The organism is Thauera sp. AutoDN2 (assembly GCF_051280715.1).
In the GTDB taxonomy this organism is placed as follows: Bacteria; Pseudomonadota; Gammaproteobacteria; order Burkholderiales; family Rhodocyclaceae; genus Thauera.
This window is the reverse complement of the sequence record NZ_JBNCAR010000006.1, coordinates 1-113,234: the sequence shown is the minus strand read 5'-3', so window position 1 is coordinate 113,234 and position 113,234 is coordinate 1. Positions and strand designations below refer to the sequence as shown.

Annotated in this window: 104 protein-coding genes; 45 read left to right on the top strand and 59 right to left on the bottom strand. The window is 65.3% G+C overall.

What is annotated here, in order from left to right; translation table 11 throughout:
- Positions 1–117: 117 nt before the first annotated feature.
- The 11 genes from zapE to ACPT9U_RS05760 all read right to left on the bottom strand — a co-directional run bounded on the left by zapE (position 118) and on the right by ACPT9U_RS05760 (position 12,781).
- Positions 118–1,233 carry a cell division protein ZapE gene (gene zapE, locus ACPT9U_RS05810; RefSeq protein WP_435750184.1) on the bottom strand — a complete coding sequence of 372 codons (1,116 nt, stop codon included), beginning with the start codon at positions 1,231–1,233 and terminating at the stop codon, positions 118–120.
- A gap of 100 nt (positions 1,234–1,333) precedes the next feature.
- Positions 1,334–2,758, bottom strand: coding sequence for a dihydrolipoyl dehydrogenase (gene lpdA / locus ACPT9U_RS05805; RefSeq protein ID WP_435750183.1), 1,425 nt, complete (start codon positions 2,756–2,758; stop codon positions 1,334–1,336).
- A gap of 85 nt (positions 2,759–2,843) precedes the next feature.
- Positions 2,844–4,034 (bottom strand): 2-oxoglutarate dehydrogenase complex dihydrolipoyllysine-residue succinyltransferase, encoded by a 1,191-nt coding sequence (gene odhB / locus ACPT9U_RS05800; RefSeq protein WP_418364755.1) that lies wholly within the window; start codon positions 4,032–4,034, stop codon positions 2,844–2,846.
- A gap of 24 nt (positions 4,035–4,058) precedes the next feature.
- Entirely contained in the window at positions 4,059–6,911 is a 2,853-nt protein-coding gene (locus ACPT9U_RS05795; RefSeq protein ID WP_435750182.1) for a 2-oxoglutarate dehydrogenase E1 component, read from the bottom strand.
- A gap of 160 nt (positions 6,912–7,071) precedes the next feature.
- The gene (gene gltA, locus ACPT9U_RS05790) at positions 7,072–8,367 is read right to left on the bottom strand and encodes a citrate synthase (RefSeq protein WP_418364757.1); all 1,296 of its coding nucleotides are present in this window, start codon (positions 8,365–8,367) and stop codon (positions 7,072–7,074) included.
- Positions 8,368–8,429: 62 nt separating this feature from the next.
- Positions 8,430–8,666 carry a succinate dehydrogenase assembly factor 2 gene (locus ACPT9U_RS05785; protein ID WP_418364758.1) on the bottom strand — a complete coding sequence of 79 codons (237 nt, stop codon included), beginning with the start codon at positions 8,664–8,666 and terminating at the stop codon, positions 8,430–8,432.
- A 15-nt stretch (positions 8,667–8,681) separates the two neighbouring features.
- Positions 8,682–9,392 (bottom strand): succinate dehydrogenase iron-sulfur subunit, encoded by a 711-nt coding sequence (locus ACPT9U_RS05780; RefSeq protein ID WP_418364759.1) that lies wholly within the window; start codon positions 9,390–9,392, stop codon positions 8,682–8,684.
- 31 nt (positions 9,393–9,423) lie between these two features.
- Positions 9,424–11,217, bottom strand: a complete 1,794-nt coding sequence (gene sdhA, locus ACPT9U_RS05775; protein ID WP_435750181.1) for a succinate dehydrogenase flavoprotein subunit — start codon at positions 11,215–11,217, stop codon at positions 9,424–9,426.
- Between the two features lie 2 nt (positions 11,218–11,219).
- Positions 11,220–11,570, bottom strand: a complete 351-nt coding sequence (sdhD, locus tag ACPT9U_RS05770; RefSeq protein WP_418364761.1) for a succinate dehydrogenase, hydrophobic membrane anchor protein — start codon at positions 11,568–11,570, stop codon at positions 11,220–11,222.
- On the bottom strand, positions 11,564–11,953 hold the full coding sequence (gene sdhC / locus ACPT9U_RS05765) for a succinate dehydrogenase, cytochrome b556 subunit (protein ID WP_418364762.1): 390 nt from the start codon (positions 11,951–11,953) through the stop codon (positions 11,564–11,566). The genes sdhD and sdhC overlap by 7 nt, the downstream gene beginning before the upstream one ends.
- 99 nt (positions 11,954–12,052) lie before the next feature.
- The gene (locus ACPT9U_RS05760) at positions 12,053–12,781 is read right to left on the bottom strand and encodes a GntR family transcriptional regulator (RefSeq protein WP_435750180.1); all 729 of its coding nucleotides are present in this window, start codon (positions 12,779–12,781) and stop codon (positions 12,053–12,055) included.
- Between the two features lie 213 nt (positions 12,782–12,994).
- On the opposite strand from ACPT9U_RS05760, the gene ACPT9U_RS05755 reads away from it, so the two are divergent.
- From ACPT9U_RS05755 to ACPT9U_RS05745, 3 genes are all read left to right on the top strand, one after another.
- A complete protein-coding gene (locus tag ACPT9U_RS05755; RefSeq protein ID WP_418364764.1) occupies positions 12,995–13,984 on the top strand; it encodes a malate dehydrogenase in 990 nt (329 codons plus the stop codon).
- Positions 13,985–14,105: 121 nt separating this feature from the next.
- Complete coding sequence (locus ACPT9U_RS05750; protein WP_418364765.1) at positions 14,106–15,095, top strand: HpcH/HpaI aldolase/citrate lyase family protein; 990 nt, start codon at positions 14,106–14,108, stop codon at positions 15,093–15,095.
- Between the two features lie 136 nt (positions 15,096–15,231).
- Positions 15,232–16,434, top strand: coding sequence for an MFS transporter (locus ACPT9U_RS05745; RefSeq protein ID WP_418364766.1), 1,203 nt, complete (start codon positions 15,232–15,234; stop codon positions 16,432–16,434).
- Between the two features lie 9 nt (positions 16,435–16,443).
- Here ACPT9U_RS05745 and ACPT9U_RS05740 read toward each other — a convergent pair whose 3' ends face one another.
- The 5 genes from ACPT9U_RS05740 to ACPT9U_RS05720 form a co-directional block, all read right to left on the bottom strand.
- Complete coding sequence (locus ACPT9U_RS05740; protein WP_435750178.1) at positions 16,444–17,817, bottom strand: NnrS family protein; 1,374 nt, start codon at positions 17,815–17,817, stop codon at positions 16,444–16,446.
- A gap of 2 nt (positions 17,818–17,819) precedes the next feature.
- Positions 17,820–18,818 carry an ABC transporter ATP-binding protein gene (locus ACPT9U_RS05735; RefSeq protein WP_435750177.1) on the bottom strand — a complete coding sequence of 333 codons (999 nt, stop codon included), beginning with the start codon at positions 18,816–18,818 and terminating at the stop codon, positions 17,820–17,822.
- Complete coding sequence (locus tag ACPT9U_RS05730) at positions 18,815–19,606, bottom strand: ABC transporter permease (RefSeq protein ID WP_418364769.1); 792 nt, start codon at positions 19,604–19,606, stop codon at positions 18,815–18,817. Before ACPT9U_RS05730 ends, ACPT9U_RS05735 begins: the two co-directional genes overlap by 4 nt.
- Positions 19,603–20,595 (bottom strand): ABC transporter substrate-binding protein, encoded by a 993-nt coding sequence (locus tag ACPT9U_RS05725; RefSeq protein ID WP_435750175.1) that lies wholly within the window; start codon positions 20,593–20,595, stop codon positions 19,603–19,605. Before ACPT9U_RS05725 ends, ACPT9U_RS05730 begins: the two co-directional genes overlap by 4 nt.
- Before the next feature lie 181 nt (positions 20,596–20,776).
- On the bottom strand, positions 20,777–22,831 hold the full coding sequence (locus tag ACPT9U_RS05720) for a TonB-dependent receptor plug domain-containing protein (RefSeq protein ID WP_435750174.1): 2,055 nt from the start codon (positions 22,829–22,831) through the stop codon (positions 20,777–20,779).
- Positions 22,832–23,067: 236 nt separating this feature from the next.
- Here ACPT9U_RS05720 and ACPT9U_RS05715 point away from each other — a divergent pair, with 236 nt between their 5' ends.
- Positions 23,068–23,298, top strand: coding sequence for a hypothetical protein (locus tag ACPT9U_RS05715; protein WP_435750173.1), 231 nt, complete (start codon positions 23,068–23,070; stop codon positions 23,296–23,298).
- On the opposite strand, the gene ACPT9U_RS05710 is transcribed toward ACPT9U_RS05715, so the two are convergent.
- The 3 genes from ACPT9U_RS05710 to ACPT9U_RS05700 form a co-directional block, all read right to left on the bottom strand.
- A complete protein-coding gene (locus tag ACPT9U_RS05710; RefSeq protein WP_435750172.1) occupies positions 23,282–24,124 on the bottom strand; it encodes a UDP-2,3-diacylglucosamine diphosphatase in 843 nt (280 codons plus the stop codon). The genes ACPT9U_RS05715 and ACPT9U_RS05710 overlap by 17 nt on opposite strands.
- Entirely contained in the window at positions 24,124–25,359 is a 1,236-nt protein-coding gene (locus ACPT9U_RS05705) for a glycosyltransferase family 4 protein (RefSeq protein WP_435750171.1), read from the bottom strand. Before ACPT9U_RS05705 ends, ACPT9U_RS05710 begins: the two co-directional genes overlap by 1 nt.
- An 87-nt stretch (positions 25,360–25,446) precedes the next feature.
- Complete coding sequence (locus tag ACPT9U_RS05700; protein ID WP_435750218.1) at positions 25,447–27,051, bottom strand: L,D-transpeptidase family protein; 1,605 nt, start codon at positions 27,049–27,051, stop codon at positions 25,447–25,449.
- Between the two features lie 103 nt (positions 27,052–27,154).
- Here ACPT9U_RS05700 and ACPT9U_RS05695 point away from each other — a divergent pair, with 103 nt between their 5' ends.
- Positions 27,155–27,721 carry a YcbK family protein gene (locus ACPT9U_RS05695; protein ID WP_435750170.1) on the top strand — a complete coding sequence of 189 codons (567 nt, stop codon included), beginning with the start codon at positions 27,155–27,157 and terminating at the stop codon, positions 27,719–27,721.
- A gap of 5 nt (positions 27,722–27,726) precedes the next feature.
- Here ACPT9U_RS05695 and ACPT9U_RS05690 read toward each other — a convergent pair whose 3' ends face one another.
- Positions 27,727–28,095 (bottom strand): diacylglycerol kinase, encoded by a 369-nt coding sequence (locus ACPT9U_RS05690; protein WP_435750169.1) that lies wholly within the window; start codon positions 28,093–28,095, stop codon positions 27,727–27,729.
- A 253-nt stretch (positions 28,096–28,348) separates the two neighbouring features.
- Here ACPT9U_RS05690 and ACPT9U_RS05685 point away from each other — a divergent pair, with 253 nt between their 5' ends.
- Positions 28,349–30,721, top strand: coding sequence for a protein kinase domain-containing protein (locus tag ACPT9U_RS05685; RefSeq protein WP_435750168.1), 2,373 nt, complete (start codon positions 28,349–28,351; stop codon positions 30,719–30,721).
- A gap of 22 nt (positions 30,722–30,743) precedes the next feature.
- Here the strand turns inward: ACPT9U_RS05685 and ACPT9U_RS05680 are convergent, their stop codons facing one another.
- Entirely contained in the window at positions 30,744–31,793 is a 1,050-nt protein-coding gene (locus tag ACPT9U_RS05680; RefSeq protein ID WP_435750167.1) for a PQQ-dependent sugar dehydrogenase, read from the bottom strand.
- 233 nt (positions 31,794–32,026) lie between these two features.
- On the opposite strand from ACPT9U_RS05680, the gene ACPT9U_RS05675 reads away from it, so the two are divergent.
- The 3 genes from ACPT9U_RS05675 (at position 32,027) to ACPT9U_RS05665 (ending at position 34,844) form a co-directional block, all read left to right on the top strand.
- Positions 32,027–32,371, top strand: coding sequence for a VanZ family protein (locus tag ACPT9U_RS05675; protein WP_435750166.1), 345 nt, complete (start codon positions 32,027–32,029; stop codon positions 32,369–32,371).
- Positions 32,372–32,465: 94 nt separating this feature from the next.
- A complete protein-coding gene (locus ACPT9U_RS05670) occupies positions 32,466–34,442 on the top strand; it encodes a peptidase U32 family protein (RefSeq protein ID WP_435750165.1) in 1,977 nt (658 codons plus the stop codon).
- A gap of 15 nt (positions 34,443–34,457) precedes the next feature.
- Positions 34,458–34,844 carry a thioredoxin family protein gene (locus ACPT9U_RS05665; RefSeq protein ID WP_435750164.1) on the top strand — a complete coding sequence of 129 codons (387 nt, stop codon included), beginning with the start codon at positions 34,458–34,460 and terminating at the stop codon, positions 34,842–34,844.
- Between the two features lie 15 nt (positions 34,845–34,859).
- On the opposite strand, the gene ACPT9U_RS05660 is transcribed toward ACPT9U_RS05665, so the two are convergent.
- Together ACPT9U_RS05660 and ACPT9U_RS05655 are read right to left on the bottom strand one after the other, a co-directional pair.
- The gene (locus ACPT9U_RS05660) at positions 34,860–36,347 is read right to left on the bottom strand and encodes a type IV pili methyl-accepting chemotaxis transducer N-terminal domain-containing protein (protein WP_435750163.1); all 1,488 of its coding nucleotides are present in this window, start codon (positions 36,345–36,347) and stop codon (positions 34,860–34,862) included.
- Positions 36,348–36,482: 135 nt separating this feature from the next.
- On the bottom strand, positions 36,483–36,959 hold the full coding sequence (locus ACPT9U_RS05655) for a CreA family protein (protein WP_435750162.1): 477 nt from the start codon (positions 36,957–36,959) through the stop codon (positions 36,483–36,485).
- A gap of 222 nt (positions 36,960–37,181) precedes the next feature.
- Between ACPT9U_RS05655 and ACPT9U_RS05650 the strand changes: the two genes are divergently transcribed.
- Positions 37,182–37,709 (top strand): cytochrome c oxidase subunit 3 family protein, encoded by a 528-nt coding sequence (locus ACPT9U_RS05650; protein ID WP_418364843.1) that lies wholly within the window; start codon positions 37,182–37,184, stop codon positions 37,707–37,709.
- Positions 37,710–37,718: 9 nt separating this feature from the next.
- Positions 37,719–38,012 carry a hypothetical protein gene (locus tag ACPT9U_RS05645; RefSeq protein WP_418364784.1) on the top strand — a complete coding sequence of 98 codons (294 nt, stop codon included), beginning with the start codon at positions 37,719–37,721 and terminating at the stop codon, positions 38,010–38,012.
- A 6-nt stretch (positions 38,013–38,018) separates the two neighbouring features.
- On the opposite strand, the gene ACPT9U_RS05640 is transcribed toward ACPT9U_RS05645, so the two are convergent.
- On the bottom strand, positions 38,019–38,219 hold the full coding sequence (locus ACPT9U_RS05640; RefSeq protein WP_435750161.1) for a SlyX family protein: 201 nt from the start codon (positions 38,217–38,219) through the stop codon (positions 38,019–38,021).
- Positions 38,220–38,261: 42 nt separating this feature from the next.
- Positions 38,262–39,365, bottom strand: a complete 1,104-nt coding sequence (gene queG / locus ACPT9U_RS05635) for a tRNA epoxyqueuosine(34) reductase QueG (protein ID WP_435750160.1) — start codon at positions 39,363–39,365, stop codon at positions 38,262–38,264.
- Positions 39,366–39,380: 15 nt separating this feature from the next.
- Here queG and tsaE point away from each other — a divergent pair, with 15 nt between their 5' ends.
- The 3 genes from tsaE (at position 39,381) to ACPT9U_RS05620 (ending at position 42,189) form a co-directional block, all read left to right on the top strand.
- Positions 39,381–39,911 (top strand): tRNA (adenosine(37)-N6)-threonylcarbamoyltransferase complex ATPase subunit type 1 TsaE, encoded by a 531-nt coding sequence (gene tsaE / locus ACPT9U_RS05630; protein ID WP_435750159.1) that lies wholly within the window; start codon positions 39,381–39,383, stop codon positions 39,909–39,911.
- Positions 39,851–41,236, top strand: coding sequence for an N-acetylmuramoyl-L-alanine amidase (locus tag ACPT9U_RS05625; protein ID WP_418364788.1), 1,386 nt, complete (start codon positions 39,851–39,853; stop codon positions 41,234–41,236). Before tsaE ends, ACPT9U_RS05625 begins: the two co-directional genes overlap by 61 nt.
- 92 nt (positions 41,237–41,328) lie before the next feature.
- A complete protein-coding gene (locus tag ACPT9U_RS05620; RefSeq protein ID WP_435750158.1) occupies positions 41,329–42,189 on the top strand; it encodes a tellurite resistance TerB family protein in 861 nt (286 codons plus the stop codon).
- A 43-nt stretch (positions 42,190–42,232) separates the two neighbouring features.
- Here the strand turns inward: ACPT9U_RS05620 and ACPT9U_RS05615 are convergent, their stop codons facing one another.
- The 5 genes from ACPT9U_RS05615 to ACPT9U_RS05595 form a co-directional block, all read right to left on the bottom strand.
- Positions 42,233–42,445 carry a dodecin gene (locus tag ACPT9U_RS05615; RefSeq protein ID WP_418364790.1) on the bottom strand — a complete coding sequence of 71 codons (213 nt, stop codon included), beginning with the start codon at positions 42,443–42,445 and terminating at the stop codon, positions 42,233–42,235.
- 13 nt (positions 42,446–42,458) lie between these two features.
- On the bottom strand, positions 42,459–42,608 hold the full coding sequence (locus ACPT9U_RS05610; protein WP_435750157.1) for a hypothetical protein: 150 nt from the start codon (positions 42,606–42,608) through the stop codon (positions 42,459–42,461).
- A 20-nt stretch (positions 42,609–42,628) separates the two neighbouring features.
- Positions 42,629–43,291, bottom strand: a complete 663-nt coding sequence (locus ACPT9U_RS05605) for an MOSC domain-containing protein (protein WP_435750155.1) — start codon at positions 43,289–43,291, stop codon at positions 42,629–42,631.
- 119 nt (positions 43,292–43,410) lie between these two features.
- Complete coding sequence (locus ACPT9U_RS05600; RefSeq protein WP_435750154.1) at positions 43,411–44,718, bottom strand: homoserine dehydrogenase; 1,308 nt, start codon at positions 44,716–44,718, stop codon at positions 43,411–43,413.
- Positions 44,719–44,763: 45 nt separating this feature from the next.
- Positions 44,764–46,068 (bottom strand): pyridoxal phosphate-dependent aminotransferase, encoded by a 1,305-nt coding sequence (locus ACPT9U_RS05595; protein ID WP_418364794.1) that lies wholly within the window; start codon positions 46,066–46,068, stop codon positions 44,764–44,766.
- 135 nt (positions 46,069–46,203) lie between these two features.
- Here ACPT9U_RS05595 and ACPT9U_RS05590 point away from each other — a divergent pair, with 135 nt between their 5' ends.
- The 6 genes from ACPT9U_RS05590 to ACPT9U_RS05565 all read left to right on the top strand — a co-directional run bounded on the left by ACPT9U_RS05590 (position 46,204) and on the right by ACPT9U_RS05565 (position 52,177).
- Complete coding sequence (locus ACPT9U_RS05590) at positions 46,204–46,587, top strand: Mth938-like domain-containing protein (RefSeq protein ID WP_435750153.1); 384 nt, start codon at positions 46,204–46,206, stop codon at positions 46,585–46,587.
- Between the two features lie 152 nt (positions 46,588–46,739).
- Entirely contained in the window at positions 46,740–47,195 is a 456-nt protein-coding gene (locus tag ACPT9U_RS05585) for a peroxiredoxin (protein WP_435750152.1), read from the top strand.
- Between the two features lie 72 nt (positions 47,196–47,267).
- On the top strand, positions 47,268–48,770 hold the full coding sequence (locus tag ACPT9U_RS05580) for a PhoH family protein (protein WP_435750151.1): 1,503 nt from the start codon (positions 47,268–47,270) through the stop codon (positions 48,768–48,770).
- A gap of 195 nt (positions 48,771–48,965) precedes the next feature.
- Positions 48,966–50,864, top strand: coding sequence for a DUF294 nucleotidyltransferase-like domain-containing protein (locus ACPT9U_RS05575; protein ID WP_435750150.1), 1,899 nt, complete (start codon positions 48,966–48,968; stop codon positions 50,862–50,864).
- Positions 50,861–51,502 (top strand): 3'-5' exonuclease, encoded by a 642-nt coding sequence (locus ACPT9U_RS05570; RefSeq protein WP_435750149.1) that lies wholly within the window; start codon positions 50,861–50,863, stop codon positions 51,500–51,502. The genes ACPT9U_RS05575 and ACPT9U_RS05570 overlap by 4 nt, the downstream gene beginning before the upstream one ends.
- A gap of 105 nt (positions 51,503–51,607) precedes the next feature.
- The gene (locus tag ACPT9U_RS05565) at positions 51,608–52,177 is read left to right on the top strand and encodes a C40 family peptidase (RefSeq protein WP_435750148.1); all 570 of its coding nucleotides are present in this window, start codon (positions 51,608–51,610) and stop codon (positions 52,175–52,177) included.
- 73 nt (positions 52,178–52,250) lie between these two features.
- On the opposite strand, the gene ACPT9U_RS05560 is transcribed toward ACPT9U_RS05565, so the two are convergent.
- On the bottom strand, positions 52,251–52,601 hold the full coding sequence (locus tag ACPT9U_RS05560; RefSeq protein WP_418364801.1) for a DUF2325 domain-containing protein: 351 nt from the start codon (positions 52,599–52,601) through the stop codon (positions 52,251–52,253).
- A 126-nt stretch (positions 52,602–52,727) separates the two neighbouring features.
- Here ACPT9U_RS05560 and ACPT9U_RS05555 point away from each other — a divergent pair, with 126 nt between their 5' ends.
- Positions 52,728–53,738, top strand: coding sequence for a Fe(3+) ABC transporter substrate-binding protein (locus tag ACPT9U_RS05555; RefSeq protein ID WP_435750217.1), 1,011 nt, complete (start codon positions 52,728–52,730; stop codon positions 53,736–53,738).
- A 29-nt stretch (positions 53,739–53,767) separates the two neighbouring features.
- Here the strand turns inward: ACPT9U_RS05555 and ACPT9U_RS05550 are convergent, their stop codons facing one another.
- Together ACPT9U_RS05550 and ACPT9U_RS05545 are read right to left on the bottom strand one after the other, a co-directional pair.
- Positions 53,768–55,891, bottom strand: a complete 2,124-nt coding sequence (locus ACPT9U_RS05550; RefSeq protein WP_435750147.1) for a sensor domain-containing diguanylate cyclase — start codon at positions 55,889–55,891, stop codon at positions 53,768–53,770.
- Between the two features lie 286 nt (positions 55,892–56,177).
- A complete protein-coding gene (locus ACPT9U_RS05545; RefSeq protein WP_418364803.1) occupies positions 56,178–57,845 on the bottom strand; it encodes an ABC transporter permease in 1,668 nt (555 codons plus the stop codon).
- 165 nt (positions 57,846–58,010) lie between these two features.
- On the opposite strand from ACPT9U_RS05545, the gene ACPT9U_RS05540 reads away from it, so the two are divergent.
- From ACPT9U_RS05540 to ACPT9U_RS05470, 15 genes are all read left to right on the top strand, one after another.
- Positions 58,011–59,108 carry an ABC transporter ATP-binding protein gene (locus ACPT9U_RS05540; protein WP_418364804.1) on the top strand — a complete coding sequence of 366 codons (1,098 nt, stop codon included), beginning with the start codon at positions 58,011–58,013 and terminating at the stop codon, positions 59,106–59,108.
- On the top strand, positions 59,105–59,812 hold the full coding sequence (gene aat / locus ACPT9U_RS05535; protein WP_418364805.1) for a leucyl/phenylalanyl-tRNA--protein transferase: 708 nt from the start codon (positions 59,105–59,107) through the stop codon (positions 59,810–59,812). The genes ACPT9U_RS05540 and aat overlap by 4 nt, the downstream gene beginning before the upstream one ends.
- Positions 59,813–59,839: 27 nt before the next feature.
- Positions 59,840–60,565, top strand: coding sequence for an arginyltransferase (locus tag ACPT9U_RS05530; RefSeq protein ID WP_418364806.1), 726 nt, complete (start codon positions 59,840–59,842; stop codon positions 60,563–60,565).
- A 108-nt stretch (positions 60,566–60,673) separates the two neighbouring features.
- A complete protein-coding gene (locus tag ACPT9U_RS05525) occupies positions 60,674–61,693 on the top strand; it encodes a quinone-dependent dihydroorotate dehydrogenase (protein WP_435750146.1) in 1,020 nt (339 codons plus the stop codon).
- A 78-nt stretch (positions 61,694–61,771) separates the two neighbouring features.
- Complete coding sequence (locus ACPT9U_RS05520) at positions 61,772–62,860, top strand: BMP family ABC transporter substrate-binding protein (RefSeq protein WP_435750145.1); 1,089 nt, start codon at positions 61,772–61,774, stop codon at positions 62,858–62,860.
- A gap of 386 nt (positions 62,861–63,246) precedes the next feature.
- Positions 63,247–63,672 (top strand): c-type cytochrome, encoded by a 426-nt coding sequence (locus ACPT9U_RS05515; RefSeq protein WP_418364810.1) that lies wholly within the window; start codon positions 63,247–63,249, stop codon positions 63,670–63,672.
- 31 nt (positions 63,673–63,703) lie between these two features.
- Positions 63,704–65,083, top strand: a complete 1,380-nt coding sequence (locus tag ACPT9U_RS05510; protein WP_418364811.1) for a cbb3-type cytochrome c oxidase subunit I — start codon at positions 63,704–63,706, stop codon at positions 65,081–65,083.
- A gap of 260 nt (positions 65,084–65,343) precedes the next feature.
- A complete protein-coding gene (locus ACPT9U_RS05505) occupies positions 65,344–66,438 on the top strand; it encodes a type I glyceraldehyde-3-phosphate dehydrogenase (protein WP_418364812.1) in 1,095 nt (364 codons plus the stop codon).
- Between the two features lie 68 nt (positions 66,439–66,506).
- Positions 66,507–67,112, top strand: a complete 606-nt coding sequence (locus ACPT9U_RS05500) for a cytochrome c oxidase subunit 3 family protein (protein WP_418364813.1) — start codon at positions 66,507–66,509, stop codon at positions 67,110–67,112.
- A 10-nt stretch (positions 67,113–67,122) separates the two neighbouring features.
- Positions 67,123–67,404 (top strand): cytochrome C oxidase subunit IV family protein, encoded by a 282-nt coding sequence (locus tag ACPT9U_RS05495; protein WP_418364814.1) that lies wholly within the window; start codon positions 67,123–67,125, stop codon positions 67,402–67,404.
- Entirely contained in the window at positions 67,401–68,201 is an 801-nt protein-coding gene (locus ACPT9U_RS05490) for a CbbQ/NirQ/NorQ/GpvN family protein (RefSeq protein ID WP_418364815.1), read from the top strand. Before ACPT9U_RS05495 ends, ACPT9U_RS05490 begins: the two co-directional genes overlap by 4 nt.
- A gap of 24 nt (positions 68,202–68,225) precedes the next feature.
- Entirely contained in the window at positions 68,226–68,642 is a 417-nt protein-coding gene (locus ACPT9U_RS05485; RefSeq protein WP_418364816.1) for a hypothetical protein, read from the top strand.
- A gap of 47 nt (positions 68,643–68,689) precedes the next feature.
- Positions 68,690–70,615: a nitric oxide reductase activation protein NorD gene (locus ACPT9U_RS05480; protein WP_418364817.1), complete on the top strand. Its 1,926-nt coding sequence runs from the start codon at positions 68,690–68,692 to the stop codon at positions 70,613–70,615.
- Positions 70,616–70,619: 4 nt separating this feature from the next.
- Positions 70,620–71,378 carry a Crp/Fnr family transcriptional regulator gene (locus tag ACPT9U_RS05475; protein WP_435750144.1) on the top strand — a complete coding sequence of 253 codons (759 nt, stop codon included), beginning with the start codon at positions 70,620–70,622 and terminating at the stop codon, positions 71,376–71,378.
- A 100-nt stretch (positions 71,379–71,478) separates the two neighbouring features.
- Entirely contained in the window at positions 71,479–72,285 is an 807-nt protein-coding gene (locus tag ACPT9U_RS05470) for an EAL domain-containing protein (RefSeq protein WP_435750143.1), read from the top strand.
- A gap of 9 nt (positions 72,286–72,294) precedes the next feature.
- Here ACPT9U_RS05470 and ACPT9U_RS05465 read toward each other — a convergent pair whose 3' ends face one another.
- From ACPT9U_RS05465 to ACPT9U_RS05410, 12 genes are all read right to left on the bottom strand, one after another.
- Positions 72,295–73,482 (bottom strand): NnrS family protein, encoded by a 1,188-nt coding sequence (locus tag ACPT9U_RS05465; protein ID WP_435750142.1) that lies wholly within the window; start codon positions 73,480–73,482, stop codon positions 72,295–72,297.
- Positions 73,483–73,577: 95 nt separating this feature from the next.
- The gene (locus ACPT9U_RS05460) at positions 73,578–75,215 is read right to left on the bottom strand and encodes a cytochrome D1 domain-containing protein (RefSeq protein WP_435750141.1); all 1,638 of its coding nucleotides are present in this window, start codon (positions 75,213–75,215) and stop codon (positions 73,578–73,580) included.
- On the bottom strand, positions 75,212–76,420 hold the full coding sequence (gene nirJ, locus ACPT9U_RS05455; RefSeq protein ID WP_418364822.1) for a heme d1 biosynthesis radical SAM protein NirJ: 1,209 nt from the start codon (positions 76,418–76,420) through the stop codon (positions 75,212–75,214). Before nirJ ends, ACPT9U_RS05460 begins: the two co-directional genes overlap by 4 nt.
- Before the next feature lie 96 nt (positions 76,421–76,516).
- Entirely contained in the window at positions 76,517–77,032 is a 516-nt protein-coding gene (gene ahbB, locus ACPT9U_RS05450; protein WP_435750140.1) for a siroheme decarboxylase subunit beta, read from the bottom strand.
- 2 nt (positions 77,033–77,034) lie between these two features.
- Positions 77,035–77,544 carry an Lrp/AsnC family transcriptional regulator gene (locus ACPT9U_RS05445; RefSeq protein ID WP_435750139.1) on the bottom strand — a complete coding sequence of 170 codons (510 nt, stop codon included), beginning with the start codon at positions 77,542–77,544 and terminating at the stop codon, positions 77,035–77,037.
- On the bottom strand, positions 77,537–78,601 hold the full coding sequence (gene ahbB, locus ACPT9U_RS05440; RefSeq protein ID WP_418364825.1) for a siroheme decarboxylase subunit beta: 1,065 nt from the start codon (positions 78,599–78,601) through the stop codon (positions 77,537–77,539). The genes ACPT9U_RS05445 and ahbB (ACPT9U_RS05440) overlap by 8 nt, the downstream gene beginning before the upstream one ends.
- Entirely contained in the window at positions 78,601–79,809 is a 1,209-nt protein-coding gene (locus ACPT9U_RS05435) for a cytochrome D1 domain-containing protein (protein ID WP_418364826.1), read from the bottom strand. Before ACPT9U_RS05435 ends, ahbB (ACPT9U_RS05440) begins: the two co-directional genes overlap by 1 nt.
- Positions 79,810–79,875: 66 nt before the next feature.
- Positions 79,876–80,262 (bottom strand): c-type cytochrome, encoded by a 387-nt coding sequence (locus tag ACPT9U_RS05430; protein WP_418364827.1) that lies wholly within the window; start codon positions 80,260–80,262, stop codon positions 79,876–79,878.
- A 155-nt stretch (positions 80,263–80,417) separates the two neighbouring features.
- Positions 80,418–80,735 carry a cupredoxin domain-containing protein gene (locus ACPT9U_RS05425; protein ID WP_418364828.1) on the bottom strand — a complete coding sequence of 106 codons (318 nt, stop codon included), beginning with the start codon at positions 80,733–80,735 and terminating at the stop codon, positions 80,418–80,420.
- A gap of 145 nt (positions 80,736–80,880) precedes the next feature.
- Positions 80,881–81,759: an ethylbenzene dehydrogenase-related protein gene (locus tag ACPT9U_RS05420; RefSeq protein ID WP_418364829.1), complete on the bottom strand. Its 879-nt coding sequence runs from the start codon at positions 81,757–81,759 to the stop codon at positions 80,881–80,883.
- A 48-nt stretch (positions 81,760–81,807) separates the two neighbouring features.
- Positions 81,808–82,419, bottom strand: coding sequence for a NapC/NirT family cytochrome c (locus ACPT9U_RS05415; RefSeq protein WP_418364830.1), 612 nt, complete (start codon positions 82,417–82,419; stop codon positions 81,808–81,810).
- Positions 82,420–82,485: 66 nt separating this feature from the next.
- The gene (locus tag ACPT9U_RS05410; protein WP_418364831.1) at positions 82,486–84,168 is read right to left on the bottom strand and encodes a cytochrome D1 domain-containing protein; all 1,683 of its coding nucleotides are present in this window, start codon (positions 84,166–84,168) and stop codon (positions 82,486–82,488) included.
- A gap of 403 nt (positions 84,169–84,571) precedes the next feature.
- Here ACPT9U_RS05410 and cobA point away from each other — a divergent pair, with 403 nt between their 5' ends.
- Entirely contained in the window at positions 84,572–85,342 is a 771-nt protein-coding gene (cobA, locus tag ACPT9U_RS05405) for a uroporphyrinogen-III C-methyltransferase (protein WP_435750138.1), read from the top strand.
- Positions 85,343–85,480: 138 nt separating this feature from the next.
- A complete protein-coding gene (locus ACPT9U_RS05400; RefSeq protein WP_435750137.1) occupies positions 85,481–86,923 on the top strand; it encodes a putative nucleotidyltransferase substrate binding domain-containing protein in 1,443 nt (480 codons plus the stop codon).
- A 9-nt stretch (positions 86,924–86,932) separates the two neighbouring features.
- Here the strand turns inward: ACPT9U_RS05400 and ACPT9U_RS05395 are convergent, their stop codons facing one another.
- From ACPT9U_RS05395 to ACPT9U_RS05385, 3 genes are all read right to left on the bottom strand, one after another.
- Positions 86,933–87,853 carry a YihY/virulence factor BrkB family protein gene (locus ACPT9U_RS05395; RefSeq protein WP_435750135.1) on the bottom strand — a complete coding sequence of 307 codons (921 nt, stop codon included), beginning with the start codon at positions 87,851–87,853 and terminating at the stop codon, positions 86,933–86,935.
- A 289-nt stretch (positions 87,854–88,142) separates the two neighbouring features.
- On the bottom strand, positions 88,143–88,514 hold the full coding sequence (locus ACPT9U_RS05390; protein WP_435750134.1) for a helix-turn-helix domain-containing protein: 372 nt from the start codon (positions 88,512–88,514) through the stop codon (positions 88,143–88,145).
- Between the two features lie 18 nt (positions 88,515–88,532).
- A complete protein-coding gene (locus ACPT9U_RS05385) occupies positions 88,533–88,871 on the bottom strand; it encodes a type II toxin-antitoxin system HigB family toxin (protein ID WP_435750133.1) in 339 nt (112 codons plus the stop codon).
- Positions 88,872–88,971: 100 nt separating this feature from the next.
- On the opposite strand from ACPT9U_RS05385, the gene ACPT9U_RS05380 reads away from it, so the two are divergent.
- The 4 genes from ACPT9U_RS05380 to ACPT9U_RS05365 are packed head-to-tail and all read left to right on the top strand — an operon-like array spanning position 88,972 to position 97,092.
- Positions 88,972–90,489, top strand: coding sequence for a TIGR02677 family protein (locus tag ACPT9U_RS05380; RefSeq protein WP_435750132.1), 1,518 nt, complete (start codon positions 88,972–88,974; stop codon positions 90,487–90,489).
- Positions 90,489–91,727: a TIGR02678 family protein gene (locus ACPT9U_RS05375; RefSeq protein ID WP_435750131.1), complete on the top strand. Its 1,239-nt coding sequence runs from the start codon at positions 90,489–90,491 to the stop codon at positions 91,725–91,727. Before ACPT9U_RS05380 ends, ACPT9U_RS05375 begins: the two co-directional genes overlap by 1 nt.
- Before the next feature lie 11 nt (positions 91,728–91,738).
- On the top strand, positions 91,739–95,902 hold the full coding sequence (locus ACPT9U_RS05370; protein WP_435750130.1) for a TIGR02680 family protein: 4,164 nt from the start codon (positions 91,739–91,741) through the stop codon (positions 95,900–95,902).
- A gap of 2 nt (positions 95,903–95,904) precedes the next feature.
- Complete coding sequence (locus ACPT9U_RS05365) at positions 95,905–97,092, top strand: TIGR02679 family protein (RefSeq protein ID WP_435750129.1); 1,188 nt, start codon at positions 95,905–95,907, stop codon at positions 97,090–97,092.
- A 119-nt stretch (positions 97,093–97,211) separates the two neighbouring features.
- On the opposite strand, the gene guaA is transcribed toward ACPT9U_RS05365, so the two are convergent.
- Together guaA and guaB are read right to left on the bottom strand one after the other, a co-directional pair.
- Positions 97,212–98,777: a glutamine-hydrolyzing GMP synthase gene (guaA, locus tag ACPT9U_RS05360; protein WP_435750128.1), complete on the bottom strand. Its 1,566-nt coding sequence runs from the start codon at positions 98,775–98,777 to the stop codon at positions 97,212–97,214.
- Positions 98,778–98,851: 74 nt separating this feature from the next.
- Positions 98,852–100,315 (bottom strand): IMP dehydrogenase, encoded by a 1,464-nt coding sequence (gene guaB / locus ACPT9U_RS05355; RefSeq protein WP_435750127.1) that lies wholly within the window; start codon positions 100,313–100,315, stop codon positions 98,852–98,854.
- 81 nt (positions 100,316–100,396) lie between these two features.
- Here guaB and ACPT9U_RS05350 point away from each other — a divergent pair, with 81 nt between their 5' ends.
- The gene (locus tag ACPT9U_RS05350) at positions 100,397–100,894 is read left to right on the top strand and encodes a DUF4124 domain-containing protein (protein WP_435750126.1); all 498 of its coding nucleotides are present in this window, start codon (positions 100,397–100,399) and stop codon (positions 100,892–100,894) included.
- An 84-nt stretch (positions 100,895–100,978) separates the two neighbouring features.
- On the opposite strand, the gene ACPT9U_RS05345 is transcribed toward ACPT9U_RS05350, so the two are convergent.
- Entirely contained in the window at positions 100,979–101,305 is a 327-nt protein-coding gene (locus ACPT9U_RS05345; protein ID WP_418365490.1) for an RnfH family protein, read from the bottom strand.
- Positions 101,305–101,760 (bottom strand): type II toxin-antitoxin system RatA family toxin, encoded by a 456-nt coding sequence (locus ACPT9U_RS05340; protein ID WP_418365489.1) that lies wholly within the window; start codon positions 101,758–101,760, stop codon positions 101,305–101,307. The genes ACPT9U_RS05345 and ACPT9U_RS05340 overlap by 1 nt, the downstream gene beginning before the upstream one ends.
- A gap of 123 nt (positions 101,761–101,883) precedes the next feature.
- Between ACPT9U_RS05340 and smpB the strand changes: the two genes are divergently transcribed.
- Positions 101,884–102,330, top strand: a complete 447-nt coding sequence (gene smpB, locus ACPT9U_RS05335) for an SsrA-binding protein SmpB (RefSeq protein WP_418365485.1) — start codon at positions 101,884–101,886, stop codon at positions 102,328–102,330.
- 22 nt (positions 102,331–102,352) lie between these two features.
- Here the strand turns inward: smpB and ACPT9U_RS05330 are convergent, their stop codons facing one another.
- On the bottom strand, positions 102,353–102,925 hold the full coding sequence (locus ACPT9U_RS05330) for a YIP1 family protein (RefSeq protein WP_418365484.1): 573 nt from the start codon (positions 102,923–102,925) through the stop codon (positions 102,353–102,355).
- Positions 102,926–103,107: 182 nt separating this feature from the next.
- Between ACPT9U_RS05330 and ACPT9U_RS05325 the strand changes: the two genes are divergently transcribed.
- The gene (locus tag ACPT9U_RS05325; protein WP_418365483.1) at positions 103,108–103,515 is read left to right on the top strand and encodes a MarR family winged helix-turn-helix transcriptional regulator; all 408 of its coding nucleotides are present in this window, start codon (positions 103,108–103,110) and stop codon (positions 103,513–103,515) included.
- Between the two features lie 124 nt (positions 103,516–103,639).
- On the opposite strand, the gene ACPT9U_RS05320 is transcribed toward ACPT9U_RS05325, so the two are convergent.
- From ACPT9U_RS05320 to ACPT9U_RS05295, 6 genes are all read right to left on the bottom strand, one after another.
- Positions 103,640–104,365 (bottom strand): response regulator, encoded by a 726-nt coding sequence (locus ACPT9U_RS05320; RefSeq protein WP_418365482.1) that lies wholly within the window; start codon positions 104,363–104,365, stop codon positions 103,640–103,642.
- On the bottom strand, positions 104,365–106,308 hold the full coding sequence (locus ACPT9U_RS05315) for a type IV pili methyl-accepting chemotaxis transducer N-terminal domain-containing protein (protein WP_435750125.1): 1,944 nt from the start codon (positions 106,306–106,308) through the stop codon (positions 104,365–104,367). Before ACPT9U_RS05315 ends, ACPT9U_RS05320 begins: the two co-directional genes overlap by 1 nt.
- A gap of 107 nt (positions 106,309–106,415) precedes the next feature.
- Positions 106,416–107,102 carry a respiratory nitrate reductase subunit gamma gene (narI, locus tag ACPT9U_RS05310; RefSeq protein ID WP_418365480.1) on the bottom strand — a complete coding sequence of 229 codons (687 nt, stop codon included), beginning with the start codon at positions 107,100–107,102 and terminating at the stop codon, positions 106,416–106,418.
- Between the two features lie 10 nt (positions 107,103–107,112).
- On the bottom strand, positions 107,113–107,661 hold the full coding sequence (gene narJ, locus ACPT9U_RS05305) for a nitrate reductase molybdenum cofactor assembly chaperone (RefSeq protein ID WP_435750124.1): 549 nt from the start codon (positions 107,659–107,661) through the stop codon (positions 107,113–107,115).
- Positions 107,662–107,674: 13 nt separating this feature from the next.
- Complete coding sequence (gene narH, locus ACPT9U_RS05300; protein WP_418365478.1) at positions 107,675–109,246, bottom strand: nitrate reductase subunit beta; 1,572 nt, start codon at positions 109,244–109,246, stop codon at positions 107,675–107,677.
- Between the two features lie 35 nt (positions 109,247–109,281).
- The gene (locus ACPT9U_RS05295; protein WP_418365477.1) at positions 109,282–113,037 is read right to left on the bottom strand and encodes a nitrate reductase subunit alpha; all 3,756 of its coding nucleotides are present in this window, start codon (positions 113,035–113,037) and stop codon (positions 109,282–109,284) included.
- Positions 113,038–113,234: the final 197 nt, after the last annotated feature.

Genomic DNA, 113,234 nt, shown 5'->3' with positions numbered 1-113,234 from the left:
GTTACGACGGTCATTTATATTTGCGCAATTGTAACACGCGACCGAGGTGGCTCGACAGGCCGACGCCCCTCTGCCGCGCGCCGGCTCCCGAGCCCCATGCGTGCGATGAGGCCCGCCTCACTCCGTCCGGTGCGCCTCGGCCAGGTAGTCGCGGGTGCGCATCTCGATCAGGCGACTGACCGTGCGCACGAACTCGTGGGCGTTGTGGCCCTCGGTGTAGAGGTCGTGAGCCTCGACGGCGGCACTCATGATGAGCTTGACGCGATGGTCGTAGAGCACGTCGATCAGCCAGGTGAAGCGGCGTGCCTCGGAGGCGTTGCCAACAAGCATCTTCGGCACGTCGGAGAGGATCAACGTGTGATGCTCGCGCGCGATCTCCAGATAGTCGTTCTGCGAGCGCGGTCCGCCGCACAGCGTGGCGAAGTCGAACCAGATCACCCCCGGAGCATGCCGCACCACCGGAAGGCTGCGACCCAGGATCTCGATCTGGCCCGGCCGGCCCTCGGTGGCGGCGAGGCGGCGGAAGTCCTCCGCCATCTTGGCCTCGGCCGCGGCGCTGTGCGGGACCAGGTAGATCTCCATCTTCTCCAGCGTGCGCAGGCGGTAGTCGGTTCCGTGATCGACCTCGATGACGTCGAAGCGCTGCTTGATCTTCTCGATCGTGGGCAGGAAGTTGATGCGCATCAGGCCGTTGGGATAGAGGCCGTCGGGCGGATAGTTCGAGGTCATCACGAAAATCACGCCGCGGTCGAAGAGCGCGTCGAGCAGACGCCCTAGGATCATCGCGTCGGCGATGTCGGACACGTGGAACTCGTCGAAGCACAACAGGCGGGTGTGCTCGGCGATACGGTCGGCGACCTTCTGCAGCGGATCGGGCGCGTTGTTGAACTTGCGCAGGTCGTTCTGCACCTCCTGCATGAAGGCGTGGAAGTGGACCCGGCGCTTGCGGCGATATGGCACCGAGTCGTAGAAGCAGTCCATCAGGAAGCTCTTGCCGCGCCCCACGCCACCCCAGAAATACACGCTGCGCGGCATCTTCGGCTTGTTCAGGAACTGCTTCAGGCGGCTGCCCTGGCGGGCGACCTTGAAGCCGACGAGTTCGGTGTACAGCCCCTGCAGGCGCTGGGCGGCGGCGCGCTGGGCGGGGTCGGACTGGAAGCCGCGCGTCTTGAGTTGGGCCTCGTAGGCGTCGATCATCCCGTGCTGGGGAACGTTCAGGATGCGATGGGGCATGAGAATCGGTCAGAAGCGTTGATCGGAGAGCTGCAGGTTGACGCGAAAAGGGGTGGGTGCGAGAGACCCCGCACCTCACCCCTCACGCCTTGCGCTTCGCTCAGAAGTGCAGCGGGCGCTTGTCGCAGGCGAGCGCGGCCTCGTGCACCACTTCCGAGAGCGTCGGGTGGGCGTGGCAGATGCGCGCCAGGTCTTCCGAGCAGCCGGCGAACTCCATCGCCACCACGGCTTCGGAGATCAGCTCCGAAGCGTTGGCGCCGATGATGTGCACGCCGAGGATGCGGTCGGTGTTGGCGTCGGCCAGCATCTTGACGAAGCCGGTCGGATCGCCCATGCCAAGCGCGCGACCGTTGGCGAGGAACGGGATCTTGCCGACCTTGTACGCCACGCCGGCGGCCTTGAGCTGCTGCTCGGTCTTGCCGACCCAGGCGATCTCGGGGCTGGTGTAGATGACCCAGGGCACGGTGTCGAAATTGCAGTGCCCGGCCTGACCCGCCATCAGTTCAGCAACCATGACGGCCTCTTCCATCGCCTTGTGCGCCAGCATCGGGCCGCGCACCACGTCGCCCACCGCCCACACACCGGGCAGGTTGGTGCGGCAATGGTCATCGACCTCGATCATGCCGCGCTCGGTCACCTTGAGACCGACCGCCTCGGAGTTCAGGCCTTCGGTGTTGGGCACGCGGCCCACCGACACGATCAGGCGGTCGGCTTCCAGCTTCTGGTCAGCACCGTCCTTGTCCTTGTAGGCGATGGTGACGCCCTTCTTGCCGATCTTGACCTCACCGATGGTGACGCCGAGGTTGATCTTGAGGCCCTGCTTGGTGAAGACCTTGAGCGCTTCCTTGGCCACGTCCTGGTCCGCCGCCGCGAGGAAGTCGGGCATGGCTTCGAGCACGGTGACATCCGCACCCACGCGGCGCCACACCGAGCCCATCTCCAGACCGATGACGCCGGCACCAATCACGGCGAGCTTCTTCGGCACCGCGTCGATGTCGAGCGCACCGACGTTGTCACACACGATCTTGTTGTCGACCGGAATGCCCGGCAGGTGGCGTGGGGCCGAGCCGGTGGCGACGATGACCTGCTTCGCGGTCACGGTCTCGTCGCCCACCTTGAGCTGCCAGCCCGCGTCCGCCTTGCCGACGAACGAACCATGGCCGTTGAGCAGGGTGACCTTGTTCTTCTTGAACAGGCCCTTGATGCCGCCGGTGAGCTGGTCGACGATGCCCGACTTGCGCGCGATCATCTTGGGCACGTCGATCTTGGGCGTGCCGACGCTGATGCCCTGGCCTTCGAAGGCGTGGCCGGCTTCCTCGAACAGGTGCGAGGTGTGCAGCAGCGCCTTGGACGGGATGCAGCCGACGTTCAGGCAGGTGCCGCCGAGGCGGGGCTCACCCTTGGGGTCTGCATAGGGGTTGGATTCGCAGCACGCGGTCTTGAAGCCGAGCTGCGCCGCACGGATGGCCGCGACATAGCCGCCGGGGCCGCCGCCGATGACGAGGACGTCGAATTCTTTGGACATTCATCTCTCCCTTCAGGAAAACGGGGCGCTGCCCCGCCGCGCGGGCGAGAAGCCCGGCGGCGTGACGCGCCCCTGTGCGTTGCGATCAGACGTCGAGGATCAGGCGAGCCGGATCTTCCAGCGCTTCCTTCATCGTCACCAGGCCGAGCACGGCCTCGCGACCGTCGATGATGCGATGGTCGTAGGACATGGCCAGGTAGTTGATCGGGCGCACGACGACCTGCCCGTTCTCGACCACGGCACGGTCCTTGGTGGCGTGGATGCCGAGGATGGCCGACTGCGGCGGGTTGATGATCGGGGTGGACATCATCGAGCCGAACACACCGCCGTTGGAGATCGAGAAGGTGCCGCCGGACAGTTCCTCCAGCGACAGCTTGCCGTCCTTGGCCTTCTGGCCGAACTCGGCAATCTTGAGCTCGATCTCGGCGATCGACATGGACTCGGCGTTGCGCAGGATCGGCACCACCAGGCCGCGCGGCGAACCGACCGCAATGCCGATGTCGATGTAGCCGTGGTAGACGATGTCGTTGCCATCGACCGAGGCGTTGAGGATCGGGAATTTCTTCAGCGCGGCCACGGCAGCCTTGACGAAGAAGCCCATGAAGCCCAGGCGCACGCCGTGCGCCTTCTCGAACTTGTCACCGTACTGCTTGCGCAGGGCCATGACCGGCGCCATGTTCACTTCGTTGAACGTGGTCAGGATGGCGTTCTCGTTCTTCGACTGCAGCAGGCGCTCGGCGATACGGGCACGCAGGCGGGTCATCGGCACGCGCTCTTCGGCACGGTCACCAACGGCCGCGATCACGGCCGGTGCTGCAGCGGCAGCAGGCTTGGACTGCGCCGCAACCGCGTCTTCCTTGGTCACGCGCCCGCCACGGCCGGTACCGGCCACGTCCGCGGAAGCGATGCCCTTCTCGTCGAGGATCTTGCGCGCGGCCGGGCTGGCGGCGCCGGCAGCCGACGAGGCCGCAGCAGCCGGCGGCGGAGTGACCGCCGGGGCCGGCTCGGCGGCCGGCGCTGCACCGGCGGCGGCCTTGGCTTCGGTGTCGATCTGGGCGATCAACTCGCCCGACGCGACGGTGTCACCGCCCTGCTTGATGATCTTGACCAGCACGCCGTCGGCCGGCGCGGGGGTCTCGAGCACGACCTTGTCGGTCTCGATGTCGATCAGGTTCTCGTCGCGCGAGACGGCCTCGCCTTCCTTCTTGTGCCAGGTGACCAGCGTGGCCTCGGAAACGGACTCGGACAGCTGCGGTACTTTGACTTCGATCAGCATGAATATCTCTCCCTAGGTGTGCGTTCAGTTCGGGGACTGCGGCGTGGTGTCCTTGATCGGACCGAAGGCGTTTTCGATGACGCCCTTCTGTTGTGCATTATGCACGGCGTAATAGCCCACGGCCGGCGACGCCGCAGCCGGACGGCTGACGAGCAGCAGACGGCGCTTGGTGCCGAGCACGTTGACCAGGTGCTGACGCGAGGCGAGCCAGTACCACGCCCCTTGGTTGCGAGGCTCTTCCTGGCACCAGACCACTTCCTTGGCGTTCGGGAACTGGTTGATCGCCTTGGTGAACTCCTCCACCGGGAAGGGATACAGCTGCTCGATACGCACCAGCGCGGTGTCGGTGATCTTGTTCTCGCGACGATGCGCCAGCAGTTCGTAGTAGATCTTGCCCTGGCAGAGCACGACACGCTTGACCTTCTTGGCGTCGAGCTGCTCGACCTCGGGAATCACCGTCTGGAAACGGCCGCTGGCGAGCTCGTCCATCGACGAGATCGCTTCCTTGTGACGCAGCAGCGACTTCGGCGTGATGATGATCAGCGGCTTGCGCAGCTTGCGCAGCATCTGGCGACGTAGCAGGTGGAAGATCTGCGCCGGCGTGGTCGGCACGCAGATCTGCCAGTTGTGCTCCGCGGCGTTGTTCATGTAACGCTCGAGACGCGCCGACGAGTGCTCGGGCCCCTGTCCTTCGTAGCCGTGCGGCAGCATCAGCGTCAAGCCGCACAGACGGCCCCACTTCGCCTCGCCGGAGCTGATGAACTGGTCGAGCACCACCTGGGCGCCGTTGACGAAGTCGCCGAACTGGGCTTCCCACACCACAAGCTCGTTCGGCTCGGTGGTGGAGTAACCGTATTCGAAGGCAAGCACGCCCTCTTCGGACAGCACCGAGTCGAAGCACTGGAAGCGCGCCTGGCCGTCCTGGATGTGGTCGAGCGGCTTGTAGTTGCCCTCGTCCCAACGCTCGCGCTTCTGGTCGTGCAACACAGCATGGCGGTGGAAGAAGGTGCCACGACCGACGTCCTCACCGGAGATCCGCACGCCGTAGCCCTGCGCCAGCAGACTGGCGTAGGCGAGGTTCTCGCCCATGCCCCAGTCGAGCGGCAGGTCACCTCGACCCATCGCGGCACGGTCGTCGATGATCTTCTTGACGCGCGAGTGCAAGGTGAAGCTCGCGGGCACGGCGGTCAGACGCTCGGCCAGACGCTTGATCTCCTGCACCGGGATGCTGGTATCGGCCTCGTCGGTGTAGGGCTGCTTAAGGTACGGCGTCCAGTCGACCGCGAACTGGCGGTTATGACCGGACAGCACCGGGTTGTACAGCAGCTCGCCCTTGTCCAGGTGCTCGCGGTACTCGGCGATCATCTGGTCGGGCTCCTCGTTCTTCAGCGTGCCCTCGGCCACCAGACGGTCGGCGTAGAGCTTGCGGGTGCCCGGGTGCTTCTGGATGGTGCGGTACATCAGCGGCTGGGTCACCATCGGCTCATCCTGCTCGTTGTGGCCGAGCTTGCGGAAGCAGATGATGTCGACCACGACGTCCTTCTTGAACTCCTGACGGAACTCCACGGCCAGCGCGGTCACGAAGGCCACGGCCTCGGGATCGTCGCCGTTCACGTGGAAGATCGGCGCCTCGACCATCTTGAAGATGTCGGTGCAGTACAGCGAGGAGCGGTAGTCGCGCGGGTCGGAGGTGGTGAAGCCGATCTGGTTGTTCACCACCAGGTGCACCGTGCCGCCGGTGCCATAACCACGGGTCTGCGAGAAGTTCAGCATCTCCTGGTTGACACCCTGGCCAGCCACCGCCGAGTCGCCGTGGATGAGCACCGGCAGGACCTGGCCCTTGGCGGTGTCGCCACGGCGCACCTGGCGCGCATATACCGAGCCCTCGACCACCGGGTTGATGATCTCGAGGTGCGACGGGTTGAACGCGAGCGTCAGGTGCATCGGGCCGCCCGGCGTCATGACGTCGCTCGAGAAGCCCATGTGGTACTTGACGTCACCCGCAGTGAGATCGGCCAGTGCCTTGCCTTCGAACTCCGAGAACAGCATCGAGGGCGATTTGCCAAGGGTGTTGACCAGTACGTTGAGGCGGCCGCGGTGGGCCATGCCGATCACCGTCTCGGCCACACCGAGACTGCCGGCAACGCGGATCAGTTCGTCCATCGCCACGATGGTCGACTCGCCGCCTTCGAGCGAGAATCGCTTCTGGCCGACGTAGCGGGTGTGCAGGTAACGCTCCAGGGTCTCGGCGGCCGTGGTCCGCTCGAGGATGCGCTTCTTCATCTCCGCCGAGTACTTCGCGGTACCGCGAACGCTTTCCAGACGACTCTGGATCCAGCGCTTTTGACCGATGTCGGTCATGTACATGTATTCGGCGCCGATCGAGCTGCAGTACGTCTGACGCAGCGCTTCGAGGATCTCGCGCAGGCTGGCGTGCTCGGTCGAGAAGCCGTGGAAGGAACCGACGTTGAAGTTCTTGGAGAGATCCGCCTCGGTGAAGCCGTAGTAGGACGGCTCCAGCTCGGCGATCTGCGGACGCTCGGTGCGCTTGAGCGGGTCAAGATTCGCCCAGCGGTTGCCGAGGAAGCGGTAGGCGTTGATCAGCTGCAGCACGGACACCTGCTGCTTGTCCTCGCCGGCGCCCGACACGATGGTGCGTACCGGGCCACGTTTGGCCATCTGCTCGAAGGCCGCGATGATCGGACCGTGCGCGACATCACGCTGCGCAGCGCCCCCTTGGGCCTGCAGCTTGTCGAAATACTCACGCCACTCTTCGGACACCGACGCCGGGTCGGCAAGATAGTTCTCGTATTGCTCTTCGATGAACGGCGCGTTGGAGCCGAACAAGTGCGAAGTCTGTTCGAGTTGCTTCATCATGATGAAAGCCACCTGTTATGTACGGTTGCCCCGATCGACGGGGCTGCAGTGTCGGGGGTCTGCTCGATGCCACCCTGAAGGAAAAACGGGATGACCGCGCACACGCAGCCACCCCGTAGGCTCAGAGTCGGCGAAGCCCCTCTCCCCTCTTCATCGCCTCTTACGGACGCTGTGCGAGATCCGGCACGTCGCGGCGAGCCGCGCCAACGTAGAGCTGACGCGGACGGCCGATCTTGTACTCGGAATCCGTGATCATCTCTTCCCACTGGGTGATCCAGCCCACCGTGCGCGCCAGCGCAAAGATGCAGGTGAACATGGAGGTCGGGATGCCCAGCGCCTTCTGCACGATGCCCGAGTAGAAGTCGACGTTCGGATAGAGCTTCTTCTCGACGAAGTATTCGTCTTCCAGCGCGATCTTCTCGAGTTCCTTGGCCAGCTTGAACAGGCGGTCGTTCTCGAGGCCGAGTTCACCCAGCACGTCGGAGCAGACCTTGCCCATCAGCTTGGCGCGCGGGTCGAAATTCTTGTACACACGGTGACCGAAGCCCATCAGCTTGAAGCTGTCGTTCTTGTCCTTGGCACGCTTGATGTACTCACCGACGCGCGAAACGTCGCCGATCTCTTCCAGCATGTTCAGGCAGGCCTCGTTCGCGCCGCCGTGCGCCGGACCCCACAGGCAGGCAATACCGGCCGAGATGCAGGCGAAGGGGTTGGCACCCGAGGAGCCAGCCAGACGGACCGTCGAGGTCGAGGCGTTCTGCTCATGGTCGGCGTGCAGCGTGAAGATGACGTCGAGCGCGCGCACCAGCACCGGGTTCGGCTCGTACTTCTCGCACGGGGTGCCGAACATCATGTGCATGAAGTTCGCGGTGTAGTCGAGGTCGTTGCGCGGGTACATGAAGGGCTCGCCCTTGTTGTACTTGTAGGCCATTGCAACGATGGTCGGCAGCTTGGCGATCAGACGGTTGATCGAGACGCTGCGGTGCTCGGCGTCGGAGAAGTCCATCGCCTCGTGGTAGAAGGCCGACAGCGCACCCACCACACCGACCATGACCGCCATCGGATGTGCGTCACGACGGAAGCCCGAGTAGAACTTGGTCATCTGGTCGTGCAGCATCGTGTGGTTCTTGATGGTGTTCTCGAACGCGGTCTTCTGGGTCGCGTTCGGGAGTTCACCGTTCTTGAGCAGGTAGGCGACTTCGAGGAAGTTGCACTTCTCGGCCAGCTGTTCGATCGGGAAGCCACGATAGAGCAGTTCGCCCTTGTCACCGTCGATGAAGGTGATCTTCGACTTGCAGCTCGCGGTGGAGAGGAAGCCGGAGTCGTAGGTGAAGAGGCCGGTCTTGGCACCAAGCGTGCGGATGTCGATGACATCATTGCCATGGGTGCCGGTCATGACCGGAAATTCGACGGTCTTGCCATCGACGGTAAGGGTTGCAGTGCGTTCAGTGCTCATAGATCGTCCCTTCTACTTGCCGGTTTAACTGCCTTTGGTCTCGTGGGACCGGTGCTGCCGCATCACCCCTGACGCAGCAGCCCGATCATCTCCTTCCAGCGGTCGTTCTCACATGCCTTGCTGCCATTGACCCACGCCCAGAGGTCGTAGTCGTCGCAGCGCAGCAGGTCGTCCAGATCCGCCACCTGATCGTCGGTCAGACGATCGAAATGCTTTTCGAGAAAGCGCGTGAACACCAGATCGAGCTCAAGCAACGCCCGTCTGCACTGCCAGCGCACGCGCCCCCTGTTGATGGTCATGCCGCTCGCCTGCCCTTAGATCGCGCGGCGAACCATCATGTCCTTGATCTTGCCGATCGCGCGGGTCGGGTTCAGACCCTTCGGACAGACATCGACGCAGTTCATGATGGTGTGGCAGCGGAACAGACGGTACGGATCCTCGAGGTTGTCGAGGCGTGCATTCGTATCCTGGTCGCGCGTGTCGGCCAGGAAGCGGTAGGCCGCGAGCAGGCCCGCCGGACCGACGAACTTGTCCGGGTTCCACCAGAACGACGGGCAGGACGTGGAGCAGCACGCACACAGGATGCACTCGTACAGGCCGTTGAGCTCTTCGCGGTCTTCGGGCGTCTGCAGACGCTCGCGCTCGGGCGCCGGGTCGTTATTGACCAGGTAGGGCTTGATCGAGTGGTACTGCTTGAAGAACTGCGTCATGTCCACGATCAGATCGCGGATGACCGGCAGGCCCGGCAGCGGACGCAGCGTGATCGGCTGCTGCAGGTCGTCGATGTCGGTCAGGCAGGCCAGACCGTTCTTGCCGTTGATGTTCATCGCATCCGAGCCGCACACGCCTTCTCGGCAGGAGCGACGGAAGGACATCGAGTCGTCCTTTGCACGCAGGCGCATCAGGGCGTCGAGCAACTTCTTGTCGGAAGCCTCGAGCTCGACCGAGATGTCCTGCATGTAGGGCTTCTCGTCCTTGTCCGGATCGTAGCGGTAGATCTTGAATTGAACGGTACGCTTGGTCATGTATGTTTCTCCCGTGCGCTCATCACGCTGATCAATAAGTGCGCTTGGCGAGCGCGATCGGCTCGACGTCGTCGGACAGCGGCTTGAGGTTCACCGGTTTGTAGTCGAGGCGATTGCCTTCGCTGTACCACAGGGTGTGCTTCAGCCAGTTGGCGTCATCGCGGCCGTTGGGGTTCTCCGCCGTATCCGGTGCATCGTCGCGCACGTGGGCGCCACGCGACTCCTTGCGGGCTTCGGCCGAAACCATCGTGGCGCGCGCGACCTCGATCAGGTTGTCGAGCTCCAGGGCCTCCATGCGGGCGACGTTCCAGACCTTGGACTTGTCCTGGATGCCGGTGCGCTTGGCGCGCTCGGCGACCTCGCCGATCTTCTGCACGCCTTCCTTGAGCAGGTTGTCGAAGCGGAACACGCCGGCGTGCTTCTGCATCGTGCGGCGCATCTCGGCGCCGACATCGAATACGCTCTCGCCGTTGGCCTGGCCTTCGAGACGCGCGATACGCGACAGCGAGAAGTCGGCGGCATCGGCGGGCAGCGGCTTGAGCTTGAGCTGGCCGGACTGGAAGTCCTCGACCACCGTCTCGCCCGCCGACTTGCCGAACACCAGCAGGTCTAGAAGCGAGTTGGTGCCCAGACGGTTGGCGCCGTGCACCGAGGCGCAGGCGCACTCGCCGGCGGCGTAGAAGCCGGCCACCGGGCTGTTCGGGTTGCCGTCCTTCGGCACCACGACCTGGCCCTTGTAATTGGTCGGGATACCGCCCATCTGATAGTGGCAGGTCGGCACGACCGGGATCGGGGCCTTGATCGGATCGACGCCGGCGAACTGAATCGCGATCTCGCGGATTCCGGGCAGACGCTTCATGATCGTGTCGGGCGCAAGGTGCGTGATGTCGAGCAGCACGTGATCCTTGTCCGGACCGCAACCACGGCCTTCGTTGATCTCGGTGGTCATGGCGCGCGAAACGACGTCGCGGGAGGCGAGGTCCTTCAGGTTGGGCGCATAGCGCTCCATGAAGCGCTCGCCCTGGGCGTTGCGCAGGATGCCGCCTTCTCCGCGCACACCTTCGGTGATGAGCACGCCCGCGCCAGCCACGCCGGTCGGGTGGAACTGCCAGAACTCCATGTCTTCCAGCGGGATGCCGGCGCGCGCCGCCATGCCCACGCCATCACCGGTGTTGATGAAGGCGTTGGTCGAGGAGTGGTAGATGCGGCCGGCACCACCGGTTGCGAAAATGGTGGCCTTGGCATGGAAGATCGAGACCTCACCGGTCTCCATTTCCATCGCGGTCACACCCAGCACGTCGCCGTCGGCGTCACGGATCAGGTCGAGCGCCATCCACTCGACGAAGAACTGGGTGTTCGCGCGCACGTTGCGCTGGTACAGCGCGTGCAGCATGGCGTGGCCGGTACGGTCGGCTGCGGCACAGGAGCGCATTACGGGCGCCTGACCGTAGTTCATCGAGTGGCCACCGAACGGGCGCTGATAGATCTTGCCGTTGTCGGTACGGTCGAACGGCATGCCGTAGTGCTCGAGTTCGATGACGACTTCGTTCGCCTTCTTGCACATGAACTCGATCGCATCCTGGTCGCCCAGCCAGTCCGACCCCTTGACGGTGTCGTACATGTGCCAGTGCCAGTTGTCCTCGGTCGAGTTGCCGAGCGAGGCCGCCACACCACCCTGGGCGGCGACGGTGTGCGAACGGGTCGGAAAGACCTTGGTCAGCACGGCGGTCTTGAGGCCAGCTTCGGAGAGTTGCAGGGCCGCACGCAGGCCGGCACCGCCGGCGCCCACGATGACCGCATCAAAGGTACGCTTCGCGACGTTCACGCTTAGAGCCTCCACAGGATCTGTGCAGCCCAGCCGGCATAGCCGACGAGCAGGAAAATGGTGATGAGGTGCAGCGCCAGGCGCACACCGGTCGGCTTGATGTAGTCCATCCACAGGTCGCGGACACCGATCCACGCGTGATAGAACACCGACAGGAAGAACAGGAAGCTGAGGAACTTGAACAGGCCATGGGAGAACAGCCCGGACCATTCTTCGAAGTTCAGCTCACGCAGACTGAATGCACAGAGCGCGAAGATGATCGTGTAGACCGCCATGTAAACCGCGGTTGCACGCTGCGCGATCCAGTCCTTCAGACCGTAATGCGCGCCGACGACAATACGTTGCTTCACCATAGAACCACCCCGATGATCACGGTGAGCGTGAGGCTCACGGCCAGAACGATTTTCGAAGACTTGCGGGCAGGCTCGAGATCGACGCCCTTGTGCATGTCGAGCATCAGGAAGCGGATGCCGGCACAGAAGTGGTGCAGGTACGCCCAGAGCAAGCCGAACAGCACGAGCTTGATGAACCAGTTATCGACCACCGCAGCGAAGGTCTCGAAGGTTTCCGGCGAACCCAGGCTGCGATCCAGCAGATACAGCAGGAACGGCAGCATCAGGAAGATGCCCACGCCGCTGACCCGATGAAGGATCGACACGATGCCCGGCAACGGCAGCCGGATCTCATTCAAGGCCAGGTATTTCGGCCTTTGTTTGCGCACTGTCACTTCTGACATGAAGACTCCCCTCTGCATGTGCGACGAACACCCGCCGCGGACTCCGTTAAAGCCATAATTATAGCGCCGTCGACCTGCCTCTCGGCACCCTCGATCACGTCAATTCAATTCGTTCAGATAAAAATGCTCTGCCGTCGAATACAGCCCGCGCCGCCACTCCACAGGCTTGTCGCCATACGTGTAGGTCACCCGCTCCACCGACAGCAACGGCGTTCCCTCGGCGACCTGCAGTGCCTCGCTCGCGCCGCGATCGGCCGCAACCGCACGGATGCGCTCCTGGGCACGGAGCATGCGCACACCGAAGCGGGTCTCGAACAGACTATAAAGAGAGCCATGCCAGCCCTGCAGGGTCTCGGCGGAAAGCCCCTGGAACACGTCACCCGGCAGATAGATCTCGTCGATCACCACCGGTCGATTGGTGAAGCGCAGCAAGCGGCGCACGATGATGATCGGCGCGCCGGGCTCGATCGCGAGCATTCGCGAGGCTTCCTGACCCGCCTTTGCGCGCCAGCAATCGAGAGGAAGGCTCTGCGGATGAGAGAGGTCACCATCCAGCGGCACCAGACGCAGGAAGCGGAACAGCGCGCGCGGATCATTGTGCGACGCAACGAACGTACCCTTGCCCTGCTTGCGTACGAGAAGGTTGTCGGCCGCCATCTCATCAATCGCCTTGCGTACCGTGCCCTGCGATACGCTGAAGCGCTGGGCGAGTTCCTGCTCGCTCGGGATTGCCTGACCCGGACGCCACTCACCCGCCTCAAGCGCCTGAAGAATCAAGGCCTTGATCTGTCGGTAAAGCGGGCTGAAGGTGGGCGATTCGTGTGACATGCGCGCATTTGAGCACAAAAATTCCAAATCGTCTATCCTCGGTCTTATGTCTTATATAAGACATAAGATGCCATTTGACATGCTCCGGACAAGTCTTTAGTATCCCCGCGCCTGTCGGGGTTCCGTCACGCCAGAGTCAGGTACCGCCCGGCGCGGTGGCATCGGGCCAGGTTCCAGTTCATCCAAGACCGTCTCACTCGAGGGAGTAATCATATGAGCAAAGCCCCCATGCGCGTTGCTGTCACCGGCGCTGCCGGCCAGATCGGCTACAGCCTGCTGTTCCGTATCGCCAGCGGCGAGATGCTGGGCAAGGACCAGCCCGTCATCCTTCAGTTGCTCGACTTGCCCCAGGCCCAGAAGGCCGTCAAGGGCGTCATGATGGAACTGGAAGACTGCGCTTTCCCGCTGCTCGCGGGCATGGTCGCCACCGACGACCCCAACGTCGCCTTCAAGGACGCCGACGTCTGCCTGCTGGTCGGCGCCCGCCCGCGCGGCCCCGGCATGGAGCGTGCCGACCTGCTGACCGCCAACGGCGCGATCTTCACCGTCCAGGGCAAGGCCATCGCCGAGAACGCCAAGGAAGACGTGCGCGTGCTGGTCGTGGGCAACCCATGCAACACCAACGCCTACATCGCCCGCGCTGCCGCGATCAAGGTCGGCCGCACCAACCCGGCCAACTACCACGGCATGCTGCGCCTGGACCACAACCGCGCGCTGTCGCAGCTCGCCGCCAAGTCCGGCCGTGCAGTGTCCTCGCTGAAGAAGATGGTCGTGTGGGGCAACCACTCGCCCTCGATGTACGCCGACTACCGCTTTTGCGAGTCCAACGGCGACAGCGTCAAGGCGCTGATCAACGACCATGCCTGGAACAATGACGTGTTCCTGCCCACGGTTGGCAAGCGCGGCGCCGCCATCATCGAGGCGCGCGGTCTTTCGTCGGCGGCATCGGCTGCCAACGCCGCCATCGACCACGTGCATGACTGGGTACTCGGCTCGAACGACTGGGTCACCATGGGCGTTCCGTCCGACGGCTCCTACGGCATCCCCGAAGGCGTCGTGTTCGGCTTCCCGTGCGAGTGCAAGGACGGCCAGTTCAAGATCATCCAGGGCCTGGAGATCGACGAGTACTCGCAGGGCAAGATCAACATCACCCTGAAGGAACTCGAGGAAGAGCGCGCGGCCGTCGCCGACATGCTCAAGTAAGCACAACCGCCGCGCCTTGCCGCGACGGAGAAAGGGCCACGGGGTAGAATCCGGTGGCCCTTTTTTCATTGTGGCCGGCAGCGCCGAGAACGCGCGAAGCCTGCCCGCCAAGGAGACCCCGATGCCGCTACACCCGGACCAGGTTCTGTTCGCCGGCGAGAAGCCCTTCCCCGCCCTGCCCGCCGTGGACCACTACGCCGGCGCCGAGAAGCTGATGTTGAAGGCGCTGAAGCTGCAGCAGGAACTGGGCCCGGTGTTCGACATTACATGCGACTGCGAGGACGGCGCGCGCGCGGGGGCCGAAGCCGAGCACGCACGCATGGTGGTCGAGGTCGTGAATGGCGCAGACAACCATTTCGGACGGGTCGGCGCACGCATCCATGACATTACGCACGGCCACTGGCAAAGCGACCTCGAGATCCTGGTCGGTGGTGCTGGCCGCCGCCTGGCCTTCGTGACGATCCCCAAGGTGCGCTCGGCCGCCGATGCTGCGGCGCAGATCGACGAACTGCGCCGCATCGAAGCTGCGTGCGGTCTCCAGCGCGCGTTGCCCGTCCATGTGCTGATCGAAACCCATGGCGCCCTGCGCGAAGCCTGGGACATCGCGGCACTCGACGGCGTCGAGTCACTCGACTTCGGCCTCATGGACTTCGTCTCCGGCCACCATGGCGCTATCCCGGGCAGTGCGATGAAGAGTCCGGGACAGTTCGAGCACCCGCTCATCGTGCGTGCAAAGGCCGACATCGCCGCGGCAGCACTCGCCAATGGCGTGGTGCCCTCGCACAACGTCACCACCGAACTCCAGGACGTGGCCGTGATCCGCCACGACGCCGAGCGCGCACGGCGCGAGTTCGGCTACCTGCGCATGTGGAGCATTCACCCCAACCAGATCCTCCCGATCATCGCCGCCATGCAGCCCGACTTCACCGAGGTGACTGAAGCCGCAGCAATCCTGGGGGCAGCGCAGGACGCCGAGTGGGGGCCGATCCAGCACCAGGGCCGACTGCACGACCGCGCCTCCTACCGCTATTACTGGGAGTTGCTGCAGCGCGCGCGCCACACCGGCATGGAGATCCCGGACGACACGCGGCACCGCTTCTTCGCCCTGTGAGCGCCTGGCGCGCCCTCAGCCGGGGACACAGGCCCTTGTACGCCCCCAGCCCGATCCTTGCGCCACAGTCCGTCGTATCATCGCCTTCTCCCGAAAATCCGCGCCCCAGCATCATCAGGCGCCTGGCCTTCCAAGCATGATCGGTCCACAACACCTTCCCCTTCTGCTGCTCTTTGGCCTGATGCTTCCGGTCACGGCAATGGTGCCCGTGCTGCCCGATTTCACCGCGCAGCGCTTCCCCGGCCTGGGACAGTTCGCCAGCCATCTTTTCATGTCGATCAACATGATCGGCGCACTCCTTGGCGCGCCGATCGCTGGCCTGCTTTCGGACCGTCTGGGGCGACGCAAAGGCCTCGCCGTCGCGGCGCTCTCGATCAACGGGGCCACCCTGCTCGGCATCGCATGGGCATATGCGAACACCGAGCACTACGGGGTGCTGCTCGCCCTTCGCTTTCTCGAGGGTTTCGCGCACATGTCTGCGCTGTCCCTGCTGATGGCGCTCGGCGCCGACCACGCCGGAAAAGCCGGACTCGGAGCACGCATGGGCGCAGTCGGGGCCTCCATCAGTCTGGGGGTGGCAGCAGGCGCGCCATTGGGCGGCTTCGTCGGCGGGCTGGATCCACTGTGGGTACCGCTGGCGGGCGGCGCGCTATCGATCGCGCTCGCACTCGCCGGCCTCATCGGTCTGCACGACAGCGCCCACACTCGCCCTCGCATGGCTGCCGCCGAGATCGTCGGGACCCTGCGCCGGCGCCGGCAGTTACTGATCCCGCTCGCATTCTCCTTTGCCGACCGGCTCACCGTCGGCTTCATTGTATCGACGCTGTCGCTCTACCTCGGCCTGGTGATCGGCTTCGACGCGCGCCAGATCGGTCTGGCGATGGCGGCCTTCCTGGTGCCCTTCTCGGTGCTGACCTACCCCGCCGGCCACCTGTCCCGGCACCTCGATCCGCTACTGATGATGGTGACCGGCAGCGTCCTGTACGGCATCTTCCTCGCCGTGCTGGCTTTCCTGCCCGGCGAATCGATCGCCACCGCGATGGCGGTCGGTGGCGTGATCGCCGCGCTGATGTACGCGCCGTCCCTAGTGCTTGCGGCCCAGTACGGGGGCACCGACTGCCGCGCCAGCGCGCTCGCTGCATTCAACATGGCGGGCTCGCTCGGCTTCGCCGCAGGCCCCGTGATCAGCAGCGTCCTGCTCGCGTTTTTCGGGCTGTTCATGGCCAAGGCCTACGCCCCCGTGTTCGTCATCATCGGGATGATCGAGGTGGTGCTCGCGGTCACCGTGCTGATACTGGCGCGTCGCGGGTACCTGAACGAGCAGGCTACTGCGTCCTGATGCGGCGAGTCAGCTTGCACCGCCCTGCGCCTGTGCGGCCGGCTCCACGCCTGGCGGCTCATCATATTCCGCGCATGCCGAAAGTCCATCCACGCGCGGGCGCACGAACACCACGCCCAGCCGCACACTCACCAGCACGAACGCCACCACCCAGGCCATGCCGGACAAGCCCTGCAACATCGCCGCCGGGGTATCCGGCAGGCCTGATGCCGCACGCAGAAGCGCTGCCAGCACGATCAGCCCCGCAGCTGCGCCTACCCAGGGCCGCTCGTCGAGCGGATAGCCCGCATGGGTACGTCCCGCAATGCACAACACAGCAAAGATGGACAAGCCCATCGCACCCACAGCGAGCAGATGCGTCCCCGCGCTGGGGGCCACTGGCGCGCCCAGATGCCCCAGCCCAAGCAACAGGTAGCCCAGCGCAAGGAGCCAGTACACCGCGTAGAGCATGAAGGCCCAGCGTGTAAACAGCGCCCGCCCGACATGCCAGTCATTGAGCAGGTTGAACAGCGCCGCGGCTGCTCCCAGGCCGAGCCAGCCGGTGATCGGGGACTGCGGAATCAGGAACTCCGCCGCGGTGTAGAGCACGATTGCAGAGATCGCCAGATTGCGCCGCGGCGGACGGGCACGATAGGACGGCAGCTCGAGTTCCGCATCCTCGTCGTGGCGCAGCGCACGCGCCGGCAGGCGGCGCGCGCGCTCGGCATCGAGCGCGTCGTTCATGACCCGCATGGAGATTCGGCTCATCGCCACCACGATCAGGGTCATCATCACCCCCAGGCCCACCAGCACCCAGCGCATCGGATACTCGCCACGCAGCACGTCCACATGGAAGCCGGCGAGCGCCACCGCCATCGCCAGCAGCCCCCACAGAAAGCCGAGCTGCCGACGCTCGGGGTCGCGCCACAGACGCGGTGCGAGCAGCGCGAACAGCGCGCATGCGAAGCCGACATTCAACAACGCTGAGGGCAGATTCCCCACCCACTCGATCCCCGTCACCGCAGCCAGCCCGCCCGACAGCCAGAAGGCCGCTCGGCCTGCAAGCCACAACAGCACGAAGTTCAGCGCCACACGCGGCGCAAAGGGCGGCGTGGCGGTGAACTCCGGCACCGCGGTGAGCAGAAAGCCCGCCACTGCGGCAAGCCCGAAGCCGAACATCAGCTCGTGCGCATGCCACACGAAAGGTCCGCCCGCCACGGCCGGCAGCGGCAATCCAAAACCAAGAAAGCCGGTCCATCCGAGTACCACCAGCACGGCGTAAAGCGCGGTGAGGAGAAAGAAGGAACGGAACCCGCACATGAACAGCGGCAATCCATCCAGCCGCGCCATCCAACTGGGACGATCGTCCGGGGATTGCGCCGCATTCGTCATCGCTTCATGCATGCTCATGCTCCACAGCGCTTGCCGCCCTGAACCGCGATCAGACCCGCCGAAGGCGACACCAGGCGCAGGCCCGAGGCGCCGCCCGGGCGTTCGACGCCGCCGCGCGCCCCTTGGGGGGAGGACCCTTCCACCACCACCACGGGTGGCATGCCGAAGCTCTCCCGCACCGCAGGCGTCTGCAGCAACTCGGCGGTGTGGTGATAGACCCAGGCGTCATCGCGCCGGGCCGCGGGTCGGTCGAGCTCGAAACGGCACACGATGCGACCGGGTTCAGGCGCCATCACAAGAATCGCATCCGACAAGCGCACCGCCTCCATCAGGTCATGGGTGATCATCAGCACGCCCATGCCACGCTCGGCCTGGTGGTCGAGCAGCAAGCGATAGAGCTCTTCCTTGAGGCCGACGTCGAGCGCCGAGAAAGGCTCGTCGAGCAGGAGCAGCTCGGGCGCGAGCACCAGCGCACGCGCCAGCGCCACCCGACTCTGCATGCCACCCGAGAGCTGATGCGGGAACTTGTCGAGGTCGCGATGCGCGAGCCCCAGACGCAGCGCCAGCGCGCGCGCGCGGAAATGGCGTTCGGCGCGTTTGACGCCCGCCGCCTTGAGGCCGAGGGCAACGTTGTCGAGCGCAGTCTTCCACGGCAGCAAACGCGGCTGCTGGAACATGAAGGCGGTCGAGGCGAAACCGTTGTCCACCCGCCCCTCCTGCACAGTCAGCAGACCAGCGGCCAGGTGAAGCAGGGTAGTCTTGCCACAGCCCGAGGGCCCGACCAGCGCGACGACCTCACCCGCCCGCACCCGGAAATGGATGCCCGAGAGCACCTCATCGCGCGCAAAGGCGTGGGCAAGGTCGTGCACCCGCAACTCGGCGCGCGGCGCCGGGGCGGAGAGGCCACCCGCGGAACCGGCGGATCGGGCCGCCCCCTCCTCCACCGGGCCGCCCTCCGTGACGGCGAGCACACCCAGGCTTCGGCTCGTGAATGGATTGGCCAGTGTCTTCATGCGCCCTGCATCCTCCAGCGTTCGACCTCGCGCTTGATCGGCTCCAGCACCAGGTACTCCACGGCGAGCAGCAGGCAGACCACGGCTGCGATCCAGGCCATGGTGGCAGAGGTATCCAGGTGCGAGCGCGACACCGCAAGCGCGGCGCCCACGCCGTCCTGTGTGGCGAGCAGCTCGGCCATCACCACCACCTTCCATGACGTCCCGAGCGCCGCGATCCAGGCCGGAAACAGATAGGAGACCACATGCGGCAGATAGACGTCGGTGAGCATCATCCGGCGCGGCAGGCGGAAGGCCTCTGCCATGCCATGGAGCTGGTTGTCCAGCGTGCGCGTGCCCTGCAGGGCACCAATGAAGATCACCGGAAAGGACGCTACGAACACGGTGAACACCGGCGTGCCGTCGCTCGCACCGAACCACAGCATTGCCAGCACCAGCCAGGCGATCGGCGGCGTGCCCATCAGCACGGTGACAAGTGGGCGCGACATCATCGACGCCGTCATCGACAGCCCGGCGATCAGGCCAAGGACGCTGCCGGCGACCACCGACAGCGCATAACCGGTGAGCGCGCGGCGTGCGGTGGCAGCCAGTTCAGGCCAGGCCGCGCCGCTGTCGATCAGGCCCCACAGCGTGGCGAAGGCCGAGCGCGGGTCGGGCATCACCAGCGGGCCGTAAACGAGGCTCACCGCCTCCCAGGCGGCGAGCAGCAGAAAGAGGCTGGCGATCGCACCCCAGCCGCTCCACAGGTAGGCAGGCAGCCCAGCCAGCCAGGCACGCAACAGGTTCATTGCGGCCTTGCTCCACCGTAGAATCCCTCATCCGGCAGCTTGCCGCCGACCAGCGCCGGGTTCTTCGCCACCAAGTGGCCGAACATGAACTCCAGCTCTGCGCGCGCGTCCGCAATGGGAACCGCCTCGAGCTGGCTGACCGCGATGGAGTCCGCAACCGCTTCTGGACTGAGCATGTCGATGCGTGCCGCCACCACCTTGCCACAGGCGTCGGCGTTCTCCTTGCACCACTTCAGCGAGCGTGCGTACTCGGCCGCGATGCGCGCCACCAGTGCGGGCCGGTCACGCAGTGCTCCCGTCACTGCGATGCCCGCCTGCGGAATGCGCGCCTCGCGAGCAAACACCCTGCCCCACTCCTGCTGCAGGTCCACGCTGCGATGCAGTTCGGGCGCAACCACGCTGAGCGGGAAGGACCCGGTCTTGCGCAGCGCCATCGAGGCTGCCGGTTCGGCGAGCAGCGCGTGGTCAACACGGCGCATCACCAGCAGTTGCATCGCATCCACCGGACTTGCAACGTAGCGCAGCTGCAGGTCTTTCCGCACATCCATGCCCTGCTGCTCGGCAAGCAATTGCAGCACGATGTCAGGCATGTCACCGCGGAAGGGCATCGCCAGCTCCTTGCCGCGCAGGTCGGCCAGCGTCTTCAGCGTCGGGTCGCGCGACACCAGCCACAGCACGCCCCACGTCGATACGTTGATGAGTTGCAGCTTGGCGCCGCGGTTGTACAGATTCGCGGCAACGTTGGTCGGCATGGCCAGCACGTCGGCACGCCCGTCGAGCGCCATCACGCGCAACTGGTCAGGGTCGCGCCAGGGCACGAACTCGACCACCTCGGCGACATCGTTCAGCGCGCCCGAATCGACCATGTGGATGAGCGCATTCGACACCGACGCCGAAGGCCCGGCCAGGGTCAGCTTGGGCAGCTTATCCGCCTGGGCGTGGACGATGCCGGTCACGAGCAGGAAGGCACATACCACGCACACGTGCATGAGCGCCCGCGTCCACGCCGGAAGCGCAAGGCCGCGCCGCGGCGGGACGGACGCCGCCGCCCCCGCATCGGACCGGTCTGCGCGCGCAGAGCAGGCAGCCGATCGATCCACGAAGAGGAGGCCGCGTCGCGGACCCTCTTGGTGACCCTCGTGATGGAGGCTGGGGCGGCGGTCATGCATGTCAGAAGCTCCCGTTCAGGCTGAGTGCGATACCGCGGCCGGGCGCGGCGAGTTCGTTCCCCGAGACCCCCTCGGTCTGGTGCTCGTGATAGCGCTTGTCGGCCAGGTTGGTCAGCTGAACCGCCAGCCCGGCCGACTCGAAGGCGCCGACCTTGCCGAAACGCCAGCCGAACTCGGCGTCCGCGGTAACGAAGCCGGCGGTTGCGTTCTCGGCGCCGTTGGAGAATTTCGTCGCGATACGATCCTGCTCGGCGACCGCACGCAGTTGAGCACGCCACCAGAAACCACGCTCAGCGGGCTGCCCGATCCCCAGCGTCAGCTCGGGCGCAGGCATCTGGAACAGGGGCTCATCATCCTGATGGTTCTTGCCACGCAGCCAAGTGAAACCAGCGTCGGCGACGAAGGCACCGACCGGCATGCTGGCACTGCCCTCAATGCCGTAAATGGAGACCTTGTCGAGGTTCTCGGTGAGCTTGAAAGGCAGACCGTTCTGGGGATGGTTCGCCCCGGTGATCCTCCCCGCAATGTAGTCATCGATCCGGGTGTAGAAGGCCGCGATCTGGTACTGCAGGCCGGCGCCACCCTGCTTGAAACCAAGTTCCAGACTGGTGGACACCTCGGCATCCAGCTGGGGGTTTCCAACGTGGTAATACCCGTCACCGCGCGCCGAATCCTCGAAACGCTCACGCATGTCGGGGGCACGATAGGCGCGACCGAGATTGGCGTAGGCGCTCAGGTTGTCGTTCAGCGGCTGGATGGCACCGATCGACCACGAAAGATTGTTGTCCGTCTTGTCAAGCCCGGTCGTCTGCGTCATGCCCTTGCGCGCCGCATCGCCCTTCACCCGGTCAAAACGGGCGCCCGCAACAATGCGGGTGTCGCCGATCGCGAACTCGTCCTGGACGAACACCCCCGCGGATTCGATCTCACCCTTGTTGAACGGATCATTCCGCATGTTGTTGTTGAATGCCGGGGGGTTGTTGTCGATGTAGCGCTCTGGATCGCCCCGCATACGCCATGCATCGGCACCCACCGTCAGCAGGTGGTTGTCGCCCAGCGGAAAGAGATATTTCGCCTTCACACCATCGGTCACAAAGGTCACGTCGTTGCGTACGTAGTCGCGCTGCCGCGTGGACGAGAACGCACGAATCTGACGGAAAACCTCCTGACGATAGACCTCGGCCGACAGCGTACCCTCGCCCAGGCGCGCATCCACGCCGAGCTCGTAGAGCTCGCGGCGCTGCTCGGGGGAATGGATCGTGGCCGTACCGAGCGGAGCGGGGATGCCCGCGCCCGTGCGCGCCGACCCCGGATACCAGACATCCTCATCCTGATGCCGCTGCAAGTTCACCCGCAGCGTAAGGTCCTCGTTCAGCTTGTGCTTGTACTTCGCCAGCAGGGTGTCGGACTGGTAGCCGGTGCGATCCTCACGACCGTCCGGGCTGCGATAGTCATCCACGTCGCGCCCGGCCACGCCCAGCGCCAGCGCGCTGTTCTCGCTGGAGCGCGTCAGCAGCGCGGCCCCGGCGACGCCCTTGTCCACGCTGGAGAAGCGCGCGCCGATGCGGCCACCGAGCTTCTCCTCCGCGCTGAAGCCGACGTCGGGCGTGATCAGATTGACCACCCCGCCCATCGCGCCGCTGCCGTACAGCACCGAGCCGGGGCCCTTGACCACCTCGGCACGCTCGAGCAGACCGAGGTCGAGGAAGGAGGCGATTGCGCCCTGCGGTTGGGCGGAGTTCATGCGCACGCCGTCGACCATCACCACCACGCTTTCCTTCTTGAGCCCGCGCAACACCGGGTTCTGCCCCCAGGCGCCATCGGACTGGACCGCCAAGCCAGGCTTGCCGCGCAGCAGCTCGCCTGCCACGGCCCCGGTCGCGCCCGGGGCGCGCAGGATCTCGACCGCCTGCGGCGTCTCGAGCGCTTCGGCGGCGTAGCCCTTGGCGGTGACGAGCTGCGTGTCGAGCACGGTTTCCGCCTGCAGCTGGGTCGCAAGGGAAGTCAGGGAGAGACCGAGCAAGGCAGCGGTCAGCGGGCGCAGGCGAAGAACCATCGAAAGCTCCGGAAATGTAGGGTTACGGGCTGGCTGGCGACGGCTGGCTTGCCCTGCATCTGTATTTACGGAAGCGATGATATATCAGACGCGAATCATTCGCATTTGCTTTCGATCAAACATTGTGCTGTTTGTGCGACAACCTCGCCGCGTATGATCCTGCCGAAGACAATCCATCGCGCACCGCACGCCGGGCAACGAGCGGCTCGCGCGACACGTATGGAGAACCATCGAGGATGAAGCTGTCCCGCCTGTGGAGACCGCACGACCGCCGATTCTGGCTGCTGATCGTGCTGAACCTGCTGTCCGCGGCATTGACCTGGGCGATGCGCGCCTACCCGCTCACGGCGACCGCGAACACGGTCGCCGGATTGATGGCGCTGGCCAACGCCGTGCTGGGTATTCTGGTCGCGATCGACCTGCTGCGCGACGACCGCGACAACGAAGCGCTCAGGAACCGGGAGTAAGCCTGTCCGTGCCTGCCACGCCCAGCGCCGGCGTCCGCATCTCGGGCTCAGCCCCCGCCTGAGCGGGCGCTGCGCCCTCCATGCCCGCCGCCTCGGAACCCCAATTCACTACCTCGATGCGTCCGTCGTAATACTCGACGATGGCGCTGCAGGTATCCACCCAGTCGCCGCAGTTAAGGTAGCGCACCTTGCCGATGCGCCGATCCGCGGGCCAGTGGATGTGGCCGCACACCACACCATCCACACCGCGCAGGGAGGCCGCGTGCGCCACGGCATCCTCGAAGTCGAAGATGAAGCTCACCGCCTTCTTCACTTTCTGCTTCGCATAGCCTGCGAGCGACCAGTAGCCGGGCCGCCGCAACAGACGCCGAACGCGCGAGATCAAAAGGTTGATGCGCACCAGCGTGTCGTAGCCGACGTCCCCCAGCACCGCGACCCAGCGGTGGTGGCGAGTGACCTGATCGTATTCATCGCCATGCACAAGAAGGTAACGGCGGCCATCCAGCCCCTCGTGAATCCACTCGGACTCGACGCGGATATCACCGAAGGCGACACCCGCGTACTCGCGCAGGGCCTCGTCATGATTTCCCGGGATGAAAAACACCTGGCAACCATGCCGCGCACGACGCAGCACCTTCTGTACCACCGTATTGTGCAGGGACGACCATTGGACGCTGCGATTCATCGCCCAGAAGTCGACGATGTCTCCGAGCAGGTACAGATACTCGGACTCGTGCTCCTTCAGAAAGGCCAGCAGGCGCTCGGCCTGACAGGCGCGGGTACCGAGATGGACATCGGAGATGAAGATCGTGCGCACGCTCTGCATCAGGCGTCGGCTCCCCGGACACGTGCCGGCGCCTGCGCGACGGCCGCAGGCGCGAGCCCCGGCCGCCAGATCCGCAACAGCGCCTCTGCAAAGCGGTCGTTCACCCGTTCCCAGTCGATCCCCTCCGCGCTGCTGCGCGCGGCAGCACCCAACTGGGCACGCAGCTCATCCGCACAGGCCAGATGCACCGCCCGCTCCACGAAACCATCCGCATCCCCCAGCGTGGCAAGCCCACCATTGCCGAGATCACGGATTACCTCGGAGGCCGCCGCATAGTCGTACGCAAGCACGCACAGGCCACTCGCCATGGCCTCGAGCGTGACGTTGCCGAAGGTTTCGGTCTGGCTCGGGAAGAGGAACAGATCCGCCGAGGCATAGTGCGCGGCAAGATCCTCTCCGTGGCGCATGCCGGCAAACACGACCTGCGGATGTTCGCGCGCCAGCGCGCTGCGCAGCGGGCCGTCGCCGACCAGGATCAGGCGTGCGTCCGGGCGTTGCCGGCGGATCTCGGAGAAGGCACGCAGCACGAGGGCAAGATTCTTCTCGGGCGCGATACGGCCCACGCACATCACGGCGAGCGCACCGGGTGCCAGACCCCAGCTGCGGCGCAGGGCATCGTCGCGGCGCGTGGGCGAGTAGAGCTGGGTATCGACCCCGCGCGAGATCACCTCGACCCGGTCGTAGCCGCGCGCGGACAACTGGGCTGCAAGTGCCGCAGTGGGGACGAAGGTGATCGCGGTGCGATTGTGGAAGCGGCGCAGGTAGGCTGCCACCGGCTGGCGCAGCCACGCCATTCCATAATGGCTGCTGTAATGATCGAAGTTCGTATGAAAGTCGGACGTGACGGGAATGCGCAGTTTGTTCGCCGCCGTGACCGCGGTCCAGCCGAGCGGTCCTTCGGTGGCGACGTGTACAAGGTCGGGGCGGCGCACCGTCCACTCCCGGATCAGCCGCGCACGCGCAGGCAGCCCCAGCTTCAGCCCCTCATAGCGCGGCAAGCGCAGGCTGCGCGACAGCACCTCATCGAGCGCACCACCCCGCAGCGCCGTGTCGGAGGGCGTCTGGCGCGGACGCACCAGCTGCAGCGAATGACCGCGCTCGATCAAGCCATCGACCATGCGCCGCAAGGTCATCGCGACACCGTTCACCTCGGGCGGCCAAGTCTCGGTAACCAGCGCGATACGCAGCCGCGGCGCCACTCCGAGCTCTTCGGTCGTGTAGTCGAGTGTTCTCATGGCGCTGCAGCATAGGCGGCGCACGAGACAACGACGTTACGCGCGTCTTGCCGTCAGGTTACGAGGATGGCTGCTACAGGCCCCCCTTCAGTGCCCACCCCCCGGACCGGCGGCCAGCGCGTCCAGAATCCCGGCGTCGTGATCGTAGATGTCGTTGCGTAGCAGCAGGCGTCCGGAAGCGTCGAGCGCTGCGGTGCTGTAGTGCAGCAACACCCTCACCTCACGCCCGACCGGCAGCGTGCGCGTGCGCCCGCTGTCAAGCGCCGCCGCCAGCGCCGCCGGCCCCCAGTGGTCGGCATCGTCGAGCAACAGCACGGCAAGCTCTTCCGGTTGCTGAACGCGCACGCATCCCGAGCTGAGCGCGCGCTCCGCGCGACCGAAGAGCGCGCGCGCATTGGTGTCGTGCAGGTAGATCGCGTAGCGGTTGGACAACGAAAACTTGATGCGACCGAGCGAGCCCTGCGCGCCCGACGCCTGCACGATCATGTAAGGAAAACCGCCACGCCGTGCACCGCTCCAGTCGATCGAGGCCGGATCGACCGCCTGACCACTACGGTCGACCACGTGCATGCGGTGGCTCTCCAGGTAGTCGGGATTGTGCACCACGCCGGGAATCACGTCCTCGCGCAGGATGGTTGGCGGCACCACCCATTTGGGATTGAGCACCAGATTCACGACGCTGTCGCGCAGCGAGGGCGTCTTCCGCGTCGGCCGCCCCACGATGACCTTCGACGACCAGGCGCTGCGGCCATCCAGCACGAGGTCCGCACGGTAGCCAACGATATCCACGTACAGCCGATCCCCCTCCAGATCGGCCGCCACCCAGCGCAAGCGCTCGAGGTTCGCACGAACCTGCCGCGCACGCTCTGCAGGGCTGGTGTTGAGCGCGCGCAGGGTCTGGGCGCCGACGATGCCGTCGGCCTCCAGCCCATGGCGTTCCTGGAAACGCTCCACCGCCGCTGCAAGCAGCGCGTCGAAGCGTGCTGGGTCGGCGGTGTCGAGCCCCTCCTCGCCGTCGGCCTGAAGGCGCGCGCGCAGGGCCGGTACCCGGGCACTGCTTTGACCGGGGCGCAGGGTGGAGCCACCCGGTACCCTGGGCCAGTCGCCCAGCGCTGCCAGGCTCTGATAGGTGGCAAGCGCCCTGCGCAAGACTCGGTACAACGGGACTGCGGGGGCCTGCGCTTCGATTGCGGCGCCCAGGTCTGCGGCTTCGAGAACGCGCGCCAGCTCGCCAGCGCGCTGGTACGGATTCGGCACCGGCGTGTAGTTCCACTCACGGTACAGCGTGCGCGGATCCACCTTGCCATACCGGAGTTGGCGCACGAGCTCGGCCAAGGTGTCCGTCAGCGCGAGCTCACGATCCACGCGCTCGACCGGATCATCGGGCACAGCGCGCAGCATGCGAAGCCGCTGCGGGCGGAAATCCTGCGGATCGAGGCCATGCGTCGCAGCCTGTTCGACCGCGGACAGCAACGCCGAGGCACGCTCCGGATCGCCCCATAGGGGTCGATAGCCGCGCCCCAGGTACAGCAACGCGGTGGTTTCATCCGCCGCCGCGGAGCGCAGCGCGAGGCGCTGCTCGATGAGCGCCGCGATCGGGTCCATCGCGCCATCCGGCGCAGAATCCACCGAAGCCGGGCCGCCCGCGGCCCACGCCACATCATCCGCCCGTACCTGCGCCGCAAGCACCATCAGCACGCTACAGGCCGCAAGCGTTACAAAACTTTTGCCCAAACGGGCGCCGCTTTCGTTTAGGATTCGGCGCTCAAGTGCTTGTTCGGATTGCTTATTATCCATGTCGAAGATCATCCTGGATCACGCCGCACCCCAACGCCGCCTGTTCCTCAAAGGCCTTGCTGCGCTGCCGCTCGGCCTGTCTGCCGCGCCCTTGCATGCGGCAAAGACGGAACGTCACCTCGGCTTTCGCCACACCCACACCGAAGAACGCCTGCATCTCGCATTCCGCAACCACCACGGTTACATCGAGCCTGCGCTCAAGCGCATGAACTGGTTGCTGCGAGACTTCAGAACCGGAGAGTCTACACGCATGGACCCTCGGCTCTATGACATGCTTCACGCAATCAGCATCGCATGCGGCGGCGACACCTTCGAGATCATTTCCGGTTACCGCTCCCCCAAGACCAACAACATGCTGCGCAAAACGCGCGGCGGCGGCGTAGCCAAGCGCAGCCTGCACATGGACGGCAAGGCGATCGACATCCGCCTGGTCGGCGTCGACACGATCCGCGTGCGCGACGCGGCAATCGCGCTGGGCGCCGGTGGCGTTGGCTATTACCCGGAGTCGGATTTCGTGCACATCGACACCGGCCCGGTCCGGAGTTGGGGCCCCAAGAAGGCCTGAGCACTTCAGCCGACGAGCAGGAACCCCCACACCACGGCAGCGTTGAGCAAGGCGATCAGCACTGCTGCGCTGCCGACGTCCTTCGCACGCTTCGCGAGCAGATGCCGCTCCAGCGATACACGGTCGACCGTGGCTTCGATTGCGGAGTTCAGCAACTCGACCACCAGCACCAGCAGCACCGAGCCAATCATCAGCGCGCGCTCCAGGCCCGACTCGCCCAGCCAGACGGCGAGCGGAATGGCAACGACCGCCAGCCAGATCTCCTGCCGGAAGGCGTCTTCATGGCGGTATGCCGCAGCGAGTCCATCCCGCGAATAGTTGAAGGCGTTCCATATCCGGCGTAAACCGGTCTTGCCCTTGTACGGACTTTCCATGCTGGCATTCCATCGCGGCTGAAAAAAAGCTGCGCGATCATGCCACGAAAGATGTGAAGCGCCATCGTTGCGGGCAAGGCGAGAGGGTAACAATTACACAAACACGGGCGAAACTTGCGTCAATGCCACATTCGACGGCAAACGCCATGGACGCCGCAACGCGCCTGCTATAGTTTCTCCCTCCCGGAGATCCGCCGCAGGGAGCCCCCGCCCCGCAGCGCACGAAAAACGACAAGACCACTCAGGACGGCACATGGCAGGCAGGATCGGACGCTTCGAGATCAGACGCGAACTGGGACGAGGCGCGCAGAGCGTGGTACATCTCGCCTGGGATCCGCAACTCGAGCGCGAGGTCGCGCTCAAGACCCTGCACTACGCGCCCGAACGCGGCCCCGACACCGCCACCCTGCTCGCGGAGGCACGCTCGGTGAGCCGTCTGCGCCACGCGGGGATCGTGCCTGTGTTCGAGGCGGGAGAAGAGAACGGCACGCCTTACCTGGCGTTCGAATACGTGCCCGGCCGCAGCCTGGCCGAGCTGATGCACCAGCGCGGCGCCTTGCCCGCGTACGAGGCGGTGACGCTGATGCGCGGCGTGCTGACCGCCCTCGGTGCAGCGCACGCACAAGGCATTGTTCACCGCGACCTGAAGCCGAGCAACATTCTCATCGACGCGGATGGCAGGCCGCGGGTCATGGATTTCGGCATCGCACGGCGGGTGGACGATCCTTCTGCGCGCCAGGGACTCTCGGGCACACCGGGCTACATGGCACCCGAATACATCGAGCGGCGCGAGATCGGCCCGCAAAATGACATCTACGCGGCAGGCGTCCTCCTCGTGGAACTGCTCTCGGGCCGACGGGTGCACCGCGAAGCCGACCCCCGACGCCTGCTCGAGCACACCTGCACCAACGCGGTGACGCTCCCCCCCGGCGGAGCCCCGATCGACGACGCCCTGGTTGCGATCGCACTGCGGGCCGCCGCCCTTGCCCCTGAGACGCGCTTCGGCAGCGTCGACGCGTTTCAGGCCGCACTCGAGGCCTGGCAGACGCCCCAGGTCGACGACGACAGCACCGAGGCCGCACGCCCGGGCGCAATGGAGTTCCTGCTGCGCCGCATGAAGCATCGCGGAGATTTCCCCGCCCTCTCCGAGTCGGTGGTTGCAATCAACCGCATCGCTTCAAGTGAATCGGAGAACGTCGGTACGCTTTCCGGCCTGATCCTGCGCGACTTCTCGCTCACCAACAAGTTGCTCCGCCTTGTGAACTCGGCGCAGTATCGCCCTGCAGGCGGCGGGCAGATCAGCACCATTTCCCGCGCGATTGTCGTGCTCGGCTTCGACGCGGTGCGCAACATCGCCATCACCGTGCTGCTGTTCGAGCACATGCAGAACAAGGCCAACGCCGACCACTTGCGCGAGGAGTTCCTGCGTGCCTGCCTGGCCGGTCTGTTCGCGCGTGATCTGGCGGCACGGTTGCGCATCCGCGAGACCGAGCAGGCATACATCTGTGCGGTATTCCACAACCTGGGGCGCCTGCTGTGCCAGTTCTACTTCCCCGAGGAGAGTCAGGACATCCGCCGCCTCATGCAGCAAGCGGGCTGTAGTGAGGAAGCCGCGGCCGTCCGCGTGCTGGGGGCAAGCTTCGACGAGCTCGGGATCGCCCTCGCACGCAGCTGGGGTTTCCCGGAGCTCATCCAGCGCAGCATGGAGAAGCTGCCCGCTGACCGACCACACCGCGCCAAGAACGCAGAAGAGCGGCTGTGCGCCCTCGCGGCCTGTGCGAACGAGTACTGCGATGCATTCAGCCAGCTGGCGCCCGCCGAGCGCGAGCGGGCGATGCGGGCGATCACGAAGCGCTTCTCGGACGCCGTGCCGCTCGACCTGAAGGGGGTCGGAGAGGTTTTGTGCGGAGCCGCACAGGAGATCGAAGAGCTCGCCAACGTAATCCAGCTCGACCTCAAGCAGACCCACATCGGTCGCCAGTTGCGCCAGTTCGTCGAGGCCGCATCCTCCGACGAGGGACCAAGGCCCAGCACCACCGAGATACCGAGTACCGTGCTGCTGGAACAGTCCGGCCCGGTCGAAGGCGCACCTCAAGGGCACAAGGCGCCCGACGCACAGGCGCTGCTCAGCTCCGGCATCCAGGACATCAGCAACACGCTGGTCGAGGACTTCAAGCTCAACGACGTACTGCGCATCATCCTCGAGACCATGTACCGCGCCATGGGCTTCAAGCGGGTGATGCTGTGTGTGCGCGATGCACGCAGCAACAGCATGACCGGCCGTTTCGGCTTCGGCCCCGACGCCGGCGAACTCGCAAAGAAGCTGCACTTCAGCCTCTCGGCGCATCCCGATAACGTGTTCAATGTGGCCACCGCAAAGGGGGTGGACATCCTGATCTCGGACATTGACGAGCCGAAGATCGCGCCGCGCATCCCCGAATGGTTCCGCAAATCCGTCCCCTCGCGGACCTTCGTGCTCTTTCCGCTCATGATCAAGGGCCGCCCCATGGCGCTGATCTACGCTGACAAGGATTGCGCGGGCGACATCCGCATCAGCGAGCAGGAACTCGCCCTGCTGCGCACGCTGCGCAACCAGGCCGTGCTCGCGATCAAGCAGACGGGCTGAATGTATCCGCGCCCGGCCCGGCTCAGGTCGGGTCCAGGCGCAGAATCCGTCCCTCGCTCTCCTCGAGCAGCCAGAGATGCCCATCCGGCCCCTGGCGCACGTCGCGCACGCGCTGGCCGATGTCGATGCGCTCCTCGTGGATCACCCGATCGCCGTCGAGCACCAGGCGCGCGACAAGCTGGAACTTGAGTGCCCCGACAAACAGGTTCCCCTTCCATTGCGGAAACACCTCACCGGTGTAGAAGGCCATGCCCGAGGGCGCGATCGACGGCGTCCATTGCGTCAGCGGGGGTTCCACATCGGACCGGGCCGTACCTTCGCCGATTCGGGTCCCGATCACGTATTCGCGCCCGAAGGTGATCACCGGCCAGCCGTAGTTACGGCCGGCAAGCACCTTGTTGAGCTCGTCCCCGCCCTGCGGGCCATGCTCGTGCGCCCACAGTTCGCCGGTCAGCGGATGCAGCGCCGCACCCTGCACGTTGCGGTGCCCGTAGGACCACAGATGGGCGCCCGCATCGCCGCGGCCGACGAAGGGGTTGTCCTGCGGAACACGCCCATCGGGGCGGATGCGGACCACCTTGCCGAGGTCGCTCTGCAGCCACTGCGCCCGCTCGCGCAGGTGATATCGGTCGCCCAGCGTCACGAACAGGTTGCCTGCACGATCGAACACCAGACGCGAACCCCAGTGGAGGTTCCCTCCCGGGCTTTCGTTCTGGGCGAAGATGACCTCCACCTCCTCCAGGCGCATCGCATCGAGGTCGAGCCGGGCACGGGCCACCGCAGTACGCGCCCCGCCGTCGGTCGGCTGCGCGAAGGACAGGAAGAGGGTCCGGTCCTGCACGAAGTCCGGGCTCAACACCACATCGAGCAAGCCGCCCTGTCCCCTCGCATGCACCGCAGGGACGCCAGGCAGTGGCGGCGAAACGGTGCCTTCGCGCGTGACGACGCGCAGGCGTCCGGGGCGCTCGGTGACCAGCATGCGCCCGTCGGGAAGGAAGGCTAGCGACCAGGGATTCTCTAGCCCCGTCGCCACTTCGACGAGCTTGACGCGCCCCTGTTCGGTACGCAGCATTCGTTCCGCCGCCTGCGCCGGCAGAATCGCCACGAGCGCCAGAAGCCCTCCGAGCGCTGCGCCTATCCACTGAGGCGCCCCGCATCGAGGCGAGTCATCCTCTCGGCGCAGTGCCCACAGGCCTCGCCGCTGCGAACGTACTGAACAAGGCACGGTCTGCTCCTCTCTGGATGGGCGCTCCGCCACACGTGCGCCCCATTCAAGTCCATGTACTGCGCATTTTAGGACCCTGCATGCTGAATTCCGTTCGTCACCTGCTCCGCCTCGCTTTCGTGGTCGCTTTGCTGGGCGTGTTCTGGCTCGCACTGATGCCGGCACCCGACACCGCCAGGCTGTTTTCGTGGCAGGACAAGGTCGAGCATGCCATCCTCTTCGCCGGGCTCGCCCTGCTCGCTTTGGCGGCCTGGCCACGCCACCCCTGGCTGATCGCCCTTGGTCTGCTCGCCTATGGCGGCGCAATGGAGATCGCACAGTCCATGACCGAGCATCGCCACGGAGACCCCTGGGACTGGCTGGCCGATGCGGTCGGTCTGCTGGTGCTGCTGCCCTTGGCGCTGCGCCGCTACGACCCGGTGTGACTCGACCCGGTGTGACCCGTCGGTCCATCCCGACAGCCTGTTATCATTGCGCCCCTTGTCATTTGCGATCAGACGCTTGCAATCCCCACTGCCCATGAACGATCCGCGCCGCACCCTGGAACTCCTCGCCCCCGCCAAGACCGCCGACTTCGGCATCGAGGCCATCCACCATGGCGCGGATGCGGTGTACATCGGCGGCCCAGCCTTCGGCGCGCGCTCGGCCGCAGACAACACGGTGGAGGACATCGCCCGTCTGGTGCAGCACGCCCACCGCTACCACGCCGAGGTCTTCGTCGCCACCAACACCATCTTGTTCGATGCCGAACTGGAGCCGGCGCGCAAGCTCATCTGGCAACTCTACGATGCAGGGGTCGACGCCCTGATCGTGCAGGACATGGGCCTGCTCGAGCTCGACCTGCCACCGATCCAGCTGCACGCCAGCACCCAGACCGACATCCGCGACGCAAGCAAGGCGCGCTTCCTGCAGGACGTTGGCTTCTCGCAGATCGTGCTGGCGCGCGAACTCTCGCTCAGTGAAGTGAAGAAGATCGCCGCCGCCACCACCTGCCAGCTCGAGTACTTCGTGCACGGCGCGCTGTGCGTGGCCTTCTCCGGCCAGTGCTACATCAGCCACGCCCACACCGGGCGCAGCGCCAACCGCGGCGAGTGCTCGCAGGCCTGTCGCCTGCCCTACGACCTCAAGGATCAGGCCGGCAACACCGTCGCCAGCAACCAGCACATGCTGTCGATGAAGGACAACAACCAGAGCGCCAACCTGCGTGCGCTGGCTGCCGCGGGCATCAGTTCGTTCAAGATCGAAGGCCGCTACAAGGATCTTTCCTACGTCAAGAACATCACGGCGCATTACCGCATGCTGATCGACGAGATCCTCGAGCAACCCGAGGCCGACGGCCTTTCTTATCGTCGAGCCTCCAGCGGCCGCACCACCTTTTTCTTCACCCCTCAGGCCGACAAGACCTTCAACCGTGGCTACACCGACTACTTCACCAACGACCGCCACCACGGCATCGAGGCCTTCGAGTCGCCCAAGTTCGTCGGCGAGCCGATCGGCCGCGTGAAGAAGATCGACACCAAGGGGCGAAAGTTCTTCGACGTCGAGCGCGTGGCACCGATCCACAACGCCGACGGCCTGACCTGGTACGACCCGAAGGGCGAGCTCACCGGTCTGCGCGTCAATCGCGCCGAGGCGAACGGCGGCGGCGCAGGCATCGATCGCATCTTCCCCGCCGACCCGCTACCCACGGATCTCGTGCCCGGGACCTCGCTGTTCCGCAATCACGATCACGAGTTCGAGCGCGCGCTGGAGAAAAAGTCGGCCGAGCGCCGCATCGGCGTGGACGCGCGCTTCGAGGTGAGGGCAGACGGCTTCGCGCTCACCCTGGCCGACGAGGACGGCGTCTGCGCCACCGCGACACTCGCCGCAGCTTTCGAGCCGGCGCAGAACGCCGAGCGTGCGCTCGCCACCGTGCGCGACAACCTCGCCAAGCTAGGCAATACGATCTTCAGCCTTGGCGAGCTCGTGCTCGATCTGCCCGCTGCCCCCTTTCTGCCTGCCGCCCAACTCAACGCGCTCCGCCGCGAGGCCGTGGAGAAACTCGAAACCGCCCGCCTCGCGGCCCACCCGCGTCCGGCACGTGCCGCGCCAGTCGAGCCGCCCGTGGCCTACCCGCAGGACGCGCTGAGCTACCTCGCCAACGTGCTGAACGACAAGGCGCGCGCCTTCTACGCGAAGCACGGCGTCAAGCTGATCGACGCAGCCTACGAGGCCAACGCAGAGCACGACGATGTCTCGCTGATGATCACCAAGCACTGCCTGCGCTACAGCTTCAACCTGTGCCCGAAGGAAGTGAAGGGCATCCGCCCCGACCCGATGCAGTTGGTCAACGGCGACGAGACGCTGACCCTGAAGTTCGACTGCAAGCGTTGCGAGATGCATGTGGTCGGCGCCCTCCGACCGCATGTGGCGAAGATGCGCAACACGGTGGCGGCGCAGAAAATCAACTTTTTCCCCGCCCGATCACCCAGCGTCGGGCATGCTGCCAACGGCTGAGGCCGTCACGTCGCCATGTCGATCCCCATCGCCGTCACCGAACTGCCCGGAAACACCCGTATCGCCGACGCAGCCCTCGTCGTCGTGGCCTTCTGCGCGAATTGGTGCGGCACCTGCCGCGAGTTCCGCCCGGTGCTGGAGCGCATCGCCAACGCAAGACCGGAGATCCTGTTCGCCTGGGCCGACATCGAGGACCATGCGGAGCTGGTCGGCGACATCGACGTGGAGAATTTTCCGAGCCTGGCGGTGTTTCGCGCCGGCAGCGTGCTGCACTACGGCGTCAGTCTGCCCCATGAGACCGTCGTGGCACGTATGGTGGACGCGCTGTCCGCGCAGCGCCCCGCGCGCGCTGCCGATGCCCCTCCCGAAGTGCGTGCACTCGCGGAGCGAGTCTCACGCTGAACAACCGCCTCTGCGCTAGCGGATCAGGCGTTCGTAGAGCTTGACGGCGGTATCGACATAGCGCAGCAAGCGACTGCTCTCACCCAGCACCTTACGCAACTGGCGGCTCCGCCGCAGGCCCCTCTCATCGGAGACGAGCGCCTCGTTGAACCGACGCCACTGTTCATCGACCTCGTCCAACTGCGCGAGCAGTTCGGGGAGCGCCTGACCGCTCTGCCGCAGTTCGGCAAGATTGGCCTCGAACTCTTCCGCCGAGCGCGCGATCTCGACGTCCGCCTCGGACTCGCATTGAGCAAGGTCCTTGAAGAAGAAGAACTTCAGCATGCGCTGCGACAGCATGCGGTTGCGACCGGCGATATTGACGTAACGCGCCAGCTGCCCCCCTGCCGCATGTTCCGCCAGCGTCGTCAGCGCATCGGCCGCACCGAGAAACACTTCACTCGCAGCAAGCACCCGGCACGCAGCACCATCGGCTTCGCTGGGCGCCGCGAGCGAATGCTCATAGGTCACCCATGCATCGTCCAGCACATCCAATGCGTCGCCAAGCTTCAGGGCCAGTTGTGCCCCTCTGAGCCGTGCAAGGATGCGCTCGAGCTCACTGGCGCGCTGGCGAAGTTTCACGCGTGCGTCCGCAGGAGTGACCCCATGCGCAACCAGCGCCCAGGCAAGCGCCAGGCGCGGGGAAAGCAGGCGCAGCTTCCCGCACAGATTGACCAGTTCCCCCGGTGCAAGGCCCTTCTCAGGGGTGCCGCGCGGCGTGCGAAGCTTGCGCGCGAAACTCAGGCGCCGCGGCGCCTCGCCCGCACCGGTGTCGAGCAAAGCTGCGTTCTGAATGTGGATGCGGCTCTTGTCGACGACGATTACGCCCTTGTCCGAGAGCTCCCGCAGGCTGCGCGAGAAGGCCTCGGGGGTAATGCCCAGCCTGGCGGCGATCACCTTCTTCGGCGCCTTCAGCTCGACGGTAGTCTCTCCTGCAAGCGGCACATGACCACCTGCCAGTTCGAGAAGATAGTCGAGCATGCGCTGGGCGACGATGGCACCCGAACGATGCCCGGTGACATCGAACTCGATCGCGCACTGGCGCTTGGCGAGCACTTCGATGGTCCGCGCTGCGAGGCGGGCATCCTCCGTCATCAGCCTGCGCAGCACGGCCACCCGAATGGCCACGACCTCGGCCGCGGAAGTGGTCTCGCAGGTGGACTCGTAGCGTGCCAGCGCGAGCACCTCGCCGAGCGCGAGCATCTGCGGCCCCTGGACCAGTTCGATGACCTTCCGCCCATCGGCTGCAAGCTTCTGGAAGCGCACGACGCTGCCGCTGCGCAGCATGTACGCCTCGCGCAGGGCGTCGCCTGCATCATAGAGCGTTACTCGCGCCGGCAGTTCGATCAGCCGGCTCGCGGCGCAAAGCGCGTCAAGCCGGCCTGCATCGAGCGCGGCAAAGAGCGCGCAGCATGAAAAATGGTCGCGCTGCACGGCGCGACGGGTGGATGAACGCGGAATCAAGAGGGGACCTTCGCGCCCGGGGGCGAACGGCAACGGAGCGGTAACGATACTCCATCTCAAGCACTGCTGTTCTTGATGTTCATCAGAGGGAATACCTCCTCTGTTGCCGGATCACACCCGACGCGCGCGCGCACTTCAACGCAGCGGGATCGGCAGCGCGGCCGGGACCGGCACCGCAGTGACGTTGTTCTGCGGACTACCATCGATCAGCTTGTCGCTGTAGACGAGATAGACGAGCGTGTTACGCCTGGGGTCGACCATGCGCACGATCCGTACTTTCTTGAACAGGATCGAGGCGCTCTGCGAGAACACCTCCTCCTGCTCGCGCAGTGGCTCTGAAAAGGCGATCTCGCCCACCTGGCGGCATGCGACCGATGCATCGGAAGTATCCTCTGCCAGCCCGAAGGTACCCTTGAGCCCGCCCGTGCGGGCACGGGACACATAGCAGGCCACCCCTTTCACCTTCGGATCATCGAAGGCCTCGACCACGACCTGATGGTTGCGGCCGATCAGCTTGAACGCGGTATCGACGCTTCCAACCGTCTCTGCCGCCGCGGGGTAGGCCAGTACGAAAGCGAGCAGGGAGAACACAGACCCGATGATCTTCGACATGAACGACTCCTGAATGCGGACAATTTTGCATTATCGCACTCGTACAACCCCATTCCTGAGCCGAATCAAGGCCACCCTGCCCCGCCGCTGGCAGCATGTGCCTGCTTACCAACCCGCTGACGCAAGGTCTTTCCCACACTCGTGAACCACGCCGCCCCCCTCCCCCTGCCCGCGTCGGTGACCGGGTCGCCCTCCATCGGGCGCATCCCGGGCAGCAAGGCCATGTGGGTGGGCATCTTCTGCGAATTCACCGAGTTCGCGTTGCTGTTCGCCGTTTATTTCATAGCGCGCGCACACAACCCCGAGGCCTTCGCTGCCGGCCCCGGCCGGCTGTCGCTGCTCGCGGGAACCGGCTACACCCTGATGCTGCTGACCAGCGGCTGGTGCGTGGCACGCGCTGTCCACGCGATGCGCAAGGGCGAGCGTGCCCGCTGCCTGCGCTGGCTGGGCGCGGCCTTCGTGTTCGGACTGGGCTATCCGGCGATCAAGATCTTCGAGTTGCAGCGCAACTTCGCACTCGGACTCGACGGTAGCGCCGGCGTGTTCATCGTCACCTACTATTACCTGACCTTCACCCATCTGGTCCATGTGTTCTGGGGGCTGCTCGGCATGCTGTGGGTCATGGCGCGCACCGGCTTCGGCGCCTACACGCCCGAAGAGCACGGCGGGCTTGAGGCGTTCGCCTGCTACTGGCATGCCACGGACATGCTCTGGCTGATGATCTTCCCGATGTTCTACCTACTCGGTTAAGAGGCGCACATGAACGCAGAACGCAAGCTCGACCTCGCCTGGGTGGCTCTGGTGCTGCTGAGCATTGGCGGCGCGCGCCTCGGCGGCGCGGACGATGACGGCTTCGGCGTCGCGGTGGTCGTCGCCCTGGTGATGGGTGCCAAGCTGCTCATCGTGAGCCGCTACTTCCTCGAGCTCCACGAGGCGCACCCGCGCATCCGCCGGGCGGTGCATCTGTTCTGCTACGGCATGCCGTTCCTGGTGATCGCCACCACGGGCTTCCGCGAAGCCCTGGCACGCCTCACCGGCGCAGCGCTGATCTAACGCTGCTCACCAGTGCGGAGGGATCTCGTCTTCCGGCCGCAAGGGGTTGGCCGGCTGGATCGTCTTGACCTGCTGTGCAAGCTGGCGGACCTGTTCGCGCAACAGGTCTAGCTCCTGCTGCTGGCGCCAGACAGTGCGATTGAGCTCTTCGAGCAGATCCTCGGCGGCCATCAGCTTGGTCTCGAGCGTGACGATGCGATCTTCCATGGTGATTCCTGTCTTGAAGGCCCTGCCAGCGGGGCGCGGATTCTAGCCTGCAGTGGCCGCAGCGTGTCGCGCCAGCGCCCATGCCGCATGTTCGCGCACCAGCGCGCTGTCGTGCTCCGCACGCGCGCGCAGCGCCGCACACACCTCGGCTGAGGTCTCCGCATTACCCAGCGCAACCGCAATGTTGCGCAGCCAGCGCTCATGACCGATGCGATAGAGCGGACTGCCTGCGGTGCGCTCTGCGAACTCGGCCGCGCTCCACGAGAAGAGCTCGACCAGGCGGGCGCGATCAAGGCCATGCCTGGGCGCAAAATCGGGCTCGGACGCGAGCCGCGCGAAGCGGTTCCAGGGACAGGCGAGCTGGCAATCGTCACACCCGTAGATACGGTTGCCCATGAGCGGGCGCAGATCCTCGGGAATCGCACCGTCGAGCTCGATGGTCAGGTAGGAGATGCAACGGCGCGCATCCACGACGAAAGGCGCGACGATCGCCTGGGTCGGACAGGCATCGATGCAGGCGGTGCATCGGCCGCAGTGCGGCTCTACGGGCGCATCGGCTGGCAACGGAAGATCGGTGAAGATCTCGCCAAGGAAAAACCACGACCCCACCGCGCGATCGAGCAGCAGCGTGTGCTTTCCACGCCAGCCCAGGCCCTTGCGGCTCGCATGCTCCACCTCCAGAACCGGTGCCGAATCGGTGAACACCCGGTATTGGTGCGGCACTTCCTGCGCGATGCGGTCCGCGAGCTTCTGCAGCCGTGCGCGCACCACCTTGTGGTAGTCCCGCCCCAGGGCGTAGCGCGAGACATACGCGCGTCGCGTATCGGCAAGCACGTCGCGCGCCGGGGCTGCGTCGGGCCAGTAGTTCATTCGCACGCTGATCACGCTCACCGTTCCCGGCAGCAGTTCCTGCGCACGAGCACGCTTCATCCCGTGGTGGGCCATATAATCCATGCCGCCATGGAGGCCCGCTTCCAGCCAGGCCGCCAGCCCGGGCTCCGCGTCGGAGAGATCGACCCCGCCCACGCCGAGAGCATCGAAGCCCAGTTCAGCCGCCCACTGTCTCATGCGCGCAACAAAGGCCACACCCTCGGGCAGGCTCGCCCGTACCGTACCTGCGGCCTCGCGATCGGGGTTATCGGCCATCTTACAGAGGTTCCAATGATCGAGTTGATTCAAGCTGCCGATGATAACGGCGAGCGCCTGCAGGCGCACTTGCCCGCGGAAGAAGACACCGAAGCGCTGGGCCGCACGCTCGCGTCGACGCTGCGCCCCGGACTGCAGATCTGGCTACAGGGCAACCTCGGCATGGGCAAGACCACCCTCACCCGCGGGGTGTTGCGCGGCCTTGGTTACGCGGGGCGCGTGAAAAGCCCCACCTACACCCTCATTGAACCTTACGTAGTTTCTAGATTAGACTTATATCACTTTGATTTTTATCGCTTCAATTCGCCCGAAGAATATCTCGACGCGGGGCTGGACGAATACTTCGCCGGACAAGGGGTCTGCCTGGTGGAATGGCCGGAAAAGGCTGTTCCCTATCTGCCGTCTCCGGACCTGGAGGTAAGCCTCTCGCCAGCCGCGGATGGACGGATTGCAGTGATTCGCAGCAACACGGAAGCGGGGCAGACATGCGCGATCGAACTGGTGAGAGCTTTGCGGGGCACGGACCCGGCGCCCGGGCCGATCTGAGCGCCGGCACGGAGACGTTGCCGGCCGGCACACCTTCGTCGCGCATCGATCGCCGGCGCCTGCTCAAGTTCGCCGGCGCCTCGCTGGCGCTGCTGGTCAGCCCGGTCGGCCACGCCGCCAGCACCAGCCTCGTCGCGGTGCGCGTCTGGCCCTCGCCCGAGTACACCCGCATCACCCTCGAGGGCTCATCGAACCTGCGCTTCAGCCATATGCTGGTGCAGGACCCGGATCGCCTCGTGGTCGACCTGGAAGGCGTCGAACTCAACAGCGTGCTGCAGTCGCTGCCGTCCAAGGTGCTCGACAGCGACCCCTACATCAGTCGCATCCGTGCGGGGCAGAACCGCCCCGGCGTGGTGCGCATCGTGGTCGAGTTGAAGGCGGTGATCGAGCCTCAGGTCTTCACCCTCGCGCCGGTCGGAAGCTACGGCCATCGCCTCGTCCTCGACCTGCATCCGAGCGAGGAACACGATCCGCTCATGGCCTTGATCCTGAAGGACTCGCCGATGGATGCGGCGATGGGCGACGAAGGCCGCAGCAGTTCCACCGTGGCGAGCCGCGCCCCGCGCGAGCCGGAGCGCCCGGGCAAAGGAAACAGCCCCGCGGTGAACAGGCTCTACACGGTGGTGCTCGATGCCGGCCACGGCGGCGAGGACCCCGGCGCCATCGGTCGTCGCGGCAGCTACGAGAAGAACGTCACGCTCTCGATCGCGCGCCGGCTCAAGCGCAAGATCGACGCCGAACCCGGCATGCGGGCGGTGCTGACCCGCGACGGCGACTACTTCGTGCCCCTGCACCAGCGCGTCGCGCGTGCGCGGCGTGTGCGTGCGGACCTCTTCGTGTCCATCCACGCGGATGCCTTCGTGCGCCCCGAAGCCAACGGCAGCTCGGTGTACGTGCTGTCCGAGCGCGGGGCATCCAGTTCGGCCGCACGCTGGCTCGCACAGAAAGAGAACGACGCCGATCTCGTCGGTGGCGTCAATCTCTCCCGCCAGGAGGGACATCTGGCACGCACGCTGCTTGACCTGTCGCAGACCGCAACCATCAACGACAGCTTCAAGCTTGGCCGGGCGATGCTCGGTGAGCTCGGCACCATCAATCGCCTGCACAAGCCCGAGGTAGAACAGGCCGGATTCGCCGTTCTGCGCGCACCGGACATTCCCTCCGTGCTGGTCGAAACCGCGTTCATCAGCAACCCGCAGGAAGAACGCCGTCTGAACGACGAGGCCTACCAGGAGAAGATGGCCAACGCCCTCATGCGCGGCATCAAGCGCTACTTCAGCGAACACGCCCCCACCGCGCCCACCCGCGTCGCACAACTCGACTGAGCCCCCTGCACCCAGCGCAGGCCGGCACACAGGCGCCTCCGCCGTATCGGCGGGGTACAATGCCATTTCGCGCAAACGCACAGGAGCCGGACATGAACCTGGGAAACATCCTCGGCCAGATTCTTCAGCAAGGCATGGCGAGCCAGAGCCGCGCCCGCCTGGATCATGCGGTCGGCAGCAACGGAATCGGAGATCTTCTGGGTGGATTGCTCGGCGGTGCGCAGGGTGCAGGCAGCGCCAGGCAACCCGCGGGCCCGGGTGGCCTCGGCGATCTGCTGGGCGGCGTGCTGGGCGGCAGCCGTAGCGGTGGCGCAGGCGCGTTGGGCGACCTGCTCGGCGGCGTACTGGGTGGTTCTGCGGGCGGCCGGCCCGCTGCCCCGAGTGGCGGCCTCGGCGATCTGCTTGGCGGCCTGCTCGGTGGCACACAGGGCACAGCGCCCCGCCGCAGCGGGAGCACGGGCGGCAATGCCGGCATGGCCATCCTGGCGACGATCGCCATGGCCGCGCTCAAGAACTGGACCGACAAACGGCGCGAACAGGCTGACTCCACAGGTGCCATGGCCGGCTTTGCGCCTGAGGACGTTCAGGCCATGACCGCCCCCGAAGCCGAGGCGCTGATCGTGCGCGCCATGATTTCCGCATCCAAGGCGGACGGCGAGGTGAGCGAGGAAGAGGTTCAGCGCATCGTCGGCAAGCTCGGCGCGGACGGGCTCAGCGAAGAGGAGCGGCAGTTTATCCTCAGCGAGCTACGCCGCCCGCTCGACATCGCCGGACTCGTGCGCGACGTCCCCAACGCAGCTGTGGCCGCCGAGATCTACGCCGCATCATTGCTTTCGATCGACATCGACACACCAGCCGAAGTGGCATACCTGCGCCAGCTCGCACAAGCGCTGCACCTGGACGCGGGCACGGTTTCGCGCCTGCACCAGATCACCGGCGCCACCGCGGTCTAAACAAACGCCGGGTGCCCATGGGCGCGCCGCGCGGTGCTCCCGGTCATTCCGTCTCGAGACGGAAACCCACCTTGAGCGTGACCTGGAAATGCGCCACCTCGCCATCGACGACGTGTCCGCGCGTTTCGACCACTTCGAACCACTCGATGTGGCGAATGGATCGCGCCGCAGTTTCAATGGCATTGCGAATGGCAGCATCGGTCCCTTCGCGCGAAGAACCTACGACCTCGACGAGTTTGTAGACGTGATCGGACATGCTTGCGCCTCCTTCATTCCAGTTTGGATGCATCGTCGCTGCACAACGCCCGACGGATTCCACCCCGTTCCTCGAAGCGCCGCACGGATGCACGATACGCGCGCACTCCGAGCACCGCAATCAGGATCAGGATAGCGATGAACACGGAAAGCTTGAAAGCCATCCCGAACGCCCCTGCCGAACTCACGCGGAAGCCGATTCGAGCCAGTCGGCCCGCTCGGCCCAGCGCTTCGCCTTGTCGGCAGCGAGACCGGGCGCCATGGCGATCCGGCGCAGCATGCCCGGGTCCGGGCGATGAGCGGTCACCGACTCCCAGTAGTGCGCCAGCGACAACCAGGGGTTGGGACGCTCGATGAGCTCGAGCACATCCCCTGCACCGATCAGGCCAGGCTGCAGCACCCGGTAGTACCAGCCGGTAATGCCCGCAGCCTCGACGAAGCGCGACGCGCCCTCGGCCTTTACGCGCAGATCGATCTTCCAGCAGGGCGAGCGGGTCTGGCTGACCTGGACGCGTGCGGCACCGATCGAAAGTACGTCTCCGATGCAAAGCTCGTGCTCGGTCAGGCCGTGCGTGCTGAGATTCTCACCAAGGAAACCCGCACCCACACTGTCCGCACAGTGCGGCCATTCCGCAGCGAGCAGGGCGTAGTGCTCAACCGGAAAATGATGCAGGGCCTTGTCAGGGCCACCATGATGACGAAGGTCGGCCTGTTCGTCCCCTGCGAGCCCGGTGGGCGTGAGCATCACCGGGCCATCGGCCGGCGCCTTGAAGATGCCGCTACGTTCGCCATCCGCCGACAGCAACCGCACCGTGCCGATGAAGACCTCGTCCACCGTGTAACGCATGTCCTTCCCCATTCTGTTCGTGGCGCGCTCTGCGCGTACGCCCAAGCCGTCCCCTGAAATCAAAAGGGGCCGCACCCTGCGCGGGATGCGGCCCCCGTGTCACGACGCCCGGCGCTGCGTCACAGGCCTTCCATGCGCAGCTTGGTCACCTTGCCCTGCACCACCGGTAGCGCCTCGATGCGCGCGATCGCAGCGTTGGCGTTCTTCTCCAAGGTCTGGTGGGTGAGCAGGATGATGTCGGTGTGGGTCTCGCCCTCGGCCGCTTCCTTCTGGCTGAGCGCCTCGATCGAAATGTCGCTGTCGGCCAGGATGCGGGTGATGTCGGCGAGCACGCCCGGCTTGTCTTCGACCCGCATGCGCAGGTAGTAGGAGGTGACGACCTCCTCGATCGGCAGCACCGGCACGTTGCGTACCTGGTCGGGCTGGAAGGCCAGATGCGGCACGCGATGCTCGGGGTCGGAGGTGTGCAGTCGGGTCACGTCGACCAGGTCGGCGATGACGGCGGAAGCGGTCGGCTCGGCGCCGGCGCCCTTGCCGTAATACAGCGTCGCACCGACGGCGTCGCCCTGCACCAGCACCGCGTTCATCGCGCCTTCCACGTTGGCGATCAGGCGCTTCTCCGGGATCAGCGTCGGGTGCACGCGCAACTCGACGCCCTGCTCGCGGCGGCGGGCGATGCCCAGCAGCTTGATTCGGTAGCCCAACTGCTCAGCGTAGGCGATATCGACCGCATCGAGCTTGCTGATGCCTTCGATGTAGGCCTTGTCGAACTGCATCGGGATGCCGAAAGCAATCGCGCTCATGATCGTCGCCTTGTGCGCGGCGTCTACGCCCTCGACATCGAAGGTCGGATCGGCCTCGGCGTAACCGAGCGCCTGGGCTTCCTTCAGCACCTCGGCAAAAGGCAGACCCTTGTCGCGCATCTCGGACAGGATGAAGTTGGTCGTGCCATTGATGATGCCCGCCAGCCACTCGATGCGGTTGGCGGTGAGGCCTTCGCGCAGCGCCTTGATGATCGGGATGCCACCGGCGACCGCCGCCTCGAAGGCCACCATCACCCCCTTCTTCTGCGCCGCGGCGAAGATCTCGTTGCCATGCACGGCCAGCAGCGCCTTGTTGGCGGTGACCACGTGCTTTCCATTTTCGATCGCCTTGAGCACCAGTTCCTTGGCCACGCCGTAGCCACCGATCAGCTCGACGACGATGTCGATCTCAGGATCCGTCACCACTGCGAAGGCGTCGTCTGTGAGCTTCGCGTCACCGCCGGTGACCTTGCGCGCCAGCTCGAGGTTCTTGTCGGCCACGGTGGTGATGACGATCGGGCGACCGGCGCGACGGGTGATTTCTTCCGCGTTGCGCTTCAGAACGGTGAAGGTGCCGCCGCCGACGGTACCGATGCCCAGCAGGCCAACATTGATCGGTTTCATGCAGTGTGTTCCGTGGTGAGTGAGTGGTGACGAGTACGCCGCGATTCAGGTGCCGTGGCGCTTGCGATAGTTTTCGAGGAAGCGGGCGATGCGGCCGATCGCGTCGCGCAGGTCGTCTTCATGCGGCAGGAAGACGAGGCGGAAGTGATCGGGATACGGCCAGTTGAAGCCCGAGCCCTGCACCAGCAGCACGCGCTCTTCCTCCAGCAGTTCGGCGATGAAGGCCTGGTCGTCCTCGATCGGATAGATCCTCGGATCCAGCTTCGGAAACATGTACAGCGTCGCGTCGGGCTTCACGCAGGAAACCCCCGGGATCTGGGTGATCAGTTCCCACGCCAGGTCGCGCTGGCGACGCATGCGCCCCCCCTCGGCCACCAGGTCGTCGATGCTCTGATAACCGCCGAGCGCGGTCTGGATCGCGTACTGGCCGGGCACGTTGGCGCACAGACGCATCGAGGCCAGCATGTTCAGCCCCTCGATGTAATCGCCCGCCCGACGCTTGTCGCCGCACACCACCATCCAGCCGGCACGGTAGCCGCAGGAACGGTAGTTCTTCGACAGGCCATTGAAAATGATGGTGAGAACATCCTCCGACAAGGCCGCCATGGACGTGTGCTTCACGCCCTCGTACAGCACCTTGTCATAGACCTCGTCGGCATAGATGATCAGGTCGTGCTCGCGCGCGAGTTCGATGATCTGCTTGAGCGTTTCGTCCGGATACACCGCGCCGGTGGGGTTGTTCGGATTGATCACCACGATCGCGCGCGTATTGGCGTTGATCTTGGCGCGCATGTCCTCGATGTCAGGCAACCAGCCGCGCGACTCGTCGCACAGGTAGTGCACCGGCCTGCCGCCCGACAGGCTCACCGCTGCGGTCCACAGCGGGTAGTCGGGCGCCGGCACCAGCACCTCGTCACCGGCGTCGAGCAGCGCATTCATCGCCATGACGATCAGCTCGGAGACGCCATTGCCGATGTAGATATCCTCGATCGTGACACCCTTGATGCCCTTCTGCTGCGTGTAGTGCATCACCGCCTTGCGCGCGGAGAAGATGCCCTTGGAGTCCGAGTAGCCGGCCGCGTTGGGCAGGTTGCGGATCATGTCCATCTGGATCTCTTCGGGCGAATCGAAGCCGAACGCAGCGAGGTTGCCGATGTTGAGCTTGATGATCTTGTGGCCCTCGTCCTCCATCTGCTTGGCGCGCACCAGCACCGGACCACGGATGTCGTAGCAGACTTCGGCCAGCTTGGCCGACTTGCGGATGGGGCGCGGTGCAGCCGCGCCCGCCTCGGCCTTGATCACCGGTTCCGGAGATGCCGTCGCGAGTTCGAGTGTCTTCACCGCTTTCATGCCAACCCTTCCTGATCGATGGATACGCGCATTGCCGTTTTCCGGCCCTGCAAAAGATTGCTATCTTAGCCCCGCTCCCGCACCGCGGCAATTTCACCCATGCAACGCGAGCAGCCCCTCGACCAGGAACGCGCAATGAAGCTCTACCAGGACAAAAACGCCAACACCAACATCATCACCGCCTATGCCGACGACCACGTCATGGTGGGCAAGGAGCGCCACGAGGGCAATCTGCTCGTCAGCGCCGGGCAGGTCGTCACCGGCTGGGCGCCTGCGGCGGCGGGTGACCTGTCCGGGCTCACCCCGAGCGACCTGGCAGCCGCAGCGGAATCTGGCGCCGAGATCCTGCTCGTCGGTACCGGCCACCGCCAGCGCTTTCCTGCCCCCGAGCTCCTGCGCCCGCTGATCGAGGCCAGGATCGGCTTCGAGTTCATGGACTTCGCCGCCGCGTGCCGGACCTACAACATCCTCGTCGGCGAGGGCCGCGCGGTGACACTCGCCCTGCTCCACGAGCGTTGACGCCGCCACCAGGCTGCAACCATCCGGTAACCTGGGTTCAACAAGATGTTCACCGCGAGCCGGCCTTTCCGCTACCCTGAACCCCGCGCACCGGCCGGGCTGCCCGCCGCCTCGCCTGCGCAGACGCATCGACAAGCAGAAAAGGAGAAAGCATGAGCGCACATCCCGCCCCCGACTTCAGCCTGGCCGCCACCGGGGACCAGACGGTCACCCTGTCCGCGCTGCGCGGTCAAAAGCTGGTGCTCTATTTCTATCCCAAGGACAACACCCCCGGCTGCACCAACGAAACCCGCGATTTCGCTGCACTGCACGCGGACTTCGCCGCAGCCGGATGCCGGGTCTATGGTCTCAGCCGCGACAGCCTCCGCAGCCACGAGAACTTCAAGGTGAAGCTGACACTTCCCTTCGAACTGATCTCCGACCCGGAGGAAAAGGCCTGCGAAGCCTTCGGCGTGATGAAGCTCAAGAACATGTACGGCAAGCAGCTGCGCGGCATCGAGCGCAGCACCTTCCTCATCGACGCCGGGGGTGACATCGCGCGCGAATGGCGCGGCGTGAAGGTTCCCGGGCACGCCGAGGAAGTCCTCGCCGCCGCACGCGCCCTCTGACGCCCCGCCGGGAAGGCCGCGCCCCGGCCCGTCCCGCCGCCCTCCCCGCCACCGAACGGATCCGCCCGCCCAATGCCCGCGAAACGCCAAGCCCCCGCCACGCAGACCACCCCCGAACCCAAGCCCAAGGCCGCCGCAGCATCCGGGACGACGCGCCGGACACGCACCGCGCGCGCAACCGCGCCGCACGGCGGTGCGTGCAAGCTCTTCGTGCTCGACACCAACGTGCTCATGCACGACCCCACCAGCCTTTACCGCTTCGAGGAGCATGATCTGTACGTGCCGATCATGACCCTTGAGGAGCTGGACAACAACAAGAAGGGCACGAGCGAAGTGGCGCGCAACACGCGCCAGGCGAGCCGCATGCTCGACGAGATCGTGTCGCAGTCCGAGAACGGCATCGAGGCCGGGATCGCGCTTGAAGGGCCATCGCGCGGGCTCGCCACGGGCCGACTCTACCTGCAGACCGAGGCCATCGACGTGGCCCTGCCAGCCGCGCTACCCACCGCCCGTGGCGACAACCAGATCCTCGCCGTGGTGATGTTCCTCGCCGACAAGCACCCGCAGCGCGAAGTCATCCTGGTGTCCAAGGACATCAACATGCGCATCAAGGCCCGCGCGCTCGGGCTGGCGGCGCAGGACTACTTCAACGACAAGGTGCTCGAGGACAGCGACCTGCTGTACACCGGCACGCGCGAACTGCCGCCCGACTTCTGGGACGCGCACGGGCGTGGCATGCAGTCGTGGAAGGAGGAGGCGCACACCTACTACCGACTGAGCGGTCCGCTCGCACCCGAGATGCTGGTCAACGAGTTCGTGTACCAGGACGGGGAGCCGGCCCTGCAAGCCTGGGTGAAGGAAAAGGAAGGCCGCAGCGTGGTGCTGGAGACGCTGGTCGACTTCAGCCACCAGCGCAACAATGTATGGGGCATCACCGCGCGCAACCGGGAGCAAAACTTCGCGCTCAACCTGCTGATGAACCCGGAGATCGACTTCGTCACCCTGCTGGGCCAGGCCGGCACCGGCAAGACCCTCCTGACGCTCGCCGCCGGGCTCACCCAGGTGCTCGAATCGAAGCGCTACAGCGAGATCATCATGACCCGGGTCACCGTGCCGGTGGGCGAGGACATCGGTTTTCTGCCCGGCACCGAGGAAGAAAAGATGGCGCCGTGGATGGGCGCGCTCGAAGACAACCTCGACGTGCTCAACGGCACCGCCGGCGAGGGCGGTGACTGGGGCCGCGCCGCCACCCGCGACCTGATCCGCAGCCGCATCAAGATCAAGAGCCTGAATTTCATGCGCGGGCGGACCTTCCTCAACAAGTTCCTCATCATCGACGAGGCGCAAAACCTCACGCCCAAGCAGATGAAGACCCTGATCACCCGCGCAGGCCCCGGCACCAAGGTGGTATGCATGGGCAACATCGCACAGATCGACACCCCTTACCTCACGGAAGGCTCGTCCGGGCTGACCTTCGTGGTCGACCGCTTCAAGGGCTGGGCGCATGCCGGCCACATCACGCTGCAGCGCGGTGAACGCTCCCGGCTGGCGGACTACGCCGCAGAGGTGCTCTGAGCCGCGGGTTCCGCACGCAGGGGCACCTCGCCCGCACACGCCCCGTCCCTCGACAAATCCCCTCCTGCAAAGGAGGCCACGGCCTGCGCGTGCGCCCCCCGCCGGGGATGGCACGCCGCTGCAGCCCGGATCCGCCCGCCGCATCATCGGGCTGCTCACCTATAATCGGCGGATTCCTTCGTCGATCGAGCCGCCATGAGTACCGAAGCCGCCGACCTGCTGGTGGGTGCCAGCACGGATTTCCTGCGCAACTTTTCTCCATTCAACCGCATGGAGGCGGAAGCGCTCGCATTTCTTGCCGAGCGCGCAGTGCTGAGCTTCTTCCCACGCGGCGCGGACATCCTCACCCCCGAGATGGGGGTTCCCAAGCATTTCCATATCGTCCAGCGGGGCAAGATCCAGGCGCGTCAAACGGGCTCGACCACGGTGACCGAGTATGCCAGCCTGACGCTTGGCCCTGGCGAGTGCTTCCCGATCGGTGCGATCTCGGCACGCCGGCCTTCGACCAACGCGTATGTGGCGGTGGAGGACAGCTTCTGCTACCAGGTCACGACGGACGAGTTCCTCCACCTGATGCAGATCAGCCCGGTCTTCCACCTGTTCTGCACGCAGTACATCGCCAGCCTGCTGAACCAGTCGCGCCAGCAGCTACAAACCACCTTCGCGCAGCGCGCCGCCGAACAGCAGACCATGACCACGGCGCTGGGCAAGCTGATCCAGAAGGAGCCCGTCTTCGTCACGCCCGAAACACCCACCCGCGAGGCGCTCGAGCGCATGAGCGAGTTGCGCCTGGGCTGCATGGTCGTGGTGGACGAACAGACCCGCCCGGTCGGCGTACTGACCCAGAGTGACCTGCTGCCGCGAGTGATCCTCGCTGGCTTCGACCTGTCGCGACCGATCGGCGAGCTGATGACCGCCAACCCGCACCAACTGCCGCAATCGGCATCCGCCTACGACGCTGCGCTGGAGATGGCGACACACGGCGTACGCCACCTGCTCGTGGTCGACGTCGACGGCGTGCTCAAGGGCGTGGTGTCCGAGCGTGACCTGTTCTCGCTGCAGCGCATCAGCCTGCGCCAGATCCGTGCCGGCATCGACAACGCCGCGGACATCGAAGCCCTGCGGCACGCCAGCGGCGACATCCGCCAGCTCGCGCTCAACCTTATCGCACAGGGCATTGGCGCCGAGCAGCTCACTCAGTTCATCTCGGCGCTCAATGATGCACTGACCCGGCGCATCATCGTGCTGGCGCGCGAACGCCACGACCTGCTCGGCATCGATTTCGGCTGGTTCGCGTTCGGCTCGGAAGGCCGGCACGAACAAACGCTCTCCACCGACCAGGACAACGGGATTGTCTTTCGCGCCATGGAGGGGCAGTCGGTCGACGGCGCACGCAAGCGCCTGCTCGCCTTCGCGCAGACGGTCAACGACGACCTCGCCGCCTGCGGATTCCCGCTCTGTAAGGGCAACATCATGGCGAGCAACCCGGAACTCTGCCTTACCCTCGATGAATGGAAATCACGCTTCGGCGACTGGATCCGCGAGCCCGACCCCCAGGCCCTGCTCAATGCGTCGATCTTCTTCGATTTCCGCATCCTGTATGGCAACCCGCGCTTCGAGGATCAGCTGCGCAGCTGCCTCAACAAGACGGTCAAGGGCAACAGCAGCTTCCTGCGCATGATGGCGGTGAATGCGCTCAAGGTGCTGCCGCCGCTTGGGCGTATCCGCGACTTCGTGCTGGAAGACGACAGCACGATCGACCTCAAGAAGTCGGGTGCCCGCCTGTTCGTGGACGTCGCCCGCATCCTCGCCTTGCGCACCGGCGTGGACTCCAGCAGCACCGTGCAGCGCCTGCGTCAGGCCGCAGCCCGGATCGGCATGTCAGCCGAAGAGGTCGACGCCATGATCGATGGCTTCAACTTCATCCAGCTCCTGCGTCTGCGCGCCCAGCATCTGGAGACCGAGCACGACGCCCCTGAGGACAACCGCGTCAACCCGGAATCGCTGAACGAACTCGACCGCCGCATCCTCAAGGAAGCCTTCCGCCAGGCACGCAAGCTCCAGTTGCGACTTAAGCTGGATTACCAGATATGAGCCTGCTCTCACGCCTCAAAGCCGCCCGCGGCGGCTCGGTCAAACTCGATGCGGCGGCTGGACAGGCCCTGCAGGACTGGCAGGCCTTGCCGCGTGCGCGGCGCAGCCGGCCGCACTTCGAAACACGCTATGTGGTCCTCAACACCGAAGCCTCGGGGCTGGACCTGGAGCGCGACCGCCTGCTCGCAGTCGCCGCCATTGGCGTGGATGGGGGCCTGATCCGCCCAGCGGATGCCTATTACGCACGGCTCGACCCCTCACCTGCCGAGGCTCTCGTCGGTCTGCTCGCCATCATGGGGAAGAATCCGCTCGTGGTGTTCAGCGCCTCGTTCAATCGCAACATGCTCGAGCGTGCCCTGCAGGAGCACCTCGCGCTCACCACCGAGCTTCTCTGGCTCGACCTCTACTTCCTGCTGCCCTCACTGTTCCCCGAAAAGCTGGAGCGCCCCAGCCGGCTCGGCGACTGGATGACGGCCTTCGGCATCGAAACCTTCCAGCGTCACCACGCGCTCGGCGACGGCTGGGCGATCGCGCAGCTCTTCCTCGCGGCACAGGCACGTGCGCTCTCGCTCGGGGTTGCCACGCCGCGTGGGCTGGCCGAGCACGAACAGGCCTTCCGCCACAAGCTCAAGATCTGAGCAGGCACCACGCGAAATGCCCCACGCTACGCCGCCCGCCGCGGCGGGTCGCCGGGCATTTCAGCTAGCAGCTTCGGCAAGCAGACATTTCCATTTACAAGTTCCATGCCGGTGCGTATATTCCGCCGAATGTTTTTTCGTGCTATCGCTTTCGCGCTGCTCATCTCAACCGCGTATGTGCCGGTCACACACGCGGATCAGGCCGCACGCATGCAGGAATCGTCCCGGGCGAGCGCAGGCGATGAGTACGTTACGGCGGCAGCACAACTGGTTGACGAAGCGCTGAGCCACCTCGGCATTCCCTACCGCTTCGGCGGCACCTCTCCCGAGACCGGGCTCGACTGCAGCGGCCTGGTGCTCAACGTGTTCCGGAACGCCGTAGGGCTGGATCTGCCCCGTACTGCACGCCAGATGGCGGGCCTGGGGGACAAGATCAGCCGCTCCGATCTGCAACCCGGCGACCTGGTGTTCTTCAACACGATGCGCCGCACCTTCTCTCACGTGGGCATTTATCTGGGCGACGGAAAGTTCGTGCACGCCCCCTCCCGCGGCGGCAAGGTGCGTGTCGAGAGCATCGGCACCCGCTACTGGGCAAAACGCTTCAATGGCGCGCGCAGACTGATCGACGAACCGACACTCGGCAACGCATCTTCAGCGCTGCTTACGGCACGCTGAAGCGCGTCGACATCCCAGAAACAAGAAAGCCCGGCGTCAAACTCCGGGCTTTCTTGTTTCTGACGCCGCAGGTTCAGTTCCGCGTGCTGCGTGCGCCCTCACGATGCTTGCAGTCGATCTCGCACGATGCACAGCGCTCCCCCAACCGCTTGCCCAGCGCCTGCTGCAGCGCGCAGGTCGACCGTCGGCAGCAGACGAACATCACCCCCTCGCGACTTGCCGCCTCGCGAAAGCGCTGCATCACGTTGTGCCCGATGAAGTCTGTAAACAGGATCACCACGCCAATGCCGCTCGGCAAGGGCGCGCTGCGTCGCTGGTGTGTGGTGTCCCGCCCGCTCACATGCGCGGCGATGCGTATTCCGAAGCTGCCGAGGACATCGGGAATATTGCCCAGACGGTCGGCCCCCACGAGCAGTGCATTCATGAATCCCCCTTAATTGTTGCGAATGATTCTCATCGATAATGCCGCTAATGCGATCCGTTTGCAACTGGGAATTCTTCTCGTTATTATCGCGCTGCAAGATCAACAACCCGGGGGTTCTCCAACATGATGAAGAAGGCCGTACTCGCCTCATTGCTCGCCGCATTCGGCGTTGCCGGCACCGCAGCCGCTGCCGAGCTGAATATCTACTCCGCCCGTCACTACCAGACCGACGAGCAGTTGTACGGCGATTTCACCAAGCAGACCGGCATCAAGATCAACCGCATCGAGGCGAAGGAAGACGAGCTCCTCGAACGTATCCGCAACGAAGGCGCCAACAGCCCGGCCGACATTTTCATCACCGTGGATGCATCACGCCTGGCCAAGGCCGATGAGCTCGGGATCTTCGAGCCGGTCAAATCGGAGGCGCTCGAAGCCCGCATCCCGGCACACCTGCGTGCGCCGAACTGGTTCTCCTACTCCACCCGCGCGCGCGTCATCGTCTACAACCCGGAGCTGGTCAAGGCCGAGCAGGTGCAGACCTACGAGCAGCTTGCGGATCCTGCGCTCAAGGGCAAGGTATGCACCCGCTCGGGCAGCCATCCTTACAACCTGTCGCTAGGCGCTGCGCTGATCAAGCACAACGGCGCAGAAGCCGCCGCGAAATGGGCCGAAGGCCTGGTCGCCAACTTCGCACGCGCGCCCAAGGGCGGCGACACCGACCAGATCCGCGCCGTCGCTGCAGGCGAATGCGGCGTGGCGATCGCGAACAGCTACTACCTGGCGCGGCTGATGAATTCGCCCAAGGAGGAAGACCAGCGTGCCGTGGCCAGCATCCAGGCCGTGTGGCCCAACCAGCAAAGCTGGGGCACGCACATCAACGTCTCCGGCGCAGGCATGCTGAAGCACGCGCCGAACAAGGAAGCTGCAGTGAAATTCCTTGAATATCTCGCCTCGGACTCGGCGCAGGCCTACTTCGCCAACGGCAACAACGAATGGCCGGTCGTGCCCACGGTCAAGGTCGAGAACGCCGCACTGACGAAACTCGGCGAATTCAAGGCCGACACCCTGCCGATCGGCGAGCTCGCCGACACCGTGGCGGAAGCCCAGCGCATCTTCGACCGCGCCGGTTACCGCTGAGCGCCCACCGGGTCGCCGCTTGCGGCGGCCTACAGACTGGCCGGCGACACGTCGGCGGCCAGTCCCGCAGCATCCTCCCGGTCCGCCGAGGACATCAGGGCGCGATTGCGTCCGGCATGCTTCGCTTCATACAAGGCCTCGTCCGCACGTGCGTAAGCGGCTTCGTGGTCCTCATCGTCCAGCGACAACATGGTGACGCCGATACTGACCGTGAACACAAGCGGGCCCGAGTCGATCGCCGCCGGATGCGCCGCAACGATACGGCACAGCCGCTCGGCAACACGCAGCGCACCGCGCGCATCGATACACGGCAGCAGGATGGCAAACTCCTCGCCCCCTAGCCGGGCGAACACGTCTGCCTCACGAAGCTGGGCGGTAACGGTCGCTGTGAAGTGACGCAGCACCTCGTCGCCGGCTGCGTGACCATGGGTATCGTTGATGCGCTTGAAGTGATCGAGATCGAGCAGGAGCAGCCCGGCCGTCGACTGATGTCTGCGCAGCCGTCCGAGTTCGCCGCGCACCATCTCCGCAAAGTGTCGGCGATTCCAGAGCCCGGTCAGGGGGTCGCTGGTCGCAAGCTGGACCAGGCTCTCTTCCATCACCTTGCGCTGCGAAACATCCTGCAGGATGCCAACCATGCGTAGCGGCTGCCCGCGCTCGTCACGGTCCAGCACCCGACCTGCGGCGAGCACCCACACCCATCTTCCGTCCTTGTGCCGAAGCCGGTATTCGGCCTGATAGGCGTCCCTTTCGCCGCGCAGGTGCGGCTCGAGCGAGTTGCGGATGTCGCTCCAGTCGTCGGGATGGACCAGCGACTCCCAGGTTTCCACATCCTGCTCGAACTCATGCGGCTCGAAGCCAAGCATCCGGCCCCAGGCCGGGCTATAGCTTGTCCGCCCGCTTGGCACATCCCAGTCCCAGAGACCCAGCTCCGCGCCCTCGAGCGCAAGCATGACCCGCCGCTCACGCTCTGCGATCTGCTCGCGCACCCTGCGCCGCTCGGTGAAATCGCGGCTGACCCGGATCTCGCCGAGGCTCTCGCCGCGCTCGTCGCAGAACGGCGTGCGCAGCGTGTCGAGCAGGCGCAGGGTGCCATCCGGCCCTTCCAGCCACTCTTCCACACGCACGGCTTCAGCGACCACCACGTCCGGCGTGCCTCCCGCCAATCCTGCAAGCTGCGGGAAGACATCGGTCTCTCGGCGCCCGAGCAACTCCGCTTCCCGCACACCGTATGCCGCCGCGAAGGCCTTGTTGCAACCCAGGAAGCGCCCGCGCAGATCGCGGAATGCGATCAGGTCCGGCACCGAATCGATCAGTGCCCTCAGCAGCGCCCGCTCGCGGGCCAGCGCGTCGTGAGGCTCGCGCACGCCCGACACGAAGACCGCCCGGTAGATCATCGCAAAGCCCGCGATCTTGAACACGTGCCCCATGACGTTGAAGAAGTCGCTCACGTCCACATAGAGCGTGAAATAGAGCTCGGTGAGGGCAAGCACCCAGGCCGCCGCAGCAAGCCAGTTCGCCGACTTGTCCCGCTTCACCATCGCATGCCTTGCGAGCAGCACGGCCGCGAGCAGATACAACCCGGCGAGCAGGTATTCGACCGCCAGCTTGAGCGTCGTGACGCCCTGCCCCGGCACGAAGGTGTGCGGCATGCGATCGGGCTGGAAGAGCACCATCCAGCTCCATGCCAGCGCCAGCGCAAGGCCTCCTGCGGTGACCACCAAAGCGCGCACGGACGACCAGCGCCCATCCCCCACGAAGGGATAGCCGATCAGGCCGATGAGCACCAGAGTCCGCGCCGCAAGCCAGAAATGGATGGCCTTCTCGGTACCGCTGGGCGTGATGAAGAGCGGCATGCCCGCATACGAGAGCGTGTGCGCCAGATCGAGCAACCCTGCGCCGAGGAAGGCGGCACCAAGCCAGACCCGCCGCGCACTGCCGACTGCCTTGCGCAGGTTCCACCCCAGGGCCAGCACCATCACCGACACCGCAACCGAGAAGAACTCCAGCCCGGCATGCAGGGCGAGATAATGCTCAGGGGTTGGAAACAGGTTGGCGTGAACGAGCAGCGTCCCGCAGAAAACCACGCTCAGCAGGGTTGCCCAGCCATAGGGACGGGCGATCTCGCCTTTCATGCCTAGCACACGCTGCATCGTCAGCCTGCTCGAAGGATGAGGGCAACACGCCCCTGCGCCGCAACGGCGAAAGGGGCATCGGAACACGGCAGTGCTGAAAGGAGAGGGAACCGTAGCGCAGGCGCCGGACCCCATACGGTCGATTTCATGTTCTTGGCTTTATTCTCGTGGCCGCGATTATCCCCCAGCCTCGTATTCATGTGCGATCGCACAACCGCGCAATGGGGCAATTTTTCACGCTGTGCAGCCAATGAGCAGGCCCGCGGGCGGGGACGCCCCCCACCGGGGGCGCCCACCTTGCATCTCAGCTGCGCCGCCGGCTCGTGCCAAGGATCTGGCGGGAGATCACGATCATCGGCAACAGGCCAACGGCGACGATGATCAGCGCGGCCGTCGAGGCCTCGCTCAGGCGCTCGTCCGCAGCGAGGGTGTGTGCCTGTGTCGCCAGCGTATCGAAGTTGAACGGACGGATCACCAGCGTTGCCGGCAACTCCTTCATCACGTCGACGAACACCAGCAGGCCGGCGGTCAGCAGGCTTCCGCGCAGCATGGGCATGTGCACGCGGCGCAAGGTCTCCCACTTGCCGGCACCGAGACTGCGCGAGGCGTCGTCCATGCTCGGCGTGATCTTGCCCAGGCTGGACTCCACGGTCTGCAGCCCCACCGAGAGGAAGCGCGCCAGGTAGGCGTACACCAGCGCCGCGATGCCTCCCGTGAACACCAGCCCGGGATTGACCCCGAACAGCGCCTCCCAACTGTGCGCCAACCAGTTGTCCAGCCGTGTGAGCGGGATCAGCACCCCGACCGCAATCACCGAACCAGGCACTGCATAGCCCAACCCAACCACCCGGTTCAGCGCGCGTGGCAGCTGCGAGCGCGCGAGACGCGCCGCATAGGCGAGCAGCACTGCAAGCAGCACCGCAATGAAAGCGGTGACCGCGGCCAGCACGAAGCTGTTGCGGGCCAATTGCACGAAACGGGCGCCGAACTGTGCGTCACCCTCGACCAGCGCCATCTCCAGCAGCAGACCGGCCGGCAACAGAAAGCCGAGCAGCAAGGGCATGAAGCAGGCGAGCGCAGCAAGCCGGCCTAGCCCCCCGCTGAGCTTGACCCGCACCGGCAGCGCCGCCTGGCGCGAAGTGTTGTTGAAACGCGCACGCCCGCGCGAAAGATGTTCGAGCGCGAGCACGAGCACCACGAAAGCGAGCAGCGCTGCAGAAAGCTGCGCGGCAGCGATGCGATCACCGAGCGAAAACCAGGCACGGTAAATCCCGGTCGTGAAGGTCTGCACGCCGAAGTAGGACACGGTCCCGAAATCGGCCAGCGTTTCCATCAGCGCCAGCGCCGTGCCCGCAACCACCGCCGGTCGCGCCAGCGGCAGCGAAACGCGGAAGAACGAGGACCACGGTCCAAGCCCCAGCGAGCGGGCGGCCTCGAGCATGCCCCCCGCACGCTCGAGAAAGGCCGCGCGGGCAAGCATGTAAACGTAGGGATAGAGCACGAACATGAACATCGCCACCGCGCCACCGACGCTGCGCACATCCGGAAACCAGTAATCGCCGTGCCGCCAGCCGAAGGCTTCCCGCAGCCCGCTCTGCACCGGACCGACGAACTGGAGGAAGTCGGTATATACGTAGGCCATCACGTAGGCAGGCATGGCCAGTGGCAGCACCAGCGCCCACTCGAAGAAGCGCCGCCCGGGAAAATCAAGCATCGTGGTCAACCAGGCCGCCGTTACCCCGATCGAGGCCACACCCAGGCCCACGCCGACACACAGCACGACGGTGTTGAAGACGAACTCGCCCAGCACGGTATCGGCCAGATGCGCCCAGGTGTCGCTGGTCTGCCCCACGAACACGTTGGAGAACACCGACAGCACCGGCGCCGCGATCAGTGCAGCAACCAGCACCGCGGACAGCGTGAGTGTCGACCCCTGCAGGCGCCTTGCGCCCCATACTCCCGAAGAATTCATTCCGTTCCCGTCTGATCGGGGCCTGGCCGCACATCGGCCGGCTCCGCTGCTGTCGGCGAATTATAATTGATCGCATTTGGAAACCTGCGGTGCAATAATCGACGCCTCGCCCCCTCAGCCCTGCAGCCCCTGCCGTCGCACCCGTTCCTCCCCTGGATCCGGCCCATGTCCCACCTCGAACTAGACCGCATCGATCTTGCCTTCGGCGACAATGTGGTCGTGCGCCAACTCTCGCTGCACCTCGCCAAGGGGCGCATCGGCTGCCTGCTGGGCCCCTCCGGCTGCGGCAAGACCACGGTGCTGCGCTGCATCGCGGGGTTCGAACGGCTCGCTTCCGGCCACATCCGGCTCGACGGAGAGATCGTCAGCACGCCGGCCCACAGCGTGCCCCCCGAGCGGCGGCGCATCGGCATGGTTTTTCAGGACTACGCGCTCTTCCCGCATCTTTCGGTAGCCGACAACATCGCCTTCGGCCTGCGGGGAGAGACACCGACCGAGCGGCGCCGGCGCGTGGAGGAACTGCTCGCACTCGTCGGGCTCGGCAGCCAGGGGGGCAAGTTCCCCCACGAGATGTCCGGCGGCCAGCAGCAACGGATCGCGCTCGCGCGCGCGCTCGCGCCGCGTCCCAGCCTGCTGCTGCTCGATGAGCCCTTCTCCAATCTCGACGTCGAATTGCGCGAAAGGCTCTCCTACGAGGTGCGAGACATCATCAAGTCCACAGACACCACGGCAATCCTCGTCACCCACGACCAGCACGAGGCCTTTGCGGTCGCGGACGAGATCGGTCTGATGCACGAAGGGCGCATCCAGCAGTGGGATACCCCCTACAACCTGTATCACCGCCCGGCGAACCGGTTCGTAGCCGATTTCATCGGCCAGGGCGCCTTTGTGCGCGGCAGGGTGCTCGACGACCAGCGCGTACAAGTCGAGCTCGGCGTGCTCAACAGCAGCACACCGCTGGTATGCGGGGAGAACTGCGCTGCCTGCGCGCACGGCAGCGAGGTCGACGTGCTGCTGCGTCCCGACGACATCGTGCACGATGACACCAGTCCGCTCGTGGCCGAGGTCGCCCACAAGGCGTTCCGCGGCGCGGACATCCTCTACACCCTGCGCCTTGGAAGCGGGGCACGGGTGTTGTCACTGGTGCCCAGCCATCACAACCACGCAGTCGGCGAGCACATCGGGATCCGGCTGGATGTGGACCATGTGGTCACTTTCCCCGATGGCGACACAGACCGCAGCTTCTCCACCCCGAAACCATGATTTCCTGGCTGGGCGATGCGCCGGAGTTTCCGCCCGACACGGCGGCGCTGGCCGAGCCCAATGGCCTGATCGCCGCGGGCGGCGCGCTCACGCCGCCCTGGCTCCTGGCCGCCTATCGGCGCGGCATCTTCCCGTGGTTCAGCGCCGGAGAGCCCATCCTTTGGTGGACGCCCGATCCGCGCCTGGTGCTCGACCCCGGGCACGTCCACATCAGCCACTCGCTACGCAAGACGCTGCGCCGCCGGCGTTTTGAAGTGCGTGCCGACACCGACTTCGCCGAGGTCGTGCGCGCCTGTGCCGCGCCGCGCGAGCCCGGCCTCGGAACCTGGATCACCCCCTCCATGCAGGCCGCTTACCGTCACATGCATGAACTCGGCTATGCCCACAGCGTCGAATGCTGGCAGGATGAACGGCTGGTCGGCGGCCTGTACGGCATCGCGCTGGGGCGGATGTTCTTCGGCGAGTCCATGTTCTCGCTCGAAACCGATGCATCCAAAGTCGCGCTTGCCCACCTCGCACGGCTGCTCGCAGCGCGCGGCTATGGCATGATCGACTGCCAGATGACCACACGCCACCTGCTGTCGATGGGCGCACGGGAGATACCGCGCGCACGGTTCATCATGGCACTGCAGCAGCTCGTGGCCGCAGGTGATGCGCCGGCCAAATGGGCTGCGGACGCCATGGACGACTTCGACTGGCCCTGAACCCAACCCTGTCTGGCGAACGAGGCAATGCAACAGGACTACCCCTATGCGCTGATCCAGTTTTATGCAACAGCGCCCTATGCCTGCTCCTACCTCCCCGAGCGCAGCGCACGCTCGCAGGTCGCCACACCCGGACACCTGATCGACACCCCCATCTACAGCGAGCTTGTGCGTCGCGGCTTTCGCCGCAGCGGCGTGTTCACCTACCGGCCCCACTGTGACAGCTGCAAGGCCTGCGTGCCCGTGCGCATCCCGGTGCAGGACTTCCGCCCCGACCGCAGCCAGCGCCGCGCGTGGAAGTTGCATGGCGGCCTGACAAGCACGGAGCGCCCACTCGCCTTGCACGAAGAACACTTCCAGCTTTACCAGCGCTACCAGGCGGCACGACATGCGGGCGGCGGGATGGATCTGGACAACCGCGAGCAGTTCAGCCATTTCCTGCTGCAAAGCCATGTCGACACGCGCCTGATCGAGTTTCGCGAATACGGCATGCTGCGGATGGTGAGCGTGATCGACTGCCTCAGCGACGGGCTGTCCAGCGTATATACCTTCTACGAACCGAGGCTGCCGCGCAGCGCGCTGGGCACCTACGGCATCCTGTGGCAGATCGAAGCCGCCCGCCGCCTCGGACTGCCCCACGTCTATCTGGGCTACTGGATCGAGGAGAGCAAGAAGATGGCCTACAAGTCGCGCTTTCGGCCGCTCGAGGCTCTGCAGGACGGGATCTGGCAGCCGCTGCGGACACAACCGTGAGCGGTCGGACCTTTCCGCGGACTACGCAGCGCCCCCCTCACCCCTTCAATTCCCCGCCTCCTCAACCGCCCCCTGCACCGCCACGGGGCGAACCGATACAATCCTGCAATGCTTTACGAACTCGCCCGCCCGCTGCTGTTTTCGCTCGACCCCGAAAGCGCACACAATTTCACCCTGCAGGGCCTGCATCTGGCCGGCAAGCTGCTGCCCGCCGGCCAGCCCCACGCCGCCGATCCGGTCGAGGTCATGGGCCTGCAGTTCCCCAACCGGATCGGCCTCGCCGCAGGACTCGACAAGAACGGTGAAGCGCTCGACGGCTTGGCCCGGCTGGGCTTCGGCTTCATCGAGATCGGCACCATCACGCCGCGACCACAGCCCGGCAACCCGCGCCCACGCATGTTCCGCCTCCCCGAGGTGCGGGGCATCATCAACCGCATGGGGTTCAACAACCACGGCGTCGATGCGCTGATCGCCCATGTGCGTGCGGCAAAATTCCGCGGCATCCTCGGCATCAACATCGGCAAGAACTTCGACACCCCGATCGAACACGCCGCAGATGACTACCTCGCCTGCCTCGAAAAGGTCTATGCATTGGCGAGCTATGTCACGGTCAACATCTCTTCGCCCAACACGAAGAACCTGCGCCAGCTGCAGGGCGAGTCCGAGCTCGACGACCTGCTCGGCCGGCTCAAGGCCGCTCAGACCCGCCTCGCCGACACCCACGGTCGCTACGTACCCATGACGCTGAAGATCTCGCCCGATCTCGAGGACGCACAGCTCACCAACATCGCCGACGCGTTGCGCCGCCACCGCATCGACGCCGTCATCGCCACCAACACGACGGTCGCGCGCGACCAGGTGCAGGGCATCCGCCATGGAAACGAACAGGGCGGCCTGTCGGGCGCACCGGTGTTCGAGGCCTCGACCACGGTGGTGCGCAAACTTGCACAGGCGCTCGGCGACGAATTGCCGATCATCGCAGCAGGCGGGGTGCTCGAAGGCACGCAGGCACGCGCCAAGCTCGATGCCGGGGCAAAGCTGGTCCAGCTCTACAGCGGCCTGATCTACCGCGGCCCCGAACTCGTGCCCGAATGCGTGCGCGCCACCGCGCATTACCCGCAACGCTGAACACGGCCCGGCGCTTCGCCACGGCTGAATCCCATCCGACCCACACCCGCCTTCACGACTGCCTCAGGAGACTCGTCCATGACCCATCGCCGCCAGTTCATGCTGTGTGCTGCCGCATTCGCTGTCGCCGCCACCCTTCCGCTGAGCGCGGCCGCCGAGGCACCCGCCAAGGTTGGCTTCGTCTATGTCAGCCCGATCGGCGATGCCGGCTGGACGTTCCAGCACGACCTCGGCCGCAAGGCGCTCGAAGCCGCGTTTGGCGACCGCATCGAGACGCGTTATGTCGAGAGCGTGGCCGAAGGTGCAGACGCCGAACGCGTGATCCGGGAGTTTGCCGCCAGCGGCAGCAAGATCGTGTTCGCCACCAGCTTCGGCTACATGAACTACGTCGAGCGCGTCGCCCGCCAATTCCCGAACGTCACTTTCCTGCACGCCACTGGCTACAAGTCGGCGAAGAACTTCGCCCCCTACAACGCGCGCTTCTATGAAGGGCGTTACCTCAACGGCGTGATCGCCGGCAAGATGACCAAGTCCAGCGTGCTCGGCTACGTCGGCGCCTTCCCCATCCCGGAGGTACTGCAGGGCATCAACGCCTTCACCATGGGCGCGCGCAGCGTGAACCCGAACGTGGAGGTGCGCGTGATCTGGGCCAACAGCTGGTATGACCCGGGCAAGGAACGCGAGGCTGCGATGACGCTGATCTCGCAAGGCGCCGACATGCTCACTCACCATACCGACTCGACCGCCACCGTGCAGGCCGCCGAAGAAAAGGGCGTGCACGCCTTCGCCTACCATTCGGACATGTCCAAGTACGGCCCGAAGGCCCAGCTCACCGCCACCACCCACCACTGGGGCGAGTTCTACAAGCGCACCGTCGACGCAGTGCTCGCCGGCACCTGGAAGCCCGAGGGCGTGTGGGGCGGCATGAAGGACGGCATGATCAAGCTCACGCCGCTCAATCCGGCGATCCCCGAGGACGTGCAGGCGATGGTGCGTGATCTCGAGGCGAAGATCACCGCAGGCAGCTTCCACCCCTTCACCGGGCCGGTGGTGGACCAGGCCGGCACCGAGCGCCTCGCGACCGGGGCGGTCATGGACGATGCCGCGCTGGGCAAGATGGACTACTTCGTGCAGGGCGTGTCGTCGCGCCTGCCGAACGCGAAGTAAGCGGCCTCGCGGCACCCGCGCGCGGCGCCCCGCGAAGCGCCTCCGCCGGGTGCCTCCAGGGTATGCCCCACGTCGACCGCGACCCACTGATCAGCAGCCACGGGCTCCGTCCGCGCCGGCACAGCCCCGCCCGCCAGCAGCACCACGCATGCAAGATGCAAGCACCACGCGCAGCGACGGCGCGCCCTCGCCCGGTCAGATGTGCCTCCATTCCTCATCGACGCCTCCTTGCCGCCACATCTTGATTCAAATCATGGAGCCGGTAGGGACCTCCCACCCACAATGCGCCCACCATCGGCTTAGCCGTGGACAGTTGTAACCCCTGAACCACCCGGGCAAACCGACACCTTTTTGGATAAAACGAGACAAGCGATGAGGAGTACTCCATGAGCGGTATCTTCACAAAATCAATGGCGCGGAACATCTTCTACGGGGGAACGGTGTTCTTCTTCCTTCTGTTCCTGGCGCTCACCTTCGATACGGAGCGCGAGCTTCCGAATCGTGACAACCGGCAGGCAATCACCCCCGAGGTCGCAGCCGGCAAGCACATCTGGGAAGTCAACAACTGTCTCGGCTGCCACACCTTGCTCGGCGAAGGCGCCTACTTCGCGCCCGAGCTCGGCAACGTCTACAAGCGCCGTGGCGGTGACTTCATCAAGGCCTGGATGCAGGCCATGCCCACTGGAGCCCCCGGCCGTCGCCAGATGCCGAACTTCAACCTGACCGAAGAACAGCTCGACCAGCTCGTGGCCTTCCTGAAGTACACGTCCGAGATCAACACCGCCAACTGGCCGCCCAACATCGAGGGCTGATCGGAACACTGGAGACCAAAAGGGGATATCCATGCAATACAAATCACAAGCGGTCGCCATGCCCTACTTCATCGCGGCGATCGGGCTTTTCGTGGGGCAAATCATCTTCGGTCTGATCATGGGCCTGCAATACGTGGTGGGCGATTTCCTGTTCCCGGAAATCCCCTTCAACGTGGCGCGCATGGTGCATACCAACCTGCTGATCGTGTGGCTGCTGTTCGGCTTCATGGGGGCGGCCTACTACCTCGTGCCTGAAGAGGCGGAGACCGAACTGTTCAGCCCGAAGCTGGCGCTGGCATTGTTCTGGGTCTTCCTCGTCGCCGGGGCGCTGACCATCCTCGGCTACCTGCTCGTGCCCTACAGCACGCTGGCGTCGATGACGGGCAACGACATCCTCGCGACCATGGGCCGGGAGTTCCTCGAACAGCCTTTGCTGACCAAGATCGGCATCGTGGTCGTGGCACTGGCCTTCCTGTTCAACATCACCATGACCGTGCTGAAGGGCCGCAAGACCGTCATCAGCATCGTCCTGCTGTTGGGCCTGTGGGGTCTGGCGATCTTCTTCCTGTTCTCCTTCTACAACCCGGTCAACCTCGTCCGCGACAAGTTCTACTGGTGGTGGGTGGTTCACCTCTGGGTGGAAGGCGTCTGGGAACTGATCATGGCCGCGCTGCTCGCCTTCGTCCTCATCAAGGTGACCGGTGTTGACCGCGAGGTCATCGAGAAGTGGCTGTACGTGATCATCACCCTGGCGCTCGTGACCGGCATCATCGGTACCGGCCACCACTACTTCTGGATCGGTACGCCGGAATACTGGCAGTGGTGGGGTTCGATCTTCTCCGCGCTGGAGCCGATCCCGTTCTTCGCCATGACCGTGTTCGCCTTCAACATGGTGAACCGTCGTCGTCGCGAGCATCCGAACAAGGCGGCCGTGCTGTGGGCACTGGGCACCGGCGTGATGGCGTTCCTGGGCGCAGGCGTGTGGGGCTTCCTGCACACCCTGGCTCCGGTGAACTACTTCACGCACGGCTCGCAGATCACCGCGGCGCACGGCCACATGGCCTTCTATGGCGCTTACGTGATGGTGGTGCTGACGATCATCAGCTACGCCATGCCGATCATGCGCGGCCGCGCTGCCAACAGCGAGAAGGCTCAGGTCGTCGAGATGTGGTCGTTCTGGCTGATGACGATCGCCATGGTCTTCATCACGCTGTTCCTGACCGCTGCCGGCATCCTGCAGGTCTGGCTGCAGCGCGTGTCGGACACTCCGATGTCCTTCATGGCCACCCAGGATCAGCTGACGCTGTTCTACTGGATGCGTGAATGGGCGGGCGTGATGTTCTTCATTGGTCTGATCGTCTATCTCGCCAGCTTCTTCATCAAGGGCGAAGCGAAGGCAGTCAAGGCCTGATTTACAAGGTTCTTCGGTAGCAACTCCTGGGCGATCCAGGGGAAGGGGTTGGGGCGGCGATAGCCGCCCCTTTTTTTTGGCTCGTCACGCCGTCCGAGTCAGCCGTCGCCGCGGCCCGGGTGCGCAATTCCGGGCGCCGTAGCTGCCCGCACCGCTAGAATGGCGGCTGCCCTGCGTTTGTTGACCACCCCGTGGTTCCATCGCCTGTGCGCAGATCAGCCCACCGCCGCCACCCATCCCCGCCTGCCCTCGAGTTCGACGTGACCGCTCCCGATCTCACCGCCAAACCTGCCTCCCCGGACAGCCGCTTCCGCGTCGCCATCAACGGCTATGGCCGCATCGGCCGGTGCTACCTCCGAGCCTTGCACGAAGCGGGACTCGCCGAGCGCTTCCGCATCGTCGCCATCAACGAGCCGGCCGACCTGGCCAGCATCACTTACCTCACCCGCTTCGACTCGACGCACGGCCGTTTCCCCGAACCGGTCGGCAGCAAGGAATCGAGCCTGCTCATCTCCGGCCACGAGATCACGGTCACGCACGCCTCGACGCCCGAAGGGGTGGACTGGGGCGCGCTCGGCATCGACCTGCTGGTGGAGTGCTCGGGACAGTACGGCGGCCGCGAGGCCTTGCAGCGCTTCCTGCACGCCGGGTGTCCACGACTGCTGCTCTCGCACCCCGGCAACAGCGGCGAGGACGTTGATGCAACCGTGGTGTTCGGGGTCAATGAAGGGCATCTGAACGGCGACGAGCAGCTGGTTTCGAATGCCTCGTGCACCACCAACGCAATCGTGCCGGTGCTCGACCTGCTGCACCGCGAGATCGGCCTCGAGCAGGTACTGCTCACCACCCTGCATTCGGCGATGAACGATCAACCGCTGATCGACGGCTACCATCACACCGACCTGCGCCGTACGCGCTCGGCGATGCAGTCGATCATCCCGGTGTCGACCGGCCTCGCCCGCGGCGTGGAACGGCTCCTGCCGGAGCTTTCCGGGCGGGTCGTCGCCAAGGCCATCCGGGTCCCCACGCACAATGTCTCGGCCATCGACGTGGTGCTCACCCTCGCACGGGACCTGCATCCCGGCGAGATCAACGCCTTGCTGCATGAGGCGGCCGCTGGCTGCTACCGCGGCCTCATCGCGTACTCGGACGATCCCCATGCGTCGATCGACTTCAACCACGATCCGCACTCGGCGATCCTCGACGCCAGCCAGACGCGCAGCGTCGGGCCGCGCATGATCAACCTGATGGTCTGGTTCGACAACGAGTGGGGCTTTGCCAGCCGCATGGTCGACGTCACGCGGCACTGGCTGGAAAAGAAAGCCCGGCTACAAGCGAGATTGGATCTCAATTAACCCCGATCAAGTTATTCGGGGGCAGGGTTTCCTAGACTCACGGGAAACCAACACGAGCCGCTCCCCAAATGACCACAAACACTGCCATCGCCCCGGATTCGGCCCCTGCGCAGGACAATGCCCCGCGCCTGGCGGGGGACCTGGCGATCTGGTTCTTCATCCTCGCCGAGTTGCTCGCCTTCGGCGTCTTCTTCGCCGCCTACGCCTTCACCCGCGCCAACAACATCGAACTGTTCAACACCGAGCAGCTCGAGCTCAACCGCCACGCCGGCGCGATCAACACCATCCTGTTGCTCACGGCGAGCTACTTCGTCGTGCGCGCGGTGCAGGCCGCCGAGCGCGAGGCATCGCGCGAGTGCGCCAACTGGCTGCTCGGCGCCATCCTCACCGGCTTCGGCTTCATCCTCGTCAAGCTCACCGAGTATGCGGCGGCGTTCGAGCACAACATCAGTCTCTCGAGCAGCCCGTTCCACATGTTCTATCTGTCGCTGACCTTCTTCCACTTCATGCATGTGATCCTCGGCCTGGTGATCCTGATCGCGATGTGGAACGGCGCACGCCAGGGGCGCTATCGTCCCGGCGAGATGAACGGCCTCGAAACCGGCGCCGCGTACTGGCACATGGTCGACCTGGTCTGGCTGGTGCTGTTCCCCCTCGTCTACGTCATTCACTGAGGAGAACGACATGAGCAAGAGCATGCACGGCACCCCTCGTACCTCCACCCTGCTCTGGGCCACGCTGATCCTCGCCACCATCGCCACCTGGGCCATGGGCGCACTGGGCGAGACGGGCACCTGGGGCGTTGCCCTCCTCGCCGTCATATCGTTCTGGAAAGGCGCAGTGATCATTCTCGATTTCATGGCGCTACGCCACGCACCGCTGCTGTGGCGCGCGGTCACCATGGGCTGGATGGTCCTCGTCTGGGCCGTCATCGCCATCGCCTACATCAAGGGACTCGCACAATGAAGCCGGACACCCCGAACCTCGACACCCCGTTCTACGAAGCCTCCGGCGACGAGATCAGCATCTTCGAGCACGCATGGAAGAACCGGCTGCCGCTGCTCATCAAGGGACCGACCGGTTGCGGCAAGACACGCTTTGTCGCATACATGGCCGCCCGCCTCGGCCTGCCGCTCTATACCGTGGCCTGCCATGACGATCTGACCGCCGCCGACCTCGTCGGCCGCCACCTGATCGGCGACGGCAAGACCATGTGGTGCGACGGGCCGCTGACGCGCGCCGTGCGCGAAGGCGGCATCTGCTACCTCGACGAAGTCGTCGAGGCGCGCAAGGACACCACTGTGGTGCTGCACCCGCTCGCGGACGACCGCCGCCTCCTGCCGATCGACCGCACCGGCGAGTTGCTCCAGGCACCACCGGGTTTCATGCTGGTGGTGTCGTACAACCCCGGCTACCAGAACCTGCTCAAGGGCATGAAGCCCTCAACTCGGCAGCGCTTCGTCAGCCTGCGCTTCGACTTTCCACGCCCCGCGCAGGAGGAAGCCATCCTGATCGGTGAGACCGGCTGCGCGCCCGACCTGGCCAAACGCCTGGTTGCGATCGCGGGCTCCCTGCGTTCGTTGAAGGATCGCGACCTGGAAGAGGCTGCGAGCACACGCCTGCTGGTCTACGCTGCGCTGCTCACCAAGGACGGCATGGATCCGATCGCTGCCTGCCGCGTCGGCATCGTCGAGAGCCTCACCGACGACCCCGAGATCGCGGAAGGCCTCATGGAGGTGGTTTCCGCCACCTTCGGCCGCTGACGGCCACCACGAACGGACACTGCCATGAGCCCCCAGCGCCCAGACCCCTTGCGGCATGTCATGCCGGGCCCCAAGCTGGCCGTCGCGGCCGAGGCCCTGTTCCTGATCAACCTGATGTTGCTGCCGGGGATCGCATTTATCGCGCTGATGGTGCTGTGGTCGCGCCATCACAACGACCCCGATCCGCTGGTACGCAATCACCTGCGCCAGACCGGATGGACCTGCATCTGGGGTGGCCTTTTACTGGTGACGATCAGCGTGGCGATCTTCCTGCTCGGCGGTTTCGACAACCCCTGGACATGGGTGATCGGTGTGCTTTACTTCACCTTCGTGCACTCAACATTGATCCTGCTGGGTGTCATGGGCCTGTCACGTGCAATCAACGGTCGCACCTGGCGCTACCCCGTTTTCGGTCCGCGCGAAGCGCCCGAACAGTCTTGAGCCATGGGCTTGCGGCGGAAAAACCGTCGCATGAGGAGCACTGACAGATGGAAGAACACGTAGGCCTGCTCTGGCACCGACTGATCACCCGTGCGGCCGGCGGGCACTTTCCCAAGGCAGCGGTCAAGCTCAAGGAAATGGAGAAAGTGGCCGGGGTGTTCTTCCGTGCGCTGGGTGGCGACCCCGGCCTGCGCGTGGCCGCAGCCACGTCCGATACGCACGGCGCCCGCCGCAGCCTGCTGCAGCGCATCGCCGGCGCCGACGAGCGCATTCCGCGCGGTCGCATGGACATCAGCACCCTGCGCCTGCCCCCGGAACTGGACGCGCTTCCCGAACGCAGCCTCAATCGTGATCTCTATCTCTGGCTGGCGGCCCTGGCGGCCGCCCACGGCGGTGGGAACACCATCACCGATGCCGCAGCGGACGCCGCGCTTGCGCCCCTGCCCACGGGCGATTTTGACGAAGCCGCCACGCGTGAACTGCGCGAGAACCAGCGTGCGACGCTGCGCGCACTGCGCCGCTGGCCGGGCATCGAGACACGCTACCGCCGTCTGGTGGAGGCCGTGATCGCGCAACGCCCCCAGGTCGCCAAGTTGCCCGCCCCCGAAGCCGAACGCGAGAACCTGCTACGCCAGGCGCTGCACGCGCCCGGCAGCATCGCCGCACTCCCCAAGCTGCCCGCCAAGGCCCGGGAAACCCAGCCGGTGTTGCTGTGGCTGAGTGACTACCGCGGAGCGGGCGCCGGGGGACTCACCGGCAGCGCGAACGGCCCGGAAGGCGGCGAGGCCGGCAACAGCAAGCCGGGCCGCGATGCCAGCGAGCAGGCACACCGCGTCGAACGCCAGGACAACGCGCCCGAAAAGCATGGCATGATCATCCCCTTCCGCGTCGAGAGCCTGCTTTCGGTCGCGGAGTTCATCAAGGTCAAGCGCAGCACCGACGACGACCCCGACGACAATGCAGCCGAAGCCGCGGCGAACCTCGATCAGCTATCGATCACCCGCGACGGCGAGCGCGTGGCCTCGAAGATCCGCTTCGACCTCGACCTGCCGTCCGCGGCGGAAGACGACGTGGTGCTGGGCGACGGAATTCCGCTCCCGGAGTGGGACTACCGCAAGGACCTCCTGCGGGAGGATCACGTGCGCCTGACCGAGTTCACCGCCTCGGTGCACGACCCACGCGCCGCGCCCTGCAAGCTCCCCGACCATCTCCGTCGCACCGCACGCCGACTGCACCGTCAGTTTGCTGCGCTCACCCCCGCACGCCGCTGGCTCAAGGCTCAGGCCGACGGCAGCGAACTCGACGTCGACGCGCTCGTGCGCGCAACCACCGACCGCGCCACGGGCCATCACCCGTCCGACCAGCTTTATCTGTCGCTCGAGAAGCGCGAGCGCGACCTCGCCTGCCTTGCGCTCGCTGACCTCTCGCTATCCACCGACACCTGGATCTCTTCGCATGCCCGCGTGATCGATGTCATCCGCGACTCGCTGCTGCTGTTCGGTGAAGCACTGCTCGCCACCGGCGACCGCTTCGCGCTGTGCGGCTTCTCCTCGGTCAAACGCAGCAACGTGCGCTTTCATCGCCTGAAGGATTTCGATCAACGCTTCGACGACCAGGCACGCGGCCGCATCATGGCGATCAAGCCCGGCTACTACACCCGTCTTGGCGCAGCGATCCGCCACGCCACCAACGTGCTCGAGAAACAGAGCGCGGCGCGGCGCATCCTCCTGATCCTGTCCGACGGCAAGCCCAACGACCTTGATCTCTACGACGGTCGTTACGGCATCGAGGACACCCGCGTGGCCGTCGTCGAGGCCCGCAATCGCGGCATCGTGCCCTTCTGCGTCACCATCGACCGCGAAGGCGCGAGCTACCTGCCCCACCTTTTCGGCCCCGCAGGCTTCGCGGTCATCCGCCAGCCGGACGAACTGCCCGCGCGCCTCCCCATGTTCTATGCCCAGCTCACACGCTAAAGCCATGCCCAGATGTGATGACCTGTGCCGCGACGGGCTGCAGCCAGCGCAGTACGGCACGCCGCCCGCGGACGAACTGGACCGCCTGTGCCGCCTGCTTTCGCAGGCCTCGCTGTTCAACGGGCTGTCCTGCAGCGACATCGCACGCTTTGCCCGTGGCGTGCGCGAGGTAAAAGCGCCCAAGGGCGAGATCCTCTTCCACCGCGGCGCCCCCTGCAACGGCTTCCACCTGATTCTCAGCGGCCAGATCAAGCTGGCCTTCACCTCCGCCGATGGCAACGAGAAGGTGGTGGACATCCTTTATGCGGGACGCAGCTTCGGCGAGGCGGTGATGTTTACCGACAAGCCCTACGTGGTGATGGCACAGGCCCTGACCGACTCCACCCTCCTCCACATCGGCAAGCAGGTGTTCTTCGACGAGATGGCGGTCGACCCCAGCTTCTGCCGCAAGATCATCGCAGGCCTGGCGCAGCGCCTTCATCACCTGATGGCCGACGTCGAGAGTTACTCGCTGCGCTCCGGCCGCGAGCGGGTGATCGGCTACCTGCTGCGCGAGGAAGAGCGCGACGGGGATCACGTAGCCGAGGGCCAGGTTTCCATCCGGCTTCCCACCAGCAAGGGCACAATCGCCTCGCGGCTGAACCTCACGCAGGAACACTTCTCGCGCATCCTCAACGAGTTGTCCAACGCGAGGCTCATCCAGGTCGAGGGCCGCACCATCCACATTCCGGACATCGGCCGCCTGCGCAAGAGCCTGAACTGAAGCCGCGCGGGCGCGGCGCAAGCGTGACCTACGCCCTTGATCCTCGAAGCCCCGCGCCATAAGGTGCGAGGCGCGACCACATCACACCACGGCTGAACACATGACCGGTACGGAACACCCCCTGCCCCCCCCTCACGCCACTGTCGATACACCGGGCTGCAGCCGTTGCCGCGATCTGCCGCCCCTGGCCTTCGACTTCAGCATGGCCTTTCAGCCCATTGTCGACTTGGGCAAGGGCGAAACATGGGGCTGGGAGGCACTCGTGCGCGGCCCCGGTGGCCAGGGTGCAGCGACCGTGCTCTCTCAGGTGACCGACGAGAACCGATACCCGTTCGATCAGCAATGCCGGATTCGTGCCATCGAGCTCGCCCAGAAGCTGGGCCTGTCGACGCGACTGAGCATCAACTTCCTGCCGAACGCGGTGTACGAGCCCAAGGCCTGCATTCGCGCCACCATCGAGGCGGCAAACCGCGTGGGTTTTCCCCTCAACCGGCTGCAGTTCGAGATCACTGAAGTCGAAGAGGTGCGCAACGATGGGCATCTACGCCGCATCGTGGAGGAATATCGTGCGATCGGATTTGCGACTGCAATCGACGACTTCGGTGCAGGGTATGCCGGCCTCAACCTGCTCACGCACTTCCAGCCCGACACGCTGAAGCTCGACATGAACCTGATCCGCAACATCGACCAGGACCCTCGCCGTCAACTGATCGTGCGCCATCTGGTCAACCTGGCCGAAGAGTTTCCCTGCAGCCTGATCGGCGAAGGCGTGGAAACCCTTGGCGAGGCGCGTTGCCTCGCCGACATGGGCATATTGCTTCAGCAGGGATACCTGTTCGCACGACCGGGCTTCGAGTCCCTGCCGGTTCCCGACCCCGGTGTGCTGTCCAGCCTGTTGCGCACCTGATACGGCGGCTCAGCCCTCCTTGCCGTCTGCCCGCGCCCGCATGAGGAAGGGCGTATAGCGCCACAGATAGAGCAGAAAGCCGAGCGACCACAACGTGGCGGCAGCATGCACGCCACCGATCTGTGCTGCCGGGATGAAGCCCACCGTCAGCACCCGCACCAGCGCCGCAAGGAGCACGAGTGCATACGCTGCCGTTTCGATCCGGCCCGCGATCAGCATGCGGCCCGTGTGCCCGAGCGCGGTGCGGGTGATCATGCCGATGATGAGACCGCCGGTCGCACCGATTGCCAGCGCGTGAATCCCTGCCGAGCGCGGCAGCACACCGAACTGCGTGAGACCAACCAGCGCGAGGCCAAGCGGAATCCACAGATACGACAGGTGCAGCACCCACAGGATCGGCGTGCCACGAGTTGCCCAAGGGTTCCAGCCGCCCAGCCGGGTCGCCTGCAACACTGCAGCCAGCAGGGAAACCGCGCCCGCCCATGCACCGGCGTCAAGCGCCCACAGCAGGAGGGCGATGCCCGTGGCGATCGCCGCAGCCCAGTCGAGTTGCTTGTTCCGCCACTGACGGACGCCGCGCAGGCCATTGAAGGTGAACATCGGGATCACCCGTCCGCCCACGATGGTTTCGAGCACCACCACCAGACCGAGGGCAAAATGCATCGCCATCAGCGGATCCGCCTCGATCACGCCGAGCACCGCCAGATGGAAAAACAGGTTGGCCAGCGACAGCGCCGCGGGCACGGCCCCAACGAAGTAGTTGCGCGTGCTCTTGCCCTTGATCAGCACGCGCAACAACATGCCTGCCGCGACCGGCAGGAAGGCGAGATCGACGACCGCTACCCAGGCGCCGGAACCAAAGGCCATGGCGAGCCGGCCAGCCAGCCAGACCGCAGCCAGCGCCGCGAGTGGCTTTCCCACGGGCGTCTTCAGTCCGGTCCAGTTCCCCGCCGCGGTGTACAGGAAGCCGATGATGACCGCCGCGGCAAAGCCGAAGATCATCTCGTGCGCATGCCACCAGATGCCGGGCATGGGCAGATCGATGCCCCCAGCGTAACCCACCGCCCATACCGGTACGGCGATGGCTGCGAACAGGGCGGCGAGCAGATAGAAGGGCCGGAAACCGAGCGCCCAGAGCGAGAAGGTTTCGGGGGGGATGCGTTTGCTTGTCGGTTCGTCGAGGCGAATCAGCGCCATGTCTAGATCTCTGTCTTGCTTGAGGAAGTGCCGGGGAGAATAAACCACCGCCGGGTCCGCCCTTGTTCAGGGACCCCGGCGGCGGGGCGTTGCGTTCAGTGGCTGGTGCCCTCTTCGCGCGTGATCTTGTTCCATACGTTGTACTTGCCCACGGGCTTACGCATCGGGAGACGCTTGCGCTCTTCGAGGGTCTGCGCGTCGAGCACGATCACCGCACCTTCGTCCTCCCAGAGACTGGCGAGCGCGTAGCGCCCGTCGCGGGTGAACTCGACGTGCGCAAGCGTCTTGCCCGGCTCGCCGGTGATCTCCTTGACCACCTCGAGCGTTTGCTTGTCGATGATCTGCAGGATGTGCTTGGCCTCGGGGCTCATCATCGAGTCCACGAAGGCGTAGCGGCTGTTGCCGTGGCTGCGCAGGAAGAAGCCCGGGCCACGCGTCTGGATGCGTTTGACCACCTCCCAGGTCTTCATGTCGATCACCGTGACCTCGCCAGCCTTGAGGTTGGTACTCGCCATCACGGTGCGCGGCTTCGCATCCGGCCCGGCGGCGGGGTCGGTCCATTCCCAGGTGATGCCCGAGCCCAGGTGCGGCATGCCATCCAGCGGCAGGTTGGCGATCTTCTTGCGCACATCGAGGTTTACCACCTGGCCCACACCCTCGCGCGAGGCGCCCATCAGCTCGGAGTAATCCTGGGTGAAGAAGAAATCGTCCAGCACCTCGGCAAGCACCGTGCGGCGCGGGTTCAGGTAACCTGGAATGAAGCTGCCCTCGCGCTGCTTGTAATCATGGATGAAACCGGTGGGAATATCCTCCACCGCCTTCGTGTAGCTGATCTCCCAGACCTCGGGCACGTCCTTCAGCGCGGCAATGAAGGATTGGCGCGGTGTCGCATCGTAGACGGCCGACACGCGCGAGGTCTGCCTGCCATCCTGGTCCTTGGCCTCGAGGGTCTTGATCAGGTTCAGGTCGCCGTCGAGCAGCACCAGGGTGTGCGGCAGGTAGTTTGCAACCGCCACGTGCGTACCATCGGGCGATACGGCCACGTTGCGCGTGTTGATGCCGGCGCGCACCTCAGCCACCACCTTGAGGTTCCACATGTCGAACTTGGTGATCCAGCCGTCGCGCGAAGCGAAGAAGACGTAGCGCCCCTCGGCGGCAAACTTGGGCCCGCCATGCAGCGCGAAACGGGACTGGAAGCGATGGATCGGCTCGAGCTTGTCGCCGTCGAGCACGCTGACGTGATGATCGCCCGCCTCCACCACCAGGAAGAGGTTGAGCGGATCGGCGTCAAACACCGGCTTGTCGGAGAGCGTGGCCGGGTCGACATGCACGATGCGCGAGGCGCGGACATCCTCGTCGGTCCAGCGCGGCGCGGGTTCGACCGGCGTGTAGATCCACTCGGTGATGGCGGCGATCTCGCCGGCGCTGAGCACCTCGCCGAAGGCAGGCATCTGCGTGGCGGTGCGCCCCTTCGTGATGATCTTCACCGCCTCGGCCTTGCGCAGGCGCGCAAGGTTGTCGGGCAGCAGGGCCGGACCCATGGCGCCAAGGCGGTTGGGTGCATGGCACTCCGCGCAATGCTGGGCATAGAGCGCAATCACGTTCTGCAGGGGAATCGCCGCAGCCTGTCCTGGTGTTGCCGCCGGGCCCGCGGCTGGCGAGGCAAGCGTACCAGTCGATAGCGCAGCCGCAAGGGCTGCGAGCACGGTGGTCAGCGCGGTGCGGATTATCATGCCGACACCTTGTTGATGCGTTTCCAGGGCGTGGTGACCACACGCTCGGCGCCATAGTCCGCTGCGCTCACGCCAATTTCTTCGTCATACAGATAGCAGGCGGGATCCTCCGCCCACGGATTGCCGGTGACCTGTTCGGCACGCACCCGAGAGCTGCCGTTGCAGATGTCGAGATACCTGCACGCCCCGCAGCGCCCTTCGAGCTTGCGCGGATGCTGCTTGAGCCCGGCGAGCAGCGGATTGGAGAGGTCGTTCCAGATGTCGCCGAAGGCCCGCTCGCGCACGTTGCCCAGCGGCACATGCCACCACATGGTGTCAGGGTGCACAATGCCGAGGTTGTCGATGTTCGAGACATTCACCCCGCTCGCGTTACCGCCCCACTGGCGCAGCCTGGCCTCGATGTGTGCGGCCTTGTCCGGGAAGCGCTGCTGCACCCAATGCAGCAGGAAGGGGCCGTCAGCGTCGTTGTTGCCCGTGACGAAGTCCTTCTCGATACCACGCTGGTGCAGATCGAGACAGGTCTCGAAGAGCAGTTCCATGGCCTCGCGTGTGGTCCGGTGCTGGGCGTCGCCGGCACGGTTCTTGTTACCGCGGCCAGCGTAGTTCAGGTGCGAGAAGTAGAACTTGTCGATGCCCTCGTCCTCGACCAGCTTCAGCAGCGCGGGCAGGTCGTGCGCATTGCCCTCGGTCATGGTGTAGCGCACGCCGACCTTGATGCCCCGATCGCGGCACAGGCGGATGCCATGCATCGAGGCCTCGAAGGCACCCTGCTTGCGGCGGAAGTGGTCGTGCGTGGCGCCGATGCCATCCAGGCTCACGCCCACGTAGTCGAAGCCGATCCCATCGATCGCATCGATGTTGGCGTCGTCGATCAGCGTGCCATTGGACGACAGGCCCACGTAGAAGCCCATGCCCTTGGCGCGGCGGGCGATGTCGAAGATGTCGGAGCGCAGCAGGGGCTCGCCGCCGGACAGGATCAGCACCGGCACGCGCGCGGCCTTCAGGTCGTCCATGACCTTGAAAACTTCCTGCGTGTTCAGCTCGCCGGGGAAATCCTTGTCGGCCGAGATCGAGTAGCAGTGCTCGCAGGTAAGGTTGCAGCGCCGGATCAGGTTCCAGATCACCACCGGCCCGGGTGGATTGCGGCGGGGGCCGGCCGGCGTGGGATGATCGAGCTCGCGGATGAATTGGGAGATACGGAACATGAGGCCCTCCTGAATGGCGCCCATTTCACCCGAGTACCCCCATGCTGTAAATGACCCGTGTCAAGGGCCCCGAAGCGGGCAAGACGTGGCGCGCCCTCAGCCGCCGATGCGCAGCCCCGTCTTTTTGAGGATCCCAGCGGAGAACAGCACGTCGTGCTGACGACAAGCCGCGGGGAATTCATGTTCGATCAGGGCGGCGATCTCCTGCACCCGCTCGAGCGCCGCCTCGCGACTGCCTGCATGGACCATGGCGAAAAGGTTGTAGGGCCAGTCGGGCAGATGGCGCGGCCGACGGTAGCAATGCGTGACAAAGGAAAGCCCCCCGACCCGCTCGCCCACGGCATCGATCGCCGCGTCATCGATCTCCCATACGCTCATCCCGTTTGCCGTGTAGCCGATGGCGTAATGGTTGGGCACGGCGCCGATTCGGCGAATGCGCCCGTCCTCTAGCATCGCGGCCATGCGCGCACGCACCAGCGGCTCCCCCACGCCGAGCGTTTCAGCAACCGCCGCATAAGGCCGCGGCACCAGCGGCAGGCCGCCCTGAGTGGCCAGCACGATGCGTCGGTCGAGTTCGACAAACTCGGCCAGTGCGGCAGCAGATCCGGTCATGCTCATGCCTCCAGCCTCATCTCGACAAAGTACTCGCGCTCCTTCGGAAACCGATGCACCAGCAGCCCGGTGGCCGCCTCGATACGGCGGGCGCAATCGACAATGCCTTCCGGCGTTTCAGTGGCAAGCACGAACCACATGTTGAGCGCATGCTCGCGGCGATAGTTGTGTGCAACTTCAGGAAAGGCATTGACCGCCTCGACCGTGCGCTCCCAAAGCGCCTCGGGCACGGCGATCGCTGCGAGGCAAAAGGCGCCGCCCATGCGCTCGATCTGGAACATCGGGCCGAAGCGGGTGAGTACGCGATCTTCGAGCAAGCTGCGCAGCCGCGCGATGACCTCCTCTTCCCCAAGCCCCAGTGTGCGGGCGACCTCGGCGAAAGGGGTCTCGGAGAGCGGGAACTCACCCTGCAACGCATTGATGATGCGGCGGTCGGTGTCGTCCGGCTCGCGGCGGGCCGCCAGCCCGCGGCGCCCTGCCGGAGTATGCGGGTTGGTGGAAGGATCAGGCATCGATCAGGTCCTTCGCGCCCAGATAGCGGGCGCCGGTTTGCTTGAAGCGGCGGCAGCTGAACAGCACGGCATGTGGAAAACGGTCCAGTCCCAGTCGGCCGGCGAGCTCGTCACGGGCGGCAAGCACCTCGTCCCGCTCGCTGCCATGGATCATGCAGAACAGGTTGTAAGGCCACTGCGGGGCCACCCGCGTCCTGCGGTAGCACAGGGTGACGGCAGGTTCACGCGCGAGCTGGCGCCCGAGCGCCGAAACCTCGCCGTCGGGGATGTCCCACACGCACATCGCGTTGGCGCCCAGTCCGAGTTCGTGGTGGCGGACGACCACGCCGAATCGCCGGATCAGGCCCGTCTCCACCCAGCGCGCAACCGTCGCGATGACCTCGGCCTGATCCAGTCCAGCCTCCAGGCCCAGACGCGCAAAGGGTTCGGTTTCGAGCGCAAGCCCGCCTTGCAGCGCAGCGACCAGCCGCCGCTCGTCCGCGCTCAGGCACGCAGCATCGCCCTGGTCCGGCAAGGCGATCGGCTCGCCGCGCCGCACCGCGCTGGCTCGGCGGAGCGGCGCGTGCGCGCTACGCTGGCCGTTCTCCCGCAGGTCGAAGCCCAGATCGATGTGGAACTCCTCCTCCAGCGGGAGCACGATCACTGCACAGCCGGTATCGCGCTCGATACCGGCAACCACCTCGCGCAGCTGGACCTCAGAGGCCGCGGTCACGACGAACCAGAGGTTGAACACGTGCTCGCGCTGATAATTGTGGTTGATCGCCGGCTCGCGGCTGACCCGCGCCGCGACGGCTTCGAGTCGATCGGGCGGCGCAGCCAGTGCTGCCAGGGCGCTCGCCCCCAGGCGCCGCGGCGCAAACACCGCGCCAACCCGGCTCACCAGCCCCTGGCTTTTCAGCCGCGTGTAGGCGCCGACAACCTCGTCCTCACTGCAGCCCACTGCCTGTGCGATGCGCGCAAAAGGCCGCGCCTCCAGCGGGAAGTCGCGCTGCCATTCGTTGAGGAGGCGGAAGTCGATCGCGTCGACGGCATCCGGGATGGCGACCTGGCGCGGCATCAGAACCCGGTGCGCGCTGCGCGCGTAGTGAAGAAGATGCCACTGGGGCTGGCCGAGTCGAAGCTGCCAATCTGTTCCTTCGTAGCGGTGTCGTAAATCACGACCTTGTTGTCGTCGCGCGCCGACATCCACACCTCATGTCCCTTGGACAGGAACTCCATGTGCAGGATGCCGCGCCCGGGCTGGAGGGTGTCCGTCACCTTGCCGCTCACGGTATCGATGACCTGCACCCAGCCGTTGTCCGGGAAGGCAAAGTTGACCCAGATCTCGCGACCGTCGGGGCGCGCCATGGCAAACACCGGCTGGCTCTTCACCGGGATGCGACCGACCTCCTGCCAGGTGCCGGTATCGACCACGAGCACCTCATGACGACCAATGGCGGGCAGGTATGCACGTCCGCCGGCGATCGACCAGCCGCGCAGGTGGGGCATCTTGAACACCGGCAGCGGTTGCTCGCCGCGGCCGTAGCCGGAGAGGATCTTGCGGCTGCCCTTGTCCAGGTTCCACAGGTCGAGCATAGCCAAGCCATCCTCGCCGAACAGGCCTGCGATGTAGTGGCGACCGTTAGGGCTGACGAGTGCATCATACGGCTGCTTGCCACCTTCGAAGCGCTGCGTGACCGGGTTCCTCGGATCGCTGAAATCGGTGATGCGGATCTCACCCGCCTCGAACAACGAATAGATGAAGCGCTTGCCCGAAAGGTCGGCCAAGCCGACGACCTTGGAGCGCGAGCCATCTTCGATGCTTGCCGGCACGTCGGCGAGCAATTCCAGCGTGTTCGCGTCGAAGGCCTTGATGCCGCCCGGCTCGTAGTTCTGCACCACCACCATCGAGCCGTCGTGCGAGATCGATCCGCCGATCGCATTGCCCGCCTGCACCACCCGCCCGACGATCTTCGCCTCGAGCAGATCCACCTTGGTGAGCCCGCCGTCACGACCGAAGACGAAGGCGTAGCGGCCATCGCGGGAGAAGACTACCGAGGCATGCGACAGGTCGCCCAGCCCGCCCACCGTGGCGAGCACGCTCCGCCCCGTGGTCTCGATTACCTTGAGATTGCCGTCCGCGCGCTCGATGACGACGCCGAGGTCGCCGGTCCCACGCAGCGCGGCGGGCGGCGTTGTGGAACAGGCTGAGAGCAGCATGACCATTCCGGACAGCACCAAGCCCCAAACGACAGGGGGCGCGAGACGGACTTTCTTGACTGACATGGAATCTCCGGTTTGCAGGCCAGGGGAACACCCCCGGCAAGGAAAAGCTCGATGGGGCGGATGCGCTCAGCGGGCATCGGCGGCGGGCGGTAGCCCCTTGTCGGGCGGGAAGCCGCGCATCAGCTGATCCACGATCCACTCTGCCTCCGCCTCGCTGAGGATGGTGTGGAAAGGCGGCATCGGTGTGCCCGGGCGGCCGCCCACGATGGTGGCGACCAATCCCTCGGCAGGCTTGTCAGCGAGCGCCTCAGGGGTCAGGGCTGGACCCAGCCCGCCCTTGAATGTGAGCCCATGGCAGGAGCCGCAGTCCTGACGCACGATGTGCACGAGCTCGCGGGCGCGCTCGGGCGCGGGTGCGGGCGGCTGCAGCGCGTCCGCAGCGGAAGCCAGCGCGGAAACGAGCGCAGCCCCGATGAGGACGGCTACATGAGCGGCAAGGGGCGGAAGTTTCATGCGTTTTCCAGCATTGTGCGATTGAATCGGAGCCTAGGATGGCGCCTGGAAGCCGGTGAAACCTTGACTCGAATCAACCCTCTTGCCTGCGTGGTTGAAAGCCCGCGCGACGAAGCTCCGAATGGGCGTAACGCGCCCGCCGGGCAGGACCGGATTCAGTCCTCGACAATCACCACACCGAGCATCTCGGGATGCGGACCACAGCGGTACTCGAACCGTCCCGTCTCAGGAAAGGCGCGCGACCACCGCTCACCGGGGAAGAAACGCTCCGACTCCTCTCCCCGCGCGATGAAGAGCACCGAATGACTGGTCCGCTTCTCCTCGTTGATCCACGTGACCGTGTCCCCCACCCGCACCCGCAACTCTGTTGGCTCGAAGCGGTAATCGGAGATGCGCACCTCATGTTCGGCCGCCATCGCCACGCCCTGCAGGCACGCCAGCGCGCTCGCGCAAAGCAGTTTGCCAAATTGCATTCCAGCCCTCCGTCGCATGCTTGCTCTCATCGGTCATCCTCCTCTACCTGTCTCTGAAATGGCAAAGCGGGAGCAAGGGGCTACACCCCCGACTCCCGCTCATCCAGGGCCGCCGCGAACGGGCGGCCCAATATCGCGCAAGGCCTTACTGCTTGGCAGCCTTCACGTCGCCTTCGGCATCAAGACCCAGCTTGTAGCCGAGCGAAACGTGGTGGAAACGCCCTGCCGAGCTATCGTCGTGAATGGCGAAGCCAAAGTTGTAGCTCTTGCCGGACTCGAGACTAACGTCACCCTGGCCACCGGCCAGCTTGCGGGTGAAGACCACCGACCACTCGCCACCTTCCTGCTTGCCTTCGGCGCTGACCAGCGCATCGCCGCCTTCCATGACGCGCTCCTCGGCAATGTAGCCGTTGTAGGCCTTGTTCTCGCCGCTACGCCACTGGTAGAGGTCAAAGAACTTGCCATCCGCCAGCGAGCCACCCTTGACATACTTCGTCTTGGTTTCAGCCGCGCCCGGCATAGTCCGCGAATCGGTATGGCAGGTCGCCCAGCAACCCGACTGGTCGGCCATCTCAACCTTGCCACCGGACTCAAGCATGAACGCGATCTTGACCGGATTGGCGTCATCCTTGGCGGGCGCCGGCGCACCGGAAGCAGCCGGCTGCTTCCAGCTGAAGCGCATGTAGAGGTTCTCGCCATCATGCGCCGCCTGCACCTTCACCGGGATGAACGCGGCCTTGCCGGCAATCGGCGTGGGCTCGATCTTCTGACCGGTGGCCATGCGCGGCCCCATGTCGGCGGTCTCTTCGCTGTGGCAATCGGCACAGGTCTCGCCTTTCTTGAGCGCCCGGGCACCACCATGCTCGGTGCCCTTCATGATCCATTCCATCGGCGAAGCGCCGGGATAGAAGATGGTGATATTGGCGGCTTCGACCTTGCTCCAGTCGGGCGCGGCGGCAAGCGCATTCCCCGCACCGAGGGCGAAGAGCGCGCCCATGGCGCCAGCGATCATGGTTTTTTTCATCGTCATTTCCTCACGTTGCTTGGGTTGGCCTGTAATGCACGAGGGATCTTACTCCTCGTCTTCCTCGGTCATGCCTTCCGGCTTGTGGTGGGCAATGCCCTTGTGGCAATCAATGCAGGTCATGTTGTCTTCGATCGCCATCTCGTGCTGCTTGCGTGCGCGCTGCTTCTGCGACTCGGTGTTCATGCTCTCGAGACTGTGGCAGTTCCGGCATTCACGCGAATCGCTCGCCTTCATGCGCTTCCACTCGCGGCGAGCAAGCTCCAGCCGCTTGGCCTCGAACTTCTCCCGGGTATCGATGGTTCCGGTGATCTTGCCCCAGACTTCCCGCGATGCCTGGATCTTGCGGATCATCTTGTGCGTCCAGTCCTTCGGCACATGACAATCGGAACACACCGCGCGCACCCCCGTGCGATTGGTGTAATGAATCGTTTCCTTGTACTCCTGATACACGTTGTCGTACATCTCGTGGCAGGAGATACAGAATTTCTCGGTATTGGTGGCTTCCATCGCGGTATTGAAACCGCCCCAGAACAGCACACCCACGATGAAACCCACGGACAACAGCCCGCCCAGCGATTTCCTCGAAGGACGGCGCAGGCGTGCCAGCAGGCCGCCCGAATCTTCTTGTTTGAGGTTGTCGTCGTTTCGGTCAGACATAAAACTCCCCTCGAGTCCCCCGCACCGAAGCGCGGGGGAGGTTCACACTATGATCGCTTCAGCCGATCAATAGACGTCGTGCATCGTGTTCCACACGTTGAACTTGCCGGTCGGCGTAACAACGGCCGGGTCGGTGATGACCTTCTTCACCTTGAGCGTCTTGTCGTCGTAGATCACGATGGCCGACTGGTCGGTCTTGCCGCCCCACAGCGAGATCCAGACTTCGTCGCCTGCCTCGTTGTACTCAGGCTGCACGGCACGACGGATCGCCTTGCTTTCGGGCAGACCCGAATCCTTGGCGACGTCGAGACGCACCGGCTCCTTCTTCAGGTCGGCCTTGTCGAACACGAAGACAGCTTCCGCAATCTCACGCTCGGGGTTCATCGGCGCGTCAGCCCAGAAGTTCTTGGACTTCGGATGGGTCTTCACGAACAGGTTGCCGGCACCCGGCATCTTCAGCTCCTGAACGACCTTCCAGTTGTGATCCTTGTGCTTGGCGAACTTGGGATCGTCGGAAGCCGTGGAGATCAGCGACACGACATCGTCACCCAGGTGACCAGTCGACCACACGGGACCAAACTCCGGATGGACGAAGTTGGCACCACGGCCCGGGTGCGGGATCTTGGCGGTATCGACCAGAGCGGCGAGCTTGCCGGTCTTGGTGTCGACCGCTGCAACCTTGTTGGACGCGTTCGCGGCAACCATGAAGTAGCGGCCCGAGGCATCCCAACCGCCGTCATGCAGGAACTTGGCCGATTCGATGGTGGTGGTCTTCAGGTTCTTGATGTCGCTGTAGTCCACCAGCAGGATCATGCCGGTTTCCTTGACGTTCACCACCCACTCAGGCTTCTGGAGCGAGGCCACGATGGAGGCCACACGCGGCTCCGGGTGGTACTCGCCATCCACCGTCTGGCCGCGGGTCGAGACGACCTTGATCGGCTCGAGCGTCTCACCGTCCATGATCGAGTACTGGGGCGGCCAGTAGGTGCCACCGATCAGGTACTTGTCCTCATAGCCCTTGAACTTCGAGGTATCGACCGAACGGGCATCCGAACCCAGACGCACGGTCGCAACCGTGGTCGGCTCTTCGAACCACATGTCGATGATGGTGGTCAGGCCGTCACGACCGACGGTGTAGACATAGCGCCCCGAAGCCGACAGGCGGGAGATGTGCACCGCGTAACCGGTGTCGAGGATCTTCCAGATCTTGTGGGTGTCGCCATCGACGAGCGCGAGCTTGCCCGCATCGCGCAGGGTGATCGCAAACACGTTCTTCAGGTTGACCTTGTTCATCTGCTTGGTCGGACGCTTGTCAACCGGAACGAGCAGCTTCCAGCTGTCCTTCATGTCCTTGAGCGAGAACTCGGGCGGAATCGGCGGCTCGACCTGGATGTAACGCGCCATCAGGTTGATTTCTGCGTCGGTCAGGATGTCGTCGTAGTTGACCATCCCGCCTTCGGTGCCGTAGGCGATGATCTTTTCGAGACGGTCGGTGCCCAGCTTGAGGGTACCGCCTTCCATCTTGGTGCCGTCCTCGAGCGTCTTGGTCCAGTGCGGCTCAAGGTTCTTGCCGGTTGCGCCCTTGCGCAGCACGCCGTGGCAGCCTGCACAGCGCTCGAAATAGATCAGCTTGCCCTGCTCCATCTCCTCAGCGGTCAGCTTCGGCGCTTCCTGCGCCCATGCGCTGCTCATGGCCAGCGGCAATACCGCCATGGCAAGCGCCGTACCGAAAAACCCCTTCTTTTGCATAGCCCTCTCCTTACTCGACACGGGAAGTAAAACAAACAGTGCAGGCGCAGTATGGTTTTTCCCGCTACTGCCCATCCTTGATGTGAATTAATTTTCCCCACGATCGCTAGGGATAAAGTTCATCACACGCAAACGGCGCCATGCGGCGGTTTCCGAAGCAGGATCACGGCCCTGCGCACAGCCCGTTCTCCCCCGCGGAGATTGCCTTGCAGCATGCAAATCAACACCGTCGACCGTTATCAGACACTTATCCCCGCTACAGCCCGGAGCAATGAACATGTACGCAGCCAGTCACGCATCGGACACACCGAAACCGGGCGCACGCCTCTCGCGCAACCGATCCGCCAGCAGATATTCGCTTCCGGAACGCGGCAGAGGAGACGGGGTCGAGAGTGATGACGCCATGCGCAACCGACAGGGAACGGGCAAGGTCTTTCTTGTAGGCGCGGGTCCCGGCGACCCCGAGTTGCTCACGGTCAAAGCGCTACGGCTGATCAGTTCGGCGCAGGCGGTGGTCTATGACCACCTGGTGGGCGACGAAGTCATCGCTCTGATTCCGCCAGGCGCGCGCAGGGTCTACGCAGGAAAGGAGGCAGGCAACCACGCCCTACCTCAAGATCAAATCAACGCGTTGCTGGTATCCCTCGCACGCGAGGGCCTGACCGTGGTGCGGCTCAAAGGTGGCGACCCCTTCATCTTCGGGCGCGGAGGGGAGGAAATGCAGTCCGTGCTCGATGCTGGCTTCGCCTGCGAGATCGTGCCGGGCATCACCGCAGCAGCTGGCGCTGCGGCCTGTACGGGAATCCCGCTCACCCATCGGGCGCACGCACAGACCCTCGTGTTCGCCACCGGGCACCTGAAGGACGATACCGTCGACCTGGACTGGGAAGCCCTCGCACGCCCCTGTCAGACGGTCGTCATCTACATGGGACTGGGCGCCCTCGAGCAGATCTGCGCGCAGATGGTCGCGCACGGCCTGCCTGGCGAAACCCCGGCTGCCGTCATTCACGCCGCAACCACAGCGCGCCAGTGCGGCGTACACAGCACACTTGCCGGCCTGCCCGCTGCAGTGCGCGAAGCCGGCATGAAGACGCCAGCCCTGATCATGATCGGCGAAGTCGTTTCACTGGATCCAGGCCTGCTGCTGGCGAAGGCCGGCACCGCGACGGCCTGAGCAGGCGCACCCCACGCACGGCCGGTCGCACCCTGCGCGCAGAAGCGGTAGGGTCGCGCGCCCGATGCGCAACATGAAGACTTGCCCCTGGATTGCGCAGGGTAGAATCGTGATTCAACCAGTCGGGCAGGGGATGGCATGGCCGAGGAAAACCAGTTCTTTCGCCCGATCCGGGAGTTCTGCCAGCGCAAAGTCGTCAGCTGTGCAGAGGGCGACGCGCTCGTGGACATCGTCGCACGCATGCGCGAGCGCGGCATTTCATGCGTAGTTGTCCTCGAGGCCGGCCACCCGAAGGGCATCCTCACCGACCGCGACCTGCGCAACAAGGTTGTTGCGACCGGGACGTCTCCCTCCTCGCTGACCGTTGGAGACGTCATGACCTCACCCGTCGTCACGGTGAGTGAACACGACGTGCTCTACGAAGCGCTCTACCGGATCTCGCGACACAACATCCACCGTCTGGTCGTCACCGACCAGGCTGGCGCGCTTGCCGGCATCATCACCGTCACGGACATCCTGCGCCTGCAGGCACACTCCCCGCACCAGTTGGTCGTCGACATCGAGAAGGCGGACTCGGTTGATACCCTGCGTGACCTCCATCGGCGGGTCCAGCGCCTCATCGTCCACCTGTCGGGCACCGGGATCGCGATTCGGGATATGGTCAAGCTGATCGCGAACCTGAACGATCAGATCCTGATCCGCCTGATCGAGCTGTTGCGTCGGGAGAAATACCCAGGACTCACCAACGACTTCGCCTTCGTCGTCATGGGCAGCGAGGGACGTGGCGAGCAGACCCTATCCACCGACCAGGACAACGCGATCATCCACGCAGACAGCGTCGAAGGCGGCGCGCTGCAGCAACTCGAGGCCTTCTCCGTTGACCTGATCGACGCGCTCATCTCCATCGGGATACCGGCCTGCCCCGGCGGCATCATGGCGAAGAATCCCCCGTGGCGGCGCAGCGCCTCGGCGTGGAAGATGGAGCTCACGCGCTGGCTGTCCACCCCCTCGCCCGAGAACGTCATGACCGGCAGCATGTTCATGGACCTGCGTCCACTATACGGGCGACGAGAACTCGCTGACACGCTGCGCGACCATGCGCTGCACTACATGAGCCAGGAGCCCGTATTCCTGGTGCGGATGGTGCAGAACATGACCCGATTCGCGCCACCGCTGGGCTGGTTCGGACGCATCCGCACCGAAAAATCGGGACCCTATCGCGGCATGGTCGACGTGAAGAAGGCGGGCATCTTCGCGATCACCGACGGCATCAAGGCGCTGGCGATGGAGTCCCGCTGCCTGGATGGCAGCACGCACGACCGCATGGAGGCCCTGGTCGAGAAGGGCGTGCTCATGGCGGACCAGATGGCCGACCTGCGCGCTGCCTTCGACTTCCTCGTGCTAAAGCGCCTGCAGGGGCAGGTAGCCGCCTTGCGCGCCGGAGCGGCACCGAACAACTATGTCGCGCTCGACCAGCTCAACGCCATGGAACAGGGCGAACTCCGTCTCGCGCTGCAGGGGGTCGGCCACTTCCAGCGTTTCATGCACCACCACTTCAAGCTGCATCTGATGCGCAACTGAAGCTTGCGTTCAGGCCTGCTCTTCGAGCAGTTGCCGATGCACGCATACGGCCGCAGCGCGCGGCCTCACCGTGCGCCCGCAGGCTTCGACGTGCGCCCGGGTGAATGCCGCACCGAACAGCAGGATCAGCGACGAATAATTCACCCACAACAGCAGCAGGACAAGCGAACCCGCCGCACCATAGGTCGAGGCCGTGGCCGTGGTGGACAGGTATATTGCGATCAGCGCCCTGCCCGAGACGAACAGCAGCGCCGTCACGAAACCACCGAGCAGCACATCGCGCCAGCCCAGCACGACGTCCGGGAGCAGACGGAATATGGTGGCGAACAGCAAGGTAACGACCAGTAGGGACACCGCCCAGTCCAGCCCCAGGATGAGCCCGGCGGGCACCGGCAGCCAATCCTGCGCAAAGGCCACCAGGGCACGCACGAACACGCTCAGCATCAGCGACACGAGCAGCACGAAGCCGATGCCGATGACCACGGCGAGCGAAAGCACACGCGACTTCAGGTAGATGAAGACGCTGCTGCGGGTGGGGCGCGGAGCGACCCCCCAGATCGCATTCAGCGCGGCCTGCATCTGCGAGAACACTGTGGTGGCGCCGAACAGTACGGCACCGAAACCTGCGACGGCCGGTAGCAGGCCGCTGTGTTCGATTCTGCTGTTCTGCACGGCGGTCTGCACCGCGGCCGCAGCCTCGGCACCAATCGCGGCCTGCAACTGCTCGGCGATCTGCCCCTGCGCCGCATTCTCGCCGAGCACGAGCCCCACGACAGTCACCGCGACGATCATCACCGGTGCAACGGAAAACACGGTAAAGAAGGCCAGGGCTGCTGCATGGATGAAGACCTGAGCTTCCAGCCACAGCCGCACCGTGGTTTTCGAGACCGCAGCGAGGTAAGGGAAAATCGGCAGTTCGAGTAAGCGCATACCGTAATCTTAGCGCCTGCCCACGCCGAGCGCGCCCCATGCCGTCCCACGAAAGGGACTGTCCCGCGGAATCGCGAAGCGGACAGACGATCAGCAGCGATTTCGTGGCCATCGCTCGAACCGGGCGCCACCCATCTTTACCCGGCAGGTTGTTCAATGACCCTGATCTGACGGTATCAACGGCCGTACTTCTTGGACATTCCGCTGATACCGTAGGCGATACCGTCAATATGCCATTAGGATTGGAACGGAAGTCGAGACAAGTGCATCTCTCGCCAGCACCATCAAGTCAGCCCGCAACGGTCTCGGCAATCAGAACCTCCGCCGGAATACCCAGGCCTTGGTGCAATCTACGGATCATGCCCAGTGTCGAGGGGCGCTTGTGGTTCAGGACTTCGTAGACACGGTTGCTCCGGCCAATGAACGGCTCCAGATCCTTCACCGACAGGCCACGTTGCTCCATCCGGAATTTGATCGCTTCGACCGGATCCGGCGCGCCAATGGGGCAGTGTTTGGCTTCATAGGCCTGCACCAGGGTGGTCAGAATATCCAGGCGGTCCCCTTTTGGGGTACCCGGATCGGGGTCGAACTCCATCAAGGCCGAAATTTCATTCAGCGTAGCCTTGTAATCGGTTTCGGTGTGAATAGGGCGGATGTCCATGTGGTTCTCCATGGTCACTCAGATCATTTCAACGGTTTCTGCGTCCACTTCGTCGTATTCTTTGTGGGTACCGACGAATTTCACGTAGACGATCTGCAGCCTGTAGGCGATGGCCACGATCAACCGGTAGTCGTTGCCCTTGATGTTGAAAACGACACGCCGGTTCTTGAGGATGCTGGCGCTGCCGTACTGCGCCTTGATGTCTGATGGCTGAGTCCAGGACGCTTTGGTCACTTCCTCAAACCAAGCCTTCAAAGGCTGCTCGGCGTCCGGATGAAGTTTCCAGAAGTCTCGAAGGGTGGAGACGGCTATCACTCGCATCAGCAGCACTTTAGTCCCATTTTGGGACTTTCGCAAGGGGCTTCCAGGTTTTAGTCCTGTAACGCAAACGCATATACTCGACAACCGCTCGCATTGTTGCCAACATCGGACGAAGAAACCCCCCAGAATCCAACCCATGCCATTTTCGGACACATCGGCCGACCTGTTCCGACACGTCAGCGCGGACAAGGCCGGCATCTACCGAAGCATCATGGCGAGCTTCGCCGCGGCAAAGCGCCAGTTCAAGCTCCACATGCGTCCCGACGAGGTGCTGGCCGAAGCCCGCTGGATCAACGGCGTACCGAAGCTCGAGGAGGTCCACACCGCACTCGCCCAACTCGCCGAGTGGGGCAACCTCGAGGCGCAACCCGATACCGCGCGTGTGGCGAGCATCAGCGACTTCTACCGCGCCCGCTTCCTCTACCGCCTGTCCCATGGCGGCGAAGCCGTCGAGACGGCTCTCACTGCCTTCGCCGAAGCGCTCGGTCGGCGTGCCGAGTTGCAGACGGTCGCGCTCGAAGACATCGCCAGCCGGCTCAAGACCCTGCTCGCGCTGGCCGATGCGCCCACGCCCGATGCTGCAAAACTGCACGAAACCCTGCGCGATCTGGTGCGCGTATTCGAGGGCCTGGCCGACAACGCCCAGGCCTTCATGGCCGGCATGGCGCGCAGCATCGAGCTGCAACAGGCAGATGCCGCCGCGGTGCTGGCCTACAAGCAACGGCTGATCGACTACCTCGAACGCTTCATCGGCGACCTCGTCGGACGCTCCGGCGTGATCGCGCAGCACATCGCCTCGCTGCATCCGCGCATCGATCCGCTGCTGTGGGCGGCCGCACAGCGCGAAGTACGCGACGCCGCGCCCGGCGACAACCAAGCGCAGGCCGACGCGCTGGCGCAGCGCCAGCAGGCCTGGCGCGAACGCTGGGGCGGTCTGCGCGGCTGGTTCGTCAGCACCCATCATGAACCGCCGCAGGCCGAGGTGCTGCGCTCGAAGGCGCGCGCGGCGATTCCACAGCTGCTGGCCGCGGTCGCGGCGCTCAATGAGCGGCGCAGCGGGCGCAGCGATCGCTCTGCCGACTTCCGCGTGCTCGCCAGCTGGTTCGCGAGCTGTGGCAGCGACGACGACGCGCACCGCCTGGGGCGCGCCGCCTTCGCCCTCAATCCGGCCCGTCACTTCTCGCTGAACCCGGGCACCGGCCATGAGCTGCCGGCCACCACGCCGTGGGCCGAGGCGCCACCGCTACGCATCCATCCGCGCCTGCGCGAGTACGGCGAAGCCGCCCCGCGGGGCCCCTTGCCCAAGGTACGCGAGCGCAGCGAGGAACGCGCCCTGCTCGCGCGCCAGCTGCATGAGGAACACCTGCAAGTCGAAGCCGCGCGGGCGCGCCTGGCGACCGGGCGAACGACGCGCCTGTCGGAGCTCGGCCACCTCGATCCGCACGCCTTCGCACTATTCCTGTCGCTGCTCGGTGAGGCGCTGACCGCGCAATCCTCGCCCGAAGACGTGGTTGAACGTCAGACCGGCGACGGCCTGCTACGCATTCGCCTCGAGCCGCTGGAAGCGCACACGCGGGCCGAAGTCATCACCGATGCCGGCGTCTTTGCCGGCCGCGACCACCGCATCACGATTACCGCCACACAAGCGCCCTGATGACAACCGACAGCACCGCGATCGGCCTGCAGCAGGCCCTCCACCAACGCGAGGAGTTCACCACCGCGCTGCGCGCCCTGTTGATGGCTCCACTGATGACGCCGGCACACGCGGAGTTCGCTACCGTGCGCCGCCACGCCGATGCATTGCGCGAATGGTTCGTCCGCGAGACCGGTTGGCCCCTGCACATCGAACGCGATGCGGCGCGCCTGTACAAACGTCCGGCCGATGTGAGCGACGCCAGCCGCGGGCTGCCCAGCTACGAGCGCCGCCGCTATGTGTTGCTTTGCTTGGCCTGCGCGGTGCTGGAGCGTGCCGACCCGCAGATCACGCTACGCGTGCTCGGCGACCGGCTGCTCGCCCTCGCTGCGGACCCGGCGCTGGCCGCCCTCGGCTTCAGCTTCACGCTCCAGGCGCAGCACGAGCGGCGGGAGCTGGTCGCAGTGTGCCGCACGCTGCTCGAACTCGGCGTCCTGCATCGCGTGGCCGGCGACGAGGAGGGCTTCGTACACGGCGGCGGCGAAGGCTCGGACGGACTCCATGACGCGCTCTACGACGTGCAGCGGCGGGTCCTCGCCGGCGTACTCGCGGCGTCGCGCGGGCCGTCCACGTGGCCCGCGGACGAAGCTCCGGCCACGCTCGAGGCGCGGCTCGCCGCGCTGGGGGCGGAGCCGGTGCCGGACAGCGACGAGGGCCGGCGCACGGCGCTACGCCACCATCTGGCGCGCCGCCTGCTCGACGACCCGGTGATCTACCTCGACCGCCTCGACGCCGACCAGCGCGCCTATTTCATGAACCAGCGCGGCACCATGGCCACCCGGCTGTGCGACGCCACCGGGCTGGTCGCCGAACAGCGCGCCGAGGGTCTGGCGCTGACCGACGAGGACGGCGAGCTGACCGACGTGGCGATGCCGGCCGAAGGCACCGAAGCGCATGTCACCCTGCTGGTGGCCGAATTCCTGACGGCGCCCACGAACGGCGGCACAAACACCGACGATGTCGCCGCATTCATCGCCGACGCACGCCAGCGCTTCGGCAAGTTCTGGCGCAAGTCCGCGCGCGAAGCCGGCTCGGAGCACGAGTTGGCGGCGATCGCGCTCGATCGCCTGCAGCGCCTTCAACTGGTCGAACGCGCGGGCACCGGCGTTCTGCCCCTGCCGGCGCTGGCGCGTTTTGCCGTCGGCGAGACCGAGCTCAGGCCCGCGCCGTCCGCTTCTACCGGCACCCTGTTCGACTGAGACCCAGCCCCGTGGACACACTCGATACCCTGCTCGACACGCCGTCCGATCTCCCGGCTACCGACGCTCGCCCTGCACTCCCGCAACCGACTCGGGTCCGGTGGCAACCCCTGCGCCTCGGCCTTGTCGAGCTGTTCCACTACGACAGCGAGGAATTCTGGTTCCGTGATGGCCACCTGCTGCTGCGTGGCAACAACGGCACCGGCAAGTCCAAGGTGCTGTCGCTCACCCTGCCCTTCCTGTTCGATGCCCAACTCAAACCCTCACGCATCGAGCCCGATGGCGACGCCGGCAAGAAGATGGCCTGGAACCTGCTGCTCGGCAAGCTCGACCGCCGCATCGGCTACGCCTGGATCGAGTTCGGCCGCATCGCCGACGATGGTGAGCCCGACTATCTGACGCTGGGCTGCGGACTCTCGGCGGTCGCCGCGCGGGCACAGGTTGATCCGTGGTACTTCGTCCTCGAAAAGCGCCGCATCGGCGAAGACCTGTGGCTCACCAGCCCGGCGCGCAGCGTCCTCACCCGCGAGCGGCTGAAGGAAGCCCTGGACGATCACGGCCAGGTGTTCTACAACGCCACCGCCTACCGCCGCGCGGTCGACGAACGCCTGTTCCAGCTCGGCGCCGTCCGTTATGCGGCCCTGATGGACACACTGGTCCAGTTGCGCCAGCCGCAACTATCCAAGAAACCCGACGAAGGCAACCTATCGAACGCGCTGACCGAGGCGCTGCCACCGCTATCGGCGGAGCTGCTGACCGACGTCGCCGAGGCGCTCAACCAACTCGAGGAATACCGCCGCGAGTTGCAGGGTTACGAAGCGCTGGCGAAGGCCGTCGGCCAGTTTAACCAGCGCTACCAGCGTTACGCCGCGATCAACGCGCGGCGCCAGGCCCGCGGGCTGCGCAGCGCACAGAGCGGCTATGACGCCGCCAGCCGCAATCTGAACGAGGCCCGCACCGAGTTGCAAACCGCGCAGCACGCCGAGGCGCAGGCGAAAGGCCGCCTCGATGCCGCCGAAGCCGCATTGCTCGCCGGCCGCACGCGGCTCGACCAGTTGCAGTCCGACCCGGCAATGAAGGACGCGAATCGCCTGAACCAGGCCGAACGCGACGCCGAGGCGCGGGCCGCCGACCTCGCCGACGCGACGCGCATGAACGCCGAGGCAACCGTCCGCCTCGAACGCGAACAGCGGGCACTCGACGAACGCGGCACGCGCCGGACACAGGCCGAAGAGGCCCTCGCCACCGCGCGCGAGGGCGTCGACGCGGCGGCACTGGCCAGCGGCATTGGCGAGCCGTGGCGAGCCAACGCGCTGGCGGCGCTTCCGGCCGCCGAATTGGCAACACTCGGCGACCTGTCCCTCGACACCGCCCGCAATGAGCTGCGCCAGGCAATGCTCGTTCGCCGCGAACAGCTCGCCCTCGTGCAGCGGCGCGTCAGCGAGGTGGCGCAGGCTGAGGCCACCCACACCAGCCGGCAACAGGCCCGTGACGAACGACAGGACGAAGTCGAAGCGGCCGCCGCCCGCCGCAGCGCGGCCGACACCGCGGTAGAGACCGAAGGCAGCCGCGTCGTCGAGGCTTGGCAGGAGCACTTCGCGAACCTGCAGGTGCTGCAGGTGGACGAACCGCCGCTGCCCGCGCTGACCGCGTGGGTCGCCAACCTGCAAGGTGACAACCCGGCCCGTGCCGCCTTGTCGTCGGCCCAGCAGCGCGCTGCCGACGACCTGGCGCAGCAGCGCGCCGGGCACCTCGCTGCACAGAAAGCCCTGCACGACGAGCAGGCGACGCTGCGCGCCGAGCACGAGCGACTCACACAGGGCGAAGACGCCACCCCGCCGCCGCCTTATACACGCGGCACCGAGACCAGACGGCAACGTGCCGGTGCGCCGCTGTGGCAGCTGGTCGATTTTCGCGAGCACGTCGACACCGCCCACCGTGCCGGCCTCGAAGCCGCGCTCGAGGCGGCCGGACTCCTCGACGCCTGGGTCACCCCGGATGGCCGGTTGCAGGCGGCCGACGGCGCGCCGCCCCTGCACGACACCCAGTGGCTCGAACGACCGCGCCAGAGTGCCTCGCTCGCCGGGTGGCTCACCCCATCCGCCGGCTCCCCAACGCCCGCCGTCGATCCCGCGCTGCTGATGCGCCTGCTCGAAGGCATCGCCTGCTCCGCCCACGACGACGGCCAGTCCGAAGGCTGGCTTGCGCCCGACGGTCGCTTTCGCCTCGGCGCCCTGGCCGGCGCGTGGGCCAAACCGCAGGCCACCTACATCGGCTACGCGGCCCGCGCCGCCGCGCGTGCGCGACGGATCAGCGAGATCGACTTTCGGCTGCGCGAGATCGCTGAAGCATCACGCCGGATCGACGAGGCGCTGGCCGAGCTCGCGCGGCGGCAGGCACGGGCGGCCGCCGAGTGGCAGGGAGCACCGTCCGACGACAGTTTGCGTGCCGCCCACGCCGACGCCGCGGCCGGCGAGCGCGAGTTCCAGACTGCGCGAAACCGGCTCGAGGCAGCCGATCGGCAGCTGCGCGCGGCCATCGACGCCTTGCAGAGCCGCCGCGATGCGCTGGCAGCCGACGCGGCCGACCTGCACCTGCCCACCGGTGCTGCGACGCTGGAAGCCGTCGGCGCCGCACTGCTGCACTTCGGTGAGACCCTGCACGGGCTCTTCCAGCTGGTGCACGAACTTCGCCTGGCGGCGGCCGAACTGACCCGCCAGCAAGAGCGGACACACGAAGCCGAGGCCGACGCGCGCCAGCGTGCCGAACAGCTCGCCGAGCGCCGCCGGCAGGCCGAGGAGGCGCGGGTGCGCCTCGCCACCTTGCGCGAATCGATCGGCGCCCGGGTCGATGAGCTTCAGGCGCGGCTACGCGAGGCGCGCACTGCTGTGAGCGACGGTGAGCGCCACTTGAAGGCCGAAGGCGAAGCCCTGCGCAACGCCGGCGAGGCACGCGCCCGCGGCGAGCAGAAGGTACAGGACGCCTACACCACCCTGCAGGAACGCGCCGCTACCCGCCAACACGCCATCATCCAGCTGCAGGGCTTTGCCGCCACCGGCCTGCTGTCCGCCGCGCTGCCCGAGGCCGAACTGCCCGACCTGCGCGCACCGTGGACGATCGAGCCGGCGCTCACGCTGGCACGCCGCACCGAGCAGGGCCTGGCCCAGGTGGCGGACGATGACGAGGCCTGGACGCGCATCCAGAGCCAGATCTCGCACGACTACGGCGAGCTCGGGCGCGCCCTCACCGCGCTCGGCCAGCAGGCCCAGGCCGACACCAGTGACTACGGCATGGTCGTCAGCGTCATCTACCAGAACCGTCCGGAGCGCCCCGACCAGCTCACCGCCCGGCTCGACGCCGAGATCGCCCAGCGCCGCGAGCTGTTGACGGCGCGCGAGCGCACCCTGCTCGAAAACCACCTCCAGGCCGAAATCGCCGCGGAGATCCAGCGGCTCCTGCAGACGGCCGAGCGGCAGGTCGATGCGATCAACAAGGAGCTCTCCAAGCGCCCGACCTCCACCGGGGTCAAGTTCCGCCTCTTGTGGCAACCGCTTCCCGAAGGCGGCGAAGGCGCACCGGTGGGCCTGGAGGCCGCCCGCAAGCGCCTGCTCAATACCAGCACCGACCTATGGTCGGCCGAGGACCGGCGGGTGGTCGGCGAGATGCTGCACCAGCGCATCACCGCCGAGCGCCTGAAGGCCGACGCGGTCGGCGGCAGCCTGCTCGAGCAACTCGCCCAGGCGCTCGACTACCGGCGCTGGCACCGCTTCCGCGTCCAGCGCTGGCAGGACGGGCAGTGGCGTCCGCTCTCCGGCCCGGCCTCGAGCGGCGAACGCGCGCTCGGCCTTACGGTACCGCTGTTCGCCGCCGTGTCGAGCTTCTACAGCCAGGCCAGCTACGCCTTCGCGCCCCGCCTGGTGCTGCTCGACGAAGCCTTTGCCGGCATCGACGATGCCGCCCGCGCGCATTGCATGGGCCTGATCCGCGAGTTCGACCTCGATTTCGTCATCACCAGCGAGCGTGAATGGGCCTGCTACGCTGAGCTGCCTGGGGTGGCGATCTGCCAGTTGCAGCGGCGCGAGGGTATTGATGCGGTGCATGTATCGCGCTGGATCTGGGATGGCCGGGCGCGGCAGCGCGAAGACGATCCGGATCGGCGCTTTCCCCAAGAATGATCATGGATCCCCGGTTGCAACGACTGCTGGGCGGCGAAGCCTTGGCGGGGCTGCGCAAGCGGCTGCGCCAACGCTATCAGCGCGGCGCACAGGCCGGTATGGTGCGTCTCGGCGCGCTGAACGAAGCCGAACACGCAGCGCTCGCCGCACTCACCGGCCGCCCTGCACGCCATGTGCGATCGATGCAGATCGAGGTCGCAGAGATCGACACCACGCTCGCGCGGGCGGGGCTGGCCACCTCCTTGCGCGATGCGCTCGAGCAAATCGACGGGCCGATCATCGACCTGACGGCCCAACGCCTGCAGGTGCGCTCGCAATGGCAACAGCTGGTCGAAGACTGCGAACACCCCGGGCTGCGTTCGGCCCTGCAGACCTCCGTCGGGCTCGGGCTGCTGAAGCGGCTGTGTGGCAGCCGCCCCGAGGCAGGTACCCTCCTCGTCCGCCATGCTGATCGGGTGTTGCAACGGCTACCCGCAGCGGGCATCCCCCGTGCGCAACTGGCCGTTGCCGCGCTCGGAGATGCGCACGCGCTCGACGCCGGCAGCCCGGTCGCCACTCTGATCCTCACGGCGCTACGCCATGACGGCACCGCCGAGCTCGACGGCGAACGCGCGCGCGAACTGTGGGCCGCGGCCGGCGTGCTGGTCAATGAACTCGCACGACCGGCCCTGGCGCTCAACCTTCCCGGGCCGACAGGCGCCGAACCGGGCGAACCGGCCTATCTCTCACTACGCCGCCTGCTGCGTGCGCCACCGGCCTGGACCGTCACGGGCCGCCCGGTCTTCGTCTGCGAGAACCCGAATCTGCTCGCGATCGCCGCCGATCAACTGGGGCCGAGCTGTGCACCGCTGGTGTGCACCGACGGCATGCCGGCCGCGGCCCAGCGCGTCCTGCTCACGCAATTGCGTTCCGCCGGAGCAGCGCTGCATTACCACGGCGACTTCGACTGGCCGGGCCTTCGCATCGGCAACCAGATGATCCGTGAGCACGACGCCCGGCCGTGGCGCTTCTCGACAGCCGACTATCGCGCGGCCGTCATCGGCGCACCGCGCCCCGGTCGCCCCCTCGACGATGCCGCCGTCAGCGCGCTGTGGGACGATACACTCGCCGGCGCGATGCTCACCGAACGACTGGCGATCGACGAGGAAGGGCTTGCCGACATGCTGCTCGACGACCTCCGACATTGCTGAAGCTGATGCACCGTTACATTTCAATGACTTGCCCTACAAACTTGCTTGTTGATGATTTGCGCCAAATTATTCCCAAACAAACGCAAGTTACTGAGTTATAAGTCAATATTCTTTTCCGGTCACTCCCACTCGATCGTCGCCGGCGGCTTGCCGGAGATGTCGTACACCACGCGGTTGATGCCGCGCACCTCGTTGATGATGCGGTTGCTGACCTTGCCGAGCAGGCTGTGCGGAAGTTCCGCCCAGTGTGCGGTCATGAAGTCCTGCGTTTGCACCGCACGCAGCGCGACAACGTACTCGTAGGTGCGGCCGTCGCCCATCACGCCAACGCTCTTCACCGGCAGGAAGACGGCGAAGGCCTGGCTGGTCTTGTCGTACCAGTCGGCGGCACGCAACTCGTCGATGAAGATCGCGTCGGCCTGGCGCAGCAGATCGGCGTATTCGTGCTTGACCTCGCCGAGGATGCGCACCCCCAGGCCAGGCCCGGGGAAGGGGTGGCGATAGACCATGTCGTGTGGCAGACCGAGCGCCACACCGAGCTCGCGCACCTCGTCCTTGAACAGGTCGCGCAGTGGTTCGAGCAGCTTCAGGCCCAGGGTTTCGGGCAGACCACCGACATTGTGGTGACTCTTGATGGTGTGCGCCTTCTTGCTCTTTGCGCCACCCGACTCGATCACGTCGGGGTAAATGGTGCCCTGCGCCAGCCACCTGGCGTTCGGAAGCTTCTTTGCCTCGGCCTGGAAAACCTCGACGAATTCGCGGCCGATGATCTTGCGCTTCTGCTCGGGGTCGGTGACCCCCTCGAGGTGGCCCATGAACTGTTCGGTGGCATCCACATGCACGACCTTGGCGTGCAGTCGGCCGGCAAACATCTCCATCACCAGCTTGCCTTCGTTGAGACGCAGCAGGCCGTGGTCGACGAACACGCAGGTGAGCTGGTCCCCGATTGCGCGATGGATCAGCGCCGCTGCCACTGAGGAGTCGACGCCGCCCGACAGACCAAGGATGACCTCCTCGTCACCGACCTGCTCGCGAATCCTCTGCACCGCCTCGGCAATGTAGTCGGGCATGTTCCAGTCGTGGCCGCAACCGCAGATGTCATGCACGAAGCGCCCGATCATCTCCTTGCCTTTGATCGTGTGTGTGACCTCGGGGTGAAACTGCACGCCGTAGAACCCACGCACCTCGTCGGCCATGGCCGCGATCGGCGTCGCCTCGTTGCTGCCGATGATCTTGAAGCCCGGCGGCAACCCGGTGACCTTGTCGCCATGGCTCATCCACACGTCGAGCAGGCCATGACCCTCGGCGTTGGTCCGATCCTGGATGCCTTCGAACAGCTTCGAGTGCCCATGCGCACGCATCTCGGCATAGCCGAACTCGCGCTTGGCCGAGCTCTCGACCTTGCCGCCGAGTTGGCTGGCCATGGTCTGCATGCCGTAACAGATGCCCAGCACCGGCACACCCAGCTCGAACACCGCCTGCGGCGCACGCCACTCCTCCGCTTCGTACACCGAGTTCGGACCGCCCGACAGGATCACGCCCTGAGCACCGAAACTGCGCACGAATTCGTCGGACACGTCGAAGGGATGCAGCTCGCAATACACCTGCTGCTCGCGCACGCGACGTGCGATGAGCTGCGAAACCTGGGAGCCGAAATCGAGAATGAGGATCTTCTGGTGAGCCATGGGCGCGAACGTCTCTAGCGTCTTGAAAAAGGAAAGGCGGCTTCGCAGCCGCCCGGAAATACGAACCAGCCCGATCAGCTGATCTGGTAGTTGGGCGCTTCCTTGGTGATCTGCACGTCATGGACATGCGACTCACGCATGCCTGCCGAGCTGATCTGCACGAATTCCGCTCGCTCATGGACTGCCGGAATGTCCGGGCAGCCGAGATACCCCATGGAAGCCCTCAGGCCGCCGACGAGCTGGTGAATCACGACTCCGACCGGCCCCTTGTAGGGCACACGGCCCTCGATGCCCTCGGGGACGAGCTTGTCGATGTTGCCGGTGTTCTCGTCCTGGAAATAACGGTCGGCGGCACCCTTCTCCATCGCGCCCAGCGAGCCCATGCCGCGATATGCCTTGTAGGTGCGCCCCTGGTACAGGACGGTTTCGCCCGGCGCTTCCTCGGTGCCGGCGAACAGGCCACCGAGCATCACCACGTTGGCGCCCGCAGCGATCGCCTTTGCGATATCGCCGGAAAAGCGGATGCCGCCGTCGGCGATCATCGGCACGCCGGATCCGGCAAGCGCGTTGGCAACGTTGTCGATGGCCGTGATCTGCGGCACGCCCACACCCGCAACGATGCGCGTGGTGCAGATCGACCCCGGGCCGATACCCACCTTGACACCATCGGCGCCGGCATCGACCAGCGCGCGCGCGGCATCGGCGGTGGCGATATTGCCCCCCACCACCTCGATCTGAGGGAAGCGTTTCTTGACCCAGTTCACGCGGTCGAGCACGCCTTGGGAGTGACCATGGGCAGTATCGACCACGATCATGTCCACGCCGGCCTCCGCGAGCAGCTCGGCACGCTCCTCGGTGCCAGCCCCCACGCCGATCGCCGCCGCCACGCGCAGCCGCCCCTGCTCATCCTTGGCGGCGCTGGGGTGCTCGGTGGACTTCATCATGTCCTTCACGGTGATCAGCCCGCACAGCTCGCCGGCATCGTTGAGCACCAGCACGCGCTCGAGGCGATGCACGCGCAGCAGCTCACGCGCCTCATCGAGGCTGGCGCCTTCACGCACGGTAACCAGCCGCTCCTGCGGCGTCATGATCTCCGAGACCAGCGCATCGAGCTTGGTCTCGAAGCGGGTGTCGCGGTTGGTCACGATCCCCACGACCTTGCGGCCCTGCACCACCGGCACGCCAGAGAAGCGGTGCTGACGCTGGAGCGCGATCACTTCGCGCACCGTCATCGTCGGCGGGATGGTGATCGGGTCCTTGAGGATGCCCGATTCGTGGCGCTTGACCTTGTGCACCTCGGCAGCCTGCTCCGCCGGGCTGAGGTTCTTGTGCACGACGCCGATGCCACCTTCCTGCGCCAGCGCGATCGCGAGGCGGCTTTCGGTCACCGTGTCCATCGCGGCCGAAACGAGCGGGATATTGAGACGGATGCGGCGAGTGACCTGGCTTTGCAGGCTCACATCGCGCGGAAGAACCGTGGAGTGGGCTGGAACGAGAAGGACGTCATCGAAGGTCAGCGCCTTCTGAATCACTCGCATGGCTTTTTTCCTTTCGACCAAATCCGTATTATACAGAGCGTCAGAGCGTGGTGTAAGCAGCGCCCTCCGGAGATTTTCTCGATGATTCGTCGCCCCCTGTTGCTCGTCGCCCTGCTCCTCTCCCTGCCTGCCGCTGCGCAGATCTACAGTTGGAAGGACAAGGACGGGCGCGTGCACTATTCCGACACCCCGCCGCTCACCGGCGAAGTCAGTGTCGTACAGGGGACACGCGCTCCGCGTCCTGCTGCCGCGACAGCGGCAGATAGCCTCGCCGCCGATGGCGCGAGCGAAACAGCCGGGGCGCCGAAGGGGCCGCCGACGCTCGCTGAACGCGAGCAGGCCTTCCGCGAACGGCGCGCGGCCGAGGCAGAGGCAGCGGCGAAAGCGGAAGAAGCTGCAGCGCGCGATGCCGAGCGCGCCCGCTTCTGCGAACAGGCACGCAACCAACTCACGGCCCTGCAGTCGGGGCAGCGTGTCAGCCGCTTCAATGCAGCGGGCGAGCGCGAATACCTGGACGATGCTGCGCGCAACGCAGAAGCGCAGCGCCTGCAGCAGCAGATCTCCGAACACTGTAACTAACCCAGGCCTTGAACCAGAACGCCAGGCCTTGAGCCAGAACGAGCGAGCCAAAGAGTGCGCGCCCCCACTCGCGCGCTGGGCGGCTCAAGCCTCCTCGTCGGCGGACCCGCCCCCTTTCTTCATCACCTTGCCTTCGTCGGCGCGCTTCTTGCGCACGGCCTTCGGGTCGGCGATGAGCGGCCGGTAGATCTCCACACGGTCACGGTCGCGCAGCGCGGTATCGGGCTTCACCAGCTTGGCGAAAATCCCCAGCTTGTTGTTACGGGCGAGATCGATTTCCGGGTACTTCTCGAGCAGACCCGACGCCTGCACCGCATCCCCAGCGGTCGCGCCCTCCGCCAGGCTCAGCGGCACGAGCTCTGCCCGTTCGGGCAAGGCATACACCACTTCCACATGGATCATCTCGCCCATCATCGAACTCCTGCCGAGCCAGCCGGTTTGTAGATCTCGCCCGCACGCTTGACGAAGGAATCGACGAAGGTATTGGCGATGTGATTGAACACAGGCCCCAGCACCTTTTCCAGCAGCTTGCTCGCAAACTGGTAACGCAGCTGGAATTCCACCTTGCACGCAGTGTCGCCAAGCGCAGTGAACTGCCAGTGGCCGTCGAGATGGGTGAAGGGACCATCGGTCAGGCGCAGCTTCATCTCGACCGGATATCGTTTTTCGTTCTCGGTGCTGAAATGCGCCTTGATGCCGTGATAGTTGATGTAGAGCGTTGCCGCCGTAACCGTGTCGGTACGCGCATGGACCACTGCGCCGCCGCACCAGGGAAGGAAGTGCTGGTAGTCCTCGCACCGATCCACGAGTTCGAACATCTGCGCCGGGGTGAATTCGATCAGTACGAGCTTGTTGACTTCGGCCATGGGCGAGCGGTGAATCGGCACCGTGACCGGAACGGGCACGCGACCGAACTGTTAAAATGCGCAATTCTACCGCATGCGCAACTCGGTTTTCCGCGCTGCGCCGCCCTCCGGGACAGCACCACCATGAGCATCATCGAAAATCGCAAGGCCTTTCACGAATACTTCATCGAGGAAAAGCACGAGGCCGGCATGGTCCTCGAGGGCTGGGAGGTGAAGGCCATCCGCGCCGGGCGCGCCAACATCAAGGAATCCTACGTGGTCATCCGCGGCGAGGAAATCTTTCTTTTCGGCATGCACATCGCACCGCTCACCACCGCCTCGAGTCACGTGCACCACGACCCCACGCGCACGCGCAAGCTGTTGCTGCACAAGAAGGAAATCGCGCGCCTGATCGGCAAGGTCGAGCGCGCAGGCTACACGTTGGTGCCGATCGACATGCACTACAAGAAAGGCCTCATCAAGATCGAGATCGGGCTCGCCAAGGGCAAGAAGCTGCACGACAAGCGTGAGGATGAGAAGAAAAGGGACTGGGAGCGCGAGAAGCAGCGCCTGATGCGCGTGAAAGCCTGAGCGCCCCCATCCTGAGAACCCCTCAGAGCAGAATCAGCGCTCCAGCTGCCACGCCGAGGAGTGCGAGCCAGACGAGCGCCCCGAAGCTCATCACCTGCACCGCCACCTCACTCGCGTAGACCGGCTCGTGAACGCCCAGCAGGCGATCGACGCCATGGCGCACCAGCATCGCCGACGCGCCCAGCGAGAGCAGGCCGATGATGCCCATGAACCAGACGCTCCCGAACAGCACGGCGAGTGACGACAGCCACAGCGGAATCGGCGCGATGGCGGCAACCGCATACGCGTCGTGCAGGTTATTGCTGCCCTCCTTGGCCATGGACGCCAGGCGGATCGAATTCGCCATGATCGGAACGCTGAAGTGCTCCGCCACGAAGAAGATCACCGCGGCAATCAGGCCATTGCCAAACGTCACGCCGGGGAACATCTCGGCCGCCATACCGCCCGAGGCGACCAGAATCATCAGCGGCGGCAGCAGGGACAACGGCAACACGACGCGAAGGAACATCACATCCATCGACGGGCGCAGGCGCGCCACCAGGTCCCAGCCCTCCCGACTGGAGATCACCATGCGGGGAAACTGCATCACTTCCATGATCTTTCCTCCTCTGCCGGATGAAGGCAGGTCTCTGGTGGACAGGATTGCCCGCCACGCCCGCCAATGCATCATACTTTGATATTAATCGTGATCCGGCAGATTGCAAGGGCGATCTCGTGCACAGAATCCACTGCGGCGGATACCGAACCATGCTCGGTTGGCGATAGAATCGCGGCATCATGAGCACGCCACTAGACAAGTCCGAATTCGAGGCCCTGGCCGATTTCCGCTATCAGTTGAGACGCTTCCTCCGCTTCTCCGAAGTGCTCACGCGACGCCACGGCATCACCAACCTACAATACCTGTTGCTGCTGCAGATCAAGGGCTTCCCCGGACGAGAGTGGGCAAACGTGGGCGAGCTCGCGGAGCGCCTTCAAGCGCACCAGCACGGGGCCGTCTCCCTTGTTTCGCGCTGCGAAAAGCTCGGCCTGGTGGAGCGACGCCCCGGACGCGACGACCGCCGCGCAGTCGAGGTACACCTGACCGCCGCCGGGGAAGCGCTGGTGGCCCGCATCGCTGCACGTCACCGCGACGAGCTCCGCTCCCTGCAGGAACTGCTGGGCGGCGTGTTCGGAAGGCTGCACTGAACTGAAGGCTGCACCGGGCCGATGCCTTCATTGCGCGGACGCCTTCATTGCGGACCACTGCGCTGCGCCGGCGCCAGGCATCTTCTTTGATCGAGGGCCCGCGCACGCGCCGGCCCGGCACGGCTCAAGCGTCGGGCGCAGACTCCAGCCCGTTCTCCACCGCATACACGGCGGCCTGAACGCGGCTGCTCAGGTTGAGCTTGCGCAGCATGTTCTGCACGTGGATCTTTACCGTGCTCTCGGCCAGGTCCAGCGCGCGTGCGATCTCCTTGTTGCTCTGCCCGCGCGCGATGAGCTGCAGGATTTCCCGCTCGCGCGGAGAAAGCCGGTCCAGTTCCCCCCCCTCGGGCGCGCTGCGCGGTTCACCCGTCGTCCGCAGCGGGGTGCTGCGGGCGGGCTCGGGCACCGAGCGGCCGGCTTCAGCGCGCACGCCATTGAGCAGCTTGCCCATCATCTGTGGCGACACGACCGATTCGCCCTGGGCCGCGGTCTTGATCGCAGAAACCAGGGTCTCAGCCTGGATGTTCTTCAGCAGGTAGCCGCAGGCACCGGCACGCAAGGTCTCGATCAGGTCGTCCGAGTCTTCGGACACTGTCAGCATCAGCACCCGCGTGTCTGGCACCTCCTCTAGCAGCAGGCGCGCCGCCTCGCGACCGGAGAGTCCGGGCATGTTGTTGTCGAGCAGCACGACATCGGGTTTCAGCTGTCCGGCGAGGCGGATACCCTCTCGCCCGTCGCCAGCCTCGCCGACGACGTCGAAGCAGGGGTAGCTCTGCAGCAGCGAGCGGATACCACTGCGAAAGAGCGTGTGGTCATCCACGAGCAGGACGCGTATCACGGATTCGGTCATCAGGCTTCCACCTTGTTCGATCTGGGCAGTTGAAGGCGTATCTCGGTGCCGCGCCCGGGCGAGGAGCGAACCGCAAACTGTCCGCCGATGCGCAGTGCGCGTTCACGCATGATGTGCAGGCCGATGTGCGCCTCGGTGTCGAGACTCTCGTCATCCTCGACGAAGCCGACCCCGTCATCACGGACGGTCACCGCCAGCCCGTCGCGCCCGCGCCGCAGGCCTACCGAAACCGCTTTTGCGCCCGCATGCTTGCGCACGTTGGAGAGCGCCTCCTGGACGATGTAGAGCACCTGCGTCTCGGCTTCCGGGTCAAGCGGCGCACCATCGCCCTGTACATCCAGATCTGTCGCCACGCCGGTCTGCTCGGCCAGGCGGCGCAGTGCGGATGCAATCGCCGCATCGAGGTCCTGCATCTCCACCCGGGTGCGGAAGTGCACGAGCAGTTCGCGCACATCCTCATAGCTCTCCTGGATACCGCGACGGAGCATTTCCACCGTCGCGGCAACGTCCTTCTCGCGATGTTCCGCGAGGGCGCGTTCCAGCATCTGCACCTGCAAGTTGAGGAATGCCAAGCCCTGGGCGATCGAATCGTGCAGCTCGCGCGCCAGCAGGTTGCGCTCTTCGGACACCGCCAGCTCGCGCTCACGCGCATGCAGGCGCTGGTTCTCGATGGCCGTGCCGAGTTGCTGCCCAAGTGTCTCGAGAAGCTGGCGATCCGTATCACTGATCGGTTGCGAATGGCCGTAGAAAAGGTTGAAGACGCCCAGCGAGCGCTTGTTGGCCGTGATCGAGGTTGCCGAGACGGTGCGGAAGCCGGCACGCGCACAGGCGTCCCGGGTGACATCCAGATTGGCCGCCAGCACGTCGAGGGTCAGCGAGCGTCCGCCGCTTTGTGCAGCCTCGCCACAAACACATTCGCCACAGGCGAGCACCTCCTCGCGATCGAGGAATTCTTCGCCCAGGCCGTCATGTACGATCATGCACAGGTTGCGCGAATCAAGATCGAGCAGCCGCGCCGAACTCGCCACCGCGCCCATCGCCTTCTGCACGCGCTCGAGAAAACCCTTGCACAGGGTATCGACATCGGCCGGTTCACGCAGGAACGCAACCACGTCGTAGAGGATCTCCAGCTCGCGGTTTTTCTGCTCGAGGCTCCGCGTCTTGGAAGCGACGCGCTCCTCGAGCGTGTCGTATACATGCTGCAAATGCGCCGCCATGCGGTTGAAGCCATCAGAAAGCTCACCGAACTCGTCATTCGAGAGCACGGGAACACGCGCATCGAAGTCCTCCTCGCTCATGCTCTGAACGCCCTCGTGGAGATCATGCAGCGGGCGGATCACAGTGACGAAGAAGAAGCGAAGCAGCAGAATGGTGCCGATCACCGCGAGCGCGATCAGCGCGACCTGCGAAGAGCGCAGGATGTTGGTGTTGCGCGCGTAGTTGTGCTCCATGCGCAACACCAGCTCATTGATGATGGAGACGAACTGCGGCGCCAACTCATCGAACTCGGCAGCCAGCGCGCTCCGTGCGCCAGGCGTCGGTGCGGCGCCGATGCGCGCGAGCAAGGGGCGAACCTGGTCATGCCACTGGGAGGTCATGTCCTCCAGGGCGGCAGGGATATCGTCTCGCTTCGGCACGAACAGCGGACGCGTCGGGTCGCCGGTGCGCAGTCCATTCAGGACGCGCTCGAACTCGTCGATGCGTGCGTGCAGATCGGCCGCAAACTGTGCGTCGGGCGTGGCCCCGCTTCCTGCCCGGGCGACGAAGTGGGCGAACCGGTACACCCGCATGCGCAGGCTGCCGGCATCGTTGATCGCCGCCGCCGCCCCCTCGAGGTGCCAGGAGATGAACAGGGTCAGGGTGATCGCCGCCAGCGCTGCCAGGAAGAACGCGAGCAGGATGGCGGTGATCTTGGTCGAAAGCCCCGCGTTACGGCCGAGCATGGTTTGAAGGAGACTCTTCTCGTGCATGGGCGCACGCTAGGGGCAAGAAGCGAAAAAGGCAAGGCATCCGGCCTTGCGGCCGTGTGCCTTGCCTCCTGTCGCCAGCCTCAGGCGCGCTTGGTGCGAACGATCTGGTAGGCGCGCGTCAGGTAGTTGAACGGCGCGGTCAGGATGTGCACCAGGCGGGTGAAGGGGAACACCAGGAACACCGTCAGGCCGAAGAAGATGTGGAGACGGAAGATCGGGTCGACCTGCTCCATCAGCTGCGGCTGCGGGTTCAGCAGAAGGATGCTCTTCACCCACTCGGCCAGGGCCAGCATCACTGCAGGGTCACCCTTGTTGGCGTGGCCGATCGAGAACGGCACGGTCAGCAGGCCCAGGATCAGCGTGATCATCAACCAGGTGATGATGAACACGTCGGCACGACGGCTGTTGATGCGAACGCGCGGATTGTACATGCGGCGATACCACAGCATGGCGCCGCCGATCAGGCAGGTGATGCCGAAGATCGCACCCGCGGTGAGCGCAATCCACTGGTGCGCAAGGTCGGAGATCCCGAGCGCCAGCCACAATCCATGCGGCAGTACCAGGCCAGCGAAGTGGCCCAGGAACAGCATGATGATGCCGACGTGGAACAGATTGCTCGCGAGCATCATCCCCTGCTTGGAGAGCAACTGCGACGAGTCGGTTTTCCAGGTGTACTGCTCGTTATCGTAGCGGATCCAGCTACCGATCACGAACACGGTCAGCGCGATGTACGGGTAGACCCCGAATAGCAGATTGCACAGAGACATCTTCTTCTCCTCAGGCGGCCTGGCGGGCCAGCGAGCTGTGGTTTTCGATCACGCGGACGAGCACTGCATAGGGGCTCTCCGCCTTTTCCAGGTTGGTCGCGAGCACGTTGAATACCTTCACCGCGTCAGTCAGGAACACGCGCGCCTCGGTCTCCTCGAGTTGCGACACGAACTCCAGCATCATCGGCAGGTAGTCCGGGATCTCGTGTTCGTCGTGCTGCAGTCCATAGGACTTGTAGAACTCCGACAGGTCGATCAGCGCGGGGCCACGGTTCTTGTCGTCACCGAAAACGTGGTGCGTCAGGTGAAGGCTGTGCTCCGGGGTGAGGTCGAAGGTCTTGACGTAACGCCCCTCGAGCTCGGTCTGGTCCTGCGCCAGCATCCAGTCAATGAAACCGGCGATGCTGGCATGTTCGGACCCGGTGAACACCTCATCGGTGTCCACCGAGCGGACCAGACCCAGCGCACCGCCCTGCCCGGAGACCGCGGCGCGCAAGTCGCCGACGATCTCACCGCCCGGATAGTCGAGCAGCACGGCAAGCAGCTTGTAGGTCTGCATGATTCCTGTCTCCTCAGTAACGCTCGCCGGTGACGTCGTGCATCTCGTCGGCGTGCGGTGCCGGCGTGCGCGGCTCCATCGACTCCCTGCGGCGTTCGGGGAACAGCGAGTTCGGCGAAATACCGACCGACGAGGCGCTGCCGAAGCTGAAGCCGGCCTGGCCCTGGAAGCCGTGGTAGTCCTCGAGGCGCATCTCTTCCTTTGAGGTCGGAATCACGAAGCGGTCTTCGTAGTTCGCGATCGCCAGGTAGCGATACATCTCCTTGGCCATGTCCTCGGTCATGCCGACGGCCTCGAGACCACGCGTATCCGGCGTGCCCTCGACGTGCACCGAACGCTGATACGAGCGCATCGCAATCATGCGGTTGAGCGCGTCGATGATCGGCTGCTCCTTGCCTGCGGTCATCAGGTTGGCGAGGTACTTGACCGGCAGGCGCATGGCAGAAGCCTTCGGGATCACGCCGTCGGCCTCGGTCGGCAGCGCCTTCTGGTCGATCTGCGACTGCACCGGCGAGAGCGGCGGCACGTACCAGATCATCGGCAACGTGCGGTACTCGGGGTGCAGCGGGAAGGCGATCTTCCACTGCACCGCCATCTTGTAGATCGGCGACTTCTGCGCGGCAAGGATCCAGTCGTCGGTGATGCCGTCCTTCTTGGCCTGGGCGATCACGGCCGGATCGAACGGATCGACGAACATGTCGAGGTGGGCCTTGTACAGGTCCTGCTCGTTGTCGGTGCTGGCGGCGTCCAGGATCTTGTCGGCGTCGTACAGGATGATGCCGTTGTAGCGGATGCGGCCCACGCAGGACTCGGAACAGACGGTCGGCAGGCCGTTCTCGACGCGCGGGTAGCAGCCGACGCACTTCTCGGCCTTGGACGACTCCCAGTTGAAGAACACCTTCTTGTACGGGCAGCCCGAGATGCACATCCGCCAGCCGCGGCAGCGGTCCTGGTCGGCAAGCACGATGCCGTCTTCCTCGCGCTTGTACAGCGCGCCGGACGGGCAGGACGCCACACATGCCGGGTTGATGCAGTGGTTGCAGATACGCGGCAGGTACATGTGGAAGGTGTTCTCGAACTGCTTGTACATTTCCTTCTCCATGTTGGAGAAGTTCTTGTCACGAGCACGGGAGGCGAACTCGCCGGCGAGGTCGTCTTCCCAGTTCGGGCCCCAGGTGATCTTGTCCATCTTCTCGCCGGTGATCTGCGAAACCGGACGCGCAGTCGGCGCGGCTTCGGACAGCGGCGCGTTCTGCAGACGGGCGTAGTCGTAGGTGAAGGGCTCGTAGTAGTCGTCGATCTCGGGCAGGTTCGGGTTGGAGAAGATCTGCACGATCTTCTTCAGGCGACCGCCGGCCTTGAGCTCGAGCTTGCCATTGAGCTTGGTCCAGCCGCCCTTCCACTTCTCCTGGTTCTCCCATTCCTTCGGGTAACCGATTCCGGGCTTGGACTCGACGTTGTTGAACCATGCGTACTCGACGCCCTTGCGGTTGGTCCACACGTTCTTGCAGGTCACCGAGCAGGTATGGCAACCGATGCACTTGTCGAGGTTGAACACCATCGCGAATTGCGCGCGGATTTTCATGTGTATCTCCTGAATCTCTGGTCTCGAGTCGGCGCTTACTTCTTGCCGATGCCCACGGGGTTGCGCTGGGCTTCGCGTTCGGGCGTGAGCGGGCGCTCCAGCCAGTCGATGTCCTGGTCCTCGATCTTGTGGATCACCACAACCTCGTCACGCTGGCAACCGACGGTGCCGTAGTAGTTGAAGCTGTAGGCCAGTTGCGCATAGCCGCCGACCATGTTGGTGGGCTTGACGATGACGCGGGTGACCGAGTTCAGGATGCCGCCACGCTTACCGGTGGTGTTCGAGCCGGGCACGTTCACGTTCTTTTCCTGCGCGTGGTACATGATCGCCATGCCGCGCGGGATGCGCTGCGAGACCACCGCACGGGCAACGGTCGCGCCGTTGGCGTTGATCGCCTCGACCCAGTCGTTGTCCTTGATGCCGATGCTGGCAGCCTCTTCCTCCGACAGCCAGACGTACGGGCCGCCACGGAACAGGTTCAGCATGCGCAGGTTGTCCTGGTAGCTGGAGTGGATGCCCCACTTGGAGTGCGGGGTGATCCACGACAGCGTCAGGTGCGGCTTGCGACGCACGCTGTCGGGCACGTTCTCGTGCGCCTTCAGGTCGACCGGCGGCTTGTAGGCGCAGAAGCCTTCGCCGAAGTCGAGGAACCACTCGTGATCCTGGTAGAAATGCGCACGGCCGGTCAGGGTGCGGAACGGGATGTGCTCGTGGATGTTGGTGTAGCCCGCGGTGTAGGACACGGTCTCCGACTCGATGCCCGACCAGGTCGGCGCAGTGATGATCTTGCGCGGCTGGGCGACGATGTCGCGGAAGGTGATCTTGTCCTCGTGACGGCCGGCGTACAGGTGGTGGTGGTCGATGCCGGTCTTCTTCGACAGCGCGCTCCACGACTTGTGCGCCACTTCGCCGTTGGTCTCGGGCGCCATGCGCATGACCGAGTCACAGACGTAGATGTCTTCCTCGAGCGAAGGCATGCCCTTCGAGACACCCTCGACCTGCACCGGGTAGTTGCACTTCTTGAGCTCTTCGTATTCCTGGGTGGTATCCCAGTCGAGGCCTTTGACGTTGTTACCCAGCTTGACCATCAGCGGGCCGAGCGCGATGTACTTGTTGTAGATCTGCGCGTAGTCACGCTCGACAAGCTTGAGCATCGGCATGGTCTTGCCCGGGATGGGCTCGCACTCGCCGTACTTCCAGTCCTTGCCCACACCCATCGGGGTTGCCAGTTCCATCGGCGAGTCGTGCTGCATCGGCAGCGCCACAACGTCCTTCAGGGTACCGAGGTGCTTGGCGCCCAGGGCGCTGAAGGTCTTGGCCAGCGTGCGGAAGATCTGCCAGTCGGACTTCGACTCCCAGCCCGGGGTCACCGCCTCACCCAGCGGGTGGATGAACGGGTGCATGTCGGTGGTGTTGAGGTCGTTCTTCTCGTACCAGGTCGCGGTCGGCAGGATGATGTCCGAGTAGGCGCCGGTCGAGTTGAGACGGAAGTTGATGTCCACCATCAGGTCGAGCTTGCCGGTCGGGCCGTGCTCGTGCCACTTCACTTCCTTGCAGTTGTTACCCGCGCCGCCTTCCTGCATCACTCCGTTCTGCGCGCCCAGCAGGTGCTTGAGGAAGTACTCGTGGCCCTTGGCCGAGGAACCGATCAGGTTGGCGCGCCACACGATCAGGTTGCGCGGCCAGTTCTCCTCGGCGTCCGGATCGGCGAAGGACACGTCGAGCGCACCCGACTTGAGCTGGTCGACCACGTACTTCGACACGCTCGCCTCGTCGCTGGCACCCGCCTTGGCGGCTTCGGCGGCGAGCTCGATCGGGTTGCGGTTGAAGTGCGGCGCCGACGGCAGCCAGCCCATGCGCACCGCTTTGACGTTGTAGTCGGCGAGCGCCAGGCCCTTGTTGCGGCAAGGACCGGCGGGCGACAGCAAGGCGTCGGCATCGATCGTCTCGTAGCGCCACTGGTCGGTGTGGAAGTACCAGTACGAGGTCGAGTTCATGTGGCGCGGCGGACGCTGCCAGTCGAGCGCGAACGCGATCGGCGCCCAGCCGGCCTGCGGACGCAGCTTCTCCTGCCCCACGTAGTGCGCCCAGCCACCACCGGTCTGACCCACGCAGCCGCACATGTGCAGCAGGTTCATGATCGAGCGGTAGGCGAGGTCGTTGTGGTACCAGTGGTTGATCGCGGCACCCATGATGACCATGGAGCGGCCCTTGGTCTTGGAGGCGTTGTCGGCGAACTCGCGACCGGTACGCTCCAGATCGGCCGCCTTGACGCCGGTCTGCTTGGCAGCCCAGGCCGGGGTGTACGCCACCGAGGCGTCGTCGTAGGACGAGGCCACGTTGCCACCGCCCAGACCGCGATCGATGCCGTACTGCGCGACCTGCATATCGAACACGGAGGTGACGAACACTTCCTCGCCGCTTGCAAGCGTCAGGCGACGCACGGGTACGTTGCGGTACAGCAGCTCGTTCTCGCCCGGCACGAAGTGCGGGAAGCCCACGGAAACGACATCGTCACGGCTGTCGATGCAGGTGAGCTCGGCCTCGGTCTCGGCCTGGTCTGCACCGGCCTTCTCCAGCAGGTTCCACTTGCCTTCTTCACCCCAGCGGAAGCCGATCGAACCGTTCGGCGCAATGAAGCGGCCGCCCTTCTTGTCGAAGACGATGGTCTTCCACTCGGGGTTGTTCGACTCGCCGAGGTTGTTGTCGAAGTCGGAGGCACGCAGGTTGCGGTCCGAAACATAGCCTTCGCCGTGCTTGCGCAGCACCACCTGCATCGGCAGGTCGGTGTACTTGCGCGCGTATTCGGTGAAGTACGGGTCCTGCTTCTCGACCAGGAACTCCTTCAGTGCGACATGCCCCATGGCGAGGAAGGCTGCGGCGTCGGTGCCCTGCTTGACCGGCATCCACAGGTCGGCAAACTTGACGTATTCCGCGTAGTCCGGCGCCATCGAGACGATCTTGGCGCCCTTGTAGCGCACTTCGGTGGCGAAGTGCGCGTCAGGGGTACGGGTCATCGGCAGGTTGGCGCCGGTGATGATCAGGTAGGTCGAGTTGTACCAGTCGGCGGCCTCGGGCACGTCGGTCTGCTCGCCCCAGGTCTGCGGCGAGGCTGCAGGCAGGTCACAGTACCAGTCGTAGAACGAGCCGCAAGCGGCGCCGATCAGCGACAGGTAACGCGCGCCGGCGGCGTACGAGATCATCGACATCGCGGGAATCGGCGAGAAACCATAGATGCGGTCCGGACCCCACTTCTTGATGGTGTAGACGTTGGCTGCCGCCACGATCTCGGTGACCTCGTCCCAGTTGGTGCGCACGAAGCCGCCCAGGCCACGCACGTGGACGTAGCGGTCGCGCTTGGCGGGATCCTTCTGGATCGCCTCCCAGGCCTCGACCGGGTCACGACCCGCCTTGCGCTCTGCACGGTACAACTCGAGCAGGCGACCGCGGATCATCGGGTACTTGATGCGGTGCGGCGAGTACAGGTACCACGAGAACGAGGCGCCACGCTGGCAGCCGCGCGGCTCGTGGTTAGGCAGATCCTCGCGGGTGCGCGGATAGTCGGTCTGCTGCATCTCGAACGAAACCAGGCCGTTCTTGACGAAGATCTTCCACGAACAGCCGCCGGTGCAGTTCACACCATGGGTGGAGCGCACCACCTTGTCGTGGCGCCAGCGGTTGCGGTAGGCATCCTCCCAGTTGCGGTCTTCATTGGTGACGATGCCATGCCCATTCGAGAAGGTGTCCTTGACCTTGTCGAAAAACCTCAGGCGATCGAGAAAATGACTCATGGTTTGCTCCTCTCAAGTCGTCGCTTCGTTCGTCAAGCGCGATCGGTAAAACCCGTAAGTGAAAAACGGAAATCGTGAATCGAAGAATGAATCAGGGGTTCTTGATATACGCGTCCTTGCGCAGGTAGAACCACCAGTTGATGACCACGCAGATGGCGTAGAACACCGCGAAGCCATACATCGCGTTCTCGGGCGAG

Bases quoted from the DNA above. Each gene is read 5' to 3' on its own strand.
- zapE (WP_435750184.1), bottom strand. From the start codon at position 1,233: ATGCCCCATCGCATCCTGAACGTTCCCCAGCACGGGATGATCGACGCC.
- lpdA (WP_435750183.1), bottom strand. From the start codon at position 2,758: ATGTCCAAAGAATTCGACGTCCTCGTCATCGGCGGCGGCCCCGGCGGC.
- odhB (WP_418364755.1), bottom strand. From the start codon at position 4,034: ATGCTGATCGAAGTCAAAGTACCGCAGCTGTCCGAGTCCGTTTCCGAG.
- ACPT9U_RS05795 (WP_435750182.1), bottom strand. From the start codon at position 6,911: ATGATGAAGCAACTCGAACAGACTTCGCACTTGTTCGGCTCCAACGCG.
- gltA (WP_418364757.1), bottom strand. From the start codon at position 8,367: ATGAGCACTGAACGCACTGCAACCCTTACCGTCGATGGCAAGACCGTC.
- ACPT9U_RS05785 (WP_418364758.1), bottom strand. From the start codon at position 8,666: ATGACCATCAACAGGGGGCGCGTGCGCTGGCAGTGCAGACGGGCGTTG.
- ACPT9U_RS05780 (WP_418364759.1), bottom strand. From the start codon at position 9,392: ATGACCAAGCGTACCGTTCAATTCAAGATCTACCGCTACGATCCGGAC.
- sdhD (WP_418364761.1), bottom strand. From the start codon at position 11,570: ATGGTGAAGCAACGTATTGTCGTCGGCGCGCATTACGGTCTGAAGGAC.
- sdhC (WP_418364762.1), bottom strand. From the start codon at position 11,953: ATGTCAGAAGTGACAGTGCGCAAACAAAGGCCGAAATACCTGGCCTTG.
- ACPT9U_RS05760 (WP_435750180.1), bottom strand. From the start codon at position 12,781: ATGTCACACGAATCGCCCACCTTCAGCCCGCTTTACCGACAGATCAAG.
- ACPT9U_RS05755 (WP_418364764.1), top strand. From the start codon at position 12,995: ATGAGCAAAGCCCCCATGCGCGTTGCTGTCACCGGCGCTGCCGGCCAG.
- ACPT9U_RS05750 (WP_418364765.1), top strand. From the start codon at position 14,106: ATGCCGCTACACCCGGACCAGGTTCTGTTCGCCGGCGAGAAGCCCTTC.
- ACPT9U_RS05745 (WP_418364766.1), top strand. From the start codon at position 15,232: ATGATCGGTCCACAACACCTTCCCCTTCTGCTGCTCTTTGGCCTGATG.
- ACPT9U_RS05740 (WP_435750178.1), bottom strand. From the start codon at position 17,817: ATGCATGAAGCGATGACGAATGCGGCGCAATCCCCGGACGATCGTCCC.
- ACPT9U_RS05735 (WP_435750177.1), bottom strand. From the start codon at position 18,818: ATGAAGACACTGGCCAATCCATTCACGAGCCGAAGCCTGGGTGTGCTC.
- ACPT9U_RS05730 (WP_418364769.1), bottom strand. From the start codon at position 19,606: ATGAACCTGTTGCGTGCCTGGCTGGCTGGGCTGCCTGCCTACCTGTGG.
- ACPT9U_RS05725 (WP_435750175.1), bottom strand. From the start codon at position 20,595: ATGCACGTGTGCGTGGTATGTGCCTTCCTGCTCGTGACCGGCATCGTC.
- ACPT9U_RS05720 (WP_435750174.1), bottom strand. From the start codon at position 22,831: ATGGTTCTTCGCCTGCGCCCGCTGACCGCTGCCTTGCTCGGTCTCTCC.
- ACPT9U_RS05715 (WP_435750173.1), top strand. From the start codon at position 23,068: ATGAAGCTGTCCCGCCTGTGGAGACCGCACGACCGCCGATTCTGGCTG.
- ACPT9U_RS05710 (WP_435750172.1), bottom strand. From the start codon at position 24,124: ATGCAGAGCGTGCGCACGATCTTCATCTCCGATGTCCATCTCGGTACC.
- ACPT9U_RS05705 (WP_435750171.1), bottom strand. From the start codon at position 25,359: ATGAGAACACTCGACTACACGACCGAAGAGCTCGGAGTGGCGCCGCGG.
- ACPT9U_RS05700 (WP_435750218.1), bottom strand. From the start codon at position 27,051: ATGGTGCTTGCGGCGCAGGTACGGGCGGATGATGTGGCGTGGGCCGCG.
- ACPT9U_RS05695 (WP_435750170.1), top strand. From the start codon at position 27,155: ATGTCGAAGATCATCCTGGATCACGCCGCACCCCAACGCCGCCTGTTC.
- ACPT9U_RS05690 (WP_435750169.1), bottom strand. From the start codon at position 28,095: ATGGAAAGTCCGTACAAGGGCAAGACCGGTTTACGCCGGATATGGAAC.
- ACPT9U_RS05685 (WP_435750168.1), top strand. From the start codon at position 28,349: ATGGCAGGCAGGATCGGACGCTTCGAGATCAGACGCGAACTGGGACGA.
- ACPT9U_RS05680 (WP_435750167.1), bottom strand. From the start codon at position 31,793: ATGCTGCGTACCGAACAGGGGCGCGTCAAGCTCGTCGAAGTGGCGACG.
- ACPT9U_RS05675 (WP_435750166.1), top strand. From the start codon at position 32,027: ATGCTGAATTCCGTTCGTCACCTGCTCCGCCTCGCTTTCGTGGTCGCT.
- ACPT9U_RS05670 (WP_435750165.1), top strand. From the start codon at position 32,466: ATGAACGATCCGCGCCGCACCCTGGAACTCCTCGCCCCCGCCAAGACC.
- ACPT9U_RS05665 (WP_435750164.1), top strand. From the start codon at position 34,458: ATGTCGATCCCCATCGCCGTCACCGAACTGCCCGGAAACACCCGTATC.
- ACPT9U_RS05655 (WP_435750162.1), bottom strand. From the start codon at position 36,959: ATGTCGAAGATCATCGGGTCTGTGTTCTCCCTGCTCGCTTTCGTACTG.
- ACPT9U_RS05650 (WP_418364843.1), top strand. From the start codon at position 37,182: ATGTGGGTGGGCATCTTCTGCGAATTCACCGAGTTCGCGTTGCTGTTC.
- ACPT9U_RS05645 (WP_418364784.1), top strand. From the start codon at position 37,719: ATGAACGCAGAACGCAAGCTCGACCTCGCCTGGGTGGCTCTGGTGCTG.
- ACPT9U_RS05640 (WP_435750161.1), bottom strand. From the start codon at position 38,219: ATGGAAGATCGCATCGTCACGCTCGAGACCAAGCTGATGGCCGCCGAG.
- queG (WP_435750160.1), bottom strand. From the start codon at position 39,365: ATGGCCGATAACCCCGATCGCGAGGCCGCAGGTACGGTACGGGCGAGC.
- tsaE (WP_435750159.1), top strand. From the start codon at position 39,381: ATGATCGAGTTGATTCAAGCTGCCGATGATAACGGCGAGCGCCTGCAG.
- ACPT9U_RS05625 (WP_418364788.1), top strand. From the start codon at position 39,851: ATGCGCGATCGAACTGGTGAGAGCTTTGCGGGGCACGGACCCGGCGCC.
- ACPT9U_RS05620 (WP_435750158.1), top strand. From the start codon at position 41,329: ATGAACCTGGGAAACATCCTCGGCCAGATTCTTCAGCAAGGCATGGCG.
- ACPT9U_RS05615 (WP_418364790.1), bottom strand. From the start codon at position 42,445: ATGTCCGATCACGTCTACAAACTCGTCGAGGTCGTAGGTTCTTCGCGC.
- ACPT9U_RS05610 (WP_435750157.1), bottom strand. From the start codon at position 42,608: ATGGCTTTCAAGCTTTCCGTGTTCATCGCTATCCTGATCCTGATTGCG.
- ACPT9U_RS05605 (WP_435750155.1), bottom strand. From the start codon at position 43,291: ATGCGTTACACGGTGGACGAGGTCTTCATCGGCACGGTGCGGTTGCTG.
- ACPT9U_RS05600 (WP_435750154.1), bottom strand. From the start codon at position 44,718: ATGAAACCGATCAATGTTGGCCTGCTGGGCATCGGTACCGTCGGCGGC.
- ACPT9U_RS05595 (WP_418364794.1), bottom strand. From the start codon at position 46,068: ATGAAAGCGGTGAAGACACTCGAACTCGCGACGGCATCTCCGGAACCG.
- ACPT9U_RS05590 (WP_435750153.1), top strand. From the start codon at position 46,204: ATGAAGCTCTACCAGGACAAAAACGCCAACACCAACATCATCACCGCC.
- ACPT9U_RS05585 (WP_435750152.1), top strand. From the start codon at position 46,740: ATGAGCGCACATCCCGCCCCCGACTTCAGCCTGGCCGCCACCGGGGAC.
- ACPT9U_RS05580 (WP_435750151.1), top strand. From the start codon at position 47,268: ATGCCCGCGAAACGCCAAGCCCCCGCCACGCAGACCACCCCCGAACCC.
- ACPT9U_RS05575 (WP_435750150.1), top strand. From the start codon at position 48,966: ATGAGTACCGAAGCCGCCGACCTGCTGGTGGGTGCCAGCACGGATTTC.
- ACPT9U_RS05570 (WP_435750149.1), top strand. From the start codon at position 50,861: ATGAGCCTGCTCTCACGCCTCAAAGCCGCCCGCGGCGGCTCGGTCAAA.
- ACPT9U_RS05565 (WP_435750148.1), top strand. From the start codon at position 51,608: ATGCCGGTGCGTATATTCCGCCGAATGTTTTTTCGTGCTATCGCTTTC.
- ACPT9U_RS05560 (WP_418364801.1), bottom strand. From the start codon at position 52,601: ATGAATGCACTGCTCGTGGGGGCCGACCGTCTGGGCAATATTCCCGAT.
- ACPT9U_RS05555 (WP_435750217.1), top strand. From the start codon at position 52,728: ATGAAGAAGGCCGTACTCGCCTCATTGCTCGCCGCATTCGGCGTTGCC.
- ACPT9U_RS05550 (WP_435750147.1), bottom strand. From the start codon at position 55,891: ATGCAGCGTGTGCTAGGCATGAAAGGCGAGATCGCCCGTCCCTATGGC.
- ACPT9U_RS05545 (WP_418364803.1), bottom strand. From the start codon at position 57,845: ATGAATTCTTCGGGAGTATGGGGCGCAAGGCGCCTGCAGGGGTCGACA.
- ACPT9U_RS05540 (WP_418364804.1), top strand. From the start codon at position 58,011: ATGTCCCACCTCGAACTAGACCGCATCGATCTTGCCTTCGGCGACAAT.
- aat (WP_418364805.1), top strand. From the start codon at position 59,105: ATGATTTCCTGGCTGGGCGATGCGCCGGAGTTTCCGCCCGACACGGCG.
- ACPT9U_RS05530 (WP_418364806.1), top strand. From the start codon at position 59,840: ATGCAACAGGACTACCCCTATGCGCTGATCCAGTTTTATGCAACAGCG.
- ACPT9U_RS05525 (WP_435750146.1), top strand. From the start codon at position 60,674: ATGCTTTACGAACTCGCCCGCCCGCTGCTGTTTTCGCTCGACCCCGAA.
- ACPT9U_RS05520 (WP_435750145.1), top strand. From the start codon at position 61,772: ATGACCCATCGCCGCCAGTTCATGCTGTGTGCTGCCGCATTCGCTGTC.
- ACPT9U_RS05515 (WP_418364810.1), top strand. From the start codon at position 63,247: ATGAGCGGTATCTTCACAAAATCAATGGCGCGGAACATCTTCTACGGG.
- ACPT9U_RS05510 (WP_418364811.1), top strand. From the start codon at position 63,704: ATGCAATACAAATCACAAGCGGTCGCCATGCCCTACTTCATCGCGGCG.
- ACPT9U_RS05500 (WP_418364813.1), top strand. From the start codon at position 66,507: ATGACCACAAACACTGCCATCGCCCCGGATTCGGCCCCTGCGCAGGAC.
- ACPT9U_RS05495 (WP_418364814.1), top strand. From the start codon at position 67,123: ATGAGCAAGAGCATGCACGGCACCCCTCGTACCTCCACCCTGCTCTGG.
- ACPT9U_RS05490 (WP_418364815.1), top strand. From the start codon at position 67,401: ATGAAGCCGGACACCCCGAACCTCGACACCCCGTTCTACGAAGCCTCC.
- ACPT9U_RS05485 (WP_418364816.1), top strand. From the start codon at position 68,226: ATGAGCCCCCAGCGCCCAGACCCCTTGCGGCATGTCATGCCGGGCCCC.
- ACPT9U_RS05480 (WP_418364817.1), top strand. From the start codon at position 68,690: ATGGAAGAACACGTAGGCCTGCTCTGGCACCGACTGATCACCCGTGCG.
- ACPT9U_RS05475 (WP_435750144.1), top strand. From the start codon at position 70,620: ATGCCCAGATGTGATGACCTGTGCCGCGACGGGCTGCAGCCAGCGCAG.
- ACPT9U_RS05470 (WP_435750143.1), top strand. From the start codon at position 71,479: ATGACCGGTACGGAACACCCCCTGCCCCCCCCTCACGCCACTGTCGAT.
- ACPT9U_RS05465 (WP_435750142.1), bottom strand. From the start codon at position 73,482: ATGGCGCTGATTCGCCTCGACGAACCGACAAGCAAACGCATCCCCCCC.
- ACPT9U_RS05460 (WP_435750141.1), bottom strand. From the start codon at position 75,215: ATGATAATCCGCACCGCGCTGACCACCGTGCTCGCAGCCCTTGCGGCT.
- nirJ (WP_418364822.1), bottom strand. From the start codon at position 76,420: ATGTTCCGTATCTCCCAATTCATCCGCGAGCTCGATCATCCCACGCCG.
- ahbB (WP_435750140.1), bottom strand. From the start codon at position 77,032: ATGACCGGATCTGCTGCCGCACTGGCCGAGTTTGTCGAACTCGACCGA.
- ACPT9U_RS05445 (WP_435750139.1), bottom strand. From the start codon at position 77,544: ATGCCTGATCCTTCCACCAACCCGCATACTCCGGCAGGGCGCCGCGGG.
- ahbB (WP_418364825.1), bottom strand. From the start codon at position 78,601: ATGCCGCGCCAGGTCGCCATCCCGGATGCCGTCGACGCGATCGACTTC.
- ACPT9U_RS05435 (WP_418364826.1), bottom strand. From the start codon at position 79,809: ATGTCAGTCAAGAAAGTCCGTCTCGCGCCCCCTGTCGTTTGGGGCTTG.
- ACPT9U_RS05430 (WP_418364827.1), bottom strand. From the start codon at position 80,262: ATGAAACTTCCGCCCCTTGCCGCTCATGTAGCCGTCCTCATCGGGGCT.
- ACPT9U_RS05425 (WP_418364828.1), bottom strand. From the start codon at position 80,735: ATGCAATTTGGCAAACTGCTTTGCGCGAGCGCGCTGGCGTGCCTGCAG.
- ACPT9U_RS05420 (WP_418364829.1), bottom strand. From the start codon at position 81,759: ATGAAAAAAACCATGATCGCTGGCGCCATGGGCGCGCTCTTCGCCCTC.
- ACPT9U_RS05415 (WP_418364830.1), bottom strand. From the start codon at position 82,419: ATGTCTGACCGAAACGACGACAACCTCAAACAAGAAGATTCGGGCGGC.
- ACPT9U_RS05410 (WP_418364831.1), bottom strand. From the start codon at position 84,168: ATGCAAAAGAAGGGGTTTTTCGGTACGGCGCTTGCCATGGCGGTATTG.
- cobA (WP_435750138.1), top strand. From the start codon at position 84,572: ATGCGCAACCGACAGGGAACGGGCAAGGTCTTTCTTGTAGGCGCGGGT.
- ACPT9U_RS05400 (WP_435750137.1), top strand. From the start codon at position 85,481: ATGGCCGAGGAAAACCAGTTCTTTCGCCCGATCCGGGAGTTCTGCCAG.
- ACPT9U_RS05395 (WP_435750135.1), bottom strand. From the start codon at position 87,853: ATGCGCTTACTCGAACTGCCGATTTTCCCTTACCTCGCTGCGGTCTCG.
- ACPT9U_RS05390 (WP_435750134.1), bottom strand. From the start codon at position 88,514: ATGGACATCCGCCCTATTCACACCGAAACCGATTACAAGGCTACGCTG.
- ACPT9U_RS05380 (WP_435750132.1), top strand. From the start codon at position 88,972: ATGCCATTTTCGGACACATCGGCCGACCTGTTCCGACACGTCAGCGCG.
- ACPT9U_RS05375 (WP_435750131.1), top strand. From the start codon at position 90,489: ATGACAACCGACAGCACCGCGATCGGCCTGCAGCAGGCCCTCCACCAA.
- ACPT9U_RS05365 (WP_435750129.1), top strand. From the start codon at position 95,905: ATGGATCCCCGGTTGCAACGACTGCTGGGCGGCGAAGCCTTGGCGGGG.
- guaA (WP_435750128.1), bottom strand. From the start codon at position 98,777: ATGGCTCACCAGAAGATCCTCATTCTCGATTTCGGCTCCCAGGTTTCG.
- guaB (WP_435750127.1), bottom strand. From the start codon at position 100,315: ATGCGAGTGATTCAGAAGGCGCTGACCTTCGATGACGTCCTTCTCGTT.
- ACPT9U_RS05350 (WP_435750126.1), top strand. From the start codon at position 100,397: ATGATTCGTCGCCCCCTGTTGCTCGTCGCCCTGCTCCTCTCCCTGCCT.
- ACPT9U_RS05345 (WP_418365490.1), bottom strand. From the start codon at position 101,305: ATGGGCGAGATGATCCATGTGGAAGTGGTGTATGCCTTGCCCGAACGG.
- ACPT9U_RS05340 (WP_418365489.1), bottom strand. From the start codon at position 101,760: ATGGCCGAAGTCAACAAGCTCGTACTGATCGAATTCACCCCGGCGCAG.
- smpB (WP_418365485.1), top strand. From the start codon at position 101,884: ATGAGCATCATCGAAAATCGCAAGGCCTTTCACGAATACTTCATCGAG.
- ACPT9U_RS05330 (WP_418365484.1), bottom strand. From the start codon at position 102,925: ATGGAAGTGATGCAGTTTCCCCGCATGGTGATCTCCAGTCGGGAGGGC.
- ACPT9U_RS05325 (WP_418365483.1), top strand. From the start codon at position 103,108: ATGAGCACGCCACTAGACAAGTCCGAATTCGAGGCCCTGGCCGATTTC.
- ACPT9U_RS05320 (WP_418365482.1), bottom strand. From the start codon at position 104,365: ATGACCGAATCCGTGATACGCGTCCTGCTCGTGGATGACCACACGCTC.
- ACPT9U_RS05315 (WP_435750125.1), bottom strand. From the start codon at position 106,308: ATGCTCGGCCGTAACGCGGGGCTTTCGACCAAGATCACCGCCATCCTG.
- narI (WP_418365480.1), bottom strand. From the start codon at position 107,102: ATGTCTCTGTGCAATCTGCTATTCGGGGTCTACCCGTACATCGCGCTG.
- narJ (WP_435750124.1), bottom strand. From the start codon at position 107,661: ATGCAGACCTACAAGCTGCTTGCCGTGCTGCTCGACTATCCGGGCGGT.
- narH (WP_418365478.1), bottom strand. From the start codon at position 109,246: ATGAAAATCCGCGCGCAATTCGCGATGGTGTTCAACCTCGACAAGTGC.
- ACPT9U_RS05295 (WP_418365477.1), bottom strand. From the start codon at position 113,037: ATGAGTCATTTTCTCGATCGCCTGAGGTTTTTCGACAAGGTCAAGGAC.